Origin of the sequence: Cupriavidus sp. UME77 (assembly GCF_014170355.1) — a bacterium.
Lineage (GTDB): Bacteria > Pseudomonadota > Gammaproteobacteria > Burkholderiales > Burkholderiaceae > Cupriavidus > Cupriavidus basilensis.
In genome coordinates, this window is record NZ_LZZU01000065.1 from 115344 (window position 1) to 230686 (window position 115343).

97 protein-coding genes, 3 pseudogenes and 1 riboswitch (2 of these 101 cut by a window edge) are annotated in these 115343 nt (G+C 66.2%); of the genes and pseudogenes, 37 read left to right on the forward strand and 63 right to left on the reverse strand.

The features are described from left to right. The 3 genes in view from A9975_RS26590 to A9975_RS26600 are tightly spaced (at most 20 nt apart) and all read right to left on the reverse strand, a layout consistent with a single transcriptional unit that may run on beyond the window. On the reverse strand, positions 1–375 hold the 5' end (the start) of the coding sequence (locus tag A9975_RS26590) for a polysaccharide biosynthesis tyrosine autokinase (RefSeq protein WP_183035354.1). It extends 1869 nt beyond the left edge of the window; the window shows 375 of its 2244 coding nt (coding positions 1–375); it begins with the start codon at positions 373–375; its stop codon lies off the left edge, out of view. Between the two features lie 20 nt (positions 376–395). Next, on the reverse strand, positions 396–833 hold the full coding sequence (locus A9975_RS26595; RefSeq protein WP_183035355.1) for a low molecular weight protein-tyrosine-phosphatase: 438 nt from the start codon (positions 831–833) through the stop codon (positions 396–398). Then, positions 830–1969 (reverse strand): polysaccharide biosynthesis/export family protein, encoded by a 1140-nt coding sequence (locus tag A9975_RS26600; protein ID WP_183035356.1) that lies wholly within the window; start codon positions 1967–1969, stop codon positions 830–832. The genes A9975_RS26595 and A9975_RS26600 overlap by 4 nt, the downstream gene beginning before the upstream one ends. Positions 1970–3257: 1288 nt before the next feature. Between A9975_RS26600 and A9975_RS26605 the strand changes: the two genes are divergently transcribed. After that, positions 3258–3599, forward strand: coding sequence for a hypothetical protein (locus A9975_RS26605; protein WP_183035357.1), 342 nt, complete (start codon positions 3258–3260; stop codon positions 3597–3599). A 363-nt stretch (positions 3600–3962) separates the two neighbouring features. Next, positions 3963–4448 carry a hypothetical protein gene (locus A9975_RS26610; RefSeq protein ID WP_183035358.1) on the forward strand — a complete coding sequence of 162 codons (486 nt, stop codon included), beginning with the start codon at positions 3963–3965 and terminating at the stop codon, positions 4446–4448. Between the two features lie 479 nt (positions 4449–4927). On the opposite strand, the gene A9975_RS26615 is transcribed toward A9975_RS26610, so the two are convergent. After that, entirely contained in the window at positions 4928–5218 is a 291-nt protein-coding gene (locus tag A9975_RS26615) for a hypothetical protein (RefSeq protein ID WP_183035359.1), read from the reverse strand. Between the two features lie 339 nt (positions 5219–5557). Here A9975_RS26615 and A9975_RS26620 point away from each other — a divergent pair, with 339 nt between their 5' ends. From A9975_RS26620 to A9975_RS26630, 3 genes are all read left to right on the forward strand, one after another. Then, the gene (locus A9975_RS26620; protein WP_183035360.1) at positions 5558–6952 is read left to right on the forward strand and encodes an NAD(P)H-binding protein; all 1395 of its coding nucleotides are present in this window, start codon (positions 5558–5560) and stop codon (positions 6950–6952) included. After that, positions 6949–7431, forward strand: coding sequence for a DUF2269 domain-containing protein (locus A9975_RS26625; RefSeq protein ID WP_183035361.1), 483 nt, complete (start codon positions 6949–6951; stop codon positions 7429–7431). Before A9975_RS26620 ends, A9975_RS26625 begins: the two co-directional genes overlap by 4 nt. Positions 7432–7517: 86 nt before the next feature. After that, entirely contained in the window at positions 7518–8678 is a 1161-nt protein-coding gene (locus tag A9975_RS26630) for a diguanylate cyclase (RefSeq protein ID WP_255503497.1), read from the forward strand. A 39-nt stretch (positions 8679–8717) separates the two neighbouring features. Here the strand turns inward: A9975_RS26630 and A9975_RS26635 are convergent, their stop codons facing one another. After that, positions 8718–9179: a CopD family protein gene (locus tag A9975_RS26635; RefSeq protein WP_150987062.1), complete on the reverse strand. Its 462-nt coding sequence runs from the start codon at positions 9177–9179 to the stop codon at positions 8718–8720. A gap of 292 nt (positions 9180–9471) precedes the next feature. On the opposite strand from A9975_RS26635, the gene A9975_RS26640 reads away from it, so the two are divergent. Together A9975_RS26640 and A9975_RS26645 are read left to right on the forward strand one after the other, a co-directional pair. Then, positions 9472–11448, forward strand: coding sequence for a diguanylate cyclase domain-containing protein (locus A9975_RS26640; RefSeq protein ID WP_183035362.1), 1977 nt, complete (start codon positions 9472–9474; stop codon positions 11446–11448). An 88-nt stretch (positions 11449–11536) separates the two neighbouring features. Then, on the forward strand, positions 11537–11998 hold the full coding sequence (locus A9975_RS26645) for a GNAT family N-acetyltransferase (RefSeq protein WP_183035363.1): 462 nt from the start codon (positions 11537–11539) through the stop codon (positions 11996–11998). Between the two features lie 57 nt (positions 11999–12055). Here the strand turns inward: A9975_RS26645 and A9975_RS26650 are convergent, their stop codons facing one another. The 3 genes from A9975_RS26650 to A9975_RS26660 form a co-directional block, all read right to left on the reverse strand. Next, positions 12056–13051, reverse strand: coding sequence for a tripartite tricarboxylate transporter substrate binding protein (locus A9975_RS26650; RefSeq protein WP_183035364.1), 996 nt, complete (start codon positions 13049–13051; stop codon positions 12056–12058). Between the two features lie 94 nt (positions 13052–13145). Beyond that, positions 13146–13976, reverse strand: coding sequence for a GntR family transcriptional regulator (locus A9975_RS26655; RefSeq protein WP_183035453.1), 831 nt, complete (start codon positions 13974–13976; stop codon positions 13146–13148). A gap of 49 nt (positions 13977–14025) precedes the next feature. Then, entirely contained in the window at positions 14026–15243 is a 1218-nt protein-coding gene (locus A9975_RS26660) for a CaiB/BaiF CoA-transferase family protein (protein WP_183035365.1), read from the reverse strand. Positions 15244–15816: 573 nt separating this feature from the next. Here A9975_RS26660 and A9975_RS26665 point away from each other — a divergent pair. After that, positions 15817–16041: pseudogene (locus A9975_RS26665) on the forward strand (response regulator transcription factor); the annotation flags it as partial. 104 nt (positions 16042–16145) lie between these two features. Here A9975_RS26665 and A9975_RS26670 read toward each other — a convergent pair. Continuing rightward, positions 16146–18368, reverse strand: coding sequence for a hypothetical protein (locus tag A9975_RS26670; protein WP_183035366.1), 2223 nt, complete (start codon positions 18366–18368; stop codon positions 16146–16148). Between the two features lie 359 nt (positions 18369–18727). Between A9975_RS26670 and A9975_RS26675 the strand changes: the two genes are divergently transcribed. Beyond that, positions 18728–19867 carry a helix-turn-helix transcriptional regulator gene (locus A9975_RS26675; protein ID WP_183035367.1) on the forward strand — a complete coding sequence of 380 codons (1140 nt, stop codon included), beginning with the start codon at positions 18728–18730 and terminating at the stop codon, positions 19865–19867. Between the two features lie 32 nt (positions 19868–19899). Here A9975_RS26675 and A9975_RS26680 read toward each other — a convergent pair whose 3' ends face one another. Together A9975_RS26680 and A9975_RS26685 are read right to left on the reverse strand one after the other, a co-directional pair. Further along, positions 19900–21276 (reverse strand): aminotransferase class I/II-fold pyridoxal phosphate-dependent enzyme, encoded by a 1377-nt coding sequence (locus tag A9975_RS26680; protein ID WP_183035368.1) that lies wholly within the window; start codon positions 21274–21276, stop codon positions 19900–19902. 171 nt (positions 21277–21447) lie between these two features. Further along, positions 21448–22158: a GntR family transcriptional regulator gene (locus A9975_RS26685; RefSeq protein WP_183035369.1), complete on the reverse strand. Its 711-nt coding sequence runs from the start codon at positions 22156–22158 to the stop codon at positions 21448–21450. Between the two features lie 213 nt (positions 22159–22371). Between A9975_RS26685 and araD the strand changes: the two genes are divergently transcribed. The 6 genes from araD to A9975_RS26715 all read left to right on the forward strand — a co-directional run bounded on the left by araD (position 22372) and on the right by A9975_RS26715 (position 29283). Beyond that, entirely contained in the window at positions 22372–24111 is a 1740-nt protein-coding gene (araD, locus tag A9975_RS26690) for an L-arabinonate dehydratase (protein ID WP_183035370.1), read from the forward strand. A gap of 13 nt (positions 24112–24124) precedes the next feature. Continuing rightward, the gene (locus A9975_RS26695; protein WP_220810903.1) at positions 24125–24889 is read left to right on the forward strand and encodes a ribonuclease activity regulator RraA; all 765 of its coding nucleotides are present in this window, start codon (positions 24125–24127) and stop codon (positions 24887–24889) included. Between the two features lie 106 nt (positions 24890–24995). Beyond that, a complete protein-coding gene (locus A9975_RS26700; RefSeq protein WP_183035371.1) occupies positions 24996–26000 on the forward strand; it encodes a tripartite tricarboxylate transporter substrate binding protein in 1005 nt (334 codons plus the stop codon). Between the two features lie 226 nt (positions 26001–26226). Further along, the gene (locus A9975_RS26705) at positions 26227–27216 is read left to right on the forward strand and encodes a tripartite tricarboxylate transporter substrate binding protein (protein WP_183035372.1); all 990 of its coding nucleotides are present in this window, start codon (positions 26227–26229) and stop codon (positions 27214–27216) included. A gap of 80 nt (positions 27217–27296) precedes the next feature. Beyond that, the gene (locus A9975_RS26710; protein ID WP_183035373.1) at positions 27297–28292 is read left to right on the forward strand and encodes a tripartite tricarboxylate transporter substrate binding protein; all 996 of its coding nucleotides are present in this window, start codon (positions 27297–27299) and stop codon (positions 28290–28292) included. 52 nt (positions 28293–28344) lie between these two features. Then, positions 28345–29283 (forward strand): 2-hydroxyacid dehydrogenase, encoded by a 939-nt coding sequence (locus tag A9975_RS26715; RefSeq protein WP_183035374.1) that lies wholly within the window; start codon positions 28345–28347, stop codon positions 29281–29283. A gap of 76 nt (positions 29284–29359) precedes the next feature. Here A9975_RS26715 and A9975_RS26720 read toward each other — a convergent pair whose 3' ends face one another. Beyond that, positions 29360–31549, reverse strand: a complete 2190-nt coding sequence (locus A9975_RS26720) for a TonB-dependent receptor (protein ID WP_183035375.1) — start codon at positions 31547–31549, stop codon at positions 29360–29362. A gap of 151 nt (positions 31550–31700) precedes the next feature. On the opposite strand from A9975_RS26720, the gene A9975_RS26725 reads away from it, so the two are divergent. Both A9975_RS26725 and A9975_RS26730 read left to right on the forward strand, forming a co-directional pair. Then, on the forward strand, positions 31701–31934 hold the full coding sequence (locus tag A9975_RS26725) for a hypothetical protein (protein WP_183035376.1): 234 nt from the start codon (positions 31701–31703) through the stop codon (positions 31932–31934). A gap of 274 nt (positions 31935–32208) precedes the next feature. Beyond that, positions 32209–32346 (forward strand): hypothetical protein, encoded by a 138-nt coding sequence (locus A9975_RS26730; protein WP_183035377.1) that lies wholly within the window; start codon positions 32209–32211, stop codon positions 32344–32346. A gap of 27 nt (positions 32347–32373) precedes the next feature. Here the strand turns inward: A9975_RS26730 and A9975_RS26735 are convergent, their stop codons facing one another. Next, entirely contained in the window at positions 32374–33069 is a 696-nt protein-coding gene (locus A9975_RS26735; protein ID WP_183035378.1) for a GntR family transcriptional regulator, read from the reverse strand. 205 nt (positions 33070–33274) lie between these two features. On the opposite strand from A9975_RS26735, the gene A9975_RS26740 reads away from it, so the two are divergent. Both A9975_RS26740 and A9975_RS26745 read left to right on the forward strand, forming a co-directional pair. After that, a complete protein-coding gene (locus A9975_RS26740; protein WP_183035379.1) occupies positions 33275–34699 on the forward strand; it encodes an amidase in 1425 nt (474 codons plus the stop codon). Positions 34700–34751: 52 nt separating this feature from the next. Then, entirely contained in the window at positions 34752–35756 is a 1005-nt protein-coding gene (locus tag A9975_RS26745; RefSeq protein ID WP_183035380.1) for a tripartite tricarboxylate transporter substrate binding protein, read from the forward strand. 45 nt (positions 35757–35801) lie between these two features. On the opposite strand, the gene A9975_RS26750 is transcribed toward A9975_RS26745, so the two are convergent. Continuing rightward, a complete protein-coding gene (locus A9975_RS26750) occupies positions 35802–36374 on the reverse strand; it encodes an NADAR family protein (protein WP_183035381.1) in 573 nt (190 codons plus the stop codon). Positions 36375–36550: 176 nt separating this feature from the next. Continuing rightward, a riboswitch (yybP-ykoY riboswitch) is annotated at positions 36551–36737 on the forward strand. 9 nt (positions 36738–36746) lie between these two features. Here A9975_RS26750 and A9975_RS26755 point away from each other — a divergent pair. From A9975_RS26755 to A9975_RS26770, 4 genes are all read left to right on the forward strand, one after another. Beyond that, the gene (locus A9975_RS26755; protein WP_174426415.1) at positions 36747–37331 is read left to right on the forward strand and encodes a TMEM165/GDT1 family protein; all 585 of its coding nucleotides are present in this window, start codon (positions 36747–36749) and stop codon (positions 37329–37331) included. A gap of 147 nt (positions 37332–37478) precedes the next feature. Continuing rightward, the gene (locus tag A9975_RS26760) at positions 37479–38105 is read left to right on the forward strand and encodes a trimeric intracellular cation channel family protein (RefSeq protein WP_183035382.1); all 627 of its coding nucleotides are present in this window, start codon (positions 37479–37481) and stop codon (positions 38103–38105) included. Positions 38106–38197: 92 nt separating this feature from the next. Next, a complete protein-coding gene (locus A9975_RS26765; protein WP_183035383.1) occupies positions 38198–39013 on the forward strand; it encodes an AraC family transcriptional regulator in 816 nt (271 codons plus the stop codon). Positions 39014–39106: 93 nt separating this feature from the next. Beyond that, positions 39107–39511, forward strand: coding sequence for a cupin domain-containing protein (locus A9975_RS26770; protein WP_183035384.1), 405 nt, complete (start codon positions 39107–39109; stop codon positions 39509–39511). A gap of 43 nt (positions 39512–39554) precedes the next feature. On the opposite strand, the gene A9975_RS26775 is transcribed toward A9975_RS26770, so the two are convergent. After that, positions 39555–40631 carry an MBL fold metallo-hydrolase gene (locus A9975_RS26775; protein ID WP_183035385.1) on the reverse strand — a complete coding sequence of 359 codons (1077 nt, stop codon included), beginning with the start codon at positions 40629–40631 and terminating at the stop codon, positions 39555–39557. Between the two features lie 567 nt (positions 40632–41198). On the opposite strand from A9975_RS26775, the gene A9975_RS26785 reads away from it, so the two are divergent. Next, a complete protein-coding gene (locus tag A9975_RS26785) occupies positions 41199–42755 on the forward strand; it encodes an NAD(P)/FAD-dependent oxidoreductase (RefSeq protein WP_183035386.1) in 1557 nt (518 codons plus the stop codon). A 90-nt stretch (positions 42756–42845) separates the two neighbouring features. On the opposite strand, the gene A9975_RS26790 is transcribed toward A9975_RS26785, so the two are convergent. Both A9975_RS26790 and A9975_RS38470 read right to left on the reverse strand, forming a co-directional pair. Beyond that, positions 42846–43820, reverse strand: a complete 975-nt coding sequence (locus tag A9975_RS26790; RefSeq protein WP_255503533.1) for a YeiH family protein — start codon at positions 43818–43820, stop codon at positions 42846–42848. Between the two features lie 173 nt (positions 43821–43993). Further along, positions 43994–44137, reverse strand: a pseudogene (locus tag A9975_RS38470) (IS5/IS1182 family transposase); the annotation flags it as partial. 1084 nt (positions 44138–45221) lie between these two features. On the opposite strand from A9975_RS38470, the gene A9975_RS26800 reads away from it, so the two are divergent. The 3 genes from A9975_RS26800 (at position 45222) to A9975_RS26810 (ending at position 48109) form a co-directional block, all read left to right on the forward strand. Next, positions 45222–45956 carry an XpsR family transcriptional regulator gene (locus A9975_RS26800; RefSeq protein ID WP_183035389.1) on the forward strand — a complete coding sequence of 245 codons (735 nt, stop codon included), beginning with the start codon at positions 45222–45224 and terminating at the stop codon, positions 45954–45956. Positions 45957–46034: 78 nt separating this feature from the next. Further along, on the forward strand, positions 46035–46301 hold the full coding sequence (locus A9975_RS26805; RefSeq protein ID WP_183035390.1) for a cupin domain-containing protein: 267 nt from the start codon (positions 46035–46037) through the stop codon (positions 46299–46301). Positions 46302–46387: 86 nt separating this feature from the next. Beyond that, positions 46388–48109: a dipeptidase gene (locus A9975_RS26810; RefSeq protein ID WP_183035391.1), complete on the forward strand. Its 1722-nt coding sequence runs from the start codon at positions 46388–46390 to the stop codon at positions 48107–48109. A 21-nt stretch (positions 48110–48130) separates the two neighbouring features. Here A9975_RS26810 and A9975_RS26815 read toward each other — a convergent pair whose 3' ends face one another. Continuing rightward, positions 48131–48598, reverse strand: coding sequence for an alpha/beta fold hydrolase (locus A9975_RS26815; RefSeq protein ID WP_370565570.1), 468 nt, complete (start codon positions 48596–48598; stop codon positions 48131–48133). 570 nt (positions 48599–49168) lie between these two features. Here A9975_RS26815 and A9975_RS26820 point away from each other — a divergent pair. Both A9975_RS26820 and A9975_RS26825 read left to right on the forward strand, forming a co-directional pair. Beyond that, positions 49169–51121 (forward strand): S8 family serine peptidase, encoded by a 1953-nt coding sequence (locus tag A9975_RS26820; protein WP_183035393.1) that lies wholly within the window; start codon positions 49169–49171, stop codon positions 51119–51121. Positions 51122–51146: 25 nt separating this feature from the next. Next, positions 51147–51641, forward strand: a complete 495-nt coding sequence (locus tag A9975_RS26825; protein WP_183035394.1) for a hypothetical protein — start codon at positions 51147–51149, stop codon at positions 51639–51641. Positions 51642–51789: 148 nt separating this feature from the next. On the opposite strand, the gene A9975_RS38635 is transcribed toward A9975_RS26825, so the two are convergent. The 17 genes from A9975_RS38635 to A9975_RS26910 all read right to left on the reverse strand — a co-directional run bounded on the left by A9975_RS38635 (position 51790) and on the right by A9975_RS26910 (position 76384). Beyond that, complete coding sequence (locus A9975_RS38635; protein WP_183035395.1) at positions 51790–52461, reverse strand: helix-turn-helix domain-containing protein; 672 nt, start codon at positions 52459–52461, stop codon at positions 51790–51792. Then, on the reverse strand, positions 52431–52928 hold the full coding sequence (locus tag A9975_RS26835) for a hypothetical protein (RefSeq protein WP_183035396.1): 498 nt from the start codon (positions 52926–52928) through the stop codon (positions 52431–52433). Before A9975_RS26835 ends, A9975_RS38635 begins: the two co-directional genes overlap by 31 nt. A gap of 234 nt (positions 52929–53162) precedes the next feature. Beyond that, entirely contained in the window at positions 53163–56282 is a 3120-nt protein-coding gene (locus A9975_RS26840) for an efflux RND transporter permease subunit (RefSeq protein WP_183035397.1), read from the reverse strand. Between the two features lie 6 nt (positions 56283–56288). Continuing rightward, positions 56289–57449 (reverse strand): efflux RND transporter periplasmic adaptor subunit, encoded by a 1161-nt coding sequence (locus A9975_RS26845; RefSeq protein ID WP_183035398.1) that lies wholly within the window; start codon positions 57447–57449, stop codon positions 56289–56291. A 2-nt stretch (positions 57450–57451) separates the two neighbouring features. Further along, a complete protein-coding gene (locus tag A9975_RS26850) occupies positions 57452–58750 on the reverse strand; it encodes a TolC family protein (RefSeq protein WP_370565595.1) in 1299 nt (432 codons plus the stop codon). A 194-nt stretch (positions 58751–58944) separates the two neighbouring features. Further along, on the reverse strand, positions 58945–59409 hold the full coding sequence (locus A9975_RS26855) for a cobalt-zinc-cadmium resistance protein (RefSeq protein ID WP_183035400.1): 465 nt from the start codon (positions 59407–59409) through the stop codon (positions 58945–58947). 262 nt (positions 59410–59671) lie between these two features. After that, entirely contained in the window at positions 59672–61228 is a 1557-nt protein-coding gene (locus A9975_RS26860) for an AAA family ATPase (protein WP_183035401.1), read from the reverse strand. Positions 61229–61230: 2 nt separating this feature from the next. Then, the gene (locus A9975_RS26865) at positions 61231–61824 is read right to left on the reverse strand and encodes a hypothetical protein (RefSeq protein WP_183035402.1); all 594 of its coding nucleotides are present in this window, start codon (positions 61822–61824) and stop codon (positions 61231–61233) included. Positions 61825–61843: 19 nt separating this feature from the next. Further along, entirely contained in the window at positions 61844–62038 is a 195-nt protein-coding gene (locus A9975_RS26870) for a hypothetical protein (protein ID WP_183035403.1), read from the reverse strand. A 19-nt stretch (positions 62039–62057) separates the two neighbouring features. After that, a complete protein-coding gene (locus A9975_RS26875) occupies positions 62058–63779 on the reverse strand; it encodes a hypothetical protein (RefSeq protein WP_183035404.1) in 1722 nt (573 codons plus the stop codon). Position 63780: 1 nt separating this feature from the next. Continuing rightward, on the reverse strand, positions 63781–64257 hold the full coding sequence (locus tag A9975_RS26880) for a hypothetical protein (protein ID WP_183035405.1): 477 nt from the start codon (positions 64255–64257) through the stop codon (positions 63781–63783). 230 nt (positions 64258–64487) lie between these two features. Next, a complete protein-coding gene (locus A9975_RS26885) occupies positions 64488–66623 on the reverse strand; it encodes a hypothetical protein (protein ID WP_183035406.1) in 2136 nt (711 codons plus the stop codon). Further along, positions 66620–67780, reverse strand: a complete 1161-nt coding sequence (locus A9975_RS26890) for a VWA domain-containing protein (RefSeq protein ID WP_183035407.1) — start codon at positions 67778–67780, stop codon at positions 66620–66622. The genes A9975_RS26885 and A9975_RS26890 overlap by 4 nt, the downstream gene beginning before the upstream one ends. Further along, the gene (locus A9975_RS26895) at positions 67777–70233 is read right to left on the reverse strand and encodes a DUF5682 family protein (protein WP_255503541.1); all 2457 of its coding nucleotides are present in this window, start codon (positions 70231–70233) and stop codon (positions 67777–67779) included. The genes A9975_RS26890 and A9975_RS26895 overlap by 4 nt, the downstream gene beginning before the upstream one ends. Positions 70234–70255: 22 nt before the next feature. Further along, positions 70256–71365, reverse strand: coding sequence for an AAA family ATPase (locus tag A9975_RS26900; protein WP_183035408.1), 1110 nt, complete (start codon positions 71363–71365; stop codon positions 70256–70258). 72 nt (positions 71366–71437) lie between these two features. Continuing rightward, on the reverse strand, positions 71438–75301 hold the full coding sequence (locus tag A9975_RS26905; protein ID WP_183035409.1) for a DUF4132 domain-containing protein: 3864 nt from the start codon (positions 75299–75301) through the stop codon (positions 71438–71440). Positions 75302–75493: 192 nt separating this feature from the next. After that, positions 75494–76384, reverse strand: a complete 891-nt coding sequence (locus tag A9975_RS26910) for a LysR family transcriptional regulator (RefSeq protein WP_183035410.1) — start codon at positions 76382–76384, stop codon at positions 75494–75496. A 100-nt stretch (positions 76385–76484) separates the two neighbouring features. Here A9975_RS26910 and A9975_RS26915 point away from each other — a divergent pair, with 100 nt between their 5' ends. Then, on the forward strand, positions 76485–78461 hold the full coding sequence (locus A9975_RS26915; RefSeq protein WP_183035411.1) for an alkyl/aryl-sulfatase: 1977 nt from the start codon (positions 76485–76487) through the stop codon (positions 78459–78461). A gap of 33 nt (positions 78462–78494) precedes the next feature. Here the strand turns inward: A9975_RS26915 and A9975_RS26920 are convergent, their stop codons facing one another. Continuing rightward, positions 78495–79424, reverse strand: coding sequence for a LysR family transcriptional regulator (locus A9975_RS26920; RefSeq protein WP_183035412.1), 930 nt, complete (start codon positions 79422–79424; stop codon positions 78495–78497). Between the two features lie 139 nt (positions 79425–79563). Here A9975_RS26920 and A9975_RS26925 point away from each other — a divergent pair, with 139 nt between their 5' ends. From A9975_RS26925 to A9975_RS26935, 3 genes are read left to right on the forward strand one after another with little or no spacing between them, the layout of a single operon-like run. Then, positions 79564–80265: an HAD family hydrolase gene (locus tag A9975_RS26925; protein ID WP_183035413.1), complete on the forward strand. Its 702-nt coding sequence runs from the start codon at positions 79564–79566 to the stop codon at positions 80263–80265. Between the two features lie 21 nt (positions 80266–80286). Then, on the forward strand, positions 80287–81432 hold the full coding sequence (locus A9975_RS26930) for a DSD1 family PLP-dependent enzyme (protein ID WP_183035414.1): 1146 nt from the start codon (positions 80287–80289) through the stop codon (positions 81430–81432). Next, a complete protein-coding gene (locus tag A9975_RS26935; protein WP_183035415.1) occupies positions 81422–81835 on the forward strand; it encodes a RidA family protein in 414 nt (137 codons plus the stop codon). Before A9975_RS26930 ends, A9975_RS26935 begins: the two co-directional genes overlap by 11 nt. A gap of 48 nt (positions 81836–81883) precedes the next feature. Here the strand turns inward: A9975_RS26935 and A9975_RS26940 are convergent. The 3 genes and pseudogenes from A9975_RS26940 to A9975_RS26950 all read right to left on the reverse strand — a co-directional run. Then, a pseudogene (locus tag A9975_RS26940) lies at positions 81884–82009 on the reverse strand (glutathione S-transferase); the annotation flags it as partial. A gap of 62 nt (positions 82010–82071) precedes the next feature. Then, positions 82072–82401, reverse strand: coding sequence for a hypothetical protein (locus A9975_RS26945; protein ID WP_183035416.1), 330 nt, complete (start codon positions 82399–82401; stop codon positions 82072–82074). A 2-nt stretch (positions 82402–82403) separates the two neighbouring features. Further along, positions 82404–82607 (reverse strand): ribbon-helix-helix protein, CopG family, encoded by a 204-nt coding sequence (locus tag A9975_RS26950; RefSeq protein ID WP_183035417.1) that lies wholly within the window; start codon positions 82605–82607, stop codon positions 82404–82406. Positions 82608–82736: 129 nt separating this feature from the next. On the opposite strand from A9975_RS26950, the gene A9975_RS26955 reads away from it, so the two are divergent. After that, positions 82737–83552, forward strand: coding sequence for a fused MFS/spermidine synthase (locus A9975_RS26955; RefSeq protein ID WP_183035418.1), 816 nt, complete (start codon positions 82737–82739; stop codon positions 83550–83552). A gap of 16 nt (positions 83553–83568) precedes the next feature. Further along, positions 83569–83916: a YkgJ family cysteine cluster protein gene (locus A9975_RS26960; RefSeq protein WP_183035419.1), complete on the forward strand. Its 348-nt coding sequence runs from the start codon at positions 83569–83571 to the stop codon at positions 83914–83916. Between the two features lie 113 nt (positions 83917–84029). On the opposite strand, the gene A9975_RS26965 is transcribed toward A9975_RS26960, so the two are convergent. The 3 genes from A9975_RS26965 to hppD all read right to left on the reverse strand — a co-directional run bounded on the left by A9975_RS26965 (position 84030) and on the right by hppD (position 87927). Further along, positions 84030–85232, reverse strand: coding sequence for an amino acid aminotransferase (locus tag A9975_RS26965; protein WP_183035420.1), 1203 nt, complete (start codon positions 85230–85232; stop codon positions 84030–84032). A gap of 65 nt (positions 85233–85297) precedes the next feature. Next, positions 85298–86695 carry an amino acid permease gene (locus tag A9975_RS26970; RefSeq protein ID WP_183035421.1) on the reverse strand — a complete coding sequence of 466 codons (1398 nt, stop codon included), beginning with the start codon at positions 86693–86695 and terminating at the stop codon, positions 85298–85300. A gap of 158 nt (positions 86696–86853) precedes the next feature. Next, positions 86854–87927 carry a 4-hydroxyphenylpyruvate dioxygenase gene (hppD, locus tag A9975_RS26975; protein ID WP_174426710.1) on the reverse strand — a complete coding sequence of 358 codons (1074 nt, stop codon included), beginning with the start codon at positions 87925–87927 and terminating at the stop codon, positions 86854–86856. 235 nt (positions 87928–88162) lie between these two features. Here hppD and A9975_RS26980 point away from each other — a divergent pair, with 235 nt between their 5' ends. Further along, positions 88163–88636 (forward strand): Lrp/AsnC family transcriptional regulator, encoded by a 474-nt coding sequence (locus A9975_RS26980; protein WP_183035422.1) that lies wholly within the window; start codon positions 88163–88165, stop codon positions 88634–88636. 52 nt (positions 88637–88688) lie between these two features. Here the strand turns inward: A9975_RS26980 and A9975_RS26985 are convergent, their stop codons facing one another. The 10 genes from A9975_RS26985 to A9975_RS27030 form a co-directional block, all read right to left on the reverse strand. Continuing rightward, on the reverse strand, positions 88689–89963 hold the full coding sequence (locus A9975_RS26985) for an MFS transporter (protein ID WP_183035423.1): 1275 nt from the start codon (positions 89961–89963) through the stop codon (positions 88689–88691). 131 nt (positions 89964–90094) lie between these two features. Further along, the gene (locus tag A9975_RS26990; RefSeq protein WP_174426715.1) at positions 90095–90424 is read right to left on the reverse strand and encodes a hypothetical protein; all 330 of its coding nucleotides are present in this window, start codon (positions 90422–90424) and stop codon (positions 90095–90097) included. A 166-nt stretch (positions 90425–90590) separates the two neighbouring features. Continuing rightward, positions 90591–91256 (reverse strand): flagellar biosynthesis protein, encoded by a 666-nt coding sequence (locus A9975_RS26995; RefSeq protein ID WP_255503547.1) that lies wholly within the window; start codon positions 91254–91256, stop codon positions 90591–90593. Between the two features lie 200 nt (positions 91257–91456). Beyond that, positions 91457–92380, reverse strand: a complete 924-nt coding sequence (locus A9975_RS27000) for a 3-keto-5-aminohexanoate cleavage protein (RefSeq protein ID WP_183035424.1) — start codon at positions 92378–92380, stop codon at positions 91457–91459. A 57-nt stretch (positions 92381–92437) separates the two neighbouring features. Next, on the reverse strand, positions 92438–95899 hold the full coding sequence (locus A9975_RS27005) for an indolepyruvate ferredoxin oxidoreductase family protein (RefSeq protein WP_183035425.1): 3462 nt from the start codon (positions 95897–95899) through the stop codon (positions 92438–92440). A gap of 138 nt (positions 95900–96037) precedes the next feature. Next, the gene (locus A9975_RS27010) at positions 96038–97363 is read right to left on the reverse strand and encodes an outer membrane protein transport protein (protein WP_183035426.1); all 1326 of its coding nucleotides are present in this window, start codon (positions 97361–97363) and stop codon (positions 96038–96040) included. Positions 97364–97433: 70 nt separating this feature from the next. Continuing rightward, a complete protein-coding gene (locus A9975_RS27015; protein ID WP_183035427.1) occupies positions 97434–98408 on the reverse strand; it encodes a fumarylacetoacetate hydrolase family protein in 975 nt (324 codons plus the stop codon). A 13-nt stretch (positions 98409–98421) separates the two neighbouring features. Next, entirely contained in the window at positions 98422–99018 is a 597-nt protein-coding gene (locus A9975_RS27020; protein WP_183035428.1) for a VOC family protein, read from the reverse strand. After that, entirely contained in the window at positions 99015–100970 is a 1956-nt protein-coding gene (locus A9975_RS27025) for an FAD-dependent monooxygenase (RefSeq protein ID WP_183035429.1), read from the reverse strand. The genes A9975_RS27020 and A9975_RS27025 overlap by 4 nt, the downstream gene beginning before the upstream one ends. Before the next feature lie 31 nt (positions 100971–101001). After that, entirely contained in the window at positions 101002–102843 is a 1842-nt protein-coding gene (locus A9975_RS27030; protein ID WP_183035430.1) for an FAD-dependent monooxygenase, read from the reverse strand. Between the two features lie 238 nt (positions 102844–103081). On the opposite strand from A9975_RS27030, the gene A9975_RS27035 reads away from it, so the two are divergent. Continuing rightward, entirely contained in the window at positions 103082–103810 is a 729-nt protein-coding gene (locus A9975_RS27035; protein ID WP_183035431.1) for a TetR/AcrR family transcriptional regulator, read from the forward strand. Between the two features lie 3 nt (positions 103811–103813). Here A9975_RS27035 and A9975_RS27040 read toward each other — a convergent pair whose 3' ends face one another. From A9975_RS27040 to A9975_RS27090, 11 genes are all read right to left on the reverse strand, one after another. Then, positions 103814–106288 carry an ankyrin repeat domain-containing protein gene (locus A9975_RS27040; protein ID WP_183035432.1) on the reverse strand — a complete coding sequence of 825 codons (2475 nt, stop codon included), beginning with the start codon at positions 106286–106288 and terminating at the stop codon, positions 103814–103816. Between the two features lie 285 nt (positions 106289–106573). After that, positions 106574–106996 carry a hypothetical protein gene (locus A9975_RS27045; RefSeq protein WP_183035433.1) on the reverse strand — a complete coding sequence of 141 codons (423 nt, stop codon included), beginning with the start codon at positions 106994–106996 and terminating at the stop codon, positions 106574–106576. 341 nt (positions 106997–107337) lie between these two features. Next, positions 107338–107844, reverse strand: a complete 507-nt coding sequence (locus A9975_RS27050; RefSeq protein ID WP_183035434.1) for a GNAT family N-acetyltransferase — start codon at positions 107842–107844, stop codon at positions 107338–107340. 31 nt (positions 107845–107875) lie between these two features. Beyond that, positions 107876–108442, reverse strand: coding sequence for an HD domain-containing protein (locus tag A9975_RS27055; RefSeq protein WP_183035435.1), 567 nt, complete (start codon positions 108440–108442; stop codon positions 107876–107878). A 113-nt stretch (positions 108443–108555) separates the two neighbouring features. Further along, positions 108556–109131, reverse strand: a complete 576-nt coding sequence (locus A9975_RS27060) for a helix-turn-helix transcriptional regulator (RefSeq protein ID WP_183035436.1) — start codon at positions 109129–109131, stop codon at positions 108556–108558. Between the two features lie 119 nt (positions 109132–109250). Continuing rightward, positions 109251–109754, reverse strand: a complete 504-nt coding sequence (locus A9975_RS27065) for a hypothetical protein (protein WP_255503549.1) — start codon at positions 109752–109754, stop codon at positions 109251–109253. Positions 109755–109845: 91 nt separating this feature from the next. Continuing rightward, complete coding sequence (locus A9975_RS27070) at positions 109846–110502, reverse strand: hypothetical protein (RefSeq protein WP_255503550.1); 657 nt, start codon at positions 110500–110502, stop codon at positions 109846–109848. 127 nt (positions 110503–110629) lie between these two features. Further along, on the reverse strand, positions 110630–111235 hold the full coding sequence (gene cysC / locus A9975_RS27075; protein ID WP_183035438.1) for an adenylyl-sulfate kinase: 606 nt from the start codon (positions 111233–111235) through the stop codon (positions 110630–110632). 38 nt (positions 111236–111273) lie between these two features. Beyond that, positions 111274–113373 (reverse strand): HlyD family efflux transporter periplasmic adaptor subunit, encoded by a 2100-nt coding sequence (locus A9975_RS27080; RefSeq protein ID WP_183035439.1) that lies wholly within the window; start codon positions 113371–113373, stop codon positions 111274–111276. Position 113374: 1 nt separating this feature from the next. Beyond that, positions 113375–114718 (reverse strand): efflux RND transporter periplasmic adaptor subunit, encoded by a 1344-nt coding sequence (locus A9975_RS27085; protein WP_183035440.1) that lies wholly within the window; start codon positions 114716–114718, stop codon positions 113375–113377. Then, on the reverse strand, positions 114715–115343 hold the 3' portion of the coding sequence (locus A9975_RS27090) for an efflux RND transporter periplasmic adaptor subunit (protein ID WP_150986986.1). It continues 142 nt past the right edge of the window; the window shows 629 of its 771 coding nt (coding positions 143–771); its start codon lies off the right edge, out of view — the gene reads right to left on this strand; its stop codon occupies positions 114715–114717. Before A9975_RS27090 ends, A9975_RS27085 begins: the two co-directional genes overlap by 4 nt.

The window sequence follows — 115343 nt, forward strand, 5'->3', positions numbered from 1 at the left end:
CCACGCGCCGACAAACGGCAAGTAGTTCGCCTTGGCAGAGAGATAGAGATGCAAGTTATCTACTGCCTTCCCCACAACCATCCGAGAACGAAGGATCTCGATCTCAGCGGTCGCCTCCGCCTTCACATCAAACAGACTGGACACATCCCCCAACAGGCTCTTCGCGCTGTTGGGGTTGTCTTCCACCTGCACAAGGATGTCAGCTTGGTAGACCGGTCTCGCCAGGAAAGCATAAGCAACACCGAGCGCCAACACCACAGCGGCAATCGTCACAATCAGCCACCGGCTAGCGATCAATATGTCCAGATATCGAACGAGATCGATTTCGTCTTCGGGCGGTCCGGTTACAGCAACTGGAGGAGGATTCTGGTTCATAAGCTCTACTGCGAATTCTGTTAACGGAGGGCCTGGATGCGCGGCACCCAGGCTTCCACGCCGCGCTGGATCAACTCCAGCGCGTTATCAAAGGCAGGACGTCCCTCGCGATAAGGGTCCGGTACATCGAACTTGGCGAGTTCGCCAAGCCGGAAGACCCGACCAGTCGTCGCCGGGTGAAGTCGCTGTATCTCCTGCCTTTGCGCGTTGTCCATGACCAGGATCAGGTCGGCCTGCGTGGCGATCGCGCGGTTGAGCTGGCGGGCGCGGTGGCCGGTGATATCCAGATCCAGGTCTTTCATCAGATCGACTGCATGGGCATCCGCCGGCTGACCGACCAGTGCGCCGAGCCCCGCCGAAACAACGTTGGCTTCCGGGAGAGCTTGCCTAAGCAGCGCTTCCGCCATCGGGCTGCGGCAAATATTGCCAATGCACACCACGAGTACGGTCTTGATCATTTCAGTGTCGTGGCGGTGGAGTTGAGGAGCGTGCCGCTCGGGATCAATTGATTGATCACGCGGCTCCAGCGAACTACACCGGCGGCGTCGACATACACGACGTCTTTCGGCTTCAACTCGAACGATTCCGCCAGGGCTAAAGACACCGGCGACTTTCCGTCTAGGTGGAATATCTGGGCTTCTCCGTCATCGCTTTTGCGAATGACATAGAGTTCCTTGGCATCGGCCGAGGTGGGATTCACACCGCCCGCTTCCCCGATGGCTTCGTTCAGTGTCAGGCGGCCATTTCGCGGGAGAACCACGGAGGGGCGCACAACTTCGCCAGTGACAAACACCTTGCTGTCTTCACGTTGTTCTACGCGCACGATGTCGCCGTTTCGCAGCATCACGCGGGTTGGATCAATGCCTTGTTGCAACAACGCTGGCAGATTGACCGAGTAGTTCTTCCCGGCACGCGAAATGCGGATGCGGCTGTTGTCACCTGTCGTCACATTGACGCCACCGGCACGATTGAGCGCCTCAACCAGGGTCATCGGCACGTCGTCAATGTTCTGCGGGCCAGGAGTCTTTACTTCGCCGTCCAGATAGACGCGCTTGCTGCGGAAGGCGAGCACGCGCACGGTAACCTGGGGCATGTTGACGACGCTCTTGAGCTTGGTGCTCAGTTCGCCGCGGATCTGGTCTGGCGTTTTGCTGAGAACGTTGAGCACGCCTGCATACGGAAACTGGATGGTGCCGGCGGGACTGACTACATAGCCAGGTACATTAGCCGCGCCGCTGTAATTGGGGATTTCGTATGCGGAGCCAATCGAGTATGTCTGCGTAGGAAACACCAGCTCAGGGTGATCCCACACCACGATAGAGAGGATGTCGCCGACGCCAACCGTGTAGGCCTCAGGCTCACCAAACAATTCGCTCACCGATGCATTGGTGGGCACGGCTGCGGCCTTCATAGCGCGCACCAATGCCGGCGTGATCTGCGTAACCTTGGGCACAGACTCAGGATCTTCCGGATCAAGAGGGCGCTGCGGATCAAACCGCATCCCCGGCGCAAGTGCACAGGATGCGAGTAGTGGAATCGTCCCCAGCAACAGCAACGCTCTACGGAAAGACAGAAGGCTTGAAAGCTTGAACACGTCTTGATAATTCCCTTGATACCCGAAAGTCCGCGCTCCTGGCCGTCTCCTGGCTTGGGATTGCTGCGACGAATCCGCTTGTCCAACATGGCACACGTCGGTGCCTTTCCGCTGCGATGAGCTGCAGGGCGGAGATGAACGTTGCGGCGGTGGCTTCTTGATGCCTGCACGCTTGGCTCTTGCAGTGCATCACTGCGCGAAGACCGGCGAAGTGTATGGCTCTTGGGGGTAGATCTTCAAGGCGATGCGGCCGATTTTGCCGTGTTTTCTATCCCTACTGAAGAGTGGACCCGACAAAAGGAGGGATGCCCCTAAAAGGGGTAATGCAGAAGAATTTGGTTTGTGTTCATGATGGAGTTTCCTGCCTCTGTTTGCCTGCTTTCACCCGATTGGGCTACGCGGTTTTGCGCGATTTTTCCGGGGTTTTTTGCGGTTTTCCGTGTTCGCGTGCCGGAGTGGCTTGTGGATGGAACGCGCGCTTTCATCGCCCGATTTCGCTGGTCATGCGTTGGCCATGCGTGGATCGTGCGGGGCTTTTATTTCCCCACCAAGGTGGGGATCAAATAACTTCGGGGGGACTTCCCCGGCAATGCGAATTTGTGCTTGCTTGGAGATGGATAGAGGGCTTTGCAGCGAGACTCAAAACATCATGTCGTGATGCATTCTTGCTGCACCGTGTTGAGCATTGCTGATTGCCATGCCCTTACAAAATGGACCTCTGACTTTTGTGTGGGTGCTGCATGCGGCTGCGAATGCCGGAGGCAAAGCGCTGGCCTGGGGGAGAGGGCGGGCGCTCGCTCAACGTGTTGCGCCTCGCTCTTGCGCAGGCCCGCCCTCTCCCCCAACCCCTCTCCCGCCGTGCGGGAGAGGGGAGCTACGGCAGCGCTGGAATTGGCCCAGCGTTGGCTGGATTTTTGCCCAGCGATGCATCGACCCACACAAAAATCGGATGAACCTGAGAATCAGATGAACCCAAAAAAAAGGGTGTAGGCGCGGGGAGTGCCTACACCCTATCGGGAATTAGCAAGGGGTCACGCTTGCTGGTGCTGATTATTGGTGCACACGACGATCGCGGTTACCCCGCTAAGGTAGGTGCCACGCTTAGGTGGGGATAAGAATGTGCCGCCGCCGTCGATATGGCAGTGGCGGCCGGGCGGGGCATGCCTTTGTCCAGACATTCTTACCCTGCGCCGGGGTGGGTCCTACGAAGGCGGGGTACCGACACTGCATTTGCCTAACCAGAATGGTTCGCTGTTGCAGTGGTTGTCACCTTGAAGGGCAGAAGCAGATGCTGGATTCAATCGAAAAAAACCTGGCGGCCGATGCGGCGATGTTTGCGTCGGGCGAGGCGTGGATCGAGGCGCATCTGACGCCGTCGGGCTGGGTATATGGCAGCTACAAGGAGGAGGATGCGGCGCCCGTCTTGATGCCGACACCTGGTGAGTCGGTGCTGACGGTGCGGCGGCACTATATAGTGTGCGGCGCGGCGGCGCCCCGGCGGCTTAGCGAGATCCGCACGACGCGCGCGGATTCGGCCCGGGAGATCATTCGCTTGCTGGAGGCCTTCGGCGAGCCGCATTTCAATATCAAGACGCGCCAGGTGCCGAGAGTCCCCGGCGTAACGTTCTGACTGGCGTTGTCTTGTTGCCTTGTCTTCCCGCCTGATCACGGGGCGTGCCGACGCCGGGCATGCCCGGCCCTATTTCTTATTCCCGACCTTATGCGCCAGAACCTAGCCCGAAAGGATGACGGGCTAGGGCAAACGGTGCATTGACGGCTTATGCTCGGGCGCTACCATCGGATACATCTGGCTCGATCTTCTTGACTGCGGCCTGCCCAGCCGGATACAGCACGGAAAGCGCCTCTGGCTGCATGCGTATACACTGCCGGTTCTCCGCGAGTGGCAAGGTTCCGTGAGTGCCGCGCCGGGAGCGCGATTTTGCGGCGTGGTCTGGCTTGCGCGGCCGTAACAACGAGACAAGACAATAAAACCATGAAAGTTTCGACCACCAACGTCCTCAACGTCCTGGAGCAGGACGAAATCACTGCCGTCCGGGATCTGGCGCGCAACATCTCGCATCCTCTCGCATTTGTGCTGCTTCGCACCGCGTTTATCGCGATGGCCGTGGTGGCGGTGCTGTGTTTCGCGGTGGGTAGCTTCCAGTTGGACGGTTTTGAGAACGTGGGGATTGGCGCGGCGGTGGTGGCAGCGTTGCTGTTCCTTGCGGAGCGCCGCTGGTTTGGTAACCGCGACGAGGTGGTGGTGCCGGCCGAGCAGGTTGCGGTGCTGCGCGGGCAGCTTCGCCAGGAGATGTTTGGCAAGCTGGAGGAGGTGGCGAGCCGCCTGACCCATGATGGCCCGGGGGATGGGGTGATCCGGGTTCGCACCTTGTGGCAATTCCTGTCGGAATCCGTGGCCAGCGATACGCTCAAGCGCCGGAATGCCCGCGGGCCGGCCAAGGAATCTCAAGCGGGCTGAGTTCCAGCGCGCACAATCCGGGTGGCCTGGCGTCCTTATATCCACAATGAGCAAGCGGCTTACCCGCGGCGAGCCACGCAGGCAGTACGGCGAGGATTTCCGTAGGGTGGAGGATCCTTATCCTTACCCAGCCGCGGCCTTCTCTGTCGACCGGGCCGAAAAATTCTTCCGCGGGAAAGCGCCGATCTGGCGTGCTGCATCGCCTCCGACCCTTCCTCCTGATACGTCACCAGAGTGACCACGCGCGAGTGGACTCGCGCTACATGCGTCGTCTGGAGCACACCGGGAGTTTCAGTATAAATTAAGCATATTGCTGTTTTACACTGAAACCACATCTTGTTAACGGCTGGCATCGGCGAGAAGATTCGCGGCATCGCCGGTCTCATAAGGCGGGGAGAAATTCCCCCGCCTATGCCCCCCCCGAAGCTGCTACGAATATGTCTGGAAGTGGATGGAAGCAGCGGACGACCGACTCGCCGCTATGCGTCGCCGCGCCCGCCCTCCCCGTGCTCCGCCGCGAGTTCGCTCAGCACGAGTATTTCCTGCGCCAGTCCGGTCGCCAGTGAGAGCAGAGGGCCCTGGATGTCTGCGACCAGATCGCCGAATGTTCCGGCGGCGGCGCTGTCGCGGGTCATGAAGAGTAGCGCGTAGAGTTGTGCCGCTTTTTCGCCAGCGAGGCTCTGCGGGCTTTCGCATGGGGTATGGGCGGTCACGAACATGTCCGCGCCGGCATGTTCGGCAGTGACGCCGTAGCGGCTGTGCCTAAACATGGGCAGCCTCCGTCGCGGTGGCGTTCCGGTGTGCGTGGGCGAGTGGACTAAGGCGGGTCAAACGTTGCCCGGAATGGGCGAGTGAAGACAGGGGCATGGGAGCGCCTCCTACGTTAGCGAATCGAAAAATCCCGCCTGGCGGCGGTCGTTCGTCTACGTTTTTCGGGCTGCTATTCCCGGCCACTGTTTTGCAGCGACGAGCGGAGTATACCCCGACCCGAACCCGGAGAGAAACGTCACGCTGGGCCACCCCACCCCCTGCGCGGCAGCGCTTGACTTCCCGCCTCTCGTTCTGTAATTTCTGTCTACACAGAAATTACAGAACGAACAGGTGACGCGATGAAGATCTTGGTGACCGGGGCGAGCGGGCTGGTGGGATCGGCGCTGGTGGCCCGTTTGCTGGCCGAGGGGCATCACGTGGTGGCGCTGGCGCGCCGGCTCGATCAACTGCCCCGCCATCCACGGCTTCACCGCGTTGCGGGGGACTTGTCCACCTGGACCACGCCGGCGCATTGGCTGGCGGCATTGCGCGGTGCCGATGTTGTCGTCAACACGGTGGGCATTTTTCGGGAAACCGCGCTGCAGCATTTCCGGGCCTTGCATGTGGATATGCCGCTTGCCCTGATGCTGGCCTGCGAGCGGGCTGGCGTGCGGCGCCTGGTCCAGCTATCCGCGCTGGGCGCGGCGGCGGATGGGGCTACCGCCTACTGGCGCAGCAAGGGCATGGCGGACGATGCCTTGCGCGCTAGCGCGCTGGACTGGGTGATCGTGCAGCCGTCGCTGGTGTATGCGCCGTCTGGCCGCAGTGCAACATTGTTCCGGCGCTGGGCGGCGTTGCCCTTGCTGCCGGTGCCGGCGGATGCGGGGCATGTGCAGCCGATCCATATCGACGACCTGATTGCGCTGCTGCTGCGGGTAGTGCGCACTGACTGCGCGGGCCGGCGCACGGTGGCGGCGGTTGGGCCGGTCCGGCTGCGGTTTGGCGACTGGCTTGGCGCCCTCAGGGGCGGCATGGGGCTGCGCACAGCGCGGGTGCTGCGCGTGCCGGGCTGGATGGCCGGCCTTGGGGCGCAATGCCTGGCGAGGCTGCCGGGCAGCCTGGCCGATGTCGACAGCCTGGCCATGCTGCGCACCGACAACAGCGCCAGCCCGCACGCCGCGGCCACCTTGGCTGTGCGGCGCTTGCGCGCGCCGGCCGCCTTTGCCACCGCTGCCGAGCGGCTGCCAGCCTTGCTGTTCTGGACCTTGCTGGCTGGCCGGCTGGCCATTGCCGCGGTCTGGCTGGCCACCGCCTTTGTATGTTTTGCGGATCTGGGCGCGGGCACGGCCTTGCTGCGCGAGGCGGGGCTGCCACCGGCCTGGCGCGCGCCGCTGGTGTGGCTGGGCGCGGGGCTGGATCTGGCGCTCGGGGTGCTGGTGCTGTGGCGCCCCACCCGCGCGGTGTGGGCCATGCAGATGGCGCTGGTGCTTGGCTATACCGCGCTGATTACCTGGCTGGTGCCGGCGTGGTGGGCGCATCCCTTCGGGCCGGTGCTGAAGAACCTGCCGATGCTGGCGTGGTTTGCCCTCTTCCTGCAGCTGGATACCAATACCAATGCCGATACCAATGCCGATACCAATGCCGATACCAATGCCGATACCAACGCCGATACCAATGCCGGCATCGGCACCAACATCGACACCAACATCGGCCGGCAAGCCACCGCATATGGATCAACCGAGGAGCAAGCATGACCTACCTGACCGTCAAGTGGCTGCATATCCTGTCTGCCACCTTCATGTTTGGCACCGGCTTTGGCACCGCCTTCTATATGTTCTTTGTGAACCGCAGCAAGAACGTGCAGGCCATGGCGGTGGTGACCCGCTGGGTGGTGCGCGCCGACACCTGGATCACCGCGCCGGCCGTGGTCTTTCAGCCGCTGAGCGGGCTTTACATGATGCATGCGGCGGGGTATCCGCCTTCGGCGTCCTGGCTGTGGATCTCGCTGTCGCTCTACGCGCTGGCAGGGGCTTGCTGGCTGCCGGTGCTGTGGCTGCAATGGCGGATGCGCGATATGGCTGCGCAGGCATTGCCGGCATCGGGCGGCGCGCCCGATGCCGCCGGCATTGCGCCGCGCTACTGGCTGTATGAGCGCATCTGGGTGGCGCTGGGGTTTCCCGCGTTCGGCGGCTTGCTGGTGGTGTACTGGCTGATGGTGAGCAAGCCGGCCTGATCCCGCCACGCAGGCTAGCGGGCAACCGTAGCCGATCAGTCTTTGGTAGGATGGCCAATCGCCACGGATTGGGATGCGCGCTGACAATGCCCCAGATCGACCTGAGAACGACAGTCTTGCTGTCAGCGGTGATGTCGGCTCTGATGTCGATCGTGCTGTTGTCGGCGTATTACAGTTTCCCGCGGTCGATCAAGGGGATTGGGCGTTGGGTCAGCGGCTCGCTGCTGCTGATTGTTGCGCCGGTGCTGTTCTGGTTGCGCGATATCGCCCCGGACTGGCTCTCCATTGTGGTGGCTAACTGCCTGGTGATGGCTGCCATGGCCCTGTGGATGCTCGCCGTGCAGGCGTTCTACGGGCGGCCGCAAACATGGCGGTCCGCCGCCGCGCTGAGCGTGCTGGGCACGCTGCTGCTGGCCTGGTATGCGCTCGGGCAGCCGAACTATGTGGCCCGGGTGACCATCGTTACCTTTGTCATCGGGATCTTCTACATCGCGCAATGCGCGCTGATCCTGCGCTACGGCGAACGCCATTTCAGCACCTACTTCTTTGGCACCCTGATGAGCGTCCAGGCGCTGGTGGTGGTGGTGCGTTTCGGCTCCAGCTTGTTCGCGGGGATGACCAGGCACTCCTTTTTTGCTCCCGACGACGTCTTCCAGATCATCTACCTGAGTTCCAACACCCTGATGGTCCTGGCCTTGTCGGTCGCCTTCATGCTGGTGATCACGCGGCGCCTGCACGTGGAGCTCGACGTGCTCTCCAGGACGGACCCGCTGACGCTGCTGCTCAATCGCCGCGCCTTGTATGCGGCCGGCCAGGAGGCGCTGGAGCGCATGCGCGGGGACGGTGGCGAGATGGCGTTGCTGTTGATCGACCTTGACCACTTCAAGCGCGTCAACGACAGCATGGGGCACGCCGAGGGCGACCGGGTGCTGATGGAGTTCTCGGCCATGCTCAAGCGCGAGCTGCCGCCGGGGGCCTACCCGGGGCGCTTCGGGGGCGAGGAATTCCTGGTGTTGCTGCCGCGTACCGGCATGGCAGGCGCGCTGGCGCTGGCGGAGCGCCTGCGGGCAACGTCTTCGCGGTTTTTTGGTGAGCGCATCGCGGATCTGACCATCAGCATCGGCGTGGCCTGCGTGGAAAAATCGGAAACGCGCCTGGACGACGCCGTTGGCCGCGCCGATCTGGCCCTGTACCGCGCCAAGAGCGCGGGCAGGAACCGGGTCGAGGCGGTGATGCAAGCGGCCTGAGGGGAGACTAAGGGGTCTAAGGGAACTAAGGGGCAGTCATCAGGCGAGCAGCCGGCCCAGCGTGGCTACCGCGATGGTGAGTGCGCCAAGCGCCAGGTTCAGGCCGACGGCCTGCCGGATGCGGCCCAGCGCGGCGCCGGCGGCCTTCCAGTCCTGCGCATCGACGCTGCGCCGCAGCGCACCATAAGGGCCGAAGAACACATAGGCAAAGATGCCGATCATGATCAGGCCAAGGCCGAACATGATGTGCCAGTGAACAGGCGCGGCGGCAAACCCGAGCGCGCCGAGCATGGACGCGCCGCTGATGGCGATCAGCGCGACGGCGCCCCAGACCCAGGCGAGGAACCGCGCGAATACGGCGCGCCACAAGCGCAGCCGCTGCGGCGGCTCCAGCAGGGTGGCCGCGGCCGGGCGCAGGCAGACATAGGCGAAGAACATGCCGCCCACCCAGAGCGTGACGCCGGCGATGTGCAGGAAGCGGAGGACGGGATCGAGGGTCATGGGCGGTTTCGGTTTTTTGGGACGACAGGGATGGGGATGGGGCAGGCTCCAGCCGGCGAATCGTGGCGGGGACTGTTGGGGGAATGCCGCATTCTAGTCCCCGAAGGCCACTTGTGCCGACCAAAACCACGAATAAGACACACATGCCAGAGCAATGCCGTCGGCATAAGCGGAGCGCTCCTCCGCTTCTGCTAACCTAACAGCCGGGTCAGTCGCCCGCGATGGGGGATGGGCGGTCGGGACGGAAGGGCCGGTGGTCGGGCTGGTCCGCAAAACCAAGAATAAGATACTCATGCGGCACTCTTTAAAGTATCGGGTCGCCTTAGCCACGGCGCTCGTGGTGACATTCATCATCCTGGCGCGCGCGCTGTTTACCCAGTTCTACGCGTTCCAGAGCTTGACTGCGATGCGCCAGGCCCAGCAGGAAACGCTGGTCAAGCTGGTTGCCGAACAACTCGACGAGAAATTCGAGACGCGGGCGATCGCCCTGCGCCGCCTGGCGCGCCAGCTGGCGCCGATGCTCGGGCAGCCGCCCGCCGATTTGCGGCGCTTTGCCACCCAGGCGATGTCCATGCCGCAGATCTTCAATGCCGTGTTCCTGGCCTTGCCTGACGGCGACATGGTGTTCAGTACCGCCGTGCCCATCGGGCAACGCATCCACCTGTCGGACCGCGATTACTTCCGCGCCATCCTCGACGGTTCTGAGTTTGCCGTGTCGGACCTGCTGCGGGGCCGCATGAGCGATTCGCCCGGCGTGGTGCTTGCCGTGCCCCTGCGCGGCGCGGACGGCAAGCTGCTGGCGGTGGTTGGCGGCGCATTGAATCTCACCGAGAGCAACTTCCTTGGCCAACTGGCGCACAGCCGGGTTGGCCTGACCGGCGGCTATTGCCTGGTCTCCTCCGGCACGAACCCGCGCTACGCCATGCACCCCGATGCTTCGAAGGTGATGACGCCAGCGAAGGAGCATGACGAGACCTGCGGCCTTGGCGCGCCGCCCTCCGCGTGGGAGATCATCAACCCGACGCAGCCCGTGGTGGCGCGCTACCTGCTCGAGTCCAATGGCTGGGAGGTGGTTTCGGTCCTGCCCGCCGACGAAGCGTACGCCCCGCTGATCGCGGCCCGCCACAAGACGCTCATGGTCGCCGGCGTGTCGCTGTTGCTGGCCGCGTTGCTGATGTGGCTGGTGATACGCCGCCTGCTGGCGCCGCTGGAGCTGCTGCATCGGGTGGTCAGCGAGGTGCCCAAGAATCCTGCCGCCCTGGCTGCGCTGCCAACCGGGCGCAATGACGAGATTGGTGAGCTGGCCACCACCTTTGGCACGGTCATGCAACAGCTCTCCGAGCGGGAAGCCGCGCTCAGCGCCGCCAAGGATCGCGCCGCCGAGAGCGAGAAGCGCATCGAGGCCATTGCCAACCATGTGCCCGGCTTTGTCTCGTTCATCGACATGAGCGAGCGCTATGTCTTTGTCAACGAGGCCTACGCGCAGCGGTTCAACCTGCCGGTGCAGCAGATTGTCGGGCTGACCATGCGCGAGCTTTGGGGCACCTCCGTCTACGTGGCATCGAAGCCTTACCTGGAACAGGCCTACCTGGGCGCGTCGGTCACCTTCAGCCTGGAAGGCAAGGATGATGCCGAGTGCATGGAGGTTACCTACCAGCCTGCCTGGAATGACGGCAAGGACACGGTCCAGGGCCTGTACATGTTCGCGCGCAACGTGACCAACGAGCGCCAGAAGTTGCGCAGCCTGGAAGCGCAGACGCTCACGGACCACCTCACGGGCCTGCTTAACCGCAAGGGGTTCGACCGGCGCATGGCCGATGCCATGGCCCGGGCTGGCGCGAACCACGCCAGCGCCGCGCTGTTGCTTGTGGACGTTGACGATTTCAAGACCATCAACGACACGTTTGGGCACGCCGTTGGCGACCAGTTGCTGGCGTCCTTCGCCGAGCGCCTCTCCGCCTGCGTGCGCACTGGCGACGCCGTGGCCCGGATCGGCGGCGACGAGTTCGCCGTCGTGCTGGACGACACGCTCAACATTGCAACGCTGGAGCGCGTCGCCCAGGCCATCGTGCACGCAGCCCGGCGAGCGCATTTCATCGAAGGCCATACCATCGTGGCGACAGCCAGCGTGGGCATGGCCATCCATTACCCGGACGACGGCCAGACCGCGAACGAACTCTTCATGCGTGCGGACATGGCGCTGTACGAAGCCAAGCGCAGCGGCAAGGCGCGCTACACGCCGCCGCCTGCCTCGAGCAACCGCGCCTAGCGTCAATGCGCGACAATACAAGAACATAACAACGCAGCAACGCAGCAACGCAGCAACACAACAACACACTCTCCCTGAGGATGACTCCGTGACCGACCCGATCCTGATCCGCCCCGCCGAGCCTAGAGATTTCGAAGCGTGGAAAGTGCTATGGGATGGCTACAACGCCTTTTATGGCCGCAAGGCAGAGACCGCGCTGCCGATCGAGATCACCCGCATGACGTGGTCGCGCTTCTTCGACGCTTACGAGCCCATGCACGCGCTGGTGGCGGAGCGCTCCGGCGAATTGCTGGGCCTGGTGCATTACCTGTTTCATCGCAGCACCATCCAGATCGGCCCGAGCTGCTACTTGCAGGATCTCTTTACGTCGGAGGCGGCACGCGGCACGGGCGTTGGCCGCGCGTTGATCGAGGCCGTCTACCAGCGCGCCGAAGCCGCCGGTGCCAAGCGGGTCTACTGGCAAACGCACGAGACCAACACGACAGCGATGAAGCTCTACGACAAGGTCGCGGAAAACTCGGGGTTCGTGGTTTATCGCAAGCCGGTTTAGTTCTTGGGCGGGCCTGCGCAAGAGCGAGGCGCATCACCTTGTGCGAGCGCCCGCCCTTCACTCCGGCTCGATCCCCGCTGCCTTGATCACCTTCGCCCACTTTTGCGTTTCGCTGCGCACGAAGGCGGCGAGCTCGTCCGGGGTGGACGGCGCGGGCTCGCCGCCGGTGCGGCTGAAGTACTCGGCGGCCCTGGCGTCGGTCAGGCCCTTGCGCACCATCTGGTTCATGCGCTCCACCACGGGCCTGGGGGTCGCGGCGGGGAAGAATGCCGCGGACCAGGCCACCATCTCGTAGCCGGGCAATCCGCTTTCCGCCATGGTTGGCACATCCTTCAGCACGGGATGGCGCTGCGCCGTGGTGACGGCGATGGCCCGCAGCTTGCCGCCCTGGATCAGGGTCATGGCGGGTGATATGTCCGAGATCATGAAGTCGACCTGATGGCCCATCAGGTCGGTGAGCGCGATTGGCACGCCTTTGTAGGGCACGTGGAGCGCTTGTACGCCGGCCATCATCTTGTAGAGCTCGCTGGCGATGCGGGTGGAGGAGCTGCCGCTGGCGAAGGTGAGCTTGCCGGGCGTGGCCTTGGCCAGCGCGGTGAGCTCGGCCACGGTGTGCACGGGGCTGTCGGGCGGCACCACCAGTACCAGCCCGCTCTTGGCGATCAGCGAGACCGGCGCGAAATCCTTGACCGGGTCATAGGGCAGCTTCTTGAACAGCGATGCATTGGCGGCGTGCGTGGTGTTGGTGGTCACCAGCATGGTGTAGCCATCGGCTGGCGCGGTGGCAACCGCCTGCGCTGCGATAAAGCCATTGGCGCCGGGCCGGTTATCCACCACGACGGACTTGCTGGTCTGCCCGGTGACGGCTTCGGCGACGAAGCGCGCGCTGCTGTCGGTGCCGCTGCCGGCCGGGAACGGCACGACCACGCGTACCGGCTTGGCGGGGTAGTCGCCCGTATCGGCGGCGCGCGCCAGGCTGGCAGGAATGGCTGCCAGCGCCAGGACGGGCAGCAGCAAGCCGGCGATCGCGCGCCGGGTGAAGGGGTGCGTCATGTTGTCTCCTCGTTTACCACTTTTCTGTTTTTTATTACGTTTCTTCGTCGCTTGTGCCTTTGCGGCATCTGCTGGGTTTCTCTCGGGGTAACGCTCAGCTGCGGCTGTCGGGTACCGCAAGCGCCGGGTAGCGATCAGCCAGGTGGGCGGGCAATTCCACGTCGAGGATGAAGCGGTCCCCGCGATACCAGAAACACCCCGCCGTGAGCACCTTGCCGTCGATATCCAGCGTGGTGCGCACGATCTTGGCGATGGGCGCGGCAAAGCCGTAGGCCAGCGCGCGCGCCATCGCATAGTCGGCGGGTTCCACCGTCATGGTCTGGTGCATGATGCCAAGGCGCTCTCCCACGGCCTCGCGCAGCAGGCGGGCGATCTTGCGGTGCTTTTCACTGCCGCGCGGGAACTGGCTGAAGACGGACTCGGCCACGTACAGCTCGATCAGGCAGAACGGCTCGCCATCATGCACGTGCAGCTTGCGCAGCAGCACGTAGCGGCCCAGCGGCTCGCCGCGCGTGGGCAAGCCCGGCGGCAGGCTGACATCCCTGCGTTTGTCCAGGATGCGGATTTCCAGCTCGCTGCCGCCGACCAGCTCGTTGTTGATCGCGGATCGCATGCCTTCGCTCGGGCCGCACGGCTGGCCGGTGACGTGCGTGCCGCGCCCGCGCTGGCTGCTGACCAGGCCCTCCTCGGCCAGCACGGCAAACGCCTGCCTGACGGTGACGCGGGCGATGCCGTAGGTCTGCGCAAGGCGCTCCACCGTGGGCAGCTGGTGCCCCAGCGGCCATTCTCCTGAGATGATCCGGTGGCGCAGCACGCTGGCCAGCTGCCGGTAGCGCGCCACGCCGCCCGTGCCATCGTCTGGCAGCGCACGCGGCTCGTCGTCGGGGGCCGCCGCTGTGTCGGCCGCGCGGGTTGCGTTGCGCATCACGGCAGGCTCCTTGGCACCTGCATGGGCATGGCCTGCAGTTTTTGCGTCATGCTTTGGCCGATTCGCGCGTGGTGCCCGCGGCCATCATGCGGTCGATGGCGGGGTCGTCATAGCCCACCTCGCGCAGCACCTCGCGGCTGTGCTCACCCAGCGCGGGGGCATGGCGCTGGCTGGTGGGCGGCGTGCCCGACCATTCGCTGGGGACCGCCATCTCGCGGATGCGGCCCACGCCCGGGTGGTCGGTCTCGCGGAAGAAGCCAATGTCGCGCAGATGCGGATCATCGAGCAGCGTTTCGAACGTGTGCATGGGGAACACCGGGATATCGGCCTCCTTGAGCAGCGCGCGCCATTCGTCCGTGGTGCGCTTGGCCATTTCGTCGCTGACCATCGCGTAAAGCTCCGTGATGTGAGCGGTGCGCGTGGTGATGCTGGCGAAGCGGGGATCGGTGTCGAACAACCCGGCCTTGCCGATGGCCTTGAGGAAGGTGCGCCAGTGATGGTCGTGATAGATCAGGCAGCACACATGGCCGTCGCGCGTCTGGTAGGGCCGGCGCTCCGGCGACAGCAGGCGCGGATAGCCAAAACCGCCGCGCGGCGGCACGAAGGTCTCGCCGTAGAGGTGGTCGCCCAGCACATAGGGCACCATGGTTTCGAACATCGGCACGTCCACGCGCTGGCCCTTGCCGGTGCGCGCTTGCGCGTACAGCGCGGCGCAGATCACGCCAAAGGCGTAGAGCCCCACCGAGCGGTCGGCAATGGTGATGGGCAGATAGCGCGGGATATCGTCGCTGCCCTTGGCCACCGCCTGGGGCAGGCCGCAGGCCGCCTGGATCAGGTCGTCGAACGCGGCCTGCGGCGCGTAGCGGCCGCGCTGCGAGAAGCCGAACATGCCGACATAGACCAGGCGCGGGTTCAGCGCGGACAGCGTTTCGTAGTCCAGCCCCAGGCGCTGCATGGCTTGCGGCCTGACGTTGTAGGCCAGCACGTCGGCGTCTTGCACCAGCCGCAGCAACGCCTCGCGCCCGTCTTCCGATTTGAGGTCCAGCACAACGCTGCGCTTGTTGCGGTTCAGGCCCAGATAGAGCGGCCCCATCTTCTCGTCGCCGCACGGCCCGATGCCGCGCGTGACATCGCCCTCGGGCGACTCCACCTTGATCACGTCGGCGCCGAGATCGCCCAGCATCTGCGTGGCCGAGGGGCCCATGAATACCGCCGTGATGTCCACCACCTTGACCCCGGACAGGGCGCCAGCCGTCATCTCCATCGTCTCCCCCAACGTTCGTTCGAATAGTTCTATGAATAGGACTATAGGAAAACAAAACCGATGGGACAAGGAAGAATCCGAGCGCCGCCGGGCGCCGGGAAGCTGGCCGAACAGCCGCTGCCGCCAGCCATTCGAGCAAACCCTCTAACCGCTTGACAATTTATTGCCGACCCTAACCAAAGCCTGTTTTTATGGGTCGTGTTATCCACAAATACTGTGGATAACAGGCACCTCGCTTCCCGCCAACCGGCTTGCAGCCGCCAATCCGGTCGGACTGCCTATTGTTTCAGCAACCTGAAGGTTTTGTGGCACATTCATGGCAGGGATGCCGACAGCCGGCGGTGCGGCGCGGGCCTGACCGCGCCGCACCGCCCTGCTTTCCGCACCCCTTGCCACCCTTCTTGCCACCCCGCGCGCTACCCATGGCGGGACGCTTGTCCCGGTACCGGGACGGTGCCTGGGCGCCAACCGGGACGCTGGCCTCATGGCTGGCGCAGGGCTCGCGCCCGACAATACCCCCCTCGTTATCAATCACGTGCAGCGCGCCGCGCCATGGATGGGATGGATCTGCCACCGAGCACCGACCTGGTCTTTACCATGCTGACCCGGCGCGAGCGCGATATCGTGGAGCTGATCGCGCAAGGCCGCGACAATGCGCAGATCGCGGCGCACCTCGGGCTTTCGGAAAAGACGGTGCGCAATCACATCGCCAGCGTGCTCTCCAAGCTCGAAGTGGAGAACCGCGCGCAGGCTATCGTGCTGGCGCGCACGTCGGGCTTTGGCCAGTCGGGCGCTTAGCGCACAGCGGGTGCGCGATGCGCGTGCCGCATAAAGTAACGGGCCGGATAGCCCGGCCCGTTACCCCCTCCCAGCGGCCCTCTGGCCGCCTCCCCATTAGCGACTTAGTTATAACGATGCACGCTTTCCTTCTGCGTGCCATTGAGCATGCGGTAGCGCAGTTGCAACTGGCGCGAGGTGAGCCCGTCGCTGGTGAGGCCGATGAACTGGCCGCTGCTGCCGCAATTGGGATCGCTGACCGCGCTGGGCGCATCGATCGTCACCGTGGTGCTCCCCCTGGGCACCGGCGTGGAACCGCTGACCACGCTCTGCTGCACTGCCGGGGGTGTTCCCGTCGCCGGGTCACCGAGGCTGGCAAAGCGGTAGGTGTAGGCACCGACGGAGGAAACCGGCTCCGCCAGCAAGTTAGGCGTCCAGCTCAGCGTCATGGTGCTGGCGCTGCCCGCCGCCGTGCTTGCCGGTGCAAGCAGATCACGGGTGGCGGCATCAATCGGGGTCCACTCCAGCGAGGCGCCGGCCGCTGCCGGAATCACGGGCGAAACGATAGGCGCGCTCAGCACGCGGGATGGCGTGGTCTCGTCCTTATAGAAGAACTCGAAGGTATAGCGCGTCCAGGCGCCGAGCTTGCTGAAATCGATATAGCTTGTGGCGCCCGCGACCGCGCCGAAATCGCCCGGGTGGGACCAGTTGGCAGTCTGGTTGGCTTTGGCAAGGTCGCTCGCAAACGGGTTCGGCCGGATCACGGTAGCGTTGGCGCCCTGGATGTCCCGGGTGCGCTGCAGCCAGAACACGCTGCCATACTGCGCGCCGTCCACGCCCGCGTCCGAGATGTTGATGTTGCCGGTCTTGTTGGCGATGTTGAACCAGGTCTGGTCCGAGCACGTGGCAGTGCCAGGCTGGCTGAGCACCACCCCGGCCGCCGGCAGGCCGTAGCCTTTCACACGCACCGCGCGTAGGTCGGTGCTGCCCGGGCCTGCGCGATTCACGAAGATGTTCAGGCCTGTCTGGAAGCGGCTCGCCCCGGAATACCAAAAGACACCTGTTTCCGGCGTGGGCACCAGCTCCTCGCTGCGGCGAACCACGGGGCGCACGCTCACCTCCACGTTGCGGCTATTGCCTGTCAGTGCCCACTTGCCATCGGCTTGCTTGCGGGCGTTCAGGATGTAGTTGCCGCCTGCGCCCGTGTTGTCGACGTATTTGATATTGAGCGCGATGAGATCGCCGCCCGTCGCCGGGGCGTAGATCATCAGCTCCGGTGCCGAGAATTTCGCGCCGGTCATGTTCTCACCGGTCATGGTCGCGTAGAAGTACTGCCATGGCCGATAGCCACTGTTGATGAAGCCCGCCTCGATCGGGACGAGCTCGCAGTCGGCGTGCCGCTTTGTAACTTCCGGCCCGCCGCTGGCTAGCGGAATCGACTTGTCGACGCTGATGGCACGCTCGCTTACCGGATGGGAGAAGCAGGCCTGAAGCTGCTTGCCGATGCCGGCTGTGGCCGTGAAGTCCACACCGGACACCGTGGAGGCCGGCACTGGCTTGACGCTCGCCGTATCGCCCTTGCTGCCGAGCGGCACTGGTGCGGCGGCCGGGGCTAGCGGATTGGAGAGCATCAGGACCATGCGCGGCGGATTGCCACTGCCATCGTCATAGGGTGCGGCGGTCACGCGGATGTTGTCGAGCAGCCTGTCCGCACCTTGCCCGCTGCCCGCCACGATCGGCGTGGTGACCGGGTCGAAGGTGGCGGGATCGGTTAGACCGGCCTCTTGCAGCAACGCGGAGAGCTGGGCCTTGAGCGTGGCGAGCGCGGCTTTCAGATCCGCATCGCTGGTGGCGGTCAGCGCCTTGATGGCTTCGGCGGATCCGATCAGCTCGGTAAGCGTCAGCTTGCCCGTGGCAATGGCGACGGCCGCCGTGGTCAGCGGCGTGATGTTGGCCACCCCGGTCTTGCCGGCTTCGGGCGTGGCGATGATAAGGGAGACTTGCGGGCTTTGAAGGTTGTTCGGGTCGCTGACCACGATGGCGAACGGCCCGCGCGCGCTGTCGGTTAGCACGCAGGTGTAGATGCCCGCGTCGCTGGTCACCAGGCTGGAGGTGGCCGCGCTGCAAGCCGGTGCGCCAGTGGCATCGATGACGCTCACCAAGCCGCCGGCGAAGGCCGCGCCGGTGGCCGCCGTGCCCGACAACGCGCGCGCTTGCACGACCGGCGCTGGCGTGGATGTGGCGCTGCCGCCGCCCGACGCGCCGTCGCCTCCGCCACAGCTGGCCAGAACGATGGCGCTGGCCGCCATGGCCAGTGGTGCGATGCGATGGATCTCGTGTGCAGTCATGACTCTCCCCTGTTGAACGCTGTTGTTGCGCTACCCGTATTGCCTGTGTTGCCTGTGTTGCCTGTGTTGCCTGTGTTGCCTGTGCTGGCGGTGGTGCGTGCGTGCCCAGGTACTTTGGCCGCGCGCAAGTGGATCGTCATCATCAAATCTGACGATGACTACGCCGCGCGCACAGCTGGCGTGCTGGCAGACCATCACCACAGCGTGCGAATCCGCACGGCTTCCCCCCGTATGGGGGATGCAATGCACGGCATCAATCTGGGATAGTCGGCGCCATCACCCTGGCAAGTACATCGACCCCGCAGGGGCGCTCCCGAGGCATGCATCGGGGCGATGCCACTGCGCTTGCAGGAGTCGCCATGAACACGACCGCGAAAGCGCAGGCGTTCAACGAAACCGTCATCGCCCTGTATGAAGGCGTGACCGACCCGGGCGGCTTCAACGCCGCGCTGCAGCGGATGACGCAGCTCACCGGCAGCGCGCACTCGGTGTTCATCCTCTGGCCTCATGGCGCCACCGGCGGCAGCATCGAAAACAACTCGGGCGATCCGGGCCATCTGGTCGACCTCTACAACTCGAGCTACAACGCGCTGGACCCGGCCAGGGACGTGGTGCCCTTTCTGCCGGAGGGCGCATGGTTCTATGACCGCCGCGAGCTGTCGCCGGCAACCCTGCGGCAAAGCCCGTTCCACCAGGATTTTCTCTACCGCGAGGGCATTGGCAGCCTGGTTGCCATGCGCGCCGTCACAGACCACCAGACGATGGCGTTCTTCGGGCAGCAGAAATACCTCGATCGCCCGCACTACGAACAGCATGACCTGGAGATGCTGGAGAGGCTCTCGCCCCACCTGCGCAGAGTGACGCGGCTGCGCCTGGAGCTGGCGGTGCTGCGCATGCGCCAGGGCTGGCTGGAGAGCGCCTTCAGCCAGCTCAAGGCCTGCATGATCCTGTGCGATGGCAGCGGGCGCATTCTCTTCACGAACCGCGCGGCGGAATCCATGCTGAAGGACAGCACGCAGGCGCTCACCATCCGCGCGGGCCATCTGTCGGCATGGCGCAACCCCAATCTTGTCGCGGCGGCATTGGACCGCGCGGCCGGCCTCTTTGCGCCTGGCGTTGGTGCTGCGCTCAGCCTGCAGGCGGCGCGCGGAAAGCAGATCGCCTGGGTGGTGCCGGTGCCGCCCAGCAGCAGCCTTGCGGCGCCCTGGCAGCGTCCGGTGGCGCTGGTCTGGGTCAGGCAGCCGGAGGCGGGGACGGAAGCGGACGAAGGCGACGGCCCGGACTTTGAACTACTGAAGGCCGTCTATGGGCTGACCCAGGCCGAATGCCGGATCGCGGAGCTGATCTTGCAGGACCTGAGCCCGCAGGAGTGCGCGCAAGTGCTTGGCGTCGCGCTGGCAACGGTGCGCACGCAGGTGCGGTCGCTCCACGCCAAGTGCGGATGCCGCCGGCAGACCAGCCTCATCCGGATCCTGGAGCAGTTCCGCAAGCCGGTGTGAGCGGCGCGGTGTTAGCGGCGCCGTCAGCCCGCTTACATCCTTGGCAGATGCGCCTTCACGATATGCGCGTGGCCCAGCGCGTGCTCGACCAGCTCGATCGCGGCCGTGCATTGCGCCTCTGTGTGATCGGCCATGGCCATCATGCGCAAACGCGCGCCGTTGCGCGGGGCCGCGGGAAACTCGGTGAGGTTGGCCATCAGCCCGAGGCGCGTCATTTCACGGCTGGCAAGGCGCGCGGCGGCATCGTCGCCGAGCAGGATCGGCACGACCGGGGACGGCTGGCCGAGCACCGGCAGGCCACGGCCGGTGGCGGCGCTGCGCAGCGCCATGATCGTGCGCATCAGCGCATTGCGCCGCGCCTCGCCTTCGCACGTGCGCAGGATCCGCACGCATTCGATGGCCACGGCGATCTGTATCGGCGATAGCGCGCTGGAGCAGGCATTGGGTGACGCGTATTGCCGCAGGTATTCCTTGATCGCCATGCTGTCGGTGGCGACGAAGCCGCCGTTGGACGCGAAGGCTTTCGACAAGGATCCCACCACGAGGTCCACCTTGCCCTGCAAGCCTTGCAGTCCGATCTGCCCCGTGCCGCCGGGGCCGGTGCAACCGAGGTCATGCGCCACGTCCACCAGCAGGATCGCGTCGAACTCCGAGGCCAGGGCCTGCAGGCCCGGAAGATCGGCGATCTCCGAGTCCAAGGCATAGACGCTCTCGGCCACCACCATCACGCTGTTGGCCGTGTCGCGTGCCCGCACGCGCGCCAGCACGCGGCGCGCGTGCGCCAGGTCCAGGTGCCGGTGCAAGTGCACGTTGCGCGTGGCGGCCATCGCGCCTTCGCGCAGGCCACCGCGCACGCGCTGATCCAGGATGACGTGATCGCCCCTGCGGATCAGGCCTTTGACCACGCCGAACCCGGCGGCCCAGCCGGTGGGAAACAACACGGCGTGCTGCTTGTGCAGCAGCACGGCCAGCTCGCCTTCCAGCTCGGCGCCCAGGCAACTGTTGCCGGCCTGCGCGGCAGATCCGGCGCTATGCACGCCGAACCTGCGCATTGCCTGCGTTGCGGCATCCAGCACCCGGGGATGGGTGGCGAGGCTGAGGTAGTCCTGCGAGGCGAAGTTCAGCCCGCAGGTTTGCGTGCCGTCCAGGGAGCGCAGCGTGGCAACCGGGCGTGGCGCATCCAGCAGGCATCTGGCGTAGGGGTACACGCCCATCTCCACGCGTGCGGCCATCCATTGGTGAAACTGCTGCGCCCGGCGCTGCGGATGGTTTGCGGCCACCTGGAAATAGTCCCGGTGGCTGCCCTGCAAGGCGAAGCTGCGCTTCTCGCGCAGGTTGGCGATGGCGGCGTCGATGGTGGTCACCGGGCTGCCATCGCAGCCGGGCGCCGGGAGCGTCGTGGTTGGCATTGCGTTCTCCCTCTGCCGGACAAAAGACCAAGGACAGGGACGCCGGCCGTGGCCGTTGTGGCCTGGCTGGCGTTTCTCCTGAGTCACTGTGGCAGGGGGCCGCGCCATCGTCATCATCAAAATTGATGATCGACGGCACAAGGCGCTGCGGTTGCTGCTTGCTGCTTGCTGCTACTGCAGGAAATCTCCGTAGCGAGCGCGGATCTCTTCGAGATTGGCGAGCGTGCCGGAAAGGTGCCGGCGCAGGCTGGCCTGGGCGGCGTCGGGGTCGCCGCTGGCGATCGCATCGACGATGGCAGTGTGATCCGCCACGACCGCGTTGGCCTTGCCGGCAATCGGCAGGTGCAGGCGGCGCAGGCGGTCCAGGTGGCCGCTCTGGCGGCGCACCAGCATCCACAGGTCCGGCACGCGGGCGGCTTCGTACATCTGGCGGTGGAAGGCCTGGTCGAACAGGGAGAACTCCGCGAAGTCCTGGGCGGCGAGCATGGCCTGCTGCCGCGCCACGCTAAGGCGCAGCCGCTCCACCAGCGCGGGGTCGGGTGCCTCGGCCAGCGTGCGCACGATTTCCACTTCCACGGAGCGCCGCAGGAAATGCGCCTGCTGGGCCAGCGCGATGCTGATGGGGCTGACCACCGTGGCGTGCTGCGGGAAGATATCGACCAGCCCTTCCTCGGCGAGCCGCATCAGGGCGTCGCGCACCGGCGTCTGGCTGATGCCGTACTGCGCGGCGAGATCCGTGCGCGACAGCACCGTGCCGGGGGGCAGCGTCATGGAGATGATCATGTCCCGCATATGCTCGAACACCTGCGGCGCGGCATGCCGGGTGCGGTCGAACTGGAATTGAATCTGCGGGGCGGACAAGGTGGCTTCTGTGGCTTCCATCGGGCGGTCTGATTTCACTGCACGGGCGTGGATCATCACGCACAAAGACGCTGCATTGCGTCTCATGGCAGCAGTTTAATGGAAAGCTTTACGGTTTGACACACTAATATATTAGTGCTTTAATCCTTCCGACGATATCAGATGTCGTATCTCTACCGCCCAGTTCTGGCACCAGAGGTCCGGCCCAATGACAACATCCGTGGAAGAGACAGCATGACGTCACGAAAGAAGACGCCCGAGACCTTGCGCAGCGCGCGCTGGTTTGCCCCCGACGACCTGCGCTCCTCCGGGCACCGCTCGCGCATCATGCAGATGGGCTACTCGCCCGAAGAATGGCTGGACCGCCCGATCATCGCGATCATCAACACGTGGTCCGACATCAATCCCTGCCACTCCCACTTCAAGCAGCGTGTCGACGACGTCAAGCGCGGCATCTTGCAGGCCGGCGGCTTCCCGATCGAGCTGCCCGCCATCTCGCTGTCGGAAAGCGCGGTCAAGCCCACCACCATGCTGTACCGGAACATGCTGGCGATGGAGGCGGAGGAACTGATCCGCTCCCACCCCATCGATGGCGCGGTGCTGATGGGCGGCTGCGACAAGACCACGCCTGGCTTGCTGATGGGTGCGTCGAGCGCGGGCGTGCCGGCCATCTACGTGCCGGCCGGCCCGATGCTGCGCGGCAACTGGAAGGGCAGTGTGCTGGGTTCCGGCTCCGACGCCTGGAAGTTCTGGGACGAGCGCCGCGCCGGCAATATCAGCAAGACCGAGTGGATCGGCATCGAGGGCGGCATCGCCCGCAGCCATGGCACCTGCATGACGATGGGCACGGCCAGCACCATGACTGCGATTGCCGAGGCCATCGGCATGACGCTGCCAGGCGCTTCGTCCATCCCGGCCGCCGACGCCAACCATATCCGCATGTGCTCCGAGGCCGGACGGCGCATCGTGGACATGGTGTGGGAAGACCTGACCCCGCAACGGATCCAGACGCGCGCCTCGTTCGAGAACGCCATCGCCGTGGCCATGGCGATGGGCTGCTCCACCAACGCCATCATCCACGTGATCGCCATGGCGCGCCGCGCCGGGCATGACATCGGGCTGGAGGATTTCGACAAGACCAGCCGCCACGTGCCGGTGATCGCCAATATCCGCCCCAGCGGCGACAAATACCTGATGGAGGATTTCTTCTACGCCGGCGGCCTGCCCGCGTTGATGAACCGCATCAGCGACAAGCTGCACCTGGATGCGCTGACCGTCACCGGCCGCACGCTGGGCGAGAACATCGCGGGTGCCGAGGTCTATAACGACGACGTGATCCGCACCAAGGACAACGCGTTGTACCAGGAGGGTGCGCTGGCCGTGCTCAAGGGCAATATCGCGCCGGACGGCTGCGTGATCAAGCCCAGCGCCTGCGAGAAACGGTTCTTCAAGCACACCGGCCCGGCGCTGGTGTTCGACGACTACCCGTCGATGAAGGAGGCGGTGGAGCGCGACGATCTCGACGTCACCGCCGACCACATCCTGATCCTGCGCAACGCCGGCCCGCAAGGCGGCCCGGGCATGCCGGAATGGGGCATGCTGCCCATCCCCAAGAAGCTGGTCCAGCAAGGCGTGCGGGACATGCTGCGCATGTCGGACGCGCGCATGAGCGGCACCAGCTACGGCGCCTGCATCCTGCACGTGTCGCCGGAATCGTATATCGGCGGCCCGTTCGCGCTGGTGCGCACCGGCGACATGATCTCGGTCGACATCGACCGCCGCAGCATCCACCTGGAGGTGTCCGACGAAGAGCTGGCGCGCCGCAAGGCCGCGTGGACGCCGCCGCCGCCGCGCTTCGGGCGCGGCTATGGCTGGATGTTCTCCAAGCATATCCGGCAAGCCAACGACGGCTGCGACTTCGACTTCCTGCAAACCGATTTTGGCGCGCCCACGGGCGAACCCAGCATCTACTGATAGCGGACCCATCATGACCGATACCATCACCAATTCCATCACCGATTCCACGACCCAAGCCAGCAAGCTCAGCCAGCAGACCATCGACAAGTTCAAGACCGTCAGCACCGCTACGTTGTGCACGGCGCTGTTCAAGCGCGGCTTGCGCAACCAGTTCATCCAGGACGTGCATCCGCTCAATCCCGAGCGCGGCAACATGGTGGGCGAGGCCTTCACGCTGCGCTACATCCCGGCGCGCGAAGACCTGAACCCGATCTCGGTGTTCATGGACCCGAACCATCCGCAGCGTCAGGCGGTTGAGCAGTGCCCGTCCGGCGCGGTGCTGGTGATCGACAGCCGCAAGGACGCGCGCGCGGCCTCCGCCGGCTCGATCCTGATCACGCGCCTGATGCAGCGCGGCGCGGCCGGCGTCGTCACCGACGGCGGCTTTCGCGATTCGCCGGAGATTGCGCGGCTGGCCATGCCGGCCTATCACCATCGCCCCTCCGCGCCGACCAACCTGACGCTGCACCAGGCCATCGAGATCAACGGCCCCATTGGCTGCGGCGACGTGGCGGTGTTCCCGGGCGACGTGGTGGTGGGCGATGCCGAAGGCGTGATCATCGTGCCGCGCTACCTGGCCGAGGAAATCGCGGCGGAAGCGGTGGAGATGACCGCGTTCGAGGACTTCGTCACGGAGGAAGTGATGAAGGGGCGCTCGATCATCGGCCTGTATCCGCCGACCCAGGAGCAAAGCCGGCTGGACTTTGCCGCCTGGCGCGAAGCCAAAGGCCGCTGAGCATCGCCGCCTGCCAGACCGTACAAGCCACGAACAAGCCAAAAACAAGCACATGAGCCAGCCGGCTCCCGACGCGAGGGGCAAGGCGGCCACGGATGGAGACAAGATGCATCACAACAAGCGAGGCGCGCTGCGCCGCGTTGCCGCTCTCGGCATGCTGGCCGCGGCCAGCGCCCTGTTCCTGTTCAGTACCGGCGCGCAGGCCGAGGACAAATGGCCATCGCGCCCGATCACCTGGGTGGTGCCATTCGCGGCGGGCGGCTCCACCGATATCGTCGCCCGCACCATCGGGCAGGAGATCTCGAAGGCGCTGGGCCAGCCGGTGGTGGTCGAGAACCGGCCCGGTGCGGCCGGCGCGGTGGGCGCGGGCTATGTGGCGCGCGCCAAGCCGGATGGCTACACGCTGTTTGGCGGCACCATCAGCACGCATGCCATCAACGCGAGCCTGTACAAGAATCTCTCATACGACCCGGTCAAGGATTTCGAGCCGGTCTGCCTGATCGCCTACGTGCCCAACGTGCTGATGGTCGACGCCAAGCTGCCGATCCACAACGTGAAGGAGCTGATCGCCTACGCGAAGAGCCACCCGGGCCTGAGCTTCGCGTCGTCGGGCGCGGGCACTTCGACGCATCTGGCAGGTGAGCTGTTCGCCGACATGATCAAGGTGCCGATGACCCACGTGCCTTACAAGGGCAGCCCGCAGGCGATCCAGGACGTGGCCGCCGGCCTCGTTCCTTTTCTCTTTGACCAGCTGACCGCGGGCGACGCCATGATCAAGGCCGGCAAGCTGCGCGCGCTGGCCGTGACCTCGCCCAAGCGCTCCGCGCTGGCGCCCAACGTGCCGACCATGGCCGAGGCTGGCGTGCCGGGCTTCGAGATGGTGTCGTGGCAGGCGCTGTACGCGCCGCACGGCACGCCGAAGGACGTGGTGCAGCGCCTGAACGCCGAGGTGGTGCGCGCGCTGAAGCAGCCCGCCGTGCAGCAACGCATGACGCAGCAGCTTGGCATGGAAGTGGTGGGCAGCAGCCCCGCCGAACTCGCGGCGTTCATGGGCAAGGAGATCCCGCGCTGGGCCGAACTGGTGAAGAAATCGGGGGCGACGGCCAATTGATGGCTGGTCCGGCGTTTTGCTCCCCTAACCCCTCTCCCGCCGTGCGGGAGACGGGAACCGCGCAGTTGCGAAACGATGCGTTGGCGCCATTGCTGCGCGTTGGATGGAAAGCGAGAGCATTAGGCCAATTAGGCGGCCATTAAGCGGCCATTAAGCAGCCATTAAGCGGCCATCAAGCGGCCATTAAGCGGCCATCAAGCCGAAACAAAAACGCGCAGGAGACAACATGCACTTCTACACCAAACCCATCGCACGAGCGCTAGCGGGCATCGCGGCCGCGCTCGCCTTGACCGCCCCCGCCATCCATGCCGCCGAAGGCAGCTACCCCACCAAGACCATCACCATCATCGTCCCCGCCTCCCCCGGCGGCGCCATCGACCTGGTGGCGCGGCTGGTGGGCCAGAAGATGACCGAAGCCTGGGGCCAGTCCGTGGTGGTGGACAACCGCCCCGGCGCCACCGGCATCATCGGCACCGACCTCGTCGCCAAGAGCCCGCCTGACGGCTACATGCTGGCGCTGGTGGCCAGCAGCCACGCCATCAATCCCAGCATGGTGAAGAAGCTGCCCTTCGACACCATCAAGAGCTTCGAGCCGGTGGCGCTGACCCACGTGGTGCCGCTGATGCTGGTGGTGTCCCCTTCCCTGCCGGTCACGTCCGTCAAGGAACTGATCGCCTACGGCAAGGCCAACCCGGGCAAGCTGTCGTTCGCGTCCAGCGGTTCGGGCGGCGCGCCGCATTTCTCGGGTGAGCTGTTCAAGAGCATGACGGGCATCGACATGGTCCACATCCCGTACAAGGGCAGCACGCTGGCTCATCCGGACCTGACCAGCGGCCGCGTGTCGCTGATGTTCGACACCGTTGCCGCCATCGGGCCGCAGGTCAAGGGCGGCAAGGTGCGCCCGCTGGCGGTGACGACCGCCAAGCGCTCATCGGCCGCGCCGCAGGTGCCGACCATGGCGCAGGCCGGGCTGCCCGGCTATGAGACCAGCACCTGGGGTGGCGTGCTGGCCCCGGCCGGCACCCCCAAGGCGGTGGTAGACAAGCTCAACGCCGAGATCAACAAGGCGCTGGCTTCGCCCGATGTGCGCGAGCGCCTGCAGAACGCCGGCATCGAGCCCGCAGGCGGCACGCCCGCGCAATTCGCCAGTTTCCTGCAGGTGGAAATGGGCAAGTGGGCCAAGGTGGCCAAGGATGCGGGCATCCAGCCCGAGTGAGCTGCCACCGGGCAGCCACCAACAAATGCGTGCCGGCGCCATGGCGCCCGGCCATCAAGCCGTACTTTCGGAGACAAGACATGCGCTCGCTCTACACCCCCACAATTAGCCGCCGCGCGGCCCTGGTCGCCCTGGCCATCGGGGCCTGGCTGCCCGCCGCGCAGGCCCAGCCCGGCGTTGCCTGGCCGACCAAGCCGGTGACCATCATCCTGCCGTTCGCCCCCGGCGGCGGTACCGACGTGGGCACCCGCCTGGTGGCGCTGAGGCTGTCGCAACTCTGGGGCCAGCCGGTACTGGTGGACAACCGCCCCGGCGCGGCCGGCAATGTCGGGCTGGATATCGTGTCCCGCGCCAAGCCGGATGGCTACACGCTGGTGGCCGGCAATGTCGGCACGCAATCGATCAATCCCTCGCTTTACAAGAAGCTCAACTATGACCCGGCTGCCTTCGTGCCGGTCAGCCTGATGGCGGAGTTGCCCTTTGCCCTGGTGGTAACGCCCAAACTGCCGGCCAAGAACCCGAAGGAACTGGTGGCGCTGGCCAAGGCGCAGCCAGGCAAGCTGACCTATGCCAGCTCGGGCAGCGGCGGCTCGCCGCATCTGTCGGCCGAGATCTTCAAGGCAGCGACCGGCACCGACCTGCTGCATGTACCCTACAAGGGCGGCGGCGCGGCCATGAGCGACCTGATGGCGGGCAATGTGGACATGCTGTTCGCCTCGATCCTGGAAACCGCCGGCCATGTGAAATCCGGCAAGCTGCGCGCACTGGCCGTGACCAGCAAGGTCCGCTCGCCCGCGCTGCCGGACGTGCCGACGCTGGCAGAGGCAGGCATCGCCGGTGCCGAGTCGGGATCGTGGGTCGGCCTGCTGGCGCCGGCCGGCACCCCCAAGGACATCGTCGACAAGATCGCCGCCGGCGTGAAGGAAGTGGTGGCGATGCCGGCGGTGAAGGAGCAACTGATCGCGCAAGGCGCCATTCCCGTGGGCAGCACGCCCACGCAGTTCGCCGACCTGATTGCCACGGATCGCAAGCGCTACGCCAAGATCATCCAGGACAACAAGCTCAGCGCAGACTGAAGCCGGCACCGTCAGACCACCATAGCCGCCATCACCACACGGATCTCTTCTCATGAAACCACGCCTTGTCCAGCACGGACGCTTGCCAGCCCCCCTTGAAGCCAGCCTGGCCGAACACTATGACGTCCACCCGCTGTGGGCCGAGACTGATCCCGCCGCCTTCCTCGCCAGCCACGGCGGCGAGTTCACCGCACTGACCACGCGCGCCGCGATCGGCGTCGACGCGGCGATGATCGCGGCCATGCCAAACCTGAAGGTCATCTCCAGCTTTGGCGTGGGCCTCGACAAGATCGATCTGGACGCCGCGCGCGCGCGCGGCATCGCCGTTGGCTATACGCCCGACGTGCTCAACGATTGCGTGGCCGATACGGCCTTCGGCCTGCTGATGGACGTGGCGCGCGGCTTCAGCGCGGCCGACCGCTTCGTGCGGCGCGGCGAGTGGCCAAAGGCGCAGTTCCCGCTCGCCACCCGCGTCAGCGGCAAGCGCATGGGCATCGTCGGCATGGGCCGCATCGGACGCGTCATTGCCCGGCGCGGCGCGGGCTTCGACATGGAGGTGCGCTACCACAGCCGCCGCCCCGCGCAGGATGCGCCCTACCGCCATGAGCCTTCCCTGACCGAGCTGGCCAGGTGGGCGGACTTCCTGGTCATTGCCACCGCCGGCGGCCCCGAGACCCGGCACCTGGTATCGGCCGAGATACTCGACGCGCTGGGCCCGAAAGGCTTCCTGATCAATATCGCGCGCGGCACCGTGGTCGACGAATCCGCGCTGGTGGATGCGCTGGTGCAGGGGCGCATTGCAGGCGCCGGGCTGGATGTGTTCGAGAACGAGCCGCAGGTACCGCAGGCGCTGTTCGCTCTGGACAACGTCGTGCTGCTGCCGCATATCGCCAGCGCCACGCACGAGACGCGCAATGCGATGGCGGATCTGGTGTTTGAGAACCTGCAGGCTTTCTTTGCCAATGGGGCGGTGAAAGCGTCGGCTGTGTAGAGCGGTTAGATCGACGTCAAGGGGAAGGGGGAGCGGGAGGACGGCGCAGGCCAACGCCGCACGCCGCCCCCCGCGCTCAGAAGGGCTTTGACAACGCCACGTAGAAGCTGCGCCGCGGTGCATACTGCGGCGCGCCCACCCCAATGCCCGTCCCGTCGCGCAACTGGTAGTTGCGATCGAACAGGTTGATCACCGTCAGCCGGACTTTGAATTTGCCGATGACCGGCGCATCGAAGGCGTGTCCGGCGCCCACGTTGACCTGGAAGTAGGCGCCCAGGTGATTGGTGTTGGCAAAGCCGTTGCGCAAGCCGCTGCCGAACAGCGCATCCGCGCTCAGCAGCGTGCCGTGCCACGTGTACGAGGTACCGAACGAGCCCGCCACCGTCTGGTCGTGGTCGAGGTGGACCCAGTTGCTGGCGATATACGCCAGCTCATCCGCGCCGAAATGGAACTGCCCGGTCTCGACCCCCTTGGCCAGGGCACGCGAAACGCCCAGGTTGGCGTAAGCGGCGAAGCTCCCCTGCCGGTAGTTGGCCGTGCCCTCCAGCCCGTAGATCTTGCCTTGGTCGTAGTTGAACGAGGAGAAGATCAGCGCGTTGCCGAACTGCCCTTCGTCCTGCAGGTGGCGCACCTTGCGGTAGTAGGCATCCAGCCCCAGCGTGAGGTTGCGCGTGGCCTGGTGCGACACGCCAACGTCGAAGTAATCCGAGCGCTCCGAGCGCACGGCGGTGTTGGCGTCAGAGGGCAAGGCGTTGGTGGTGCCGGCGAAGCTGGCCACCGAGGTGGTGTCGATCTTCTCGGTCGCCGGCGGCGTGAAGTAACGCGCGTAGCCGGCATGCAGGCGGGTGACGTTGGTGAGATCGTAAGTCAGCCCCACGCGCGGGCTGAGCTGCTGCTCGCTGACAACCGTGTTGACGTGGTCATAGCGCGCGCCGTAGTTGACCGTCAGCTTGTCGGTGGCCTTCCACTCGTCTTGCAGGTAAAAGCCCAGCGTGGTGCCGGTATTGCTGGTGTTGTCCACGATGGTGAATGGCACCCCGCTGGTCTGGTTGCCGTTGGCGTCGGCAGGCAGCACGCTGGAGGTGTTGTCCACGCCGTAGTGCTCGCGCTGCACGAACACGCCGGTGCGCAGCGTGTGGCTGGGGTTGAGCACGTAGCTGCCGTCGGCCTGCACGCCGTAGGCTTCGTTGCTGCGCGTGATGTTGGCGGCAACGCCGGTGTAGGCCAGGTCGCCGATCGGATCCGGGTTGTAGTCGACGCGGCTGGTGCGATGGAACAGCGACACCTGGAAATCGAGCGCGGACGATACCTTGTTCTGGTACGAGAGGATCTGGAAATCGGTCTTCTCGCGCTGGTTGGCGTTGAGCTGGTCGGAGGGCGGCGTGACCACGCCGTCGATGGTGAACGTTGGCGACAGGCCCGGCCGGTTCGGTATCTGGAAGCGGTTGTCGGCGCTGCCAAACATGAAGCTCACCCGGCTGTCCGGATTGATCAGGTAGGACAGCATGCCGAATGCCTTGCCCTGGTCGGTGTGATCGTGAATGGCATTGCGCCCGGCGGCGGGGTTCTCGATGCCGAGGTTGTTCTCGACAAAGGAGCCGCTCAGGAAATAGCTCCACGGCCCTTTTGCGCCTTGCACATAGCCGTTGAGCTCATGGTCGGCGTGGCTGCCGAAGACCGTGCCGATCTCGCCGCCGAAAGCCTTGGGCTGCCCCTCCTCGTCCGCGGCCGCGCCCTTGGTGCGGATGTCCACGATGCCCGCCGTGCGAAAACCGTACTGCGCCGGCAGCGCCCCGGTGATCAGCTTGATCTCGTCCGCGAAACGCGTATCCAGCATTTGCCCGAAGCCGCTGATCGGCTCGGGAATGATGACGCCGTTGATGCGGTATTGCAGGTTGGCGTGGTCGCCGCGCACGTGCAACTGGCCAAAGGAGTCCTGCACCACGCCGGGGGCTTGCAGCAGGACCTGGTTCAACGGGGTGTTTTCTCCCTGGGGCAGCGCGTTGATGTCCTCGCTGTCGAAACGATAGACCGAGCTGCCAGTCTCGGGCGACAAGGCGTTGCGCGCCTCGTCGAGCCGCTTGGCGGTGACCACGACAGCGTTCAGGGCCTTGGCGCTGGCTGCCTGCGCGGGTGCCGGGGCGGGAGCCGATGGCGAGGATGGCGCGGAAGAAGACGGGTCGGCCGGCGACGATTGCGCGTGGGCGGACAGGGCGAGCGCCGACGCGGCGCCGGCCGCGATGGCTCGAAGCGGAAAACGGGACATGGGGTGCCTCTGATGGAATGGGAATGTCGCGCACGGCCTTCAGGCGCGCGCGCATGCACTAGGCGAACAATCCGCCAGTCAGAGGGGGGCCACGGCTGCGGGGCCGTGGCGAGACGATGGGCGCGATGTGCCGCTCGGCGAGCAGCGGGTAATGCCAGCGGCGGAAACTGACGAGCAGCAGCCAGCAAGCCATCGACGGCATGCCCACCGCAGCGGCGGCGAAGGCCAGGCATTGCAGGCAGGCGTCGTGGCCGGGCCCGCACTGCTCAATGTCGGCCGGTGCCGCGCATGGATTGCTCTGCTGGGACGCGTGGAGATGGGAAAGCGCGTGGACGACGGCACCCGCCTGCCCGAAGAGCAGGAACACGCAGAGCAGGAGTACTAACGGGCGTCGCCACATGAATTGGCTGCGAGGGCGAGGGCGAGGGCGAGGGCGCAGGGCCATGGGCGGCCCAGCTATTCATTATTGCAACAGTGTTGCGAGTGTGCCATCAGGACACAAGCGAAGTAAACACCTATGTACCTGGCTGCCTGTGCAGCCAACAGCGTTGTGATTCGGGCCACACCCCCCTCCGTCGAGTGGTAGCGGGCCAGGTGTGCTATTGCGCATACTCGCGGCTAGCAAAAAAATAGCGCGAACGCGCATCGAGGGGTCAGATATGGAAGCAACCATTACGTTTGCGGCGTACCTGCTGGCGTTTCTGCTGGCGCTGGTCCTCGGGGCGAGAAGCGTGAACCGGCACCATCCGGCGCTGCGCCAGGAATTGCCGGTTGCAGCAGAGCCGCAGCAGCCCTGACCTTGGTCCTCGCGGCCCCCGCCAGCACTAGGATTCAGCAGCCACCGCGACGTCGTCGCTTTCCTCCTGCGCCAGCGCCCTGAGCCGCGCCATCGAATTGCGGATATGCAGGCGGGCCAGATGTTCTGCCTCATCGGCATCCGCGCCTTCGATCGCCGCCACAATCTGCTCGTGCTCCTCGATGGCCGCCAGTGCCCGGTCGCGGGCAAACAGGACCCTTGGCGCAAACACCTGCGATGTCATATGCACGATGGGCACCTGCCGCGCCAGGTATTCGTTGGCTGCCAGCCCGATGATGGCCGTGTGAAACTCGACATTGGCCGCCGTATAGACTTCGGGCCGCCAGGGATCGAGGCTCCCCCGCTGCACTTCGATGATGGCGCGCAAGGGCGCTGCGGCCAGCTCGCTGGCGCGTGACGCCGCCAGCCGCGCCGCCAGGCCGTCGATCACTTCCCGCAACTCGTAGGCATCCATCAGCTGCCGGAAATCCGCGCTGACCACGGTCACGCCGCGCGCCGTCTCGGCGCTGACCAGGCCCTCGCGCTCCAGGATGCGCAGGGCTTCGCGCAGCGGCGTGCGGCTGATCTTCAGGTCCTCGGAAATCTCCACCTGCCGCAGCGGCTTGCCCGGCGGGTAGACGCCGCGATAGATGCGTTGGCGCAGGACCTGGGCGACTTCCTCGACCAGCCGCACCCGGCCTTGCCATTCGAATGTTTCTGCCATTTGCCCCCAATTTTATGAAGCTTCACGCAATTTTGCGCATCCCGGCGCGGTTTGGGCACGGGGTGATTCAGCTTGGGTGGCGCAGTTTACAAGGGCTGCCCACGGGTCTACTATAGCCGCAAACAGTGGATTCTGGATCCAAAAACCAAAGCCTCGCAAAGCGCGGCATCCAGCCCCCCGAGACGCTTTCTGGAGACGCCCGCCAATGCGCGATGCGCTTTGCTTCCTGTCCGCCGCCGAACTTCAAGGCCGCATCGCCCGCAAGGAAATCTCGCCCGTCGAGCTCACGCAAGCCGTGCTCGACCGCGCCGCCCGGCTGCAGCCTGAGCTGAACTGCTTCATCACGCTGTGTGCCGACGAAGCCATCGCCGCCGCCCGCGAGGCGGAGCAAGCCGTGATGGCGGGCAAGCCACTTGGGCTGCTGCACGGCATCCCCTTCACCGCGAAGGACCTCGTCAATACAAAGGGCGTGCGCACCACATTTGGCGTGGCACCGTACCGGGACAACGTGCCCGACCACGATGCGGTGGCCATCGCCCGCTTGCGCGAGCAAGGCGCCATCCTGATCGGCAAGACCACCACGCCCGAGTTCGGCTCCAAGTGCCTGACCGATTCGCCACTGTTTGGCCGCACGCGCAATGCCTGGAGCCGCGAGCGCACCAGCGGCGGATCGAGCGGCGGCGCAGCGGTTGCCGTGGCTAGCGGCATCGCGCCGCTGGCGGTCGCCACCGATGGCGGTGGCTCCACGCGGATTCCGGCCGCTTGCAACGGCGTGGTCGGCATCAAGCAGAGCCACGGCGTGATTCCACACAGCCAGGCGCAGGACCTGTTCGGCAACCAGACCTATGTCACGCCGACCACGCGCACGGTCGCGGATACCGGCCTGATGCTGCAGGCGATGGCCGGCGAGCATGCCTGCGACCCCTGGTCCATCGGCGTGCCCAAGCCGGACTATGTCAGCGCGGCGCGAGCGCAAGGCGACCTGCGCGGGCGCCGCATCCTTTACTGCCTGACGCCGCCAGGACGCCCGGCATCGGCGGAGGTGGCGCGGGCCTTCGAGGCGAGCCTGTCCAAGCTGGCCGACCTTGGCGCGGAGCTGGAACCTTTCTCCGGCGAAGGCTTTGACGTGGAGCCGATCTGGCGCGCCATCAACCATACGGTCTGGCGCGCGCGTTTTGCCGCCATTGCCGAGGAGCACGGCGACCAGCTCAGCGCCACGTTCCTGCGGCAGGTGGCCTCCGCCGCGCAGGTCAGCGGCGTGGAGTACCAGCAAGCCATGTTCGACCGCACGAAGCTGTTCCAGCGCGTGCAGGCGCTGCTGCAGCGCGCGGACCTCCTCGCCATGCCTACGCTGACGCGCACGGCGCTGCCCATCGGGCAGGACCTGTTCGGCACCATCGACATCGACGGCGAGGCTTTCGAAAACGTGCGCGCGCACTGGTTCCCGTGGACCATGCCGTTCAACATGACCGGCCACCCCGCCATCAGCCTGCCCTGCGGCTTTGGCAGCGACGGGCTGCCGATCGGCTTGCAGCTGGTGGGCCAGTTCCGCGGCGACGCTGAACTGCTGCGTGTGTCGGCGCTGTTCGAGGCGTCGCACGGGCTGCTTGGCCAGTGGCCGCAACTGTAATCCGCTGCAACCGCCCCCTTTATCACCGATAGACCTCGCCACCGCATCCGCCATGACCCAAGCTTTACGCCGCAACCTCGTGATCCACACCCTGGCGCTGTCGGCCTGCGCCGTTGCTGTCCTCGCCCTGCCCCGGCCGGCCAGCGCGGCGGACAACCCGGATGCCGCGATGCACATCATCGTCGGCTACGCCCCCGGCGGCGCGGCCGACAGCCTTGCCCGGATCTATGCCGAGCAACTGCGCCAGGATGGGCATGGCACCGTCATCGTGGAGAACAAACCCGGCGCATCGGCCCGCCTGGCGCTCGACTACGTGAAACGCGCCAAGCCGGATGGCAAGACCATCTTCATCGGGCCGTCGCCGCTGTTCACCATCTTCCCGCTGACCTACAAAAAACTGGGTTACGACGCGGACAAGGACCTGGTGCCCGCGGCCGTGCTGACCGACGTGCCAACCGTGATCGCGGCGGGCGTGCAGCAGCCGTACAAGAACATGAAGGAGTACGTGGAGTGGGCCAAGCGCAATCCCAATAGCGCCAGCCTGGGCCTGGCGACCATCGGCAGCGCCGGCCACCTCGGCACGGTAGCCCTGGGCAAGGCTGCCGGCATCGCCATCACGCCGGCCGCTTACCGCGGCGCGTCCCCGATGCTGGTCGACGTGATCAGCGGCACGGTGTCGATCGGCTGGGATGCCGTGGCCAGCATGATGCCGCTGTACAAGGGCGGCAAGCTGCAGTTCCTGGGCGTGAGCGGCACGCGGCGCGCCAAGGCGCTGCCGGATGTGCCGACCTTGAAGGAGCAAGGCTTCAGCCAGTATGACTACGCCACCAGCTGGTACGGCGCGTTCCTGCCGGCCGGCACCCAGCCGGACGTCGTTGCCAAGGTCGAGAAGATGTTCATCGTCGCCTCCCGCAATGCCGCGACCGCCGGCAAGCTGGAGGCCCTTGGGCTGGAAGTGGCAGCCAAGCCTGGCCAGGACGCGCGGCACCGCATCCAGCTGGAACGCGCCGCCTGGAAGCCGATTGTGGAGGCTACCGGCTTCGTCGCGGAGGACTGATCAGGATCAGAGGAAGGGGCGGATGACTCCGCCCCTTGCTCCGCTCTAATGCGCCGCGCCTTCCCTGAGCGCCTCGCGCGCAGCCATCAGCGCAAATCCGAGCAGGTTGGGCCCGCGCCACTGATCGGGATTGGCCGCGCGCGGATCGTCAGCGGCCAGGCCGATGCCCCATATGCGGTCCACCGGGCTGGCCTCCACCAGCACGCGCCGCCCGGTGCCGAGCAGATAGCCAGCGAGGTCCGGATTCTGGCGGAATTTTTCGATATTGCCCTGAGTCACCAGCGCCAGGCACGCGGCATTCCAGCGCTCTTCGTCAAAGCCGCGCACCTCGCGGCCGAGCCGCTTGGCCGCGGCGGGCGAGGGCGCCGCCAGGATCCGCGCCAGGGCAGGCTCGTCGCCGAACAGGCGCGCCTTGCCAGCCATCATGAAATGCTCTGCGCTGGCGAACACCTGGCCATCCACGCTGAACCGCGCGGGCCACCACTGCGACAGGCACTCTTTGCCCACCGCGGCTCCGGCCTTCGCGCTGTGGCCCCAGAAAAACAGGTAGGCGGGACGGTGGCCGCGCCGGAAGGCACTGATCAGGGAGGCGTGGTCATGGATATCGGGCTGGGTCATCGTAAGTCGGTATGGTCTGGCATGGATGGAGCCTGGGCGCCCCCAAAGCTCGCTAGTATTGTTTACGGCAAAGGTGTGCGTCAAATGGCGCAAGGCGCGTGTTCATGAGCAAGGCGTTTTGAGCGCCGGGGCGCCGGGGCGCCGTATCCTCGCCAGCGCAGGCCTGTGGTATTATTTGCGCCGTCTTAGGGGAGTAGCTAGCCTCCAGTCCCTACTGGAGGGGCCTGCGTCAACATACTTGGTACAAAAAACCATGGCGCCGGCAGCCTGATTGGCTCAGCGAGACCTTTGACTTTTCTGTCCACCAGCTGGGGCTGGCACTGGGCAGCGAAGTCATTGGTTCGTTTGTTGCCGGCCCCCTTTGGATGTCACATGGAAGCACTCATTGCTTCGTTCGGTATGGTCGCCCTGGCTGAAATGGGCGACAAGACTCAGCTCCTTTCCTTTCTCCTGGCCTCCCGGTTTCCCGGCAAGCAATGGAGCATCATTGCGGGCATTTTCGTCGCAACGATCTTCAACCACCTCTTTGCCGCCGCCTTGGGCGACTGGGCGGCATCGCACGTCAGCCCGGATGTGACACGCTGGGTGCTGGGCATCGCCTTCCTGGCCTTTGCCGCCTGGGCGCTGATCCCCGACAAGCTGGACGACGAAGGAAACAACGGCAAGCGCGCCGGCGCCTTCGCCACCACCGTCGTCGCCTTCTTCCTCGCCGAGATGGGCGACAAGACGCAGTTCGCCACCATTGCGCTAGGCGCGCAGTATGCCAACCTGAGCATGGTCGTGGTCGGCACCACCCTCGGCATGATGGCGGCCAACGTGCCCGCGGTCTTGCTGGGTGAACGCCTGACCCGCATCATCCCGCTGTCCAAGATGCGCTTCGTCGCAGCGGCGCTGTTCGCCATCTTCGGCATCCTGATCCTGTTCAAGGTGAACTTTGGCCTGAACCTGGGGACCTGAGCCAGCTGCATGGCACGGCCAACTCGCATGCCGGCGCGCCAGCTTGTGCTTGCGCGCCGGCATGCGCCTATGGCGCCACCGCTCCGAGGGCAGTATCCTCCCTGAAGCCGTCACGCCCCCGAGTCCAAAGCCCAACTTGCCAGCCCAATGAAAACAAGAGCCGAAGTCGTCGTGCTGGCAGCCGATCTTGCCGGCACCACCGTGTTTGCCGTGGAAGGCGCCATCGTCGGTATGCGTCATGGCCTGGACCTGCTCGGGGTGCTGGTGGTCGCGCTGGTCACCGCGGTGGGCGGCGGCATTATCCGCGACCTCCTGATCGGCGCGGCCCCGCCCAATGCGATCCGGGACTGGCGTTATCCCGCGCTTGCCTTTCTTGCCGGCAGCGCGGCGTTCGTGTTTCACTCGGCGGCGCAGGGGTTTGCCGGCCCATTGATCATCGTGCTGGATGCGGCGGGCCTGGCACTGTTCGCCGTTGCGGGCGTGCAAAAGGCGACAAACTACGGCGTACGCCCGTTTGTGGCGACGCTGATGGGCACACTCACCGGCGTGGGCGGCGGCGTGGTGCGCGACATGCTGCTGGCACAGGTACCGACCGTGCTGACCGCCGACATCTACGCCACGGCGGCCTGGCTGGGATCCGCGGTATTGGTCTGTGCCCGGGCCCTGCGCCTGCCGCCGACCGTCGCGGCGCTTGCCGGCGGCGCCAGCTGCTTTGCGCTGCGGCTGCTTGCCGTGCAACATGACTGGCACCTGCCGAAGGTGCCGGTCTGGTGATCGTGCCGGCTCAAGGGCTTGGTTCACGGCCCGACTTATGGGCCGACTTATGGGCCGACTTGAAGGCTAACCGCAGCCAGGGATGGAGCATCATGTCGTTGAAAGACACGCAAAAGGACTGGGTCCTGCGCGCGCCGCAAGCAGGCCGCATGGAACGCATCGAGGCGTTCTTTTCCGGGCATGGCTACGATCCGCATCGCCACGATACCTATGCCATCGGGCGGACGCTGTCGGGCGTGCAGCGCTTTCAATATCGTGGCGCACAGTGCAACAGCATGCCTGGCGGGACCATCGTGCTGCACCCCGATGAAGTCCATGACGGCGAGGCCGGCACCGAAGCTGGCTTCCAGTACCGGATGTTGTATATCGAGCCGGCGTTGATCCAGCAGGTGCTGGGCGGCAAGCCGCTGCCCTTTATCAAGAGCGGCCTGTCCTCGGATGCGCGGCTGTGCAAAGCGACCGGCGTCCTGCTGCAAAGCATGGGGTGCCCGCTCGATCCGCTGGAGGAGGACGATGCGTTGTTCGATCTCGCGCATGCCCTGAGCGCCGCGGCCGGCGCGCGCGCCAGGCACCAGGGCTATGACTACCGGGCCGCAGAGATGGCGCGGGAATGCATTCACGGCGCGCTGCACCGCACGGTCACCTTGAGTGAGCTGGAAGCGTGCAGCGGGCGCGATCGCTGGAGCCTTTCGCGGGACTTCCGCTTGCTGTTCGGCACCAGCCCCTACCGCTACCTGACCATGCGCCGGCTTGACCTGGTCCGCTCGCTGCTGATGCGGGGCCAGTCGCTGGCCGATGCCGCGCTGGCCGCCGGCTTCACCGATCAGAGCCACATGACGCGTCACTTCGGCAAGGCCTATGGCATGTCGCCGGCACGCTGGGTAAAGATGCAGCAAGGACTGCGCTGAGGGCGCCGGCTGACAGCTTGCACGATCGTACAAGATTTCGCGCGCCGGCCTTGCTAACGTGTGCGTTCATGACAAGGCAAGGAGATACACGCGATGCAACACGATCTGGCAAGCGCCTCACATAAAGAGTCCGGAGAATACAAAAGCCTGAACTTCGCGCAGAAGCTCGGCTTGATCCATGAGCGCTGGACACCTAAGGTCATCGCCGAGATGAACGACTACCAGTTCAAGCTGGTCAAGATCGAAGGCGAATTTCTCTGGCACCACCATGCCGAGACCGATGAGGCGTTCATCGTGCTGGAGGGCGCGCTGCGCATCGATTTTCGCGACGGGCACGTGCAGCTATCGGCGGGCGAGATGTTCGTGGTGCCCAAGGGCGTGGAGCACAAACCTTTTGCCGAGACGGAGGTGAAACTGCTGTTGATCGAGCCCCGGGGCGTGCTGAATACCGGTGGCGAGGGTGGCGAGCGGACGGCGGTCAACGACGTCTGGATCTGACCGCCCTGCCCTTCCCGCCCTGCCCGCCCTATCCTCCCGGCGCTCAGGCCATGCGATAACGTGCGATGCCGTCCGGGCCCACCTCCATCACGGCCTCTTCCCGATGCACGAGATAGTTCAGGTGGGCAATGCTCTCGCCGGTTGCCATGCCGAGCAGCCCGGGCTCTGCGCCGATGGGGCGGGAGAATAGCTCGCCGAAGACGTCCACCGCCCGCCTGGGCTCGGCCAGGGCGGCGCGCAGCCGGTCCAGCGCGTGGTGCTGGCTGCGCTCCAGATAACCGATACGCGCGTGCAAGCCACGGAAGGGCTCGTTGTGTGCCGGCAGCACCAGTACGTCGTCCGGGACTTCCCGGCGCAGCTTGGCGAGCGAGGCCAGCCAGTCGCCCATCGGATCGGCATCGGGCTCGGTCGGGAAAACCGACACATTGGATGAAATGCGCGGCAGGATCTGGTCACCACTGATCAGGATCTTCAACGCCTCGCTATAAAGGCAGGCGTGTTCGGGCGAGTGGCCGTTGCCAACCACGACCCGCCACTGGTGCTCGCCAATCGTCAGGATCTCGCCGTCGCGCAAGCGCCGGTAGCTGTCGGGCAAGGCATGGACGTACTTGCCGAAACCGCCAAAGCGCACGCGGTAGGCCTCGATGGCATTGTCGTCCCAGCCTGCGCGGCGATAAAAGCGCACGCCGTCTTCCGGCGCCTCGCGCCCGGTGTCCGCCGCGAGCACGCGGCAGTTCAGGTACTCCAGCCGGGTCATCCACAGGCGGCAGGCGAACTTGCGGGTCAGCCAGCCGGCCATGCCGATATGGTCGGGATGCATGTGCGTGACAAAGAGCCGGGTGAGCCCGTCCGCCAGCGCCCCGCCCTGCGCGAAAAGATCGCGCCAGGCGGCGGCGGTTTCGCTGGTTTGCAAACCGGCGTCAACCCCTGCCCAACCCTTGCCGTCACGCACCGCCCACAGGTTGATATGGCTCAGCGCAAACGGCATTGGCATGCGGATCCACAGCACACCCGGCGCGACCTCAACCGCGCTGCCTGGCGCTGGCGCTTCTCCGCAAGGGTAGTCGAGAACAGGCTTGCTCTCGGCCTCGGGTGGGGGGGTCAAACTCTCGTCGCTCATGTTGTTTTCCGTGGGTCCGTGCGGACATGCCAGTTGCGCCGCGTGGCGCTCGGGAGACTGCACCGGCATGGGGCAAGGCTGCGCACCCTTGCGTGCGACGCCGTGAACGATTCTACCGAGGTCCGGTCGTTCGCGCAGCCGCACGCACCCGGCTCAGCGGGCGCGCGGGCGGCACGGCACTGGCTAATACGGTGGGGTATATCCAGATTCTATATCCGGCATCAAAAAACTATCTTGGACATTTGGCGGCGGCAGGGCAATAGTGGGCCAGATTCCCCGGACACCGGCACGCGCGGCTCCTGCCTGGAGGCATTTCGCAAGCAGGCCGCCAGATGGCACCGCATCCTGCATGCGCGCGGCTGGGCTGCGCCCGGTTGGCCACGCGAGCACGGTGGCCCAGGCTGGTCGGACTGTACATGCAGGGCAAGCTGCCACTGGACGCGATTAATGAGGGCTTCAGCGCGATGCAGTCAGGGCATGTCGCACGCAGCGTGATCGTCTTTCCGGGCTTTGGTGGCCTGCAATAGGAACCTGGCCTGTCGATTCATCTACAAGTTGGGGGGAAAAATGACAGAGAGCGTGTTTCCCGAAAGGGCCGGGTCGCAGACGCCCGAGCATTTCGATGTCTTGATCGTCGGGGCCGGCATCTCGGGGATAGCATCCGCCTATCATCTCGCCGACCAGTGCCCGGAGATGCGCTTCGTCGTCCTGGAGTCGCAGGAAAGCTATGGTGGCACCTGGCACACGCATCGCTATCCCGGCATCCGCTCCGACAGCGACCTCTACACCTTCGGTTATCGCTTCAAGCCCTGGACTGGCGCACCGATCGCCACGGCGGCGGAAATCCGTTCGTACATGGGCGAGGTCATCGAGGAGAACGGGCTCGACCGGCACATCCGCTATCGGCACGCCATCCACTCGGCATCGTGGTCGAGCCAGGACAATCTCTGGACCATCGAGGCAAAGCGGACGGACACCGGCGAGACGGTCCGGTTCACCACCCATTTTCTCTGGATGTGCCAGGGCTACTTCCGGCACTCGCAGGGCTACACGCCGGAATGGCCGAGCATGCAGTCCTTCAATGGCCAGATCGTCCATCCGCAGACATGGCCCGAGGATCTGGCCTACGCAGGCAAGAAGGTCCTCATCATCGGCTCGGGCGCCACGGCAGCCACGCTCGTGCCGGCGCTCGCCGGAAAATGCGCGCATGTCACCATGCTCCAGCGCTCACCGACCTATTTCTTCACAGGGCGCAACGCCAACGTGCTTGCCAACGAACTGCGGCAACTGGAAATCGACGAGACGTGGATCCACGAGATTGTGCGCCGTAAAATCCTGCACGATCAGGCCGAGTTCACGCGTCGCGCCCGGGAAGAGCCGGAGGTGGTCAAGCAAGAGTTGCTTGCTGGCGTGCGCGCCCATCTCGGCCCGGAATTCGATATCGACACGCACTTTACGCCGCGCTATCGGCCATGGCGGCAGCGCATCGCCTTCATCCCGGACGCAGACCTGTTCCAGGGTGTGCGCGATGGCAAGGCCTCGATCGTCACCGACGAGATCGAGCAGTTCGTGGAAACCGGCGTCGAGCTGAAATCCGGCCGGACATTGGATGCCGATATTATCGTCACGGCCACGGGTTTTGATCTGAGCGTACTCGGCGACATCGCCTTCACCATCGACGACAAGCCTCTGAACTTCTCCGACACCGTCACCTACCGCGGCATGATGTTCACGGGCGTGCCCAATCTGGTCTGGGTCTTCGGATACTTCCGTGCGAGCTGGACCTTGCGCGCCGACCTGATCGGCGACTTCGTCTGCCGCCTGCTTCGCCACATGAAAAGCAAGGGCGCGAGCAGGGTCATGCCGACACTGCGGCCCGAGGACGAGAACATGACGCTTGGGTCATGGGTGGACCCGGAGAACTTCAATCCCGGCTACCTGATGCGCGGCATGCATCTGCTCCCCAAGCGGGGCAGCAAACGCGAGTGGCAGCATACTCAGGACTATTGGGCAGAGAAGGACGAATTCCCCACCATCGATCTCGATGATGCGGTCTTCGACTACACATGCGAAATGCCCGAAACGCCCGAAATGCCAGGAGGCGCCAAGCCACCGCTTGCTTGACGGCGCTGGACAGCAGGGTTGCAATGCCCCCTCATCTTCGATCGGCTGCGGCCCTGCCGCCGACCCTCCCGACACGCAGGACGCTATGGGTCACAGCGTCCCGGCAATGTGTTGCATGACCAGGCTGCTCATCGCCACGCTGACCCATACGATCAGGCCAAGCAGCAGCGGTCGTGCCCCAGCGCGCTTCAGCCTGTCGATGTCGGTACTCAGGCCTACCCCGGTGAGGGCGCCGACGACCAGGAACGGGGTCATCCACTGGATCGCATGCGTCAGGCCAGATGGCAGCCATTCGTTGACCGCCGAGGCCAGGACGAAGAAGACAATGAACCACGGAATGGCACGACGCATCGACCCGCCAGGCTGATTGCGCTGGCAGATCAGCGCGATCACCAGCGTGACCGGCACGATCATCATGGCGCGCGTCAGCTTGACGATCGTCGCGAATTCGCCCGCGGCCGAGCTCCAGGCATAGCCGGCTGCGACGACCGAGGACGTGTCATTGATCGCGGTTCCGGCCCAGAGGCCGAATCCGGCATCGGACATGCCCAGCATCTTGCCAAGGATAGGGAAAATGACGACCGCCACGACGTTGAACATGAAGATCGTGGACAGCGCATACGTCAAGTCGTGATCATCGGGCTGGAGCACAGGCGCGATTGCTGCGATAGCCGATCCGCCGCAAATGGCGGTGCCGGCGCCGATCAGGATCTTGAGCTTCTCAGGGATGCGCAGGATGCGGCCGGCGATGATGGCGACGGTGAAGGCGACCGCTAGCGTGACCAACGAGACCGGCAGCGACCTCAGCCCGGTCTGGACGACCTCGTGCAGCGGCAGGCTGAAGCCCAGTCCGATGATCGAGTATTGCAGCATCTGCCTGGAGGCGAACTGGATACCTGGCTTGTATTGGTCGCCCGGCTTGAGAAAGGCTCGGCAGAGCACACCAATCAACATGCCGAAGACAGCACCGCCAAGTATTGGAACCAGCTTGCCAAGTAACGCAGCGGGCACCGCGACGGCGACGACCAGGAGGAGTCCGGGGAAGAAGGACTTGGTCGAGAGCATTCTGAACGCCATGTGCAGCACCTTCTTAGATGAATTTGGCATAACGATATGCTCTCAACGCATATCGGAGCCAACGCCATTTTTGGGTTACTGCTATTGAAAAAATCGATAAGGACGCTCCCGGGCTGGCACAGATTGCACGCGCAAAAAAAGCCGCCGCACGGGATGGGCGGCGGCGGCTCGACTTCGACAAGGCTGATCCGGGCCTTCGCCCATTCGACGGCGATCGGCAAGTCCTTGACCGCACCGTCACGCATCAGCTTGATCCTGCCGCGCTTGACGGCCACCTGCCGCTTCATGGACTTGCCTTGCATCTCCTACAAATGCGATGACCATCGTCACCGGCTTTGCCCCGGTTCCGGGCCCGGGCGATCCACGCGGCCACGCGCGATTTCACCTTCCGCGACCGCTCGGGCGATGGCACGCTGGTTTTGCCCAGCGCAATATCTCGAAGTGGTGATCGAACGCAACCGCTGACGCGCAGCCCGAAGCGTGCCCTGACAAACCGAAAAACCTTGAGGCAAAAGGCACTTCAGCCGTGCGGCCGCAGCCGGCACCGGCTCCCTGCTCTGCTGCCTGGTATCCACCCTCTTTCAGAAGGGTACTGATATTGCTGTACTGCAGCACACTTACCAACGGCAACTCGATCGACCCTGTTGTTGCCATCCCTTGAGGGTGTAGGCGATCTCCCCGGCCTACACCCCTTTTTCCCCTCTTCTCTCCATTTGAAGGGCCGGGACGTGTCAATCCAGGGGCGTTTTCAAAAAAAACGAATCCCCCCATCAGAGGGGATGAAAATAATAAATGCACCGTAATACCTGGCATTTCATCGTTCTTATGTCAGACATAAAAATATTGCAATGCGTGCCACAAATGATCTCGGATATAGTGCATCGCAACAATTGAATATTTAGCATTTTATTTATTTCATATCGATTTACCGTGGGAAGTAACTCGGAATATGAACAGCTCAGGCCGACAGGCATGAACTGGCTATTTGCAGTTTCCAGCACCATGTAAAACAAATACAACGAGCGAGGCCGCAACCGGCGCGGGAGAGAGAACCACCGCACCGTGTAGCCGACCTGCCGGACACATCAAATAACCACACGGCACGCGCGGCGCTGCAAGCGGCGGGCGGCACGTTGTGGAATCAGTGAAAACGGGGTCCCACCAGAAGGTAGGGGGCAAAAAGTGCAGCACACAGGGGTATTCACGCGTCAGGAACTGGACAATTACTTTGCCTCGTACGTAGGGATGGAAGGCGGAAACCCGAGGGCCAGTCTCTGGATCTGCGACAGAAGCCCGCATCCCTGGTACGAGCGCTTGACGGGGCCGTTACGGCCGCGCACGGAGCCACACGCATGGGATGCGGCGTTTCGCGCGAAACATCGGGAAGACATGGGCAAATGGCTGAATCACCAGCGCATTGCCCGCTTCATGGCGGCGGCACGCGCGCAAGCGCTCGGTATCCGGCTGGATGACAATGACTGGAAGGCGTACTACCGGGACGAGCTCTACGCACCCGACGGCGCGCAATTCAAGCTGAACCTGTTTCCCCTGCCTGTCATGCTCGATGGCCTGACCCCCTGGTCCAAGGTGTTCCGCGGCCAGTCCGAGCTCGTGCCCAAGGATCGCTACCTGGACCTGTGCCGGCATGGCGGGCGATTCCGCTTCCTGCGTACGCTCTGCGCGCACTGGCGGCCCAAGGTGGTCGTTTGCATCGGCTATCGCCAGGCTGACGACTTCGTACGCGCATTTGGACTCGAGCAGGTCGCATGTGAAGAGCGGCAACTGCAGCCCGCAGACCAGGTAAGGCTGCTGCAGATCTACAAGCGGGATGGCACCACGTGGATCCTCTGCCCCGCCCTCGCGGGCAGCGCGGGGCTGACCTCCGACGTGCAGCTCAACGCGTTCGGCGAGCTGCTCGGCGCCAGCCTCGCGCCGAGCGACTTCGATCACCACCGCGCGGCGGCATGCGGTCCGGGCAGATTGCCGGAGAGCCTGAATGCGTTGTTGGCCGGGAATGCCTCCGGCGGACTGCCAAGCGGCGGATATCCTGCCCAACGGCATCACCACCCTGACCTGAGGGACGCGCGGCAACACCGATCCGATTTTGTGCCCCAGGCCATGTAGCCGCCAGGGCCATGCGCCGGGCCTACGGATAGCGCCTATATTCAAAGACCGAACCAAGCGCACGGACAGGGAGCAGCCATGGATCCTGAAGCCTTTGCCGGTCTCCTCGCCCGCGAGGGGTTCCAGGAAGTCGTCACCGTCACCCGTGAGGCTAACGGATCTCTTCCCGTCCATGCGCATCCCTTCGAAGCCAGGGCACTGATTCTCGAAGGGATGCTTTACCTGGCCACCGAAGGCGAGGAACAAGCCTTCCGGGCCGGGGATGAATTCCACTTGCGCGCCAACGAAGCGCATTCTGAGCGCTACGGGCCACAGGGCGTGAAGTACATGGTCGGCAGGAAATAGCGCGCCGCGGCTGCCAGGCGCCTGGCGGGATTTGCACCCGCTGGCCAACTCATGCGAACATCCTCCGTTTTTTGGGGACCCTGCCCATGAAACGCTCGACCTTGCTCGCATCGCTTGCCCTGCTCACGCTGGCCGTGGGGCAGCCCGCCGTCGCGGACACGCTGAAGAAACCCGGCCTCGACGCACTAGCCGCCGCCGCGCAGGCCAGCCCGCCGGCTGATTTCGACGCATTCCTGAGTGCCGCAGCCAAGGCCGATCCCTCGCTGGCAGGCAGTGTCACCGCCTATCGAAAGCACGCCCCGCTGCACGGCGACGACCTGACCAACATCGCACGCTTGCTGGGCCTCTATAACCGGATTCACAACCACCAGGCGGTGATCAGCGCCATCGAGCGCATGGTGGCCTTGCGCACCGTACGCGACGACAAGATCCCGCAGCATGAGAACCCCGCCATCATCGCCTTCGGCAACCTGGTGGAAGGCATGGCCAAGGACTTCGGCCTCACCTTCCGCAACGTGGACAACCGCGTGTTCGAAGTCTCGCTGCCGGGCACCGGCAAGGAAGAATTCGGCTTGCTCACCCACGCCGACGTAGTCCCTGCCGTGGCGGACGAATGGGCGCTGGACGACGGCACCAAGCTCGATCCGTTCAAGGTCACGCGCGTGGGCGATTTTCTGTACGGCCGCGGCACCATCGACGACAAGGGCTCGATCGCCACCGTGCTGTATGCGATGAAGACCGTGAAGGAGAGCGGGCTGAAGCTCAACCGCACCATCCGGCTGATGATCGAGACCACCGAGGAAACGGGCGGCGACGGCATGAAGTACTACCGGCAGCACACCAAGCTGCCCGAGTACAACATCGTGCTCGACAGCAAATACCCGGCCGTGGTGGCCGAGAAAGGCTCGGGCAGCCTGAAGGTGTTTTTCCCCGTGCAGGCCACCGACGGCAACGCCACCGCCATCGTCGGCATGAGCGGCGCGGCCTCGGCCAACGCCGTGCCGCAGACCGCGAGCGCGCAACTCAAGGGCGGCGACCTGAACGCGGCCCGCGCCCGGCTCGAAGCAGCACGCGCCGCCTTTATCGAGAAGTACGCGCCGCAGGGCAAGTTCGCCATCGATATCACCCCGCGCGCCGACAGCCTGGAGGTCAAGGTCACCGGCAGTTCCGCCCACGGCTCGCGGCCAGAGGAAGGCGTGAATCCCCTGCCGCGCCTGACGCTGTTCCTGCGGGAATCCGGCATCGCGCTGGCCGACAACCACTACGCCCGTGCAGCGAAGTACCTCGACGACCTGTATGGCACGGGCTACCTCGGCGAGAAGATGGGCGTGGCCTACAAAGACGACTTCATGGGTCCGCTCACCCTGTCGCCCAACCTCGTCCAGGAGAAAAACGGCCAGCTGGAAGTCACTACCAACGTGCGCATGCCGCGCGGCAACACGCCGCAAGCACTGTCCAAGGCCGTAGCCGACAAGATCAACGCCTGGGCCGACGCCAACCACGCAACGGTGACCATCAGCCATGACCAGGGCGACTGGATGGCACGCGATCCTAAAGGCGCGTGGCTGTCCACGCTGCTCAACATCTTCGGCGACACCACGGGGCTGGAAGCCAAGCCCGTGCCCACCGCCGGCAGCACCACCGCCAAGCTGATGCCCAATGCCATCAACTTCGGCCCCGCCATGCCCGGCAAGAAGTACACCGCGCACAACGCCAAGGAGTACAAGGAAGTCGCCGACCTGGACCTGGACATGCAGATGTTCACCGAGATGCTGATCCGCATCGGGGACCTGAAGTCGATGCAGTGAGGCTGTGGCGGCTGCGTTGCGTTAGTTGCGGCCGCGAAACCTGTCCAATAGCCAATCCCGAGCGATCGCCGTGGTCGCCTCGGGGCGCTCCATGGACGGAAAGTGGCCGCAACCGGGAAGTACTTCATACCGGGCATCCGGCAAGATACCCGCGATTCGCCGGCCGACTTCAATCGGCACGAATGTATCCGCCGCCCCCCAGACCAATAGCGCCGGAACCTCCACCAACGCAAGGGTGCCCCAGTGATCCCGTCGTGTCAGGGTGGCATCCGACTGGCGGGCGAACAGCGCCGCCCCGCAATCCCGTGCCATCTGCACGAACATCGCTCGCGAGAGCGTGTCGGCCGGTGGAATCGCCCTCTCGGCCAATGTGCGCTCCGGGACAGGAGCGTCCGTTGGTTCAATCGGTGACCGCGAGTTCGTAGCAGGCGAAGGAGCGCGCCTTTGTGCACAACCCGATATGGATAACGCGCAACGCCGATCACACACTTCATTTCAGATTCGGATTAGCCTGATTGCTCTCTCTTGCGCAGTGGACGCATAGGTATCTACCCATCAAATCGCACATGCCACGGCGTGTGCGCGTCCTGATCGATCTCCTGCTACGCCAGCCGGGCCTATCCGCTTAGCAATAACACTCGGCACGACGATGGAAACGCTCGCCATCCTGAATCATGGCCGCCACAGGCAACCTCCCCGTTGAACACCGCCCCGCCCTCTCATGTGAGACGGAACGTCGGTTTTTGTGAGACACAGAGTCAAGTGACGAAATGATAACTCTGCAAAAATTGGCGCCGGTTCGTGGTACGCGCCACCCATCTAGCAAGAGCGCGGCCCGGGCCTGAGTGGCAAGCGACCTTCGATGGCAAGCATGACTTGCTTGCCGGCACCTGGCCGCGCACGACCAGGCCATCCCAAGGGTTCTCGATAGCAGCCCAGCAGCGCAGCTTGTGTGCGGCACAGCGCGCCGCGGCTGGCTGAGCCCATGCAGTTCCTGCGGGATGCGCCAGGCACGAGCCATAGCGTACTGAAAACACAATATTGAAGGCGGGAAATCGCATGTTGAAAAGTAGGACGACATTAATATCACTGACACTCCTGGCCGCCGCCGCGCTCGCGGCATGCGGGGGCGACAATCCAGAGAACACGGCCGCGAACGCTCAAACGCCCGCCGCGCCCACGCCCACGCCAGTGCCCCCGGCATCCGCCTGCGCCGAAACCGGCGTGGATGCAAAGTTCGCCTGCCAGACCGGGGCCACGGAGCCGCTCTACATCTACCAATGGGCGCTCAAGCAGGCCACCAGCTACTTCAAGTCTTTCTCCGGGATCGCGGATGGCGTCACCGATCTCAACGTGGAAGACGTGCATGCCGCGGGCATCAAAGGCCAGGGCGTCAATGTCCTGGTGCTCGACGACGGCGTCGATATCGGCAATGAGGACCTGGCCGCCAATGTGAACAGGTCGATGACTTACAACTTTGACGACGGCACCAACAACCCCACGCCCGCCAATATCCCCGAGAACATCAAGGAGGCACATGGCACCCATGTCGCCGGCATCATCAGCGCGGCGCAGAACGGGAAAGGCGTGATTGGCATCGCGCCCCGCGCGACCCTGGGCGGCGCGCGTTTCATCGGCACCGCGAATGCCAATATCTTGCAGGCCTACGGCGGTGCCGACTGGTCCAGGAACGCCCACATCATCAATGCGTCGTACGGAGGCAATCCCGTGGTGCCGGACGAGTACGACACCGAATCCGGGAGCAGCTCCGTCATCAGGGCCTTTCCAAACCTGAGAAGCGGCAAGGGCCTGGTCATGGTGAAGGCCTCAGGCAATGAGTACAACAACACCGGGGGCGACAATCCCAGGTTCTGCCCCGATATCGATGGGATAAGCGGCGTCATCAGTTGCGAGAATCCCGCGAACGACACAGAGGCGCTGGAGCCAGGCGTCATCCTGGTCGGCGCGGCCAACGCCAAGGGCATGAAGTCAAGCTACTCCAACGCCGGGGCGGTCAACTGGATCACCGGGCTTGGCGGTGAATTCGGCGAAGCGGGGCAATATGGAGAGCTCGGCTCCGGCCCGATGATCTTCTCGACCGACCTGAGCTCTTGCGCGAGAGGCTATAGCCGCAACTTCCTGGAGCTTACCAACGCATTCAGCATTGGCGGCAGCGCAACCAACAAGAAAGATAACGCGAACTGCGACTATTCCAGCATGAATGGCACCTCGGCCGCCACCCCGACCATTTCAGGGGTGGTTTCCCTGATGCTGGCGGCAAATCCAAACCTGACTTGGCGCGACGTGCGCGAGATTCTCCGCGTCACCGCCAGGAGAATCGATCCGGACTATGGCTCGCGCAACAACCGGAATCTCCGGCTTGACCTGAAGCAGGGGACCTTCACCGCCAGCGAAGATGCCAGCCTCGTCGATGGCAGCCAAACGGCACGGCTGGACCTGGGCTGGCAAAAGAATGCCGCGGGCAACTACTACTCGAACTGGTACGGCTTCGGCCTGGCGGATGCCGCGGCCGCGGTCAGGCTGGCGAAGGCATACGGTGCCTACAAGCCGGCAACCCTGGCCATTGGCGACTTCACCAAGGCGTTCGCCGATAGCGCCCAGCTCAAGTACGGCTCGGTCCAGAAACTGGGGCAGTTCACGGTCGGCGGCAATGACAAGGTGGATGCCCTGCAGCTGAGATTGAGCGGCTCCATCTGCGTCGGCAGCGTTGGCGTTTTTGTCAAATCGCCCTCCGGGACCATTTCCGCACTCGCTGTTCCATACAACAGCTACTACAGCACGGGCGTTCCGGAAGTGAAAAGCTACGGGCTAGGCAGCTATGCGTTCCATGGCGAGAACGCCGCCGGGAATTGGGAGGTGTATGCGGTCAGCGTGATGCCGGCCACCGCCGCGCCCGGCACGTGCAGCAGCTTCCAGCCGGAAGCCGATGGCGTCAGCGTCAAGCTCAGCAAGCCCTTGGCTGTTGAATACCGTGTGATTGCCGCGAAATAACGGGGCGAGGAGAATGATGATGAAAATGAATTTGTCCTTCAGGGTCTTGCTGTGCGGCGTCGCGGCACTGGCCACCACGCTGTGCTACGCAGGCGCGTCGACTTATGTGGCTGGGCAGCAGTTGTCGCCCGCGCAATTGAAGAGCCTTGCGGGCACCACGGTCGTTCGCCTTGGCAGCCAGTCGCTCCAGACGCTGCCGGCCTCGGCTTCGGCCACGGCGAAGAACGCGGGAGCCGTGGGCAGTGCGGTGACGCTGGTCGTCAACGATCGCGGCGTTGTGGGAGAAAGCCGCAACGAGGTGGTTGTTTCGCAAGTGTCGATCCAGGAAGTCCAGCAGGCGATTGGCAAGCTAAGCCACGCCGCAATCGGGGTCCAGTACTTCGATCACATGCGCATCAGCCAGTTGACGTTTTCTTCGTTCCAGGACGCGGTCAGCGCCAGGGAGCAGCTCAAGACACTGCTTGCGCCGGGGGCGGCGGTCGATGTCCCGATCCGGTATGGCAAGCCCAAGGTGCGCTGAGCTGGCTTTCGCGGCCGCAGCCATCCCCTCTTGCCGCGTTTGAAGACCCCGGCTGCCCGAGCCCTGTCGTTTGGTCACGGCGCCTGCCTGGCGTGCTACATGCAGTGCGCCGGGCAGGTAATCGACATCGCGGGCTGAAGCCTTGCAGTCAGGCGCCGGCACCGATGGCGGTGAATTCGCTGCGGAGGCTCTCCAGCCATTCGTTGATGGTGGCGGCTTCGCTGCCGTTGGCCGACGCCGCTGGCCAGTTGTTGCGGGGACGCTCCGCGAGCGCGCGCACCTCCCGCGGACTCAGGCTGAAGCGGCGGCGAAAGGCGCGGCTGAACGTGCTCTCGTTGGAATAGCCGTAACGATATGCCAGCTCGGCGATACTGAGCCCGCTGCCCTTGGATCGGGCCAGTTCATCGAAGCAGCGATCCAGCCGCCTGCCCTGGATGTAGGCGTTCACGCCGCCGTCGCTCTCGAACAGCCGGTAGAGGCTGGCTCGCGACAGGCGAAAGACGCTGGCAACCTGCTCCGGCGAGAGCGCTTCCGTGGCCAGATGTTGTTCGATATAGCGCCGTACCAGCTTGCGCATGCTGCGGCGCGCCGCCGTTTGCACATCAGGCTCGCTATCGCGCAGCCTGGCGCCGCTGCCCTCCAGCATGATCAGCGCCGCGGTGACCGATGCGGCCATCTCCTGCGCCGTCAGGCTGGCGCCGGCCAGCATGAGTTGCGACAGGTGAGACGCCAGCAAGCGTGTGGAACCCTGGCCGGCATCCAGCACGGTGCCGTGCAGGTTGCAGCTCCTCAGCGAGGCGGGAAGGCGGTCGCGCGGCACGGTAGGGTGATGTTCGAAAACGCCGGCGTCCGGCTATCCAGCGTCCTCCCCAGGTCGAGCAGGCTGATCGATCCCTCGCTCGCATGGAACGGCCGGTTGCCATACTCGCCCTGAACGCCGCCCGAGACGTAAAGCTGGATCAGGATGTGGTCGATATTGCTGCGCCGGATCTCGACGCTGCCTCGCTTGAAGCGATGCGCCACGGAGCCCCCAACACTGGCAATCAGGCTGTCGCCCAGATGGACGCCCTTCAGCTCGGCCGAGAAAGCGCCGGACGCGGCGCCGATTTCGACGTCAAAGAGCGGCGATAGCGCTGCGCGCCAGAGTTCGCAGGCGTCGGGAAGTGCCCGCCCATCAAGTGCCCGCCCATCAAGCCGGACATGCACTTGCGGCGGCGCCGCCGCGCCGTCTGCCTGCGCGCCGGTTTCGGGTTCTGCCGCCGTCTGTGCTGATGCTGGGCCTGCCACGCGATTCCTTTTTTTGGGGGGGCGGTACAAGGCTTCGGCGCGCTGCGCATCGCCGCCCCGTCACCACGGTGCGGCCGCCATGCCGTAGCGTGCGCGCCGGCCCGCTGCAGGGCACATGATATCGAATGGATGCGGTCATGCGTTAGTGCGGCGGCTTGCCCCAAAGAAAAACGCCCCACCGGGACCGCGTGGGGCGTTGCCTGACTGGACGATGTCTCTGCGCTACACAGGCAATTACACCGGCACGTCCTTCATCGGGTCCGGCTTGCGATTATCGAACCAGCGATACAACGTCGGCACCATCACCAGCGTCAGCAGGGTCGAGGTGATCAGCCCGCCGATCACCACCACCGCCAGCGGGCGCTGCACTTCGGAGCCCGGGCCGGTGGAGAACAGGAAAGGCACCAGCCCCAGCATGGCGATGGTGGCTGTCATCATCACCGGGCGGAATCGCTGGGTCGCGCCCTGGATCACGGCCTGGTCCAGCGACAAGCCGGAGTCACGCAACGTGCGGATGTACGACACCAGCACCACGCCGTTGAGCACCGCCATGCCCCACAGGGCGATAAAGCCCACGGAGGCCGGCACCGACAGGTACTCGCCGGTGACGAACAGGCCGATGATGCCGCCGATGGAGGCAAACGGCAGCACGGTGATGATCAGCGTGGCAAAGCGCACAGAGTTGAACAGCAGGAACAGCAGGAAGAAGATCGCGGCGATGGTCACCGGCACGATGATCTTCAGGTGGCCCATGGCGCGTTCCATGTTCTGGAACTGGCCGCCCCACTCCAGGTAGTAGCCTTCCGGCAGCTTGACCTTGGCATCCGCGGCCTGCTGCAGTTCGGCGACAAAGCCGCCGAGGTCGCGGTCCTTCACGTTGATCATCACCACCACGCGGCGCTTGGCCATTTCGCGGCTGATCTGCGCGGGGCCGTCGGTGACCTCGATCCTGGCCACGCTTTGCAGCGGCACCTGGGCGCCGTTGGGCGTGGCCACCAGCAGCTGGCGGATGGCCTGCACGTTGTCGCGGAACTCCTCGGGCAGGCGCACTGCCGCGGCGAAGCGGCGCTCGCCCTCGAAGATGTCCGTGGCGCGCTTGCCGCCGATGGCGATCTCGATGATGTCGTGGATGTCGGAGGCATTGAGCCCATAGCGCGCGATGGCCTGTCGATCGATCTCGATCGACAGGTACTGCTGCCCGGAGATCCGCTCGATGCGGATGTCCTGCGAGCCCTGGATGCCGCCGGCAACCCGCGCGATCTCGCCAGCCAGCTCGCGCAGCTTGTCGAGGTCGTCGCCGAACACCTTCACCGCCACGTCCGAGCGCACGCCGCTGACCATCTCGTCGACGCGGTCGGAGATCGGCTGCGCCATCACGATCTGCACGCCGGGGATGGCCTTGAGCTTCTCGCGGATGGCGTTGGCGATATCGTCCTGGGTCCAGCCGTCGGGCCACTCGTCGCGGTCCTTCAGGCTGGCAATCGGCGTCGATTCGTTCTGGCCCTGCGGGTCGGCCGGGCTTTCGCCGCGGCCCACGCCGGACACCACCGACTTCACGCCGGGTACCGACAGCACCAGCTTGTTGGCTTCCATCTCCAGCTTGACCGATTCCTCCAGCGAGATGTTGGGCACGCGGTCCAGCGCCGGCACGATCGAGCCCTCCTTCATCTCGGGGATAAAGGAGGTTCCCAGCAGCGGCACGATGGCCACGGTGGCCATGAACGCCACCACCGCGCCAATCACGGTCTTGCGGCTATTGTTCAGCGCCCAGTGCAGCATGCGCAGGTAATGGCGTTTCATGAAGGCGATCAGCCAGGTATCGTGCTCCGCACCGCCCTTGAGCAGATAGGACGACAACACCGGCGAGAGCGTCAGCGACAGGAACAGCGAGATCGCCAGCGCAATCGAGATGGTGAACGCCAGCGGCGCGAACATCTTGCCTTCCATGCCGGTCAGCGTCATCAGCGGCAGGAACACCAGGATGATGATGCCCACGCCGACAATCACGGGCGTGGCCACTTCCTGCACCGCCGTGACCAGGATCTCGGTCTTGCTCATGCCGCTCTTGTCGCGGTGGCCGAGCCGCTCGAACGCGTTCTCCACCACCACCACGGAGCCATCGACCATCAGGCCGATGGCGATGGCCAGCCCCCCCAGCGACATCAGGTTGGCCGACAAGCCCACCTGGTTCATCACCATGAAGGTCATCAGCGGTGTCAGCACCAGCGTGGCCAGCACGATGACGGACGAGCGCACATCCCCCAGGAACAGGAACAGCACGATCACCACCAGCACCACGCCTTCGAGCAGCACCTTGGTGACCGTCCACAGCGCCGAGTCCACCAGCTCGCTGCGGTCGTAGTACGGCACGATCTGCAGCTTGCCCGGCAGCATGCCGCGCTCGTTGATCTCGGCCACGCGGGCCTTGACGCGGCTCACCACTTCCTTGGCGTTGCCGCCGCGCATCATCATCACGATGCCGCCGACCGACTCGGTCTCGCCGTTCTTGACCAGCGCGCCCTGCCGTACCTCGTGGCCGATGGTCACGTTGGCCACATCCCGCACATAGACTGGCGTGCCCGCGACCTCCTTGAGCACAATGCTGCCGATATCCTCCACGCCACGGGCCAGGCCCACGCCGCGGATCAGGTACTGCTCGGCGTAGTGCGGCAGCACGCCGCCGCCGGAGTTGGCGTTATTGCGCGCGAGCGACTGGTAGACCTGCTGCAGCGTGACCTGGTAGTGCCGCATGCGGTCCGGGTTGACCAGCACCTGGTATTGCCGGACAAAGCCGCCCTGCGAGTTGATTTCCGCTACGCCCGGGATGGAGCGCAACAGCGGGCGCACCACCCAGTCCTGCGCGATGCGGCGCTCGGAGAGTTCCTCGGTCGTGAGCGCGCGGTTGCCGTCGTCGGCGCGGTCCAGCGTGTACTGGTAGACCTCGCCCAGCCCGGTGGAGACCGGGCCGAGCACCGGCGTCACGCCCTCGGGCATGCGGCCGGCCACCTCGATCAGGCGCTCCATCACCAGTTGCCGCGCAAAGTAGACGTCCGTCGCATCGGTAAACACCAGCGTGATCAGCGACAGGCCCGCCTTGTTGAGCGAACGCATTTCTTCCAGGCCTGGCAGCCCGGTCATGGCCATTTCCACCGGCACCGTGACAAAGCGCTCCACTTCCTCCGGCGAGCGCCCGGTGGCTTCGGTGGCGATCTGCACCTGCACGTTGGTGACGTCGGGGAAGGCATCCACCGACAGTTTGGTTGCCGCGCGCAGGCCGAAGAAGAACAGCACCACCGCCAGCACGCAAACCACCAGCCGCTGTTTGATGGCGGCTTCCACAAGGGATTTCAGCATGATCGATTACCCCTGTTCCAGGCGCTTGCGCTCGTTATCGAGGTGGAAGGCACCATCCACCACGATGCGGTCGCCCGCCTTCACCCCGCTTTGCACCACGCGCATGCCGTCGCTCTCGGCGCCCAGCTTGACCTTGACCTGGCGGTACAGGCCACCGGCCTGCTCCACATAAACCAGTTCGTCGTTGCCGTCGCGCACGATGGCGGATTCCGGGATCACCAGTTGCTCGGACGCCGCGCTGGCAATCAGCATGCTGGCCAGCATGGCCGGCTTCAGGCGCCCTTCGCGGTTATCCAGCTCGGTGCGGACCAGCACGGTGCGCGTTTGCGGATTCACGGTGCGGCCCACGTAGATGAGCTTGCCGGTGATCTGCTTCTGGCCCGCGCCGTTGCCAAGGGACGGCACCTCGATGTCCACGCTCTGGCCTTCGGCCACCAGCGCGGCCTGCTGCTCGGGCACTTCCGCCACCACCCACACGCGCGACAGGTCGGCCACGGTGTAGAGCGCATCGGCCGGCTGCACCACCTGGCCTTGCGCGACGTTGCGCTCCACCACGGTGCCGCTGATGCTGGAGAACACCGGCGAGTAGGAATCGATGCTGCCGCTCTTGGCCAGTTGCGCCACCGCGGCGGCCGACATGCCAAGCACGCGCAGCTGGTCGCGATAGGCGCGCATCTCGGCCGAGGAAATGGCCAGCTCGCTCTCGCGGCGTTGCAGCTCGCCGCGGCCGATTACGTCGGCGGCGAACAGCTGGCGTGCGCGCTCGGCGTTGCGGGCCTGCAGCTCGGTCTGCGCCTCGGCCTTGAGGAACGCCATCTGGGCCGCGCCCAGCTCGCTGCTATGCAAGCGGGCGAGCACCTGGCCCGCCTTGACCTCCTGGCCGAGGATGCCGTAGAGATCCGTCACGCGGCCGGTCACGCTGGCGCCAATGCGCGCCACGCGCTGCTCGTCGAAATCGATGCGTCCGGACACGCGCAGCACTTCGCTGAACGGGCTGGCAGCCACCGCGGCCACCTTCAGGGTCTTCTGCAGCGTCTCTTCCGGCTTGACCACGCCGGGCGGCTGCTTGGGCGGCTCGGCGGCGGGAGCGGGTTCGTCGGAGCAGCCAGCCAGGGAAAACAGCAGGGCGGCGGTTGCCGTCAGGGAAAGAAGAAAATGGGGGCGCATGCTTATTTGGTTTCCGTAGATGCGGGGGGAGCCGTGGGTACGGACGGAGCGGAAGGTGCCGACAGTGCGGCCGGGGCCGTGGGTGCCGCGGTCTGCCCGGGCACGCTCGACAGCAGCTTCTCGATCTGGATGGTGGCGGCCTGCAGCTCGAACTGCGCGGCGATCAGGTCGCTGCGCGCGCCGCGCAGCACGCGCTGCGCATCGAGGTAGTCCAGGATGCCGCGCTCGCCGAAGCGATAGGCCGACTCGGCCACCGCCAGCGCGGACTCGGCCTGGCGCACGATGCCGCCCTCCAGCGCGCTTACCTGCGACTGCGTGATCTCGTACTGGCGGTAAGCCGATTCCAGCTCCTGCGTCAGCTCGAACTCGCGGGCCTCCAGCGCGGTGCGGGCCTGGATCGCCTGCGCGCTCGCCTCGCCTACCGGGCCGCTGCGGCGGTCCCACAGCGGGATGGTGAGGACCAAGCCAACCTGCGAGACCGTGTTGTCCGGCTGGCGCTCGGCGCTGGCGCGCACCGCCAGCTCGGGCAGGCGCAGCGAGCGCTGGTAGTCCACGGCCAGGTTGGCGCGGTCCGCTTCCAGGCGGCGCTGGGTCAGCTCGGCGTTGGCGCCGGTCAAGGTGTCGCGCAGCATCGGCAGGGCCGGCAGCGCGGGGGGCTGGCTCAGGCTGCCGGACAGCGAATAGGCCGCCGGCATGGCGCCGCCCACTTGCTGGCGCAGCGCCGCCTTGGCCTGGTTGACGCGCAACTGGGCACTCTGCAGCGTCTTCTGCGCGCTCAGCAGCTCGGTCTCGGCCTTGATCAGCTCATAGCGTGGCGCTTCGCCCACCTCCACCCGCAGGCGGGCGCGGTCCTGGATCTGCCGCATCATGGCCAGGTCTTCCTTGGCCGCGGCCAGCTCCATCTCGCGCCGCAGCACATCGAAGTACGACGTCTTGACCCGCGCCGCCAGGTCCGCGCGGAACGCCTGGCGGCCAGCTTCGGTGGCCTCCAGGCTGCGCCCGGCGATCTCGGCGCGCAGCTTGCGCTGCTGCGGATAGTCCAGCTTCTGGGTGATGGCCATGGTCGGCGCGGCGCCACCGGTCACACCGGCAGTGCGCGGCGACAGGCGGCCGTACATCACTTCGACCTGCGGATTGGGATAGGCACGCGCGCTGGTCACGGCGGCGCTGGCGGCATCCACACCCGCCTGCGCCGCCTCCACGCCTTTGTTGGTGGACTGCGAAAGGGACAGCAGTTGCGGCAAGGTGAACGTTTCCGCCGCGAGAGCCGGCAAGGCTCCGAGCGACAGCAACGCCACCATGGAAAACATAGTGATCTGTTTGATCTGCATGACAAATGGGGGCAGGCGAAACGGCTGCGCGCCCGCCGCCGGCGCGCGCAAAAAAGCGCGCGCAAACGGTCAGCCAGCGATCGCGGATGCGATCGGGCCAAGGCGCCCAGGCAATAGGAACGCAGCCCGGGCGCGCAAGGAGCGCGCCGGGGTTGCCAAGGCTGTCAGATCAGCGAGATGGGGGGCTTGAAGAACGCCGCGGGCAAAGGATCCGGGCGTGCGGGCAGCTGTTGCGCGATCTCGTTGGGGGGCAACGAAACACGCACGGTGGGCAGCGCGAAGAGCGCGCTGGATTCCTCGATCTCGTCGAGCATGTCGAGGGGATCGAGCAGGTCGGCAGACCAGATCTCGCAGTAGCCGGGAGGATCGTCCTCCTCCGCCGCTGCCGCCATCGCTTCGCCCGCCAGGCCATCGTCGCCCGGCGCCACGACGCGCTCCAGGCCGGCACCGCCGTCCAGCTCATCGAGGGTGCGGGAGAACGCCGGTTCGGCAATCAGAAGTTCAGCGCGAGCGGGATCAAATGCGGGATCAAATGCAGGCCCCGGCATACCGGCGTGCGTGTTCGCCGCTGCCCCGAAGGACAGCGCAGACAAGCACAAAACGGTGATCAGGAGCAGCAGGGATCGCATGAATCGGGGTAGAACGACAAGGGCCAGACCGGCGCGGATGGTGATAAATCAGCCACCCGGCGCCGATGGTGCACCACAGCATTGTAACGCGGATGTAAGTCATAGACCGCCAAAGGGCCGGTGCGTTCCGGTCAAGCGCGACAAAAGTTACTTGTGCGCAGGCCGGGCTGGAACGGCTCCAAGGGCACGGCGCCCAGGCCGGCCTCACCGCGTTGAAGCCCATCTACATCCCGGCGTGGCTGCCGCAAGGGATGGCGCAGAATCAGGCCAGCACCACGCGCCGCGACCGCGTCTGGCTCGCCGCCCCGCCGATCGGTAGCCCCGACGCCGGCACGGCCCGCTCCCTGCCCCAAGCCCTGATGGATTCGATCTGCTCGGGGCTGGTCTTGGACAACGGCACCAGGTTCTGGAAACTGCGGCGGAAGAGGTCATCCGAGACGGCGCCATCACCGTTCAGGTAAGCCTCTTTCACTACCTCGCGCACGGCCGATTCCAGGTCCGAACCGGCGAAGCCTTCCGAGGCCTCCACCAGTTCAGCCATCAGCGCCGCAGGAATCTCTCGCTTCAGGCCGCGCTGCACATAGATGCCAATGATCTCCCTACGCTCCTCGGCAGTCGGGAGATCCACGAAGAACAGCTCATCAAAGCGCCCTCTGCGCAGCAACTCGGGCGGCAGCCGCGACACATCGTTGGCCGTGGCCACCACAAACACCCGCGAACGCGCCTCCTGCAGCCAGTAGAGGAACTGGCCGACCAGCCGCGTCGAGGTGCCGCCATCGCCGGCGCCCTGCGTGGCGCCGGCCAGGCCTTTTTCGATTTCGTCGATCCACAGCACGCACGGCGACACGTGGTCGGCAGTGCTCAGTGCTTCCTTGAGCCGGCCTTCGCTCTGGCCGAGGTACTGGCCGTGGATGGTGGAAAGGTCCAGCCGGTACAGCGGCATCTTCCAGTTATGGGCGATGGCCTTGGCCGACAGCGATTTGCCGCAGCCCGGCACGCCGACCAGCAGCACGCCGCGCGGCGGGCGAATGCCGCGCTCGCGCAGGTCAGCGGTGAGCAGCGGGCGCTCCTTGTCCAGCCACCCTTTCAGCCCGCCAAGGCCGCCGACGTTCAACTCGGAGCCACGCACCTGCACGCGTTCTATGCCGGAGATATCGGCAAAGATGCGGTCCTTGGCATGGGTGAGCTCGGCCAGGTCGGCCTTGACGATCCGGCCATTGGCCAGCAGCGTGGCGATGATGTTCTCTGCCTCGATGCGTGAGACGCCGGTAAGGATGGCGGCAGCCTCGCGCTCGTCGGCGTCGTCCCATTCAATCACGTAGTCGGCACGATAGGCGCCGATCTGCTCGTGGATGATGTCGAGCATTTCGTCCTCGGTCGGCGGCGACAGCACCAGGGACATGCCCAGGCGCTGCAGTTGCCCCCAAACCGGCTTGGTGGTGATGACAGCAACCGCGCCGCCGTTCTCGGCCGCCAGCATCACGGCGTCCAGCAACTGGCGGGCAAAGGGCGTGTCGTCCTCGGTGTCCGAGACCTCGGTAAGCACGAAGGTGAGGCTCTGCCGCTGGCCGATCTGCTGGCTGGCAAAATCCAGCGCGCCGATCACCGATCGGTCTTCATTGGCCGACCTGCCGCTGACCAGTTCCTTGGTGCCTTGCGAGAGCGTATGCACGTAGACCGGGGCATTGTTCAGCCCTTGCGCGATCTCGCGGACGATGTCGAGCACGCGGGCGCGTTCCGCGCTGCGGATGGAGATAAAGGGCACCCGTGCCTTGAGGTAACGGGTCAGGGTGCTCTTGAATTCTTTGGTATCGCTCATGTCTAGGCCAGGATGTTTCTGCGGCGCGGCGCAGGGCCGCCCGCAGGCGTGCTCGCGGCAGGCTGTGCAACGCCGCCGCCGGATGTGGCTGCCGCGTTCGTGGGATTCGCGACACTCCCCGAACTCGCGGGAATCGGCTCGGCGTCGAATCGCAGCAGCGAGTTGTTGCGGATGATGCTGGCAAGCAGCCCGCTGCGCTCGCTACGCGCGCTGTCTTCCAGCGATTGCTGGGCCTGCGCTGCGTACTTGCGCAGCTGTTCCTGCAGGCTGCCGGCCAGCTCGCCCGGCAAGGACGGCAGTTGCGCCACGCGGTTGAGCACCCACAGCTTACGCCGGGCATCCAGCAGCGTGCGCGACAGCACCACGTGGTCGCTGCCGGTGCTTCCATGACGCAGGGCGCGCGTCATCTCGTCGGCAATGCGCTGCAGGCGCAGGCTGAACACTTCACTGATGCGTTGCGCGAACAGCGGTGCAACGCCGCCGGTCCAGCTCAGCACGCCAGCGCGCATCGCGGCGATGACCTCCTCGTCACTGCCGCCGCGAGCAAAGGCATCGATGCACGCAGACCATTCGGCGTAGGTATGCGGAGGTGTCATGCTGCGGCGGCGCCGTCGCTCACCGCACCCGGCGCACGAACGGCGCGGCGGGCAGCAGGTCCCAGGCTGGGAACGCGCCAGCCAGCGCTTCGTTGAGCGGCGCCACTAGCGCAGCCTGCACCGGCTCGGTGGCTGCAGCGGGGCCGGGCGTTGCAGCGACGGCATCAGCTTGGGCCGCGTCGCCGGTAGCGGCGGCCAGGATCTGTCGGGTCATGTCTGTTCCTTTTTGGGCATCAGGCCGCGGCGGCGATAACGCGGCGCGTGCTTTCGTGGGTGCTGAGCGTGTACTGCTCCGGCGAGATGGCGTCGAGCAGTTGCGTCACCTGCGCGGCAACCGCGTCGCGGGCGGCCAGCTCCCGGCGCCATTCGACCAGCTCGGCCAGCGTTGCCTTGAGGGCCTGCTCGCACTGCGCTTTCTTCTTCTTGGCTTCCTGGATCACGAGTTCCTTCGCCTTGGCGATCTTGCTGCGGGCGACCACGACCCAGCCGATGGCCGCGATGCCAACGAGGGCCGGGACCATGCCGCCCTTGATGGCCATCAGCAACGCCATCACGCCGACCACGCCTGCCACCCAATGGCCCACGCCCAGCTTGAGCTTGGCCAGCGTGGCATCGCGCTCAGCGTCCAGGTGCGTGCCCAGGCTCGCCAACAGCTCGCGCTCGTTCTCGCCACCGCGGGTCTTGCCCGCCCAGCCTTCGATGGCCACTTCGGCTTCGGCCGGCACGGCATTGCGGAACGTGGCGCTCAGGTCATCGTGCGCATCGCGGATCCAGGCGCGCGACAGGGCAATGGCATAGCGCTGCGTGGCACGCGTTGCCTTGCTCAGCTCGGGGTTCATGGCGGCGTTGGTGAGCAGTTGCGTAAAGCTCACGCGCTCGTCGAGCGCGGCATTCTCCAGCGCCTGACGGCGCTCGGCGGCCTGCCGGTCGCCGGATTCGTTGATGATGAGCTGGTTGAGCCGGTCGTCCCGGCGCAGCGGTAGTTCCTCGTCGTCGAACTGGCTCACCAGCGTGTCGAGCAGGCCGTCCACCGCCGCGCCAATGCTCTTGGCGCTGGGCAGCGCGCCGTCGAAGATGCCCTGGAAGTGCTTGAGGACCACCTCATGGGTGGCGGCCTGGTTCATCGACTCGTTCAGGCGCGGCCACGTCGGGCTGAAGCGTGAGAGGTGGCTGTACTTGTCCGAGCGGTCGGGCGTGGGCATCTTGGTCAGCAGCCCGTCGGTCCACTGGCGGCGCTGCGTCTCGACGAAGCCGGCTTGCTCGCTCAGCTCATCGATCCACGACTCGATGCGGCGCGTGCACTGCAAGCGGATCTCGCCACCAAAGATGCCGCTGGCCACGGCATCGACCAGGATGACGCTCTGCCGGTCGAGGCTGGTCGGGTCCTGCATGCCAAAGAAGCGATCAAGCCAGGTACGGCAAGCCTCGCCGCGGCCGGCACGCCGGCTGACCAGCGCGAAGAACAGCGAGGTCTTCTCGTCATCGCGCCGGATGGCTTCGGCCAGCGCGCGCCGGGCCAGCTCCGCATGGTCGCTCAGCCAGGCGGCCAGCGCCACCAGCGCGGGCGCCAGCCAATAGCGCGGCGCCGACAGCATCAGGCTTTCGGTCGCGGCCTTGATGGTCTCGTTGCGGACCACGTTGACGTCCGCTGCCTGCAGGATCCCGGTGGCCTGGCGGCGGACTTCCGCGTAGTAGCCGTAGGTGGTTTCGAGTTCCTGCCGGATCTTGACCTGGCGCGTTTCCGCCAGCGACAGCTCCTTGGCTTTCAGGTCCGCGGCGACAAAGCGCAGGAAGGCGTCTTCCAGGCGCTTGAGTTCCGAGCGGGTGTTGGTCAACACGTTCCCGACATCGGACACCTGGCTGGAGACCGTTTCGATGTCCTTGTTGAGGCTGTGCAGGCTCTTGGTGATATAGGTCAGGTCCGCGACCTGGATAATGCGTTCCGCAGTACTCATGTCATCCCTTGACGATAGAGGTGTCACCGGCGGCAGTCACCGCGATAACTTTGTCCGTGTAGATTTCTACGAATGCATATTGCGCGTGCACGGCCAGCGCCCGGCCTTTTGCCAGCAACGGCGGCAAGGATTCGAAGGTCTTGTAGTGCTGGATGATGTTGCCCTGCCGGTCCAGCGTGTGGACCTCATAGGGCGGGCCCAGATGGCATCTGGCGACAATGCCGACCGGCTGCTGGTCGATGGTGATATCAGGAAGCTCTTCGCAGATCGCCGCCACCAGCGCGTCTACGGCGCCGCGGTCGTGCACGTGAGCGCCGGCATCCAGCCGCTGGATCGCCTCCATATAGGAGGCCGAGCGTTTCTTGCGCAAGCGGGCTTGCAGTTGCTCCGCGGACAACGCAATCGTGGATTGTGGTCGCGACTTCACCAGCAGGCCCAGATCTGGACCTGCTCCCTGAACCAACAGCTTACGTACCATGGACGCCCCGATGCGCCTCGCCAGGTGTGGCCCCAGCTTGAGCAATCAACAAAAACAATCGGCCACATGTTAACTATCAGGCATATCGCCGTCAATTGAACCGCCTCAGGTCAGCGGCCTGGATTCCCACCGCCGCCCCGATGTCACGCCCAATGGCAGACTGCATCGATATCGGCAGCCAATGGAAGCGGCAACACCCCTCCGTGGTTGGGTGCGGGCTGCCGGGCCCGCTATGCTGGCGCTGCCACCGGGGGGCGCAACGCCGCACTCTCGATCTCCGCCAGCCACAGGACCAGTTCCCACCAGCGTGAGGCGGTGTTCTCATCCGGCCCGCCGCCAAAGCCCTCCAGCGCCGCCTCGATGCGCAGCGCCGTCTCCGCCAGTCCGGCGCGCGACAACGCCGCGGCAAGTTCGCGCGCGCGCTCCAGCGCGGCCGGACGCTGGTTGCGCAAGCCCTGGCGCAGCCACTGCGCCAGCAGCGCCAGCGCGGCGCCGGCCAGGGCAGCATGCGGCACCGGTGCGGCAGCGACGCCGGCCGGCATGGCGCCGGGGCTGGCGGGCTCGGTCGCCAGCACCACGGCGCGGGCCTGGGTCATCAGGGCCAGCGGCTCCATCTCCAGGGTGCCGCCAATCACGCGCACCGTGCCCGCCACGCGCTGGATGGCATCGCCTCCCGCCTCGGCGATGCGCAGCACGCTAGCTAGCGCGTCGACGGCGCCGGGCGCGCCGCTGCCGTGGCGGCAGCGCAGCAGGCAGCGCTGGCCATCGGTGTCGAGCAGGCTGGCGAGCAAGGTCTGCGCAGCGGCGTCCCAGCCCCATTGCTCCACGGCCAACACGTCCAGCACGTGCAAACGCCCGATGGCCTGGCGCGGCAGCAGGCAGGCGGGCGCGGCTTGCGTGAGATGCTGGCGCAATGCCGCCACCGTGGCAAAGGCCAGCGGCGGCCGCAGGTCGTTCCAGGCTTGGGCGGAGAGCGGCAGCACATTGGTCTGGCGCGCGGCGCTGCCGATCTCCAGCAAGCCGTTGGCGCGGCGGCGCGCCGCGCGCGTGACCACCTGGCTGGCGGCCAGCCGGCCTATCGGCTTGCCCGCCACGCGCCGCTGCACCAGCGGCACAGGCGGCGCGGCGCCCTCCGACCTGGGCCAGCTACGCTCGAGCGCGACGACGCCCATGGTGTCAGGGTCCGCGAAGGCGATGGAGACCCCGCAGGCCGCATCGGGATGGTCGGCGTCGTCCCACATGACGGCGCCCAGCGAAACCAGCTTGAGGTGGTCGAGCGCGACTTCGCCCTTGACGCCAAGGCCGAGGATCTGGCGTGCCGGCAGCAGCGCCCCGGGCTGCCCGCCGGCCTGTCCGGCAATGCTGGCGGTGCCGGGGCCAGAGGCCGATAGCGCGGCGGCCAGCCGGCCTTGCAGGCACGCCAGCGCATCCAGCAGGCGGCGCGGGTCATAGCGGGCACTGCGGTTGTGCTGGTCATCGAGCTGCGCCGCCAGCGCGTCGACGTCGGCGCTGACCCAGGCCGCGCCGAAATCGGCGGCCAGGCTGCGCATCAGACCCAGGCGCGGGGCGAGCGCCAGCGGCGCCTGGGCCGTGCCTTCCGCCCACAGTTGCCGCGCCAGTGCATCGGCCGCGGCGGCAAGGGCACGCAGCGCTTGGGCATCGGCCTGGCGTGTATCGGCATCGGCGGCGTCCGGCTCGGGCGGCGCGATCTCCACGGTGGCATCGACCTGGCCACGATGGCGCCCGGCCGCAGCGCGAAAGGCCCAGGCCGCCAGCGCCACGTGGGCGCAACTGCTGCCCTCCTGGCAATCGCAGCGCGCGTGGCCAAGGCTGTGGCGCGAGAAAAACCGCACCGTGCACATCGGCAGGTGCGCGGTGGGCACCGGCGCGTCCACGCGCCAGCCAGCCAGTCGCACCACCGGCCGCGCGCGTGCCAGCTCGGCGGCCTGGCGCAGTGTGGCCGGGTGCAACGCGGCTTGCAACGCGGCGTCGTCGAAATCGGCCGGGGACCATGGGCCGCCGGCTAGCCCTTCGGGCGTGGTGACGGGTGTTTGGCCACTGCCCTCTTCCACGCTGGCCACTTCCCGGCAGGCCTGCTGGTAAGCCAGCACCAGCAGGATGCGGTGACGGCAGAGGCCCGAGGCAATGCAGCTACAGACCGCATCGCGCAGCGCGCGGCCTGCGGCAAGGCTGGTGCGGGTGCCGTCGGCGTACGCGGCGTGCAAGGTGCCATCGGCATCTTGCGCAAGCTCGGGCGCCTTGCCCTCGGCCATTTCCTTCTGCGCACGCTTGACGAAACCGGCGTTGGCCAGCGCCACCAGCGCTTCGGGCGTCAGCTCCAGGAGATCGGCGCGGTCTGCCCTCATGCGACCAGCCTTCCGGGCACTTGCCCGCCGGCCTTGCCGGAGACTTTCTCGGCCAGCCAGGCGGCCAGCTCGCCGGGCGTCATTGCGGCCACGTGGGCGCCTTCGCGCACCAGGCGGGCCGCCAGTTCGCGGTTGTAGACGGGCTCGGCGCGCGCATCCAGCGCGGCCAGGCCGAGCACGGTCACGCCGGCGCCGACCAGCGTCTTGACGCGGCGGACCAGTTCATAGTCGCTGCCGCCCTCGTAGAAATCGCTGACCAGCACCACGATGCTGCGTGTCGGCGTGCCGATCTGCGCCTGGGCGTAGGCCACGGCCCGCGCGATATCGGTGCCACCGCCAAGTTGCACGCGCATCAGCAACTCAACCGGATCGGCCACGTCGGCGGTGAGGTCCACCACCGCGGTATCGAACGCCACCAGCCGCGTGCGCATGCCCGGCAATTGCCACAGGCAGGCGGCCATCACCGCGGCATGGATCACCGAGTCCACCATCGAGCCGCTTTGGTCCACCAGCAGGATGATGTCCCACGATTGCGCATGGCTGCGCACGCGGCTGAAAAATGCCGGCGCCTCCACGAACAGCTTGCCGCGCTGCGGGTCCCAGCGATGCAGATTCTCGCGCAAGGTGCGGCGAAAATCGAAGTTGCGGGCGATGCGCACGCGCGAGCGTCTGCGCCGGTCGCGTGTGCCGGAGAAAGCCTGGCGCACTTCGGTGGCGAGCTTTTCCATGATGCGCCGGACCACCTCGGCCACCAGCTTGCGCGCGGCGGCCAGCACCTCGGGGTTCATCAGGTGCTTGGTGTGGAGCACCGCGCGCAGCAGCGCTTCGGACGGCTCGATGCGCTCCAGCACTTCGAGGTTGGTGACCACTTCGTCGATGCCGTAGCGCTCCACGGCGTCCCGCTCCAGCCGCTCGATCACTTCACGCGGAAAGAGGCGGTGGATCTCGTTGATCCAGTCCGGCGTGTTCAGTTGCGAGGCGCCGCCGCTGCCGGTGCGCTCGCCGCGCCGCGCGCGCTCGGGGTCGCGGCCATAGAGCCAGTCGAGGGCGGCGTCGGCCGCAGCGGCATCGGCATCGAGCTCGCCCAGCGCGGGCTGCGCGGCTTCGCCCAACAGCAGGCGCCAGCGTTGCAAGGGATCAGGCAGGTGCAGGCTCATGGCGCGGTGGGCTTCGGGTTGGGATCGGGGGCCGCGCCAACGGGCACGCCCCAGTAACGCAGGCGCGCCGTCACGGCGGCCTCCAGCAAGCGCGCGGCGGCAATGTCCACGGGATCATGCGCGCCCAGCGGCGCGGTGAGCGAGCGCTCGCCATAGGCTTCGCCGCCACGCAGAGCCAGCACCTGGCGCGCCAGCGCGCCGCGCTCCGCCGGCGGCAGCCAGGCAAAGGCCATGCGCATGGCGGGCAGCGCCTGCACGAAGGCCTCGTCATCGAGCTGCTGCAACAGGCCGTCGAGCCCGCTGGCAAACCCGTCGGCATCGGTCAAGACATCGCGCGCCAGTGCCAGCAGGCCGGCCAGCGCATCGCCGATGCCGGCCGGCGGCAAGCCCGCCAGCAGGCGCAGCGCGCCCGCGATGCTGTCGCAGCTGCCGCCGTCTTGCGGCGCGGCCGGTTCGTCCAGGCTCGCCAGCGCACCCAGCGCCGCGCCACGGCTGGCAGCCGCCGCCTGCGGGTCGCGCGCCTTGCGGCGCCACACAGCCAGGGCGCGCTGCGCATCGAGCGCAGGCAGCGGCTGTCCATCGCCAAACGCGCCATTGCGCACGTCGCGCACCACATCGCGTACCGCACGGAAGGTCAGCAGGTGTGCCTGCTGATCGGCGCTGGCTAGCTGGCCTGGCAAGTCGAGCAGCCACAGGGCGCGCTCGACCGCGGCCACCACCACCGTGTGCAACACCGGCGCGCCGGCCATGCCGAGTACCTGGCCATGGCGCAGCAAGGCATGGAGCAGCCCCAGCGCCTCGCCCAGCGCCTCGAAGCGGGAGGCCGCGCCCACCGCCCGGCCCAGTTCGGCGAGCGAGGCGGCGCCGGCTTCCGGCAGCCCGGCGAATGCGGCATCGTTAAGCAGCGCAGCCAGCGCTGCCAGCTTGCCCGCCGCGCAGCGCAGCGCTTCTTCCAGCCGGGCGCGCGCGGCGTCGTGCAACGTGGCGCCATAGGCGCCGGCCTCGATCAGCGCGGCGCGCTGCTCCAGCGAGCCAAGCAGCCGCCAGTGCTCCTCGCGCTCGCCGGACAGCGCCAGCGACGGGCCCCGCTCGCGCTGGATCCCCGGCAACGCCAGGATGCGCAGCCGGTGCAGGCTGCGGCTGCGCTCTCGGTCGGCGGTCTGCAACAAGTCCAGCTTGAGCGGCAGCACACGGCCCGGCTGCAGCACGATACCGTGCGCGGCCAGCTCGGCGTCGACGGCATCGACCAGCGGCGGCTGCGGCGTGCCGGCCGCCAACACGCCAACCTGGTCGCCGGCCAGCACGTCCATGAGTTCGACCAGCACGGGATCGGTGCCGCGCAGCAGCGGGCCGCGATAGCTCCACGGCAGCGGCGCGTCGAGGGCGTCCTTGATCAGGGTGGCGGCGCTGGCGTCGAGCCAGTCGCAGCGCAAGGGCTGGCCATGGCCGCGCAGCATCGCCAGGCCGTGGGCATGCGCGTGCAAGGCCTTGAGATCGGCGGTGGAGGCGGGAAGCTTCTTCTCGCGCAGGCGGTGCATGGTGCGGGCGAGGGCCAGCTTGCCGGCTTCGGCGCTGCCGTGCTGCCACACCCAGGACTGGTACATCGGCGACGGCATGCCAGAGGCATAGCCAGCGAAGGCGTCGAGCCGCTTGCTGGTGTAGGGCACGAGGTAGCTGCCGCTGCGCACGGGCGCTGCGCCGTCCTCAACGTCGGCGGCTACCTCTGGCTGCGGCACGGCAGGGGGCTCGCTGCCAGCCGCCTCGGCATGCCCGCGCCATAGCGCGCGCAGTGCGGGCGCGTGATAGCCGCCGCAAACGACCAGCACCGGCGCACCCTGCGCCTGGCCCATGGCCCATGCGATCCAGCGCGCCATCATGGCCTCGCGCTCGGCATTGGCGGGGGAGCCGGGATCGTCGCCGCGCAACTGGCCGAAGTGCGTATCCAGCGCTGCGGCCAGCGCCGGCAGCGGCATCTCGCGCTCGAACAAGTGCTCCCACAACGCGTCGCGGCCGTCGATGCACAGCGCGGTGCACAGCGCGGCCTCGTAGCCGGCGGCGCGCTCGGCGTGATGCTCGTCGTCAGCGTCGGCGTAGCGGTTGGCGCGCCCGGACAATGCATCGTGCCAGGCCGGCAGGTCGATAAAGCGGGCCTGCGCGCCGATGCGCCCGGCGCCCTGCAGCGCCACCCATTCCGGCGAGTATTCGCAAAACGGCGTCCACGAGCCGCGCTGCGCGCCAGGGCCCGACAAGTAGCTGAAAATCGCCACCGGCAAGCGGTGCGGCAGGTGCAGCTCCGCCAGCCGCGCGTTGAAATCCGCCGGCCCTTCGATCAAGACGAAGCGCGGGCGCAGCGTGTCGATGCGCTCGGCCACCAGGCGCGCGCAGGCGGGGCTGTGGTGGCGCACGCCGATCACATGCGGCTCGGTGTGCGGCATGGGGGTCGGCGCTGTCATCGGCCTGGGGCTGCGTGGCGCATCAAGGCAGGCGGTCGCGCGCGGCGAAATAGGCCTGCCAGTGCGATCCGGCACGGCGCGAGACCTTTTGTTCGAAGTAGCGGCGCAGCTTGGCGCGGTCGTCGGCGTTGTCCTTGACCACGGTGCCGCCGATGCAGTCGACCAGGTCAGCCGGGCTGCCATCGCGTTGCTCCAGGAACCAGGCGCGCACGCCCACCGCGTGCGCCACGTTCACGGCCTCGGCGGTGGACATGACGGCGCTCATGCGCTCGGCGCCGCCCTCATCCGCGTTGCGGCGCGGCTGCGTGCCCTGCCCGCGCAAGTCGCGGAAGGTGGTGACCAGCAACTCCAGCACCGGCTCCGGCACGCGCCGGGGAATGCCGCTGCGCGCCAGCAAGCGTGCCGAGGCCTGCTCCACCAGTTCCAGCTCGCGCTGGAAATCCAGGATCGGGAACACCGTCTCGAAATCGAAGCGGCGCTTGAGCGCCGCGCTCATCTCGTTGACGCCGCGGTCGCGCGTGTTGGCGGTGGCGATGATGTTGAAGCCTTCTCGCGCGTACAGCATGCCGGCGGCGCCTTCGAGCTCCGGCACCGCCATCACGCGGTCCGACAGCATGGCCAGCAGGCAGTCCTGCACCTCCAGCGGCGTGCGGGTGATTTCCTCGAAACGCACGATGCGGCCCTGCTGCATGCCGAGATACAGCGGCGCAGGCACCAGCGCGCGCTGGCTCGGGCCCTCGTTGATCAGCAACGCGTAGTTCCAGCCGTACTTGATCTGGTCTTCGGTGACCGAGGCCCCACCCTGGATGGTCAGCGTGGAGGTGCCGCTGACGGCCGCCGCCAGCAACTCCGAGAGCAGCGACTTGGCGGTGCCGGGCTCGCCCACCAGCATGAGCCCGCGCCCGGTGGCCAGCGTGACCAGCGCCCGCTCGATCATGGCCGCCGGGGCCACCAGCTTGGCGGCGATATCGCTGCCGGCATCGCCCAGGATAAAGCGGCGCGCGGCGGTCAGCGACAGCGCCCAGCCTGGCGGGCGCGGCGCATCGTCGGTGGCGGCCAGGCGCGCCAGTTCGTCCGCGTAGAGCAGTTCGGCGGGCGGGCGCTGGAGCGTGGGGCTTGTCTTGTCAACCATGGTGGCTTTCCATTGGTGCGGTCAGCGGCGCCATCAGGCGCCGCAGAATAAGGGATGCATGGACCCAGGCGTTCATGCGCGCAGGCTCTCCATGTCGCGGATCAGTTCGCTGGCGGCGATCGGGTCGAGCCCGGCGAACTTCTTGCCGCCGTTGCGGGCGATGCCCCAGCCGTGCGCATCCACGCCGAACTGCAGGCTTTGCAAGGTCTGCTCCGGATTTTCGTCGGGCATGCCCACGATCATGCCGGGATCGAACGTCAGCTCGATCGCCCGTCCGCCCTCGACCTGCTTGGTGTAGTACCAGATGCCGCCGCCGTCCTGCGCCGCGCCGCGCCGCCAGCCGCGGTTGGCCAGGCCGAACAGCTTGCCGGTCGGGATGACCACGCCCTTCCAGCGATCCAGGTCAATGGCCTGCCGCTCGGCCTCGGTCAGCGCGTAGGTGTCGCGGCCGATCTGCGCAAAGGGCTGCAGCAGTTCGTAGTCGGCGAACAGCTGGCCGAAGGCGGCGGCATCTTCGGCGGGCAATTCCAGCGCGTGGGGAATGCCCACGCGGATATCCTCGCCTTGCGGCAGCGCGTAGGCATCATCATCGGCCGTGGTGTAGCTGCCGTCCTCGGCCACGCGAAAGCACGCCAGCAGCTCGCCGCCGCTGTCGCTGCCGTGCGCCACGCGGTACACGCCCCATGCCAGCCGCTGCACCAGGTGGCGCACCAGCGGATGCTGCGCGAGGAGGGGCTCGAACACCGCGGCGCTCCAGCGCCGGCGCGCGCACATGGCCAGCTCCAGGCGCAGCACCTGCTGGCTGGCGATGGTGCGGGCGTCTTTCTTGAGCGCCTTGAAGCGCTCCACCGCTTCCTTGGACAACGCGGCGTCGTCGGTTTTCTTGGGCTTGGGCAGGTCGGCCAGGCGTGCGCCGTCGGTGTCGCGCACGAAGGGCTTGAGGGCTTCGTCGAAGCCCACACGGAACCGGCGCGGCCCGAAATCCAGCAGCAACGTGCCGTGCGCGTCCAGCCCAAGGTCGGGCGCGAGGCGGTCTTCGAGCTCTTCGAGCGAGAGCCCGCGCGCCTCGGCCACTTCGTCGATCTTCTCGCGGGCGCGGTCCTGCAAGCCCTTGAACTTGACCTTCTGCGCAATGCCGTTGAGGTGCATCAGCGCCACGTCGCTGCCGATCAGGGCGAGCACATCCAGCCCGGCCACGGCGCGCGCATGCGCGGCCTCGCCGGGCCAGGCGCGGATATACGGGGTGAGCCGGCGCGCCGTGTCATCGTTGCCGAGCACGCCCAGCGCGCTCAGCGCCCAGCTCTCCTTGGCAGGCGCATTGACCAGCAGCCACGCCGCGAAATTGTCCCAGGCAAAGTCCGCCAGCGACTCGGGCGTGCAGGCCGCCTTGACCATGTCCAGGCCGGGATAGCGCCCTTCCCCCGCGGGAAATGCCAGCATGGTGCCCAGGTGCTGCAAGGCTGAATCCGGCAGCGGTTTACCGGCCCCCTTGCCGGTGGCGAGCACGGGGCGGTGGAAGCTGGCGGGCTGGTAGAACACGGGCAGCTTGGGCAGCTTGGCCGGGAAGCGCTGCAGCGGATCTTCATCCAGCACCCCGCGCACGGCGGCCACGATGGCAAGGTCCGCGTCGCGCTGGGCGAAGCGCTGCGCCACGTCCATCACCAGCGCCTCGTGCCCCTCGCCGGCCAGCATGCGCAGCGCCGTAGCGGCGTTGTCGCGCGCCTCGCCAATGCGGCCCACCGCGGCCGGGATCAGGCCGGCGACGGCATGCTCCGGATGGCGCAGCAGCCAGGCACGGCCCACTTCGCGCAGCGACTTGAGCCTGGCCAGCGCGCGCGCCGCCGGCACCGCCAGCTCGACCGCGCCAAACGGCATCGCCAGCGGCAGCCCCTCGGTGGGCGCGCGGCGCACCGTGCCCAGCACGCCGGGCAGTACCCGCAGGCCGAACCTGGCTGCCATATAGTTGTCGTTGTGGGTTGCGCTCTCCGCGGCCACCATATTGAACAGCGGCAGCGCCAGTTCCTCGGGCAGCAAGGCCGCCATCATGGCGTCGAGCGAGCACCAGTTGGTGAGCTTGCGCAAGGCCTGCCAGGCGGCGAACAGCGCCTGCACATCGCGCTGGCGAATCGCCAGCATGGCCTGTTCGAGCAGGCCGGATTGTTTGCCGAGTGCGTCGCCGAACCCCAGGTCGCTCGCCAGCAGTTGCACATCGCGCGCCTTGACATGGTCGTAGCGACGCACCTGCCAGTCGCTCATCGACACCCATTCCTCGCGCTTGCCCTCGGCCCAGCGCTCGACCGCGGGAAGATCCAGCGGCGCGAGCGCAAGCGGGCCGGCGGCGGCAACGCGCTTCTTGCCAAGCCAGGGCGGATCGGCCAGCACCGTGGGCAGGTCCTCAACGGCGGCCGCCTCGGCAGGCTGCGCCAGCCTGGCCTGCAGTTGCCTCACCAGATCAACTTCGGCCGGGCTCAGCCACGGCAGCACGCGCTCGGCCTCGGCGGGATGCGCCTGCAGCAGCGCGGCCAGGCTGGCCGTGTACAGGCTGGCATCCTTGCCACCGGCAAGCGCCAGGCCGGGCAAGGCCCCAAGCGCCGCCAACGGCCAGCGGGCGGTAGCCTGCTGGAAGCGGGCCATGGCGGGCTTGCCGTTGGTCGCCACCCGCGCCAGCGCGGCAACGGCGTCAGGCAGGCCGATGGCCGCCAGGCCTTCGCCAGCCGCTCCGATGGCCGCGCCTGGCGCCAGGATCGGTAACGCGTCGGCGCCGCGCTCGCGCAGCACGGTGGCCACCATGGTCTCCACGCCCCAGAAATTGCTGCCCCAGCCCTCCACCTTCTGCCGCTGCGCGAGCGCAAGCGCCGCAGGATCGGTCACGGTCATCTGCAGCCAGTGCAGCGACGCCGGCGCCTGTGGCCCTTGCAGGCGCTGCGCGGTCTCGTTGCTAAGCTCGGGCAGGTCGGGCAGCAACATGGCCATGACCGGCTGGCGCGACGGCGGCAGCAGCGGCAGGGCCGCGCGGATCTTGTCCGCACAGGCTTGCCACTGCGCAGGCTCGGCGCGCGCCAGCAGGGCGCGTAGCGCCCACTCGGCATCGCTGTGGATGCCCTCGTAGCCGGTGCCGTGCGCGCTGTCGACGTTGTCGTTCAGGCTCAGGCGGGGCTTGTGCGTATCGCGCACCCAGCCGAGCTCCGTGCCCATGGTCTGGGCGGTCAGTAACGCATCCACCGCGCCTTCCAGGCCGAGCCGGCCCACCATGAAGGCCATGCCATTGGCGCCCAGTTCCGCATCGTCGCGGTAATACTGGGAAGACAGCTTGACGAGGATCGTCATCAGCACCGCGTCGGACGCGGGCGAGCCCTCCATGCGGCGGCTTTCCACGCGCTGCCATGCCTCGGCATAGGCCGCCTGCCAATGGGCGACGCTGGCGTCGATATCCGGCTGCAGGTGCTTGAGCAGGGATTCGCGCACGCGCAGCCAGGCCCGCATCGGGTCCAGCGGCTCGGCGGGCGTGGCGCCGGGATGACGCCGGCTGGGCCGGGCCAGGTCCTTGAGCGATTCCGGCATCAGCACGGCGGCGGCGCCCTCCAGCCAGGGCGGCGAGTCGCCGCGCACGGCAGGCGCGATGACGGCGGCCGGCGGCGCAACCGGTTCCGTTGCTTGCGCCCGGGGCCGCGAGGCCGGGGCGATATCCAGCGCCGGCTGCGCCGTGGCCCCGAGGCTGGCGCCGGCCGCTACCTGCGCCTCCACATAGCCTTTGCCGGTTTTTTCGGCAATCAGCTTGGTCATTGCCGCAGCCGCCTTGGCGGCATCGGCAAACGGCTTGCTCTGGCTTTGGCCATGAGTGCCGATCTTGCCCCAGCGCAGGTTGAGCTGCGCCTCGTCTTGTTCCACTTCCCAGAATTTGCTGGAGCTGTCGCTGCGGAATTCGAAACGCCTCATACCTTGCTTTTCCTTTGGCTTCACATCGTCGACAAACCCACCGGGCAACGGGAGTCGCCCTGGGTTCGGCGGGCGGCTATGCGGGTTTCCCGCCTGGCTGCGCCTCGCACCCGCCCGTTATGTTAAGAGAAAGGTACATTTGTGCAAACAAAGTTACATTTAGTTCGCTTTTGATTGGCGCTGGCGCGCCAATCAAGCGGCAGCCAGCACCGCTGCCACCGCCCTTTCCGCCGCCGGCGACAGCGTGCGCTGCGCCAGGTGCACGACGACAAAGTCCATGGCCATGGAGACCGGGCTTGCCAGCGCGAGCGCCACCAGCGCGCCGCTCTCCAGCTCCGCCCTGAGCGCCCGCGCAGGCGCCAGCAGCACCACATCGGAGTGGCGCGCCAGATGCCTGAGCGCATGAAAATCATTGCTCTGCACCTGAAACGGCAGGCTCTCGCCCGGCCGGCAGCCGAGCAGCCTGCGCAACTGGTCGTGGCCATGATCCGGCAACGGCACGGACACCAGGGTAGCCTCGCGCAATTGCGCCGGCGTGACACGCCCGCCCGCAAGGGGATGGCCCGGGCGCGCGAACCAGCCCGATGGCTCGGGCCGCAGGCGCCGGACTTCCAGCTCTGCCGCCGCCGGCATGGTACGGCGCTCGGCAACCAGAAAATCCAGCGTCTCCGCGTGCAGGGCGGCGAGCAGCGCCGGGGCGCTGTTGACCTCGGCCTTCACCCGCAGCTTCGGCCAGTCCCGGTTGAGGGCGCACAGCACCTCGGGCAGCAGGATGGCGGCAGGGAACGGCCCCATCCCCATCTGCACGCTGCCGATCTCATGCTGCTGCACCAGCGTGAGATCGCGCGCCAGGCAACGCGTCTCGAACAGGATCCGCCGTGCCCGCTCCGCCACCATGCGCCCGGCCGCGGTCAGCGCCACGCCGCGCGGGCCGCGATCGAGCAGCGGCATGCCAGCCTCGGCCTCCAGCGCCTGGATGCTGCGGGTCAGCGCGGGCTGGCTCAGGTGCACGCGGCGGGCGGCCCCCGCCAGCGAGCCCTCTTCCGCCACCGCGATCAGGTGCTCCAGCCGTTTCAGGTTCAAGACATGCGCTCCTTGCATCGCTGAGATAAAAAACTTGCAATTGAATTATAGGTGGCGGTGGACTCCAATAGACGTCCTCTTCGTTTCGCCGAGCCCTGCCATGCCCCTTCGCCGTACCCTCCCCGCCATCCTGGCGCTCGTTGCCATCCAGTCCGCCACCGCCCAGACGGCCAGCGCGCCTGCCTCGCCCGTCACCGCGCAAGCCAATGCGGCATGGCTGCAGGCACTGCCCTTTGGCGACCGGCAGGATTTCGAGGATGCGCACCGCGGCCTGGTGGCCCGCTTCCCCGAAGGCAGCATCCGCGGCGCGGACGGCCGCGTGGCATGGGACTTCGACGCCTACGCCTTCGAGCGCGCCGATGCCGCACCGGCCACGGTGAACCCGAGCCTGTGGCGGCTCGCACAGTTGAACAATGAAGCCGGCTTGTTCAAGGTCACCGACCGCCTCTATCAGGTGCGCGGGGCCGACCTGTCGAACATGAACATCATCGAAGGCGACACCGGCATCATCGTGATGGACCCGCTGATCACCGCCGAGACCGCGCGCGCGGCGCTGGCGCTGTACTATGCGCACCGGCCGCGCAAGCCGGTGGTCGCCGTGATCTACACGCACAGCCACGTCGACCATTTCGGCGGCGCCAAGGGCATCGTCGACGAAGCCGACGTGAAGGCCGGCAAGGTGGCGGTGATCGCGCCAGCGGGCTTCATGGAAGAGGCCATCAGCGAGAACGTGCTGGCGGGCAACGCCATGATCCGGCGCGCGCAATATATGTACGGCACCACCCTGCCCCGCAGCGCGACGGGCCAGGTCGACGCGGGCCTGGGCAAGGCCACCTCGCGCGGCACGATCACGCTGCTGGCGCCCACCGATCTCATCGCCAAGACCATCGACACCCGCCGCATCGACGGCATCGACATCGAGTTCCAGCTCACGCCCGGCACCGAGGCGCCGGCCGAGATGAACCTCTACTTCCCGCAGCTGCGCACGCTGTGCATCGCGGAGAACGCTGCCCGCACCCAGCACAACATCCTGACCATCCGCGGCGCGCAGGTGCGCGATGCCAAGGCCTGGTCGTTCTATATCGGCCAGGCGCTGGCCCGCTACGGCGAGCGCAGCGACATCCTGATCGCCCAGCACCACTGGCCCACCTGGGGCAAGGCGCGCATCAACGAGTTCCTGTCGGACCAGCGCGACATGTACGCCTACCTGAACGACCAGACGCTGCGCCTGATGAACCATGGCCTCACGCCCACGGACATTGCCGACACGCTGCGCAAGCTGCCCGAGCCGCTGGCCAGCAAATGGTATGCGCGCGACTACTACGGCTCGATCAGCCACAACGTGCGCGCGGTGTACCAGCGCTACCTCGGGTTCTACGATGGCAACCCGGCCCACCTGAACCCGCTGCCGCCGGTGCAGGGCGCGAAGAAGACGATCGAATGGATGGGCGGCGCGGACGCTGTCCTGGCCAAGGCGCGCGAAGCCTACGCCCGCGGCGAATACCGCTGGGTGGCGCAGATCGGCAACGAGCTGGTCTTTGCCGAGCCGGCCAACACCGCGGCCCGCGCGCTACAGGCCGACGCGCTGGAGCAGCTTGGCTACCAGACCGAAAACGCGACCTGGCGCAATGCCTACCTGACCGGCGCGCAGGAACTGCGCGACGGCATCAAGCGGGGCGCGCCCAGCGGCACGACATCGCCCGACCTGGTGCGCGCGCTGACCGTGCCGCACTTCTTCGACTACCTGGCGGTGCGCCTGAACGCGGACAAGGCTGCCGGCAAGACCATGACGCTGAACTGGAACTTCACCGACCTGCAAGAGCGCTACGCCATGACGCTGCGCAACAGCGCCCTGACCTACCTGGCCAACACGCAATCCGCGCAGGCCACGGCAACCATCACGCTGGACAAGGCCACGCTCGACCGCATCAGCCTGAAGCAACTGACGCTGCCGGACGCGATCCGCGATGGCAGCATCCGCATTGACGGCAACCCGCAGGCGGTGGCGTCGCTGTTCGGCATGCTGGATACGTTTGACGGGTACTTCAGCATTGTGACGCCACAAGCGGCGCCCTGAGGGGGACGGGCAGCACGTCATCTGCAAGGATTTTTAGCGCGGCAGGGGCGCCCCTGGCTTGCCCAGGGCCGCCTCGAAAAACTGCATCAATGCCTGTACCCGTGCCGTGCGGCCCCGCCGCGTGGGCACCAGCAGGGTCACCGGCGCGCTGTCGAACTCCCAGCCGGCCAACACCCGGACCAGCGTGCCGCGCGCCACCGCATCCGCCGTATCCCACTCCGAGCGCAGCACCAGGCCAAGCCCCTGCTCCGCCCACTGGCGCGCCACGCTGCCATCGTTGGTCGTGAATGCCGGGACAACGCGCAGCGTTTCGCGGGCCGATGGCCGCCGCGCAGTGCCGGAACCCGCCCGGCGAAAACGCCACAGCGTCACGTCCTCGTCGTTCTCGCGAATGCAGATGCACGCGTGCCCCAGCAAGTCGCGCGGCTCTTGCGGCGTGCCGTGGGCGCGCAGGTAAGCCGGGCTTGCGCACAGCCAGCGTTCATTGGGGGCGAGCGTGCGGGCAATCCAGGATGAGTCCCGCACGGCGCCGATATGCACTACCGCGTCCGAGTCATGCTTGTCCGGCCAGGGCACCTCGCGCAGATCCAGCTGCAGGCGCAAGCCGGGATGGCACTGCGCAAAGCGCGCAAGCACCGGCGCCACGTGGTGCCGGCCATAGCCGAAGGGCGCGGCGACGCGCAGCGTGCCCGTCAGGCGGCTGTCTTCCCGGCGGAACGACTCGGGCAGCGCCTCCAGTTGCGCCAGCAGCGCCGCGCCTTCCTGCGCAAAGCGCTCGCCCTCGGGCGTGAGGCTCAGGTGCCGGGCGGTGCGGGTGGCGAGCGCCAGGCCCAGCGTGGCCTCCAGCTTGCGCAGGCGCATGGATAGCGCTGGCGGCGTCACATTGAGCGCGCGGGCGGCTGCGCTCAGGGACGGGGCCTGCGCCAGCGCCTCGACCAGCCGGAGGTCTTCGATCTGGATCATTCACTTCAGCTTAACGATTGATGTTCCGGCATTTAACCACGGACCACGTATTCCTTCCTACACTGAGGGCCTGTTGTCCTGCGGCTGCGCAGCTCGGCTGTTCTGCTGTCACGCTATTGCGCCCACAAAAAAGGAACGTATGGAAATCCTCGACCAATCGCCCGCCCCTGCCTGGCCACGCGCCGTCCTGTTCGACCTGCTCACCGCGCTGCTGGATTCCTGGACCGTATGGAACGCCGCCGCCGGCTCGCAGGCGCAAGGCCGGGCCTGGCGCGCGGAGTACCTGACGCGCACCTACGGCTGCGGCGCCTACGTTCCCTATGAACAACTGGTGCGCGAGGCGGCCGAGCATGTCGGCCTGCCCGCCAGCGCGCCGGCAGCGCTCGAGGCCGGCTGGGACAAGCTCCCCGCGTGGGATGGTGCCCGCGAACTGTTGCGTGCCGTGCGCCCGCATTGCCGCCTGGCGGTCGTCACGAACTGCTCCGAGCGGCTGGGGCGCCGCGCCGCGGACTTGCTGGAGATCGATTGGGATGTCGTGGTCACCTCCGAGCAAGCGGGCTTCTACAAGCCGGACCCGCGCCCCTACCAGCTCGCGCTGAAGCAACTGGGCGTGCAGGCAACGGATGCCGCGTTTGTCGCCGGCTCGGGCTACGACATGTTCGGCACCTCGGCCGTCGGGCTGCGCACCTACTGGCACAACCGGGTCGGCCTGGCGCTGCCCGCCGGCGCACCAGTGCCCGATGCGGAATTCGCCACGCTGGAGCCCGCTCTGCCGTGGCTGCGGTCCTTTCATGCGGCAACCCCAACCCCGTTGCAGCCCAAAGTCCAATTGCCGGACTGACTGATCACTCTCAAGAACCCTATGAACACTGCCACCCACACACTGGCGAGCCTGGAAACACCGGCAGCGGTAATCGACCTCGCCCGCATGCAACACAACATCCAGCGCATGCAGGCGCGCATGGACGCGCTTGGCGTGCGGTTCCGCCCGCATGCCAAGACCAGCAAATGCTCGGCGGTCGTGCAAGCCCAGATCGATGCCGGCGCGCGCGGCATCACCGTTTCCACCCTGAAGGAAGCCGCGCATTTCTTTGCCGATGGCATCACGGACATTCTCTATGGCGTCGGCATGGTCTCGACCAAACTGCCCCAGGCCCTGGCGCTGCGCCGCCGGGGCTGCGACCTGAAGATCGTCACCGACAGCGTGACCTCCGCCGAGGCCATCGTCGCGTTCGGCGCCGCGCATGGCGAATCGTTCGAGGTCTGGATCGAGATCGACACCGATGGCCACCGCTCGGGCATCCGCCCGGACGAAGCCGCGCTGATCGACGTGGCCAGCGTGCTGCATGAAGGCGGCGCCCGCCTGGGCGGCGTGATGACGCACGCCGGCTCCAGCTACGACCTGGATACGCCCGAAGCCCTGGCGGCGATGGCGGAGCAGGAGCGGGCCGGCTGCGTCATGGCGGCCGAGCGGCTGCGCGCGGCCGGGCTGCCCTGCGCGGTGGTCAGCGTCGGATCGACCCCCACGGCGCTATCCGCAACGAGCCTGGAAGGCGTCACCGAGGTGCGCGCGGGCGTCTACGTGTTCTTCGACCTGGTGATGCACAACGTCGGCGTGTGCGCAACGCAAGACGTGGCGCTGAGCGTGCTGACCACCGTGATCGGGCACCAGGCGGACAAGGGCTGGGCCATCGTCGATGCAGGCTGGATGGCCATGAGCCGCGATCGTGGCACGCAAAAGCAGAAGTGCGATTTCGGCTACGGGCAGGTCTGCGGCATCGACGGCGCCGTGCTCCCGGGCTATGTGCTCAGCGGCGCCAATCAGGAACATGGCATCGTGTCGCGCGAAGGCGCGCCCGAGCCGGACATCGCGGCGCGCTTGCCCATCGGCACGGTGCTGCGCATCTTGCCCAACCACGCCTGCGCGACTGGCGCGCAGTTCCCCGAATATCACGGGCTTGCGCAAGACGGCACGCTCGCTACCTGGAGCCGGTTCCATGGATGGTGATCGGGCGAGCGCCGCGGTAAAGACGGTCAACCCTGCCGGGCTATCCGCGCCCGGCGGGCACTACAGCCATGCAACCGTGGCCAATGGCTTCGTGTTCGTATCCGGGCAGTTGCCCATCACGCCAGCCGGCGAAAAGCTCGTCGGCGCGCCCTTTGAAGATCAGGCGCGCCAGGTGCTGGCCAATGTGGAAGCGGCGTTGATCGCCGCTGGCAGCGGCATCGGCGGCCTGGCGCAGGTGCGGGTCTATGTGGACGCCATTGAAAACTGGCCGGCATTCAACGCCATCTATGCTTCGTGGGCAGGCAGCGCGCGCCCGGCACGTGCCGTGGTGCCGACCGGCGCGCTGCACTTTGGCCTGAAAGTGGAGGTGGAAGCGGTGGCGGTGCTCCTGCCCGCTGCCTAGCGGCTAAGCGGCTAAGCGGCTACGCGGCTACGCGGCCAAGCGGTAGCGTCAGCCCATCTGCGGCTGCGTCGCGGCAAAGCTTGGCCGCTCGCGCATCACTGCCTGCGCGCGCCGCACGTTGGGGTACTTCTCCAGCAAGGCGGCGCCCTCGGGAAACATGCCGACGGCGCGCAGGTGCGCCTTAGCCAGGCGCGTTGATCTGCGGGCCTTCGCCGCAAGGCCTGTGCCGCACCCGGCTAGCTGACGTCAGCACCACGTAGGGCAACGGATCGTGGGGTTGTCCTGAGCCCGACGCGTCGCAATAGCGTCTGAATGGCGGCTGCGGCAACGTCATCCGTTTCGTGCACATCCTTGAGCACCGCCCGAATCCGCAAGGCCAGCGCTTCGGCAAGCCTGGCAGCAGTCACGCGCAATGGACAAGAATCGCATCGCGCGTAAAGCGCAACATCCCTGACCAGCGTGTCGCCTCGATAGATCGCCACCAGGACCTTTGGTTGGTAGCTACCGTCGACGAGCGCCTTTGCGCGCGGCGTGACGCGATAAGTCACCGCCTCACGCATGGACATGGTCACTCGCCGTCCTTCCTGGACGCAAGCGTGGCGCCAACCTGGGACCGGGTTGCATAGGCCACCCCATGCTGCTCCAGATAGTCGCGAATCAACTGACGCACGACCTGCGATGGCGTTTGATCCTGCGCCGCGCACAGTGCCTCGAAGGCTTTCTTCTTCACGGGGTCGATCAACACGGTGAAACGGGCAGTCTTGGATTCCATACGCTTCAGAGTAGTATTGTATGATAATAGCATTATCATTATATACAACTGATCAGCTGCTGCCGAGGAGTCATCGCCGCGCCGTTGACTGAGTGACGAATCGAATAACAAGCCTGATCGAGCCCGCAGATGGATCCCAGCCGCACATCCTTTGAAGCCTATTTGAAGTTCCTGTCCGAAGCCCCCAACGACGGCACCCCGACCGTGCTGGAAACCCCGCTTGCACTTTCACTGCATTTCGATGCGCTGGCGACCCAAAGCATCATGTCGCGGCATGAACCCGACAAGCTTGTCCTCGGCTACACACGGACGATGATGGCTTTTCTGCTGCTGCAACCGGCACCCACCAGGATCTCGATGATCGGCCTGGGCGGGGGATCATTGCTCAAGTATTGCTATCGGCATCTTCCGCAGGCAAAGGTTGTTGCCATTGAAATCGATCCGGCAGTGATCGCCTTGCGCGATACGTTTCACATTCCGCCCGACGACGAGCGGCTCGAAGTGGTCTGCGCGGATGGCGCCGAGTATGTCAAGAGTCAGGACGCGCGACCGGAGGTCATCCTGGTGGATGGCTTTCTCGCCCATGGCATGCCGACACAGCTGGGGAACGCCGCCTTCTACGCAGCGTGCCATGCGCGGCTCGCCGACGATGGGGTATTGGTCGCCAACTACCTCGACAGCGATGCTGATATCCCGTTCTACCTGGAAGAGATCCGTTCGGTGTTCGGCGAATCCTTTTCCATTGCCCTGTCCGAGGACAGTTGCAACTACACGCTGTTCGCCTGGAAGGGGGCGCGGGCGCTTCCCTCGCAGGACGAGCTGCTGGCGCGGGCTCGCGCCCTGGAAACCACGCATCCGCTGAATCTGCGATCGGCCGCGCGCCGCCTGAAACAGGGCAAACGGCTAGCATCGGATCACATATTCTGGCGAAAGCTCGCGGGCTGAAGAAGAGGGACGCCAAATGATCAGTCAAAAAATCAGGTTCTTCCGCTCACGGATTCCCGCATTCGCGTGCACTCCGGGCTGCCACGATTGCTGTGGGCCGGTGATGACCTCGACGCACGAGATGTCGAGGCTTCCCGTCAAAAGCGATGCCGAGCACGAAGCCGCGCTGACAAACCTCAGTTGCCCTCATCTTGGCAGCCAGGGTTGCCAGGTCTATGCCGAGCGCCCGTTGATCTGCCGCTTGTTCGGCACGACGCCCCGGCTGGCCTGCCCGAATGGCAACCGGCCCGAGCAGATGGTCAATCCGGACATAGATCGCCAGATTCAACGCTTCTTCGTTGAAACACGTCACGTGCTGGTTTGAACTGATTTGAGCTGAATTGAACTGGTTTGAACCAGGTTGAAGCAGAGAGTGAGTTCACCGCCCCGCGCGGGCGGAAAGACCTACTGCCGCGCGGGACGTAGTTCAGCCGCCCGTCAGGCCGCGGGCACCAGCACGCTGGCAATCGCTTGAGCCACCTGGGTCACGTTGCGCTCGTTCAGCCCGGCCACGCACATGCGCCCCGAACGCAGCAGGTACACGCCGTGCTCCGTGCGCAGGCGGTCCACCTGGTCGGCCGTCAGCCCGGTGTAGGTGAACATGCCGCGCTGCGTGAGGTAGCGCGACAGCGCCTCGCCACTCACGTGGGCGGCCAGGCCCTTGTGGATGGCCGCGCGCATCTTGGCGATGCGCTCGCACTTGCCCGCCAGCTCGCGCTCCCAGATCGTACGCAGCGCCGGCGTGGTCAACACCCGGGCCACCACCCGGGCGCCGTGCGTGGGCGGGTTGCTGTAGTTGGCGCGCACCGCGCCCGTCAGCTGGCCGAGCACCCGGCCGGCTTCTTCGGCGCTGTCGCAAACCACGCTCAGGCCACCGCAACGCTCGCCGTACAGCGAGAAGTTCTTCGAGAACGAGTTCGCCACCAGGCACGGCACCCCCTGGGCCACCAGCTCGCGTACCGCGAAGGCGTCGTCGTCCAGGCCGGCGCCAAAGCCCTGGTAAGCCATGTCGACGAAAGGCAGCAGCTCATGCTGCTTGAGCAGCGTGATGAGCTGGCGCCATTGGTCGTGGTTCAGGTCCACGCCAGTGGGGTTGTGGCAGCAAGCGTGCAGCAGCACGATGCTGCGCTTGGGGATCAGGCGCAGCGCGTCCAGCATGGCGTCGAACTTCAGGCCGCCGGTGGCGTCGTCGTAGTACGGGTACGTGTTGACGGTGAAGCCCGTGCGCTCGAAGATCACGCGATGGTTCTCCCAGCTCGGGTCGCTGATCCAGACCTGAGCGTCAGGGAAATAACGCTTGAGGAAATCCGCGCCCACGCGCAGCGCGCCGGAGCCGCCCAGCGTCTGCACCGTCGCGATGCGCCCCTCGGCGCGCGCCTGGCACGGCTGGCCAAAAACCAGCGCCTGCACCGCGTCGCGATACGCCGCAAACCCGGCCATCGGCAGGTAGGGGCGCGGGCCCATGTCGGCCATCAGTGCGGCTTCGGCTTCGCGCACGGCCTGCATCACCGGCAACCGGCCTTCGTCATCGAAGTAGATGCCGATGCTCAGGTTGACCTTATCGGTCCTGGGATCGAGTTGAAAGCTCTCGTTGAGGGAGAGGATCGGGTCGCCCGGATAGGCATCGATGTGTTCGAACATTGGATACTCTGGCTGGAGTGCTGGGATGGGTCGGAGCCGGCGGCCAGTGGCCGCCAGGGTCATCATTATGCCGATACGCGTTCGGGCAGGGCCGGTTCGGCGCGCTTCTGCTTTTGCCTGAGGCGGTAACTCAGGCCCAGTACGGCCAGCCATGCCGGAATCAGGTACACCGAGATGCGCAGGCCCGGCGTGAGGTACATCACGTAGAGGATACCCGCCAGGAAGACCAGGCACACATAGTTTGTCAGTGGGTAGCCCAGGCTCTTGAAGCGCGTTTCCTGGCCGGCTGCGCGCTTGTCGCGGCGGAACTTGAGGTGAATGATGCTGATCATCGCCCAGTTGATGATCAGTGCCGAGACCACCAGCCCCATCAGCAGCTCAAAGGCCTCGCCCGGCATGAAGTAGTTGATCACCACGCAAGCCGCGGTGGCCAGCGCGGAAACACCCAGCGCGGCCAGCGGGATCCCGCACTTGTTGACCTTCAGCAGTGCCTTGGGCGCATTGCCTTGCCTGGCCAGACCGTACAGCATGCGGCTGTTGCAATACACACCGCTGTTGTAGACCGACAGCGCGGCGGTCAGCACCACGGCGTTCAGCACCGTGGCAACGATCTCGCTGTTCATCGCGTGGAAGATCAGCACGAACGGGCTGCCGCCGGTGACGACCTTCTCCCACGGGTACAGCGAGAGCAACACGCCCAGCGCGCCAACGTAGAAGATCAGGATGCGATAGATCACCTGGTTGGTGGCTTTGGGAATGGTCTTCTCCGGCTCATCCGCTTCTGCCGCCGTAATGCCCACCAGCTCCAGCCCGCCGAACGAGAACATGATCACCGCCATGGCCATGACCAGGCCGGAGATCCCGTTGGGGAAAAAGCCGCCGTGCTGCCACAGGTTGGACACGCTGGCCTGCGGGCCGGCCGTGCCGGACGCCAGCAGGTAGCCGCCGAACACGATCATGCCGACGATGGCCAGCACCTTGACGATGGAGAACCAGAACTCCATTTCGCCGAAGGACTTGACGCTGGTCAGGTTGATGGCGTTGATCAGGAGGAAGAACGACAGCGCGGAAACCCAGGTGGGGATGTGCGGCCACCAGTACTGGACATAGATGCCCACCGCCGAGAGCTCCGCCATGCTGACCAGGATATACAGCACCCAGTAGTTCCAGCCCGACATGAAGCCCGCGAAGCTGCCGCAGTATTTGTTGGCGAAATGGCTGAAGGAGCCTGCCACGGGTTCGTCGACCACCATTTCGCCGAGCTGGCGCATGATGAAGAACGCGATGATGCCGGCCACCGCGTAGCCGAGCAGGACCGAGGGCCCCGCCATCTTGATGGTCTGGGCAATGCCCAGGAATAGCCCGGTGCCAATCGCGCCACCTAGCGCAATCAGCTGGATGTGCCGGTTTTTCAAGCCACGCTTGAGCGTCGCGTCTGTATTGTCGGAAGCGTTGGGAACCATCTTTGTCTCTCTACCCACTCTTTTGGAATGTCGGCCTGCGCCTCTCGCGTGTCGCGGGCGCTTGGGCTTCGGCCAGGCACCACCGGCGCGCAGTCATGCTGCTGCGCCGGCGGTGTTGATGCGGTCAGTGCCGGGCGTGCCGGCTTGCCTTGTGGGCCTCAGACCTTGAGCGTGCCGCGCTCGATCTGGTCGCGTTCCAGCGATTCGAACAGCGCCTTGAAGTTGCCTTCGCCGAAGCCTTCGTCGCCCTTGCGCTGGATGAACTCGAAGAACACCGGGCCGAGCGAGGCCTTGGAGAAGATCTGCAGCAGCAGGCGGGGCTTGCCGCCTTCCGTGGTGCCGTCGACCAGGATGCCGCGCGCCTTGAGCTGATCCACGGGCTGGCCGTGGCCGGGCAGGCGCGCTTCCAGGCCGTCGTAGTAGTAGTCGTTGGGCGCCGTCATCAGGGGCACGCCGGCCATCTGCAGGCTGTCGATGACTTCGATCAGGTTGTCCGTCAGGAAGGCGATGTGCTGGATGCCTTCGCCATTGAAGGCCATCAGGAATTCCTCGATCTGGCCGCTGCCCTTGGAAGATTCTTCGTTCAGCGGAATGCGGATCTTGCCATCCGGCGCGGTCATGGCCTTCGAGGTCAGGCCGGTGTATTCGCCCTGGATATCGAAGTAGCGGATTTCGCGGAAGTTGAAGAGCTTTTCGTAGAAATTTGCCCAGTAAGCCATGCGGCCACGGTAGACGTTGTGCGTCAGGTGGTCGATCAGGCGCAGGCCGTGGCCCACCGGATGGCGGTCCACGCCTTCGATGAATTCGAAGTCGATGTCGTAGATGGACTTGCCTTCTTCAAAGCGGTCGATCAGGTACAGCGGCGCGCCGCCGATGCCCTTGATCGCCGGCAGGCGCAGCTCCATCGGGCCGGTGGCGATTTCCACCGGCTGCGCGCCGAGTTCCAGCGCGCGGGCATAGGCCTTGTGCGAATCCTTCACGCGGAACGCCATGCCGCAGGCGCTGGGGCCGTGCTCGGCGGCAAAGTAGGCAGCCGGGCTGTGCGGCTCGCGGTTGACGATGAAATTGATGTCGCCCTGACGGTACAGCACCACGTCCTTGGAGCGGTGGCGCGCCACCAGCGTGAAGCCCATCTGCTCGAAGATCGGTTCCAGTAGGTTGGGAGTGGGCGAGGCGAATTCCACGAATTCGAAGCCCATCAACTGCATCGGGTTTTCAAACAGATCGGCCATGGTGTGTTCAACGAAAAGTTGGGGGACGAGAGAAATAATATTGCGGCTCCTGCACGCCAGCGCATCAATGCGCAGTGCCAGGCACGTGCGGAACAGGCTCTCATTTACCCGTCCGCACTGCTAATCTGGCGTTCAGTGTATATTCCGGGCCGCAAAATAGGATTTCGTAATCCACGCAGGCAAACCCTAGCTCATGAGATAAAATTTCATCCTTCACGGAAGGTAGGAAACGAAAGTGCACAAAGATGAGCTAGACCGCATCGACCGGCGCCTGCTGGGAGCGTTGCAGGAAAATGGGCGCGCGTCCAACCTGGAACTGGCCGAGGCCATCCGCCTGTCGCCGGCCCAGACGCTGCGCCGCCACCGGCGCCTGGAAGAACTCGGCATCATCAAGCGCTATGAGGCCCGGCTGGACTCCGCCAGCCTGGGCTTCGGCGTGGTGGCCTTTATCCATGTCACGATGGAGCGCGGCCATATCCGGGACCTGTCGAACTTCAAGGGGTTGGTCGCCGAGCTGGCGCAAATCCAGGAGTGCTTCTCCGTGACCGGCGATATCGACTATGTGCTCAAGGTGGTGGCGCGCGATCTGAAGTCGCTGTCGGATTTCCTGCTCGACACCCTGATGCGCATCCCGGGCGTGAGCGGCGTGAAATCCAGCGTCTGCCTGGACGAGATCAAGTGCACCAGCGCCATGCCGCTGGAGCCTTGAACCCGGACCCTCTGCCTGCTGGCTTGCCGAGGCTGCGGGGCTTAGCGCTGGTTCAGCGCTTGATCACGGACGGGCTGGATGGGCTGAAGAAATACGGCGCCACGGCAAGCGCCACTACCACGGCCGCCGTGAGAAAGATCGTCGAATAGGTCTTGGCCACCGGCCAATGCCGGGCGTCGCCCATGCTGGCGATCATGCCGAATCCCCACGACGTCAGCGCCGAGCCCAGGAATACAAAGGTGTTGAGCACGCCAAGCCCGCGCCCGCGCGAAGACGGCGGCACCAGGCCGCGCCCCTGCGCCATGATCAGCGGATGCAGCATGCCGATGGTCGACAGCAAGGCCATCAGCCCGACACCGGAGACGATGCCATGCGTGGGCCAGAGGCTCAGCAAGATGGCGCCCGACATCGCAAAGCAGGACCATCCCGCGATGGTGGTCTTGAGCGAGCTGCGCCGGACCAGCACGGGCAGGAAGAACGCCGTCAGGAACCCGCACACGCTCAGCAGCGTCAGCGCGATGCCCCGCGAGCCGGAATCCAAGCCGTACACGCTGGCCAGGTAAGGGCCGCTCCATGCGTTGCGAAACGCGGTGCCTGCCGCCATGGCGACGCACATCGGGATCAGGGTCCACAAGGGAACGATGGCCAGCAGCTTCGCGCTTTGCGAGAGCATGGCACTCAGCGGCACATCGCGCGCCTCGGCATGGCCATCATCCCGCACGAAGCGCCAGACACCGTAGCAGGCCACCACCATGCACAGCGCCGCGACGGACATCGCCACGCGCCAGCCGAGCAGATGCATGGCCCATCCGAGCGGCGCCGTGGCGCACAGCGCGCCGATCATGCCGGTGGCATTGGACTGGCTGACGACCCGCGTGTAGTTTTTCTCGGAAAGCTGCTCGGAAGCAAAATGCAGCAGCCCCATGAAGACCGGCGCGCAAGCCAGCCCCAGCCCGGCCTGCGCCAGCATGGCGACGGTACCGTTCGGCGCCAGCGAGAACACCACGGCGGACACCGCGCCGATGGCCAGCAGCAAGGACGTCGGCTTGCCCACGCCATACCGGTCGAACGCGATCCCCACGGGAATCTGCGCAACCGCGAATGCCAGGAAGAAGGAGGAAGACAAGGTGCCGAAACCCGCCGCCGACAGGCCGAAGTCGTGCTGGAGCTCCGGCGCCATCACCGCCAGGCAGCTGCGATAGAACTGGCTCAGCGCGAACGCGAAGGTCAGCAGGACGATGCCCCGGCGCGCGCGCCGCGCCAGGGTCGCGGCGTCAGCCGCGGAGGTGAGCTCGCGATCATGCGCAGCGCTGGCCGGATTGTTCAACTTGGTGTCTCTTTTCGTAGGAGGGCTGCCTTTTACCAGGCTTGTCCCGCAGCTGCCGGAGCATCCAGGACGCAGGCCCGGTATTCTACGCCCGCTCCCGCCGGCCTGCTCCGGCCGGCCGCTCGCCCGCGCTATGCCCCGGCGGTGAACAGCGCGAACGAGGCGATGATCGCGATCAGAAGGATGGGGAACGCCCAATACTGCATGGGAATCCAGAACAGCGTATGGCGCTTGCGCAGTTCCACGGATTCCTGCGTGTTGGGATCGACCAGGATGCGGCCCGGACGCGAATTGAGGCGTTTGCCAAGATAGAAGACCGCCGCGGCCGACAGGATCAGCGATAGCACGATGGTCGCCATGTTGGAGAGATTCACCAGCGCGCCTAGCAGGCTCATGACAAGCAGGACGGCAAGGGGCAAGATGACAACGAGAAAGCCTAAGCCTTGCCAGATCAGAAACATGGAAAACTCCCGGGTATGGATATCAAGCGGATCTAAAAACGAATGCCCCGGATCCGGGGCATTGACGACGAATTATATCCATGCGCCGGATTAATCACAAACCAGAATCCCGGGCCGCCTCGATGTCGGGGGCCTGGTCACAACAAGAGCCATCAACAAGCGCGGCTTAGCGCGCCAGCAACTGTTTGGTCTGGTCCGTCAGCGCCTTGAGCCCTTTCTCCACGATCTCGCGCCAGTCGTCCCCGGTCACCATCTGCTTGGACTCGGACACCTCGGTCTTCAGCACCTGCTTGTCCTTGATACCACCCACATTGCCCTGAAGCTCGACTTCCGATTTCTGGTTGGTCGTGATCGCCCAGAACCCCGGCTTGATCCACGCCCAGAACTCGTTGACCCGGGCGCTGACCGGCAACGCGGCGTCATAGTTGGCATCGCCCTTCCTGGCGACGATGTAGCCCGACTCCTGGAATGCCGTGGCAATGGCGGCCTCCGTCAGTCCGGAAACCGACTGGCCTTCTGGCAACACGATGTCGCCCAGGGCCTTGCCATAGCCATTGCGCTTGCGGCCGATTGCCCGCTCCTTGGCGGACTGCCCATTGTCTTCGGCATCATCGAGCGAGGGGATATCCGGGCTGGCCGGCGCCACTTCGAACTTGCGGTTGTCCAGCACCGATTCGATCCGAACCGCCTGCCCCTTGGACGGATTCGTTCCCGCCGGCGCCTTCACCGCGACCACGTCACGCCCCAGGGCACAGCCCATCAGCGTGGCCACCGCGAAGCTATAGACCATGGCCCGTGCCATGCGCCCACCCATCTTGATCTGATTGGACATTGCTCTTTGACTCATTGCATTGAATGACGCCGGATATAGGATTATCCAGCGTCAGTTGGAAAGGAAAGATCCAAGCCACGCCGCAATGAGGAAGATTGCAAAGGCGCGGCACGCCGCGCCAATTCCCCTGTATCAGCGACGCGGGCTCAAGTAATGTATCGACAACTTTTTCTGAACCTTTAGCGGTGCGCCTCCCCTCTTCAAAACCCAACGTTGTCGCGCCCCTTCAGCTTCAGCAGATTCCGCGCCTCATCCGGCGTGGCGACCTCAAGCGACAAGGCTTCGATGATGCTGCGCACCCGCAGCACCTGCGCGGCATTGCTGTTGGCGAGCTTTCCCGGGCCATCCCACAGCGAATCCTCAAGGCCAACGCGCACATGGCCGCCGACCGATGCGCTGATCGCCGCCGCCGGCATCTGGTTGCGCCCTGCCCCCAGCACCGACCAGACGTAGTCCTTGCCGAACAGCCGGTCCGCCGTGCGGCGCATATGCATGAGGTCTTCCACATGCGCGCCGATGCCGCCGCGCAGCCCGAGCACCGACTGAATCAGCAGCGGTGGCGTCAAGAGCGCGCGATCCAGGAAATGGGCTGCCGTGTACAAGTGGCCGATGTCATAGCACTCGATCTCGAAGCGGGTCTGGTTCGCGCTGCAGGACTGCAGGATATAGGCGATGTCCTTGAACGTATTCCTGAAGATGCCGTCGTAGCTGCGCTCCAGGTAGGGGCGCTCCCAATCGTGCTTAAGGTCTTTAAAGCGGTCCAGCAGCTCATAAAGGCCGAAGTTCATCGAGCCCATGTTCAGCGATGCCACTTCGGGGCTTAGCTGCAGCGCGGGCTGCAGGCGCTCCTCGACGCTCATGGTGGGCGCGCCGCCCGTGGTCAGGTTGATCACCACGTCGCACGCCCCCTTGATGGCGGGCACGAATCGGCGAAACAGCGCCGGGTCCTGCGAAGGGCGTCCATCCCTGGGGTCGCGCGCGTGGAGGTGCACGATGGCGGCGCCGGCCTGCGCGGCGCCGATCGCGCTCGCGGCGATCTCGTCGGGCGTGAGTGGCAGATAGGGCGACATGGACGGGGTATGGATCGACCCGGTGATGGCGCAGGTAATGATGACTTTGTGCATGGCGACGTCTTTGTCTGGGTAGGTGGTGGTGCGGCATGCATTGCATGCCGCGGTCCGTCAGTCTTCCGGGTGCGAGCCGGCCGGCGCATCCCGGGCCGAGGCGCGCCTTGCGAATCCGGCGCGCGCCTGGCGCTCGCGGACATGCCCGTAGCCGCGCACACTGGCAGGCCACGAGAGCAGTTCCTGCAGGCGTGCCTCGGGCCATTGCGCTGCCGCGTGCCCGATGTCATCCAGATCCTCTTCGTAGGCATCGCGCACACGGCGATTGAGCTGCGCTTCCACGCCACGGGCAAAGGGATCGAGCCGGCTGCCGCGCAGGAAACGCGCGCCAGCCAGCAGGCGCATGGCGGGCCGGATCCAGCTGCCGACCGCCGTCTTGCTGATCTTGCCGGTGACCTTGTCGAGCTTGCCGAACGGGCCGCCCGCCAGATGGAACCTGACCTGGAACTCGCCTTCGAACGCCTCGTTCAGGGACTGCAGGAAGGCCGGGCGCGAATACAAGCGCGCCACCTCGAACTCGTCCTTGACCGCCAGCACGCGGAAATACTGCGTCGCCACCTGCCGGACCAGGGCGTCGGCATCGCTTCGGCCCGCCAGCATGCACCGCACCGATTCCATCCGCTGGCGGTAGCGATCCGCCAGCGCGGCGTTCTGATAATCGACAAGGCGCCGTGCCCGGTCATCGATCAGCGCCGCCAGGGATCCCCCGGCTTTCATCGTCAACTGAACGACCTGCGCGGGCGCCATCAGGCGGCGCACCGCCGCGCTGTCATGCGCGAGCCAGCGGCCCAGCGCGAACGCCTTCAGGTTGGTGTCGGTCGATACGCCGTTGAGCTGTATCGCCTTCTCCATCGCTGCCCGCTGCACGGGAATCGCACCTTGCTGCCAGGCATAGCCCAGCAGCAACATGTTCGACAGGATCGCGTCGCCCAGCAGATGCTGCGCAAGCACCGTCACGTCAATGCACTCGGCGCGCCCGCCCAGCGCTTCGTTCAGGCGGTGCTTGAGCCCGGCCTCATCGGCAGCCCAGTCAGGCTGGCTGGTGAAGTCGCTGGTGGGAACCACCTCCGTGTTGACAAAGGCGCGCGCCAGCCCGGGACGCAGCCTGGACAGCGCGTCCGCGCCGGCCGCGACGATCAGGTCGCAGCCCAGCAGCACGTCGGCTTCGCCGGTGCCGATGCGCGCGGCGTGCAGCATGGCGGCGCTCGGGGCAATGCGGATATGAGAGCCCACCGCGCCGTACTTCTGGGACAGCCCGGTGACATCCAGCGAGCTCCCGGCCTTGCCGTCCAGGTGCGCCGCCATGGTCAGTACGCCGCCAATCGTCACCACGCCGGTGCCGCCGATGCCCGCGACGAGGATCGCCATGGGCGCGGAATCGCGCGGGATGACGGCGTCGGGCAACGCGGGAATCGTGAAGCCCGCCGCCCCCGCGCCTTGCGGCCGGCGCGGCTTTGCCCCCTGCAGCGTGACAAAGCTAGGGCAGAAGCCGCGCACGCACGACATGTCCTTGTTGCAGGACGACTGGTTGATCTTGCGCTTGCGGCCCAGCGCCGTCTCGAGCGGCTCGATGGCAAGGCAGCCGGACTGATCGCCGCAATCGCCGCACCCCTCGCACACCTCGGGATCGATATAGGTGCGCACCTGCGGGTCGGGCAGCTTGCCGCGCTTGCGCAAACGGCGTGCCTCGGTGGCGCAGGCCTGGTCGTAGATCAGCACCGACAGCCCGGGATACGCGCGCAGCTCGATCTGCACCGTCTCCAGCGCCGCCCGGTCGTACACGGGCACGCCCAGCGTGGCCCGGCGCGGCGCGTCGTATGCCGTCACGTCGTCGGTGACCACGACCAGCTTCTTGATCCCCTCCGCCCGCAGCTGGGCCACGGCCTTGTCGACGCTAAGCTCGCCATCCACCGGCTGGCCGCCGGTCATGGAGACAAAGCCGTTGAACAACAGCTTGTAGGTCATCCGCAGATTGGCCGCGAGCGCCTGGCGGATGGCCAGGTAGCCGGAATGGAAGTAAGTCCCGTCGCCCATGTTGGCAAAGACATGCGGCTCGCTGGTAAACGGCGACTGTCCCATCCACATCATCCCCTCGCCACCCATGTGCGAAACGGTGTGCGTTTTCTTCGGGTCATTGAGCATGGCGATCGTATGGCAGCCGATGCCCGCCAGCGCCCGGCTGCCATCCGGCAAGCGGGTCGATGTATTGTGCGGGCAGCCCGCGCAAAAGCTCGGGCGGCGCAGCGGCACGGCTTGTCCCGGCTGGTCCGCCGCAACGGCATCCGGGGCCGCGGTCTCAAGCCCCAGCAAGCGCTGGATGGCTTCGGCGATCTGCAGCACGCTCAGCTCATTGCAGATAGGCAGCACCGGCGCGCCTCGGGAGGCCGACCATTCCGGCGCGCCTTCGAACTTGCCGCGCACCACCGGCGGCTGCGCCATGCGCGCATCGAAGAGGATGGACTTGAGTTGCGACTCGAGCAGCGGGCGCTTTTCCTCGATCACCAGGATGGTGTCGAGATCGTGCGCGAAGGCGCGCACGATCTCGTCCTCCAGCGGCCACACCATGCCGATCTTCAGCACCCGCAGCGCGGCGCCGCGCGCATCGCCGGCGTCGATGCCGAGGCGTTGCAAGGCCTGCATGGTGTCGGCGTAGGACTTGCCGGCAGTGACGATCCCCACCCTGGCGCTCGCGCCAGGCCACACCAGGCGGTTGAGCCCGGCCGCCCGCGCGAACTGCACCGCCGCCGGCAGCTTGTGCACGTACAAGCGCTCCTCCGCCGCCGGCGCCATTTCGAAGGCGCGGATATGCAAGGGCCCGTTGGCGTCAGGCAACGCCCCCAACGGCTCGTGCTGCCCCACGTCGACTTCGCCGGCGGACTCCACCACGTCGGTCACCAGCTTCATGCCAACCCAGCATCCGGTGCGCCGCGACATCTCGATGCCACGCAAGCCAAAGTCGATGATGTCCTGCACGTTGGCCGGATACAGCACCGGTATGCCCGCCGCGATCAGCGAGAAATCCGACTGGTGGGCGGTGGTCGACGACTTGGCGCTATGGTCGTCTCCCGCCAGCACCAGCACGCCGCCGGCTGCGCTGGTGCCGGCCAGGTTGCCGTGCTTGAGCGGGTCGCCGCTGCGATCCACGCCCGGCCCCTTGCCATACCAGATGCCAAACACGCCATCCACCGTAGCGCCGGCAAAGGTGCCGACGTACTGCGTGCCCCACACCGCGGTGGCGGCCAGGTCCTCGTTGACGCCGGGCTGGAAGCGCACGTTCGCGGCCTGCAATAGCGGCTGGATGCGCCACAGCTCCATGTCCAGCCGGCCCAGCGGCGAGCCACGGTAGCCGGAGATAAAGCCGCCGGTGTTCTTGCCGAAGCGGGCATCGATGCGGCGCTGGTCCAGCGCGATGCGCAGGATTGCCTGGTTGCCGGTGAGGAACACCTTGCCGGCCGCCTGCTCGAACCGGTCGTCCAGGCGGGGTGGCTGCAATGCCGCTGGCTCCGTCCGCGCGTTCATGCCGTACCGCCGCTGTGTACGGTTGCAGATGCGGTTGCGGGGGCGGTTGCTAGCCGGTTGCCGCTAGAACGCGGAAGAAGACAAGCCGTCATCGAAACATACTCCGTGATGAATGAACAAAAAAAGCGCCGGGGGCAATCAGAAGCGCTGCGAGTACTGCACGCCAATGCTCTGCTGCCGCGTTGCCAGGGTCTCCTGGCCCGAGACCGTGGCGCTGCCCGCGAGCTGCGTGGCCACGGCCGACCCCAGTGCCGAGCTGCCCGAAGTGGTGTGGCCCGGCGACAAGGAGTAGAAGACCGACCAGGTGGCATTGGCGGCGGTCGCATAGCCCAGCCCGAGCGTGTAGTGCCGGCGGAACGTGGCCGGCGAGGTGACGTTGTTGGCCGTATCCGCATCCGAGTAGGCCGCGCTGTTCAAGGAGACGCCACCTGACACATGCCAGGCCGGCGTCACCTGGTAGCGCACGCCGAGCTTGAAGACATTCATGTCCTTCCACCCGTTGCCCGGGCCGCCGCTGCTGCCGCGCAAGGCGGTGCCATCGAACGCGCGATTGCCAAGGCCCGACGTGCCCGAGTAGTTGATGCGCTGGTAGTCGAACAGGAAGGAGAGATCCTGCCTCGGCGACCATTGCATGCCGAGCAGCAGGTTCTCCGGGATATCCAGGCGGCCCTGATCCGCCAGCAAGCCCTCGTACTCCTTGAGCCGCCCCATGCGGATGCGGGGCGAGTACGCCGCGCCGAAGCTCAGCGCATCGCTGGCGCGCCAATAGGACCCAACCCGCATGCCGATGCCAAACGACGACGCCGTGCCCTGGTTGGTCAGGTGGTTCGGCGCCGCCGACTGCGGCGCAAGTGCCTGCAGGCCCTCCGCGCTGAAGAGCTGCCCCGCGATCAGCAGCGAGAAGCCCACCGAGAACGACTCGGAGACCTTGGCGGAAACCGTCGGCGCCATCGTCAGCTGCTTGATCGTGGTGGCAGCCCTGCCGCTGCCGCATAGCAAGTTGCCGCGATAGGTGGAGCCGGCCGGCGCCGGCGACCGCGCCAGGCAGGTCGTGGTGTTGCCCTCGAAGTACGTGCCGGCGCCATTGCTGTAGCCGACAACGCTCAGCGACAGGTCCGGATTGATCATGCGGCTGTACGCGATATCGGCCAGCGGCACCCAGCGGCTCTCGCTGTCCGTGCGCGTGTCGAGCACCCCGCCCACTGGCGCCGGCAGGCCCGCCGCGCGGCTCATGCTGGTCCTGCCATTGATCGCGATCAGGTTGCCGTCGAAGCGGTTGCCGGCCCACACGGTGGTGGCGGGGTTGCTCGCGCCGCCGAACGCATCCCGCGTTGACGCCGCCGCGGCGCCGGCCACGCCGCGCGCCTCGGCGCCGTAGCCGATCTGGAAGTAGCCGTTGTCGGCCAACGCAAGCGCGGGGCACAGTGCTGCCGCGGATGTGACGATCCACTGTCTTGAATTCACTGCTGTCTCCATTGTCGTTGTGATCAAAGCGGGATCGTCTTTGCGCGCCTCGCGATTTTTTTTGGGGGGGCTACGGTCGATGCCCGGTGATCGAGTTCGTCAGCACGCCAAGCCCGGCGATCTCCACGTCGACCCGGTCGCCGTCGTCCAGGAAGCGCCATTGCTCGATGCCGGCGCAGTTCGGCACGCAGCCGGTGGCCAGCAGCTCGCCGCCGTGCAGCGTCTCGTTGGCCGACGCATAGCTGAGGATGCGGTCGATGCGATGGGTCATGCCAGCCGTGCTGCCTTCGCCGCGCACCTCGCCGTTGACGCGCACGGTCACGCCCAGCGCGTGGGGATCACAGATCTCGTCCGCGGTGACGATCCAGGGTCCGAGGCTGTTGCTGCCGTCGAAGTCCTTTCCCTTGGCCGGGCCCGCGCTGGGCCGGGCGCGCATCTCCCTCATGAGCTGTGCGCGTTCGGAGAAGTCGTTGAAGATCACGTAGCCAAAGACATGCGACATCGCCACCGAGGCGTCGATGTTCTTGCCGGGACGCCCGACAACGACGCCCAGTTCGGCCTCGTAGTCCAGCCTGGCGCCGGGATCGGGCCGCGGCACCTTGCTGCCGTGGCCGGACAGGTTGAGGCGCACGCCTTTGTAGTAGATCGGCGTTTCATAGAAGGCCTTGGGCACCTTGCCGGCGCCGAGCGCGCGCATCAGCATGCCCTTCGCCGGGCTCACGCCATGCGCCATGACCTGTTGGAACGCATTCTTCAGATGCTGCTCGTACACGCTAAAGCAGCGGATCTGCGGGGGACGGTATGGCACCTCGAAGCGGACCTGGCGCAGCGCATGCACCGGGTGCGCGCGGCCCGGCCTCGTGCCTTGCGCTTCCAGCTTGTGCAAGGCAGGCAGTGTTTCGTCCTGGTGCTCGATCAGCGCCAGCAAGGTGGCAAAGCGCGGATCCCCGGCAAAGGATGCGGTCACATCCAGCACGCGGTCGCCCGCTAGCGCCAGGCCGACGTGGCTCGCCACGTCGGCGGTGGAAAACGTACACAGTCTCACGGTGGGCGGCCTCTCAACGCAACGTCAGGAACTGGCGGCTGGTCACCTCGCCCGAACGCATCAACAGCGCTGCGGGCTCGCCCGCCTGGTAGCGCTCCAGCAGAAGCTCCGGATCGAACTCGACACCGATGGCGTTCTCGGCAAACGCGCCGGAGCGGAACCAGGCCTCCAGTTCCTCCGGTGCGGCGAAGTTATCGACCTGTAGCTCGGCCTGGATGCCGTCGGGATCGCGGTAGTACAACGACGTGGTCGGCCCGTGGTTGATGCACCACTGCGGGCGCAGGCCGTGGCCCTTCAGGCGCTCGTAGGTATGCAGCAGGTCGCCGAGCGAGCCGAAAGTGAATGCCACATGGTCCAGGCCTGTGCTCTCGCGACGCTTGGGCTCGAAGTTGGCGGCATTGATCAGGGCCAGGCGGTGGTGCTCGTCGTCGTAGGACAGGAAGCAGAGCAAGGCGTTGCGGTACATCACGCGCGCGCCCAGCACCACGCTCCACCAGTGGATCGTCTCGTCGAAGCGCCGCGTGGTGAGCACGATGTGCGCAAGCTTCTGCGGGACACGGGCCTCCGGGTCCGGGCAGGGGATAGGAAACTGGTCCATGCTGTCGCTCATTGCATCTCCTTGGTGAGGCTGATGGGGCTGGGGTGATTGGGGTGAGTGGCAGGGCTTGCCGACGGTGCTGCGGGGATGGCGGACTGGGACACCAGGCGCGAAATCACATCCGGCAATGTCGCGCACGGATCGGCGCACTGACGCCGGCTGCGCCAGGCCACGATGCCGTCGCCGCGCAGCAGCACCGCGCCGGACTCATCGATCTCCATTGCAGTGGCGAAGGCCGAGGGGCGGATGCGAAACTGCGCGCCGTCGTCGGTCCCGATGCGCGGACATGCCACGTCGATGCCCCAGTCCGCACGCAACTGCGTCAGGGCCGCCTGCCAGCGCACCCGCTCCTTGTCGCCCACCAGCAGCGTCAACGGCGCGCGGCGCGCAAGGTCCCGCGTCGACAGCGACTCGCCAGCAGCCTCGCTCCAGAGATGCGGGATCAGCGCACCCGGGCTGGTGGTCGGCCAGTACTCGGTGCCGCTGTGCGGGGATTGCGGATGCGGATGCGGCTCGCGGCAGACAAAGCCACTCGATAGCGCATAACCAAGATCGGTGCCGAGCGTGACAAAGACTTCGCGTTGCTTGTCGATCGCCTGTCTGACCTTGGCGCGCACGGCAACCCCCGCGGGCGCGGTGCTCGCCAGATGGCGCAGGGGTTTCAGGCCGGCCCCCGCCACGGTGCGCAACAGGGTGCGCGCGGCGCGCCTGGGCAGCAGGCGGACCACCGCGGAGCGGGAGAGCGCGGCCAGCGTCTTGAGGCCGGCGGGGTCCGCACCGGCGGCACGCAATACCTCATCGGACAGGTCGCTGAGTTGCTGCGTGCGGTGCGCGTGGGCGGCGGCGCTCTGCGCGCGCTCGGTGGCGTAGCTGGACAACAACCCGTGCGCAAGACCTTCTGGCACGTACCCGCCCAGCAGCAATTGCAGCCGCCACGCCAGGCTCGCCGCGTCTTCGATCCCATGGTTCATGCCAAAGCCGCCGATGGCGGAGAAGCCGGCAGCGGCATCGCCCAGCAACACCACCCGGCCCACCCTGCTGGTCTCGGCGCGGCGCAGCGCCATCGTCCAGGGACGGATCGAGACAATGCTGGCATCGATGCTGTCATCGCCGATCGCCGCACGCACCAGTGCCAGCGCCCGCGCTTTGGGCATCTCGCCGGCAGGCTCGATCTCGGGCAGCACCACCGTCGACAGGACCCAGTCTTCGTCGTCGGCGGTGTGGGCCGTGAGCGTGCCCACGACGTCGGGGTTGAGAATCCAGTACAACGGGCTGGGCCGCGAGGTGGTCAGCCTGTCCAGCTTGGCGCGGAAATGGATCTGCGCGACCGCTTGCAACGGGATTGTGGTGGAGCGCACGCCAAGCAGGTGCCGCACCGTGCTGTGCGCGCCATCCGCGCCCGCAACGAAGCGCGCGGTGCGCCGGACAATCCGCCCGCTGCGCAGCTCTCGCAGTGTCAATGTGCAGGCGTCATCGTCCTGCGACAGCGCCTCCAGCTCATGCCCTGCCAGTAATTCGATCAGCGGGCTGTCGGCCACGCGCTGCCGCAGGATGGGATCGGCTACGTTCTGGGACAAGTGCAGCGGGCGGCAAGGGCCGCTGCCCAGGAGGCGGGCGGTATGCACCGGGTCGTTGCCGATCGGCACGCAGCGCCCGAGATCCACCCCAGCCAGTGCCGTGCACCACGTGATGTAGCGCAGCTTGAGCGGCGGCGAGCTGATCTCGCGCAGGGCCTCGGCCAGTTCCGCATCGATCGAGCGGATCACCTCCATGGCGCGGGCCGACCAGACATGTCCGCGCGGATGCGTATCCGTGCCAGGCTGACGGTCGACCAGCACGCTGCGAATGCCGCGGCTGGCCAGCAGGAGCGCCAGCACGGAGCCGGCGATGCCGGCGCCGATGATAGCAACGGGGCTGGGCTGCGCGGCCTGTCGGAGAGGCACGGCTTCGGGATCGATGTTCACGGGTGGACCTTTCTCTTGAGCTTGGGTGATGTCAGGCACTGGCAGGCACGGGGATTTGCAGCACTTCGCACAGGGCGGCCAGGACGTCGCCGGGCGCTAGGTCCGCCTGCAATGCGTAACGCCAGGCGACGTGCCCATCGGGGCGCACCAGGATGGCGGCATCGGGAAGGCCACCATTCCACGCGGGAAGTTGCGGGTGGTCGTTGCGATGCGTGATGGCATCGAGGTCCAGACCGCGCACCGGCACGCCTAGCGCCTGGCTCACGCTATGGCCGAGTGCGGCGCACGGCTTGCCATGGCGGCCAAAGCCAGCGAGCAGGAAGTGCGCGTTGCCAACGAGATCGTGCGAAGTGGCCGGCGCCCCCGGGGCACCTTGCAGCCGGAAGTGCGGCAGGCGTGCGCCCGGCGTGAACGACTGCGCCACCTCCAGTACGGAATGCACGGGATGCGATGCGACCGGCACGGCCGGCGTTGCGGCGTCGCTCGCGCAGATTGCCGCGCTCCGGTAGACGTAGCCCAGGTCCAGCCCCAGCGTATTGAAGTGTTCCATCTGCGCTTCGGCAGCCCGCTGCACGTCTTGCCGGATGCGGGCGAACTTTGGCGAAGACGCTTGCTGCACGTTCCGGGTCCGCGCTTCCACGGGCGCCACCAGCAGGCGCTTGGCCGCCGCGCGCAGGGCGCCGGGCAGCACGCGGGCCGGGGCGCTGGCGCGCAGCCGCGCGAGCGTCGGCAAGCCCGCTTCGTCAAGACCCAGCGCCGCGGTCACCTGCCCCATCTTTTGATGGTTGGCCACGCTGACGCGGCTGTTGGTCTCGGCGACCGGCTTGCGCTCGGCGCCATACGTGCCGAGCAGCCCGGGCGCCGCTTTGCCCTGCATGACAAGGGCCAGCTTCCACGCCAGGTTGTGCGCGTCGGCTGCGCCTGTGTTCAGCCCCAGCCCGCCCGTGGGCGGAAAACGATGGGCGGCATCGCCGATCAGGAAGGTGCGCCCTTTGCTGTAGGGCTCGGCAATGTGCGCCTGCATCGTCCAGTTCGACAGCGACGTGATGCGCAAGGGCAGATGGCGCTCGCCAAGCGCCCCCCGCAACATGCGCTCGCACCTGGCCACCGGGAAATCGGCCGGCGATTCGTACGCCGGGAAATACGGCGTCATGAACACGGAGTAGCGCGCCGCGTCGTGCACGATGAAGGTGCCCGGGGCCCGCGCCGAGAGGATCCAGAACAGGATCGACGGACTGTCCTTGACCAGGTGCCGGATGTCGGCCTCGAAGTTGATGGTGATGAGATGCGCCAGGTTGGTCTCCCCCACCATCGGCAGCCCCAGCCCACGGCGCACGGCGCTGCCCGCGCCGTCGGCCGCGATCAGCCAGTCGCTGCGCACCCGATACGCTTGGCCGGTGACGGCATCGCGCACCACCGAGGCCACACCGTGCGCGTTGTGCTCCGCGCTTTGCCACACGTGGCCGAAGCGCGCCTCGCAGCGTGCGCGGCGCGATACCTGGGCAAACAGCAGGCGCTCCAGATGGTGCTGGGGAATATTCGCGGTCCGCTTGCTGCTGGCCGCCGCCATATTGGCAAGGTAAGTGTCGCTGGCGATATCGATGCGCGCCAGGTCTGCCTCGGCCAGGCTGCGCCGCCAGGTCACGAAGCGCGCCCCGGCCGCATGCGTGGTGATGCCGGCCAGGTCCTCGTCCGTCACGCCGATGCCGGCCAGGATCTCCTGTGTTCTCGCGTTGATGACATGGGCCTGCGGGGCGAGATGCAGGTCATCGCGCTGCTCGATCAGCAGCGACTCGATCCCCTGGTCCGCCAGCAGCGCCGCCATGAGCATGCCAACGGGGCCCGCGCCCACGATCAAAACCGGAACTTCCAACTCCTGCATACCTGCCCCCAATGTTGCCTGCCACCTCGCGGCCGCCATGGGACGTGAATTTATACAAGTATAAGTCAATGGCACACTGGTACTTATACTTATATCAGGATGAATGACAAAGGACTGGCAAAGGAGTGGCGTTACCGGTTACCGGCATTCGGCCGCCCGGATTCAAGCACCGGGGCATGTGGGAGAATGGCGGGATCGTTACCGTGTGCGAAACGCGTCGCTAGCCAACATGACCCCTGTCGAGACCCGACGCCCCAAGACTTCCGCCCGCAAGCCAGCCGCGCAGACACCCGCGGCCACGGCGAGCGCATCCCGCGCCGCCGAAGCATCAGGGCGGCAACGGCTGATTGAAGCCGCCGAGCTCGAGTTCACGCAAAAGGGGTACGACGGCGCCTCGGTGCTGTCGATCGCCAACCGCGCGGGCGTGAAGCAGCCGCTGCTGAACTACCACTTTGGCAGCAAGGAAGGCCTGTGGCGCGCGGTGGTGGAAAACGCGTACACGGGGTCGCTCACGGCATCCCGGCAAGCAGCGGATGCGCCCGATCCCGCTGATCCGCTCGCGCAGCTGCAAGCCGCGCTAAGGGCTTTCGCGGTCAGCAATATCCTGCATCCGGCGGCACACTCGCTCGTGCTGATGGAAGTCGCGCAGGATGGCCCCAGGCTGGACTGGCTGGTGGACAACTACATGAAGCCGTTTCATGACAGGCTCGATGCGCTGATCGCGCAGTGCCACGCGGCGCAATTGCTCAAGCCCTACCCGCCCGAACACGCCAGCGTGACGATGACCGCCACGCTCACGGCGGTTCAGTCGGCCACGCATCTGATCCAGCGCCTTTACGGTGTCGGCCCCATGACGGCCGAACAAGCGGAGCTGCACGCGGAACAGGTCATCGACGTGCTGCTCAACGGCATGCTTGCGCGCCCTGCCAGCCGCCGGCGGACGGCCGGAGCCAGGTAGCTTTCAGCGCGCGGCGACGCCTCTTTCGATGTAGCGCGCCAGCTCATCGGCGCTCACGCCGATATACGGCCTGGCGCGCGCCTTCATGCTCATGTCGCAGTTGCCGGCCTTGGCAGCGCCTTGCATGACATGGCTGATCGCGCCCGCCATCTCCGGGCTGATGGCCTTGCCGGCATTGCCCAGCTGCCATGACAGCACATCCGCCACGGCCATGCCGCAGCGTTGCGGGTCGCTGTAGAGCGCGGCGTCGTGCTCCAGCAGCATCTTCACCTTGGCTTGCTGGCCCAGCTGCATCATGATCACCAGCGGCAGCGCGTCGTTCTGGTCCACGCCGTTGATGCGCATGCCGCCGTCGCTGCGGTCGGTCTGGTCGGCCCCCGCCTTCAGCCACGCCAGGTACAGGTCATCCGGCAGCCAGGGCGCGCTCAGCGGCGCGATCGCGTTGTCCTTCATGCCCTGCGCGCTGTTCTCGTATTTGAGGCTGACGCCGGCCGCTACCATCCGCTCGGCCGTGGCACGCGCGCTGGCGCGCAAGCCGTCCCACGCCGGGCTGTCCTTGCTGGCTTGCGCCCGCGCCTCCAGGTAGCTCCACGTGCGCAGCAGGGCCGACAGGGGCTCGCTGGTCAGCGGCGCCGCCGGCTTGCGCGAGGCCCGCACCAGCCGGTCTACCAGCGCGGGCTGCAAATAGGAGGCCGAGAGGCGCAGCGCCTCGTCCAGGCCGTTGCGCGCCACGGCATCCTTGCCGCCATAGCCGCCCACCGAAGCGTCCGCGCCACGATCGAGCACAAAGGCCACGCGCTCCGGGATGGCGAGGGTCACGCCCGGCTTGAGCTCACCGCTCGACTCGCGCAATGCTTCCAGCAAGGGCGTTTCCCACATGAAGCTATTGCCGTAAACCATGCTGATGTAGGCCGCGTTGATGTCGGCGCCCTTGGCCAGCAGCTGATCCGCAAACCAGCGCGTGCGGAAGTTGCTGATGGCGGCGTGCAGCACGGTGCGGCCCTTTTTTTCATGCGTATTCGGATCGGCGCCGTGGGACAGCAGGTATTCCAGCGTGGTGCGATCGTCCCCATAGTAGGACGTGCGCGTGATCAGCAAAGGCGTGCCGTTGATGTCGGGCGCCTCCAGCGAGGCGCCCGCCGCCAGCAGGATGTCCGCGATGGCGTAGCGCTGCGCCAGGGGGCGCTGGTCGCGTCCGTCCGGCATGGCCGAAGCCATCAAGGCCGCGCCGCGGTTCGGCCCGTCCACCTTGGCGCCGCCGGCCAGCAAGGCGCGCACGACCTCCTCCTGCTTGTAGTACACCGCCACGCTCAGCGCGGAGACGCCATGCTCGTTGACCCCGTTCGGATCCTGGCCGCGCGCCAGTTGCAGGCGCACCGCCTGCAGGTCGCCGGCCTTGATCGCCGGGAAGATCTCCAGGCGCGGCCGGCAGGTGGCCGCGGTCAGCTGCTTCTCGTCCAGCGCGGTGCTGATGCGGGCCGCCACGTTGGACGGGATGGCATTGTTGGACACCAGCCGCAGGCTGCAGTACTGGCGGTAGTCCTCGCGCGCCAGCGCCAGGTAATAGTCGCGCTTTTCCGGGTTGCGCTCGCGCTCGCGCTGCTGCCAGCGCGCGTCCGCGCGGTTCAGGTAGGCCGCGATGCGCGACGGGTCCCGGCGCAGCACCTCGCCCAGGATCAGGTCGGCCTGGGCCGCATCGCCGGCCTCGGCCAGCCAGAATCCATAGTCGTTCAGGGCGACCAGCGTGTCGGGGTATTCGCCCTTGGAGTCGATCTCGCGATAGTCCTGCTCCATCACGAAGGTGCGCAACTGCGCCAGCGCGCGGGCGAATTCCGCGGTCCTCGAACGGGGGATGGCGCGCGCTGCCTGGTGCAGCGCGCGGAAGGCAGCCAGGGTGTCGACCGGCGGGCGCTGCACGAAGCGCAAGTCGGCCGGCATGGCCGTCAGGCGGCTGGGGTAGCTCACCAGGGCTTTGCGCAGCGTGGCCATGGCCTGCGCCTGGCGCGCCGCGTCCCAGGGCCGCGTGCTGGTCACCGTTGCGGTACTGGCGTCGGCGCGCACCGAGATGGCTTCGCCGGCTGCGTCCACCAGGTAGCCGTTCACCTGCTTGCCGTCGACATCGTTGTAGGTGTAGGCCACCCAGTAAAAGGTCTCGTCGCCCCTGGGCGTGGTGACGGACACGTTTTCCTCGTGCGCTGGCCGCCAGGTACCCGGGTCGATCACCAGCGGCGGCGAACGGAACACCAGCCTGGACGTGCTGCCGTCGCGCACATAGCGGTAGAAGAACAAGCGGTTTTCGACCTGGCCGACCAGCAGCGCATCGCGCGCGTTTTCGGTGCCCCACACGCGCCGCTCAGGCGCGTTCAGGGCATAGCGGCTAAGGCGCATGGCTTCGATCACCGCGCCGATGTCGTATGCCAGCGCGGGGCGCGGCGTGCCGGCGAGGCAGGCTAGAGCCAGCGCCGCGGCGCCGAGCAAGCGGGAAAATCGGGGAACGAAGGAAACGTGGAGAGCTTGAGATTGAGCCGTGGCAGGAATGCGGAACATCCGGGACTGGGAAGAGTGACAGGCGGCCCGATGATACTCCGCTCACCTGTCAAAGCCACTTTTCATCCACTTTTCGTCCACTCTTCATCCACTTTTAACGCGGCATGCCGTATCGGTCCGCCGAGGCATGCCATGCCGGAAAATCGGCAGGCGGCCCGCCGGCGGCCAGCGCCCCGCCCGTCCGGTTGGCGGCAGCAGCGCCGGCAACGAAGCCGCTCAGTGACGGCGCACAGGCGCATCCGTCTTCTGGTGCGCGTCCGCGTCGAGCGACTTTTCCGCGTCGTCCCCCGAGAGCCCCTTGTAGTACAAGTGCACCCCGATCGCCAGCGAGTCGTGGCGGATTTCCTGGAACGCTTTCCATGCCTTGGTGGGGTCCTTGAAGACCAGGTAGTGCGCTTCCTGCGAGACCAGCGTGGCCACCTCGTGCAGGCCATGGCCGTGCAGCGTGCTGACCAGCGTGTCGAGGCTTCGGTGCGTGCGCGCGTCGGTGCGCGGGTACAGCATGTGCAGCACGGCCACGCGCCGGTCGGCTACCAGCGCCGACAGGGCGACGAGGATCTCCTGGTGATTGAGTGCGGAGACGACGCTGTCGGCGGCGCCTTGTTGATTCGGGAACAGTGCTTCGATCGTGGAGCTCATGGGTTCACTTCCTTTCCTGCTGACTTGGGTGGAGGCGCACCGGGATGCACCCGGGCACGAGGCTCAGCCAACAACACGAAATCCTGGTTGCCGCTGGCAGAGCGCGACATGATCACTGGACACCCTCGGGTTAACGCCGCGCCCGGGGCCTTCGCCGACATCCAGTGCGGCATGGCGATGCATGAATTTACTCCTGTCCGGGGGTTAGGGGAAACCCTGAGATAGACCGATACACTTTCCTGCACGCCAGACAATGCCGCGCGGACCGCGCCAGCACTGGATGTAGCCTCTCCGTTTCCTCTGTCGCAATGCATCAATCCGGATTCCGCAACGCCCTGCGATCACGCCGTGGCGTCGAATGCCTCGTGATAGCGCACGGTGCCGGCGGGCCGGCTGCCTTGGAATGACAAGGACTGGAAGTACTCGGCGGGAACGCCGGGGAGCATCAGTTCCGACTGTGCCATAAAGCCAAAGCGCCCATAGAAGGCAGGATCACCGAGCACCACGCAGCCTGCGGCACCCAGGCCGCGCAGCGCATCCAGTGCGCACGCCATCAACTGCGCGCCGATGCCCTGGCCCTGCCGCTCAGGCACGACCGAGATGGGCCCCAGCCCGTACCAGCCTGTAGTGCCATCGGTAATGGACACCGGAGAGAGTGCAACATGGCCAACCATGTCGGCGCCATCCCGCGCCACCAGCGAAACCGACAACTGCCCGGCGCGGCGCAGGGCGTTCACGATGACATGTTCGGTATGGCTGGTGTGCGGGGCGCTCTGGAAGGCCGCGGCCGTCAGGCGCTCGATCGCGGCGATGTCTGCTGGGGTTTCCGGGCGGATTGTCAATGGCATGGAGTCGTCGGGTTAGGAGTCGTCGGGTTAATCACGCTTGCATCCTTCCTTTCGTGTCATCGTCGATGATCGCGCGGATCGTCCTGAAGAGTTCGTCAGTACTTGTGTATTGCTTTCCATAGCCGAGGTTGAAGGCATAGTCGAAGTCCGGCGGGTTCTTTCCCTGGCTGTGCTGCATGATGGTTTCCAGCTTGTCCAGGGCCTTCACCGCCTTGGCCTCCGGGGACGATGCGGCTTCGTACTCTTCCCAGATCATAAGAATGCTGTCGCGCAGCGCCACGTCCAGCGTGCCCGTGAGCACCATCAGGTCGTCCCTTTCCTGCTGGCTCTTGTCCTGCCCCGCGCTTTGATCGACGGCCGGGATGTCACCGTGAAGTGCCTCACCCAGATCGTGAATCACGCAGAGCTTCAGGACTTTCAGCATATCGAGCCCAGCCAGCGCATCCTCGAAGGCAATCGCCATCAGGCACAGCCGCCAGCTATGCTCGGCCGTGCTTTCCTTGCGGCCGCACGACGTGTGCGCGCTCCTGAGCACGTCCTTTAGCCGCTCCGCCTCGCGAAGAAATGCCAGCCTGCCTTTGATCTTTTCGATGTTCATACTCTGCTTGCCAGGCTTTGTGCTTGCCAGTATCCAAGCCTAGGCGCACGGCACCTCGCTGTCCACGCATAAAAAATGCGCGGCCAGCGCGACGTCATCCCGCCGGGAAGCGATCAGATGGTTTCCACCAGACGTGCCGCGGTCCCGTCCGACAGCATCATGCGTGTCCAGCGGCAGAGGCTCCGCCGGATCGGCACGATCTCCGAATCATTGACGCCGCTGTCAAACTCGACGGCGGGCGGCGCGAGAAGGTCCCGCCACCCGAGATCCTCAAGCGAGCGCTCTTTACGTGCAATCTCCGGCGTTGAATAGCGCCACAATGACTGGCCAAGAAGCCCGCTGACGGGCACGCCGAACTGGGCGGCACGCGACGGCGAGCACGCAAGAAGCCGATGCGTCAGGTCGCAGACAAGGTGCACGGCGCGCGGGCTTTCGCCGACCAGCCTGGCAAGCGCAAGGTCCGCGGCAGCCGCCACCCGGGCGGACAGTAGCCGCTCCACCTTGGCGCGCTCGGCGGGCTCCATGTCCTGAATACCCGCTTCCCAACGCGAGATGGTCGATTGCGCCACATTGCACATTTGCGCGGCGTGCGCCTGCTTCACGCGATGGAGCCGTCGCCACCGGCGCAGCGCAGCGCCGAGCGATAGTGGGTAGGGAGAGACGATCGTGATGCCGGCTTCAGGGAGCATGCTTGAGGGAACTGATATTCCGGTGGCTGAAAAATCACTTGGAATGCCGTGAATCCTCGGCAATGCGGGATATGCTAACAGTCCGCCGTCGCGGCCTGAACGAAGCACCGCGGCCCGGCTTATGGCTTTGCTAGCGCCGACTGGAAGGCAGGATCGACCAGCAACACGCCCACCAGCTTGCGGTAGAGCGCCTCGTACTGTCCGGCTGCCTGCGGGATGGCAACCGCGCCGATGAAAGGTGAATCCCACGTGGCATTGACATCGAGCTGCTTGTCGTAGCGCACGCTACCGGCACGGGTGACGACAAAACGGGCCCCGAGCGAAGCCGTTCCCTGGCCAATCGGCGCATCTACCTGGCTGTCCGATAAGACACCGCTCACTACGGCATCCGCACCAGGATCCAGCAAGCCGGCAGAGGCCAGTTCCGCCCGCAACGTTTGCCGCAGATACTGTGCAAAGGAATCCTCTACTGGCGAACGCAGCTTGTTGCTCCGGATACTGACGCCCTGGTCCAGCCCCGCACCCTTTGCCGGGTCCAGCGTAAAGCGGCCGACCTCCACGGGCGCCAGGCCGGCCCCACGGAGCTTTGCCGCGTTCTCGATCGTCGCCTTCGGCTGACCCATGCGCATCTCCGCGCAACCCGCCAGCTGCAGCAGCCCTGCCATGCAAATCAGCAGGGCTGCCAAGCGGCAGGCACGCCCGCGAGCGCCAGCATCAGTGGAAGGATGCGTCATCGGACAGATCCTTCAAGGCATTGCTCAGTACATCGCGCGTCATCTTCTGAGCCGCTACTGCCATGCTCTCGGACTTCACGGCACCGGCAGGGGGGCTGGCATTGCCCAGCGTCGTATGGATGGCATGGCGCGCCGTCTTCACGATGGGGGTGGATTGCCCGGCCGGAAGATAGCTGACGGTACAGATATAGCCATCCGTAACGGCACTGCCCGCCAGGCCAAAGGTAAGTCCCGTCACGAAGCCCTTGCTCGCTGCATCCGTGGTCAAGGGAACATTATTGAGTGTCACGCTGAGCAGGGAGGCACCCGGCACCGGCTCTGTTGCAACTGTGGAAAACAGGCCGCTCTCCTTAACCTGCTTGGCCACATCGTCCTTCAAGAAACTCGTGACCCGTGCATTGGGCGCGCCCTTTGTCTGGAACTCGAACACGAGTTGCACTTGCTTTGGCTGCTCCGGCTTTTTCATGCTGGCTACGGGGACCTCCTTGGTCGCGGTATCCACATAAGTGCTGGCACATCCGGTCAGCAGCGCGGCGCCGCTGACCAACAAGGCTAGCGAGAGCTGGCGAATGAAAGAACGACCCGAATTACCTGAATTACCTGAATTACCCGAATGATTTCTGTTCTTGTATTGCATGACTCTTCTTCTGTTTATTGTGTTTTATCCGTCAGCCTACGGGTGGCCGAGATGCACGCCAGCCAAAGGATAGCTACCACAAGGTGGCGGCATTTATAGTAACGGTGAGGTAAAGCGGAGCTAGACCCTACCGAGGGAGGGGGCGCGTAGCAGATAGGGTGCCGCGCACAGACGAACGTGCCAGCGCCTCGTGGATCAAATCCGCCGCCTGCTCCGGCCCGACGACTTCGGTATCAATCTCCAGGTCTGGCGCAAAGGGGGCTTCGTACGGGGCGCTCAGGCCGGTGAACTGGCTGATCTGCCCGGCCGACGCCTTGGCATAGAGCCCCTTGGCATCGCGCCGCGCGCAAACCGCGAAGCTGGCGCTGAGAAACACTTCAAGGAACGCATCGGCGCCGATGATCTCGCGCGCCTGCTGGCGCTGGCTGCGCAGCGGCGAGATGAATGCCGCCACCACCCACAGGCCGCTGCGATTGGCGAGCCTGGCCACTTCAGCAGCGCGGCGGATGTTCTCCGTGCGGTCCGCGTCCGAAAAGCCCAGATCGCGGTTGAGGCCAGCGCGCATTTCATCGCCATCGAGCAGCAGCACCGGATGGCCGGCGGCCAGCATCCGTTTGCGCAGGGCGTGGCTGAGCGTGGTCTTGCCCGCCCCTGATAGCCCGGTGATCCAGACCGTTCCCGGCCGGTGCCCGGTGTCGTGCGATGTATTTGGCGTGAGGTGCGTGAGGTGCATGCGGTGCGTGATCCGGTATTTGGCGTCGGGCTGCGGGATCAAAGGCCGCGTTCGCGCTGCATCAGACCCAGCAGCGCGGTCCAGGCATCGCCCGCCAGGCTATGGCGCTGGCGTGCCAGCAGCACGGTACCGGGCAATTCGCGAGACAGTGGGAGCGCGTCGCAATGCGACAAGCGCACGCGGAAGATGGCCGTGGTGGGCGCCAGCCCGTTGTGCTGGCTGCGCGTGACCGCGATGGGGCCACCATAGAGGCTAGCCAGCGTGCGCTGCTCCAGGCCAGCGACATTGACCTGGTCCGTCTGCGCGGCGGCGCAGCGCACCGAGCCGAATTCCGGGAGATTGGCGACAAAGACGCCGCTGCTGCCGGCGGTGAGCGCGGCATGGTCCTGCTCGCCGATGAAGGCCTCCGCCTTGAGCTCGCTACCCTGGCCGACGATATGGTAAAGCGGTTCGCCGCGCGCCAGCCACGCGCCATCGGCGAGGAACAGGTTGGCGTCCACCACGCGCCCGGCGAACGGCGCGCGCACTTCCATGCGCTTGCGCTCTTCGGCAAGGCCCGTCACCTCCGCCTGGGCAGCGGCCCAGCGGCGGCGCAGCACATCGCCCTCCTCGCGCAGTTTGGTGGCAAACGGCTGCTGCTCCATTTGCCAGCGCAGTTGCTGCGCCTGCGCCTGTGCGGCAGCCAGGCGGAAGTCCAGTTCCGGCGAGACCAGTTGCGCCAGCAACTGGCCTGCGGCGACCGTCTGCCCGGCTTGCACCGCGCCGCCGCTCACATAGCCGGGCTGGGCCGCATAGAGCGACTGGCTCTGGCTGGCGCTGAGCACGGCCGGTGCGCGAATGGTGCCGCCCCAGGGGATCACGACCACGGCCAGCAGCACGCCGAGCAAGACCACGGCGCGCCGGGTCTGCGCGTTCCAATGGATATCCGCACGGCGGTGGCGCCACACCAGTACTTCGCGAACGACGGGCATGACGATGAACACGCCTAGCTCGATGGCCAGCAGGGCCAGCCCCAGCGTCTTGAAGAACAGGTGATAGACGGTCAGCGCGATGCCGAAGAACAAGCCGAGCCGGTAAAGCCAGGTCAGGATGGCGAAGACAATGAGGAAGCGGCGCCGCGAGGCGGAAAAGGATTCGGGTGCCGGATCCGCGAAGCCGAACAGCCGCTCCCGCAGCCACCAGCGCGCCATCGCGAATGCGCGGTCGTGCAGGTTGGGCATGTTGAGCCAGTCCGCCAGCAGGAAGTAGCCGTCGAAGCGCATGAACGGGCTGGCATTGATGGCGAGGGTCAGCAGCCACGTGCTGGTTGCCAGCATGAACGCGCCCGCACGCAGCGGCCCGTCCGGCAGGAAGCTCCACGCCACCGTGGCAAAAGCGGCCAGCGCCAGCTCCGAGAGCATGCCGGCGGCGCCGATCTTGAGCCGGTCCTCGCGCCGCATCAGCTTCCAGGCTTCGTTGGTGTCCGTATAGAGCACGGGCCACATCACCAGGAAGGCAACCCCCATGGTGGGTACGCGGCAGCCGTAACGGTAGGCGGTAAACGCGTGGCCCAGCTCATGCAGCACCTTGGCCAGCGACAGCGCCAGCCCGATGCCTAGCAATCCCTGCAGGCCCGCATAGGAGGCAAAGGTATGGGTAAATTCATCCCAGCGGCGCGAGACCAGGTAAAGGCCAAGCAGGGCAACCAGCCCCACGCCCCACCAGAAACGCGGCTTGAACGCCCATTCGACCCACGGCGCGCAGCGCTGCAGCATGGGCATGGGCCGCACCAGCGGCACGCGGAAGAACAAGTAATGCTTGAGCAGCCACATGGCCTTGCTCACGCGGTGCGCGCCCGCGATGCGGCCCAGCCGCGCGCTGTCTTCTGCCCGCCACGCCAGCAGCAGGTTGTGCCGGTGGAGCAACTGCACTACCGCTTCGAGCTCGTCCTCGCCGACGCTCAGCGTGGTCTCGCGGTTCACCGCATCCAGCAGCGCGTGCGCGTCTCCAAGCGGCCAGCGCGAGAGGATCTCGAATGCCGGCCAGGATAGTTGATAGAACTTGTTGGCGGCCGGGTCGTGCAAGGTCCAGGTGGGTGCGCCGCTGGTGTCGGCCGGACCGGGGTGCAGCGTCAGGTCCTGACGTAATGGGGGCAACACGTTAGATGCCTATCCACTGGCGCGCCACCGTCAACGGACGGCGCAGCGCATGATAGAGAAAAGGAACCCAGCCGGCCGACAGCCGCGCGGTGCCGCGCAGGCCAAGCCGCGGCAGGTCCTTGGCGGCAAAGCTCGCGCGCACGCGGTAGGCCAGCACGCCGCCATCGGTTTCGGCCGCGGCGTAGGACACGCTGATGATGCGGGCATCGAACGCCTGGGTCGGGTTGGCGTCCGGGTAAAAGGTGATTGTGTCGCCGGCCTGGATGCCGACCTGCTCCGCCACCGGCATCTGCGCGGTGAGTTCCACCTTGGCCGGATCGGCCAGCAGCAACACCTTCTCGCCAATGGTGACGGCCTTGCCCTGCCAGTCGTTCACATCGCCAAAAACGGCCACGCCCTCGCGCTCGGCCTTGACCTGCACGCGCGCCAGCTGCCTGGCGGTGTAGTCGAGTTCCAGCGCCTTCTGGTCCAGTTCCCCGCGGGTCTGGGCCATCTTGAGGCGGCTCTCGTCGTCGGTCACCGCCATCTGCGCCGACTGGCGGTACGTCTCCTGCGCCGTATCGTAAGCGCGCTCGGCCACGGCCCGGCGGGTCTGCAGCGCCACTGTATCCAGGCTGAACAGCGGCGCGCCTTGCGGCACCGGCTGGTTTGGCTGGACGTACACGCGTTCGATCACGCCATCGAGCGGCGCGCGCACCAGGAACGGATCCCGCGCGGACACCTCGGCCGGCGCCAGCACGGTGAGCCGCATGGGAATCAGGCAGACCACCAGCAGGCCGAGCAGGACCCGGCGGCGCGTTCGCCCCGGCCGCAGCATGGCCTTGAGCCGCTGGCCCAGCGGCTGCGCGGGCCGGAACGCCGCCAGCGCGTGGCCATAGGCATGCGTGACTTCGGCCAGCACCGCCAGCTCGTGCTCGGTAAACGGCGCTTCGCGCGCGAGCAGCAGCGCGCCGTCGCGCCGGCCGAGCTGGTCTTTGAGCGGCAGCCACAGGGCGTGCGCCGGCAGCCAGTCCGCCCAGTCCGCGCTGGCTTTGGCTGGCGCGGCACCGGCATCGACGGGCGTGGTATCGGCGTGCGCATGGGCCAGCCCGCGGCAGAGCTGGGTCAGCCATTGCAGATAAGGCGCGTTGGGGTCGACCTGCGGCAGGCCGGATACGGCCGAGACCTGGCCCAGGCCGCTCTCCAGCCAGACCGCCGCCTGCCGGTAGGGCACGAGGCTGAGCGTCTCGTTGGCCATCACAAACCCGAGCGCCTCCACGCTTTGCGCTTCCCGCGCGCGGCGCTCCAGCTGCAGCAGCGCGAGCAGCGGGGCAACCGCCGTTGGTGCATCGGCGCCTTGCGTCATTTGTCCGGGAAACTCGCCCAGCCGCTCATGCCCGGCAGCAAGGTGGCCTGGCTGCCGTCAATCTTGCCGGTAATGGAAATCGCCTGGCTCACCGGGTCGATCCTGGCGCCGATGCGGCTGACCTTGGCCGGGAACGACTGGTTGAGCTCATCGACCAGGACCGTGAACGGCGTGCCGGGCTTGATACGCGCCAGCCACCTGGAGGGCACGATCATCTGCAGCTCGAGATCGCTGGAATCGACAATCTCAAGCAGCGGCTTGCCCGGCGTGACGAACTCGTGCGCCATCGCCAGGCGCTTTGTCACGCGGCCCGAGAAAGGCGCCGCGATGCTGCACTTGCTGACGGTGGAGCGCATGTAGGCGGCCTCCGCGGCCGATTCCTTGGCCTTGGCTTGCGCCTGCTCGATCTCCAGCTTGCCGACCGAGTTCAGTTCCGCCAGGCGCTTGTTGACGGCAAGCACCTGCTGCGCGGCCTCGGCGGAGGCTTCGGCCTTGCGCAGCTGCGCGCTGAACAGCGCGCAGTCGAACGAGACCAGCGTCTGGCCGGCGCGGAAGCTGTCGCCGTCCCGCAACGGCAGGCGGTCGATCTTGGCGTTGATCTCGCTGGAGATGGTGGCGAATTCGC

What these genes read in the sequence shown, in the direction of transcription:
- A9975_RS26775 (WP_183035385.1), bottom strand. Translation starts at nt 40,631, where the DNA reads ATGAGCGACGAGAGTTTGACCCCCCCACCCGAGGCCGAGAGCAAGCCT.
- A9975_RS26930 (WP_183035414.1), top strand. Translation starts at nt 80,287, where the DNA reads ATGAACACTGCCACCCACACACTGGCGAGCCTGGAAACACCGGCAGCG.
- A9975_RS26715 (WP_183035374.1), top strand. Translation starts at nt 28,345, where the DNA reads ATGAAACCACGCCTTGTCCAGCACGGACGCTTGCCAGCCCCCCTTGAA.
- A9975_RS26970 (WP_183035421.1), bottom strand. Translation starts at nt 86,695, where the DNA reads ATGGTTCCCAACGCTTCCGACAATACAGACGCGACGCTCAAGCGTGGC.
- A9975_RS26620 (WP_183035360.1), top strand. Translation starts at nt 5,558, where the DNA reads ATGAAGATCTTGGTGACCGGGGCGAGCGGGCTGGTGGGATCGGCGCTG.
- A9975_RS27070 (WP_255503550.1), bottom strand. Translation starts at nt 110,502, where the DNA reads ATGCAATACAAGAACAGAAATCATTCGGGTAATTCAGGTAATTCAGGT.
- A9975_RS26640 (WP_183035362.1), top strand. Translation starts at nt 9,472, where the DNA reads ATGCGGCACTCTTTAAAGTATCGGGTCGCCTTAGCCACGGCGCTCGTG.
- A9975_RS26820 (WP_183035393.1), top strand. Translation starts at nt 49,169, where the DNA reads ATGTTGAAAAGTAGGACGACATTAATATCACTGACACTCCTGGCCGCC.
- A9975_RS26735 (WP_183035378.1), bottom strand. Translation starts at nt 33,069, where the DNA reads ATGGCAGAAACATTCGAATGGCAAGGCCGGGTGCGGCTGGTCGAGGAA.
- A9975_RS26605 (WP_183035357.1), top strand. Translation starts at nt 3,258, where the DNA reads ATGCTGGATTCAATCGAAAAAAACCTGGCGGCCGATGCGGCGATGTTT.
- A9975_RS26845 (WP_183035398.1), bottom strand. Translation starts at nt 57,449, where the DNA reads ATGCGCCCCCATTTTCTTCTTTCCCTGACGGCAACCGCCGCCCTGCTG.
- A9975_RS26635 (WP_150987062.1), bottom strand. Translation starts at nt 9,179, where the DNA reads ATGACCCTCGATCCCGTCCTCCGCTTCCTGCACATCGCCGGCGTCACG.
- cysC (WP_183035438.1), bottom strand. Translation starts at nt 111,235, where the DNA reads ATGCACCTCACGCACCTCACGCCAAATACATCGCACGACACCGGGCAC.
- A9975_RS26700 (WP_183035371.1), top strand. Translation starts at nt 24,996, where the DNA reads ATGCATCACAACAAGCGAGGCGCGCTGCGCCGCGTTGCCGCTCTCGGC.
- A9975_RS26670 (WP_183035366.1), bottom strand. Translation starts at nt 18,368, where the DNA reads ATGACTGCACACGAGATCCATCGCATCGCACCACTGGCCATGGCGGCC.
- A9975_RS27000 (WP_183035424.1), bottom strand. Translation starts at nt 92,380, where the DNA reads ATGCACAAAGTCATCATTACCTGCGCCATCACCGGGTCGATCCATACC.
- A9975_RS26850 (WP_370565595.1), bottom strand. Translation starts at nt 58,750, where the DNA reads ATGGTGGCGTTGCTGTCGCTCGGAGCCTTGCCGGCTCTCGCGGCGGAA.
- A9975_RS26895 (WP_255503541.1), bottom strand. Translation starts at nt 70,233, where the DNA reads ATGACAGCGCCGACCCCCATGCCGCACACCGAGCCGCATGTGATCGGC.
- A9975_RS26945 (WP_183035416.1), bottom strand. Translation starts at nt 82,401, where the DNA reads ATGTCCATGCGTGAGGCGGTGACTTATCGCGTCACGCCGCGCGCAAAG.
- A9975_RS27020 (WP_183035428.1), bottom strand. Translation starts at nt 99,018, where the DNA reads ATGAGCGACAGCATGGACCAGTTTCCTATCCCCTGCCCGGACCCGGAG.
- A9975_RS26630 (WP_255503497.1), top strand. Translation starts at nt 7,518, where the DNA reads ATGCCCCAGATCGACCTGAGAACGACAGTCTTGCTGTCAGCGGTGATG.
- A9975_RS26685 (WP_183035369.1), bottom strand. Translation starts at nt 22,158, where the DNA reads ATGGAAGCCACAGAAGCCACCTTGTCCGCCCCGCAGATTCAATTCCAG.
- A9975_RS26765 (WP_183035383.1), top strand. Translation starts at nt 38,198, where the DNA reads ATGTCGTTGAAAGACACGCAAAAGGACTGGGTCCTGCGCGCGCCGCAA.
- A9975_RS26695 (WP_220810903.1), top strand. Translation starts at nt 24,125, where the DNA reads ATGACCGATACCATCACCAATTCCATCACCGATTCCACGACCCAAGCC.
- A9975_RS26655 (WP_183035453.1), bottom strand. Translation starts at nt 13,976, where the DNA reads ATGCGCAACGCAACCCGCGCGGCCGACACAGCGGCGGCCCCCGACGAC.
- A9975_RS26800 (WP_183035389.1), top strand. Translation starts at nt 45,222, where the DNA reads ATGGGCAAATGGCTGAATCACCAGCGCATTGCCCGCTTCATGGCGGCG.
- A9975_RS26790 (WP_255503533.1), bottom strand. Translation starts at nt 43,820, where the DNA reads ATGCTCTCGACCAAGTCCTTCTTCCCCGGACTCCTCCTGGTCGTCGCC.
- A9975_RS26915 (WP_183035411.1), top strand. Translation starts at nt 76,485, where the DNA reads ATGCCCCTTCGCCGTACCCTCCCCGCCATCCTGGCGCTCGTTGCCATC.
- A9975_RS27060 (WP_183035436.1), bottom strand. Translation starts at nt 109,131, where the DNA reads ATGCTCCCTGAAGCCGGCATCACGATCGTCTCTCCCTACCCACTATCG.
- A9975_RS26860 (WP_183035401.1), bottom strand. Translation starts at nt 61,228, where the DNA reads ATGAGCGATACCAAAGAATTCAAGAGCACCCTGACCCGTTACCTCAAG.
- A9975_RS26720 (WP_183035375.1), bottom strand. Translation starts at nt 31,549, where the DNA reads ATGTCCCGTTTTCCGCTTCGAGCCATCGCGGCCGGCGCCGCGTCGGCG.
- A9975_RS26875 (WP_183035404.1), bottom strand. Translation starts at nt 63,779, where the DNA reads ATGAGTACTGCGGAACGCATTATCCAGGTCGCGGACCTGACCTATATC.
- A9975_RS26900 (WP_183035408.1), bottom strand. Translation starts at nt 71,365, where the DNA reads ATGGTTGACAAGACAAGCCCCACGCTCCAGCGCCCGCCCGCCGAACTG.
- A9975_RS26825 (WP_183035394.1), top strand. Translation starts at nt 51,147, where the DNA reads ATGAATTTGTCCTTCAGGGTCTTGCTGTGCGGCGTCGCGGCACTGGCC.
- A9975_RS26950 (WP_183035417.1), bottom strand. Translation starts at nt 82,607, where the DNA reads ATGGAATCCAAGACTGCCCGTTTCACCGTGTTGATCGACCCCGTGAAG.
- A9975_RS27045 (WP_183035433.1), bottom strand. Translation starts at nt 106,996, where the DNA reads ATGAGCTCCACGATCGAAGCACTGTTCCCGAATCAACAAGGCGCCGCC.
- A9975_RS26770 (WP_183035384.1), top strand. Translation starts at nt 39,107, where the DNA reads ATGCAACACGATCTGGCAAGCGCCTCACATAAAGAGTCCGGAGAATAC.
- A9975_RS26870 (WP_183035403.1), bottom strand. Translation starts at nt 62,038, where the DNA reads ATGACCCGACAGATCCTGGCCGCCGCTACCGGCGACGCGGCCCAAGCT.
- A9975_RS26785 (WP_183035386.1), top strand. Translation starts at nt 41,199, where the DNA reads ATGACAGAGAGCGTGTTTCCCGAAAGGGCCGGGTCGCAGACGCCCGAG.
- A9975_RS26740 (WP_183035379.1), top strand. Translation starts at nt 33,275, where the DNA reads ATGCGCGATGCGCTTTGCTTCCTGTCCGCCGCCGAACTTCAAGGCCGC.
- A9975_RS26675 (WP_183035367.1), top strand. Translation starts at nt 18,728, where the DNA reads ATGAACACGACCGCGAAAGCGCAGGCGTTCAACGAAACCGTCATCGCC.
- A9975_RS26710 (WP_183035373.1), top strand. Translation starts at nt 27,297, where the DNA reads ATGCGCTCGCTCTACACCCCCACAATTAGCCGCCGCGCGGCCCTGGTC.
- A9975_RS26745 (WP_183035380.1), top strand. Translation starts at nt 34,752, where the DNA reads ATGACCCAAGCTTTACGCCGCAACCTCGTGATCCACACCCTGGCGCTG.
- A9975_RS26615 (WP_183035359.1), bottom strand. Translation starts at nt 5,218, where the DNA reads ATGTTTAGGCACAGCCGCTACGGCGTCACTGCCGAACATGCCGGCGCG.
- A9975_RS26680 (WP_183035368.1), bottom strand. Translation starts at nt 21,276, where the DNA reads ATGCCAACCACGACGCTCCCGGCGCCCGGCTGCGATGGCAGCCCGGTG.
- hppD (WP_174426710.1), bottom strand. Translation starts at nt 87,927, where the DNA reads ATGGCCGATCTGTTTGAAAACCCGATGCAGTTGATGGGCTTCGAATTC.
- A9975_RS26935 (WP_183035415.1), top strand. Translation starts at nt 81,422, where the DNA reads ATGGATGGTGATCGGGCGAGCGCCGCGGTAAAGACGGTCAACCCTGCC.
- A9975_RS26810 (WP_183035391.1), top strand. Translation starts at nt 46,388, where the DNA reads ATGAAACGCTCGACCTTGCTCGCATCGCTTGCCCTGCTCACGCTGGCC.
- A9975_RS26995 (WP_255503547.1), bottom strand. Translation starts at nt 91,256, where the DNA reads ATGTCCAATCAGATCAAGATGGGTGGGCGCATGGCACGGGCCATGGTC.
- A9975_RS26725 (WP_183035376.1), top strand. Translation starts at nt 31,701, where the DNA reads ATGCCAGCGGCGGAAACTGACGAGCAGCAGCCAGCAAGCCATCGACGG.
- A9975_RS26750 (WP_183035381.1), bottom strand. Translation starts at nt 36,374, where the DNA reads ATGACCCAGCCCGATATCCATGACCACGCCTCCCTGATCAGTGCCTTC.
- A9975_RS26705 (WP_183035372.1), top strand. Translation starts at nt 26,227, where the DNA reads ATGCACTTCTACACCAAACCCATCGCACGAGCGCTAGCGGGCATCGCG.
- A9975_RS27050 (WP_183035434.1), bottom strand. Translation starts at nt 107,844, where the DNA reads ATGCCATTGACAATCCGCCCGGAAACCCCAGCAGACATCGCCGCGATC.
- A9975_RS26730 (WP_183035377.1), top strand. Translation starts at nt 32,209, where the DNA reads ATGGAAGCAACCATTACGTTTGCGGCGTACCTGCTGGCGTTTCTGCTG.
- A9975_RS27065 (WP_255503549.1), bottom strand. Translation starts at nt 109,754, where the DNA reads ATGGGTCAGCCGAAGGCGACGATCGAGAACGCGGCAAAGCTCCGTGGG.
- A9975_RS26955 (WP_183035418.1), top strand. Translation starts at nt 82,737, where the DNA reads ATGGATCCCAGCCGCACATCCTTTGAAGCCTATTTGAAGTTCCTGTCC.
- araD (WP_183035370.1), top strand. Translation starts at nt 22,372, where the DNA reads ATGACGTCACGAAAGAAGACGCCCGAGACCTTGCGCAGCGCGCGCTGG.
- A9975_RS26905 (WP_183035409.1), bottom strand. Translation starts at nt 75,301, where the DNA reads ATGAGGCGTTTCGAATTCCGCAGCGACAGCTCCAGCAAATTCTGGGAA.
- A9975_RS27085 (WP_183035440.1), bottom strand. Translation starts at nt 114,718, where the DNA reads ATGACGCAAGGCGCCGATGCACCAACGGCGGTTGCCCCGCTGCTCGCG.
- A9975_RS26960 (WP_183035419.1), top strand. Translation starts at nt 83,569, where the DNA reads ATGATCAGTCAAAAAATCAGGTTCTTCCGCTCACGGATTCCCGCATTC.
- A9975_RS26840 (WP_183035397.1), bottom strand. Translation starts at nt 56,282, where the DNA reads ATGCTGAAATCCCTTGTGGAAGCCGCCATCAAACAGCGGCTGGTGGTT.
- A9975_RS26660 (WP_183035365.1), bottom strand. Translation starts at nt 15,243, where the DNA reads ATGGAGATGACGGCTGGCGCCCTGTCCGGGGTCAAGGTGGTGGACATC.
- A9975_RS26755 (WP_174426415.1), top strand. Translation starts at nt 36,747, where the DNA reads ATGGAAGCACTCATTGCTTCGTTCGGTATGGTCGCCCTGGCTGAAATG.
- A9975_RS27055 (WP_183035435.1), bottom strand. Translation starts at nt 108,442, where the DNA reads ATGAACATCGAAAAGATCAAAGGCAGGCTGGCATTTCTTCGCGAGGCG.
- A9975_RS27005 (WP_183035425.1), bottom strand. Translation starts at nt 95,899, where the DNA reads ATGAACGCGCGGACGGAGCCAGCGGCATTGCAGCCACCCCGCCTGGAC.
- A9975_RS26855 (WP_183035400.1), bottom strand. Translation starts at nt 59,409, where the DNA reads ATGCGATCCCTGCTGCTCCTGATCACCGTTTTGTGCTTGTCTGCGCTG.
- A9975_RS26885 (WP_183035406.1), bottom strand. Translation starts at nt 66,623, where the DNA reads ATGAGGGCAGACCGCGCCGATCTCCTGGAGCTGACGCCCGAAGCGCTG.
- A9975_RS26760 (WP_183035382.1), top strand. Translation starts at nt 37,479, where the DNA reads ATGAAAACAAGAGCCGAAGTCGTCGTGCTGGCAGCCGATCTTGCCGGC.
- A9975_RS26610 (WP_183035358.1), top strand. Translation starts at nt 3,963, where the DNA reads ATGAAAGTTTCGACCACCAACGTCCTCAACGTCCTGGAGCAGGACGAA.
- A9975_RS26920 (WP_183035412.1), bottom strand. Translation starts at nt 79,424, where the DNA reads ATGATCCAGATCGAAGACCTCCGGCTGGTCGAGGCGCTGGCGCAGGCC.
- A9975_RS26890 (WP_183035407.1), bottom strand. Translation starts at nt 67,780, where the DNA reads ATGAGCCTGCACCTGCCTGATCCCTTGCAACGCTGGCGCCTGCTGTTG.
- A9975_RS27035 (WP_183035431.1), top strand. Translation starts at nt 103,082, where the DNA reads ATGACCCCTGTCGAGACCCGACGCCCCAAGACTTCCGCCCGCAAGCCA.
- A9975_RS26805 (WP_183035390.1), top strand. Translation starts at nt 46,035, where the DNA reads ATGGATCCTGAAGCCTTTGCCGGTCTCCTCGCCCGCGAGGGGTTCCAG.
- A9975_RS26990 (WP_174426715.1), bottom strand. Translation starts at nt 90,424, where the DNA reads ATGTTTCTGATCTGGCAAGGCTTAGGCTTTCTCGTTGTCATCTTGCCC.
- A9975_RS26595 (WP_183035355.1), bottom strand. Translation starts at nt 833, where the DNA reads ATGATCAAGACCGTACTCGTGGTGTGCATTGGCAATATTTGCCGCAGC.
- A9975_RS26880 (WP_183035405.1), bottom strand. Translation starts at nt 64,257, where the DNA reads ATGGTACGTAAGCTGTTGGTTCAGGGAGCAGGTCCAGATCTGGGCCTG.
- A9975_RS26650 (WP_183035364.1), bottom strand. Translation starts at nt 13,051, where the DNA reads ATGACGCACCCCTTCACCCGGCGCGCGATCGCCGGCTTGCTGCTGCCC.
- A9975_RS26925 (WP_183035413.1), top strand. Translation starts at nt 79,564, where the DNA reads ATGGAAATCCTCGACCAATCGCCCGCCCCTGCCTGGCCACGCGCCGTC.
- A9975_RS26625 (WP_183035361.1), top strand. Translation starts at nt 6,949, where the DNA reads ATGACCTACCTGACCGTCAAGTGGCTGCATATCCTGTCTGCCACCTTC.
- A9975_RS26965 (WP_183035420.1), bottom strand. Translation starts at nt 85,232, where the DNA reads ATGTTCGAACACATCGATGCCTATCCGGGCGACCCGATCCTCTCCCTC.
- A9975_RS26865 (WP_183035402.1), bottom strand. Translation starts at nt 61,824, where the DNA reads ATGACACCTCCGCATACCTACGCCGAATGGTCTGCGTGCATCGATGCC.